The sequence below is a fragment of the Paraburkholderia dipogonis genome (assembly GCF_042680985.1).
Taxonomy (GTDB): Bacteria; Pseudomonadota; Gammaproteobacteria; order Burkholderiales; family Burkholderiaceae; genus Paraburkholderia; species Paraburkholderia phytofirmans.
On sequence record NZ_JBHUFR010000010.1, the window covers coordinates 505,904 to 620,335 of the forward strand.

At 62.8% G+C, this 114,432-nt stretch carries 106 protein-coding genes and 2 tRNA genes (2 of these 108 only partly in view); 60 read left to right on the forward strand and 48 right to left on the reverse strand.

Annotated features, from left to right (window positions below):
• From ACFSNN_RS14785 to ACFSNN_RS14795, 3 genes are all read right to left on the reverse strand, one after another.
• On the reverse strand, positions 1–177 hold the beginning of the coding sequence (locus tag ACFSNN_RS14785; protein WP_134457319.1) for a methyl-accepting chemotaxis protein. The gene continues 1,389 nt to the left of window position 1, outside the view; 177 of the gene's 1,566 nt are visible here — the first part of the coding sequence; the start codon lies at positions 175–177; its stop codon lies off the left edge, out of view.
• 421 nt (positions 178–598) lie between these two features.
• On the reverse strand, positions 599–1,222 hold the full coding sequence (locus ACFSNN_RS14790; RefSeq protein WP_134457320.1) for a DUF2239 family protein: 624 nt from the start codon (positions 1,220–1,222) through the stop codon (positions 599–601).
• 88 nt (positions 1,223–1,310) lie between these two features.
• Positions 1,311–2,861, reverse strand: coding sequence for a sensor domain-containing diguanylate cyclase (locus tag ACFSNN_RS14795; protein WP_377688706.1), 1,551 nt, complete (start codon positions 2,859–2,861; stop codon positions 1,311–1,313).
• A 628-nt stretch (positions 2,862–3,489) separates the two neighbouring features.
• On the opposite strand from ACFSNN_RS14795, the gene ACFSNN_RS14800 reads away from it, so the two are divergent.
• Positions 3,490–5,259: a methyl-accepting chemotaxis protein gene (locus ACFSNN_RS14800; protein WP_134457321.1), complete on the forward strand. Its 1,770-nt coding sequence runs from the start codon at positions 3,490–3,492 to the stop codon at positions 5,257–5,259.
• A 149-nt stretch (positions 5,260–5,408) separates the two neighbouring features.
• On the opposite strand, the gene ACFSNN_RS14805 is transcribed toward ACFSNN_RS14800, so the two are convergent.
• The 5 genes from ACFSNN_RS14805 to ACFSNN_RS14825 form a co-directional block, all read right to left on the reverse strand.
• Positions 5,409–5,484, reverse strand: a tRNA-Ala gene (locus tag ACFSNN_RS14805).
• Positions 5,485–5,560: 76 nt separating this feature from the next.
• Positions 5,561–5,911, reverse strand: a complete 351-nt coding sequence (locus ACFSNN_RS14810) for a c-type cytochrome (RefSeq protein WP_377688704.1) — start codon at positions 5,909–5,911, stop codon at positions 5,561–5,563.
• A complete protein-coding gene (locus ACFSNN_RS14815) occupies positions 5,908–6,705 on the reverse strand; it encodes a BON domain-containing protein (protein WP_134457322.1) in 798 nt (265 codons plus the stop codon). The genes ACFSNN_RS14810 and ACFSNN_RS14815 overlap by 4 nt, the downstream gene beginning before the upstream one ends.
• A 26-nt stretch (positions 6,706–6,731) precedes the next feature.
• Positions 6,732–7,319, reverse strand: coding sequence for a phosphoheptose isomerase (locus ACFSNN_RS14820; RefSeq protein ID WP_134457323.1), 588 nt, complete (start codon positions 7,317–7,319; stop codon positions 6,732–6,734).
• A gap of 215 nt (positions 7,320–7,534) precedes the next feature.
• Positions 7,535–7,999: a YraN family protein gene (locus tag ACFSNN_RS14825; RefSeq protein ID WP_377688703.1), complete on the reverse strand. Its 465-nt coding sequence runs from the start codon at positions 7,997–7,999 to the stop codon at positions 7,535–7,537.
• Between the two features lie 37 nt (positions 8,000–8,036).
• Between ACFSNN_RS14825 and rsmI the strand changes: the two genes are divergently transcribed.
• Positions 8,037–8,918 (forward strand): 16S rRNA (cytidine(1402)-2'-O)-methyltransferase, encoded by an 882-nt coding sequence (gene rsmI / locus ACFSNN_RS14830; protein WP_134457324.1) that lies wholly within the window; start codon positions 8,037–8,039, stop codon positions 8,916–8,918.
• Positions 8,919–9,048: 130 nt separating this feature from the next.
• On the opposite strand, the gene ACFSNN_RS14835 is transcribed toward rsmI, so the two are convergent.
• Positions 9,049–9,651: a septal ring lytic transglycosylase RlpA family protein gene (locus ACFSNN_RS14835; RefSeq protein ID WP_012431471.1), complete on the reverse strand. Its 603-nt coding sequence runs from the start codon at positions 9,649–9,651 to the stop codon at positions 9,049–9,051.
• Positions 9,652–10,289: 638 nt separating this feature from the next.
• On the opposite strand from ACFSNN_RS14835, the gene ACFSNN_RS14840 reads away from it, so the two are divergent.
• The 3 genes from ACFSNN_RS14840 to ACFSNN_RS14850 all read left to right on the forward strand — a co-directional run bounded on the left by ACFSNN_RS14840 (position 10,290) and on the right by ACFSNN_RS14850 (position 12,109).
• Positions 10,290–10,934 carry an MBL fold metallo-hydrolase gene (locus ACFSNN_RS14840; RefSeq protein ID WP_134457326.1) on the forward strand — a complete coding sequence of 215 codons (645 nt, stop codon included), beginning with the start codon at positions 10,290–10,292 and terminating at the stop codon, positions 10,932–10,934.
• Complete coding sequence (locus ACFSNN_RS14845) at positions 10,931–11,560, forward strand: 3'-5' exonuclease family protein (protein WP_134457327.1); 630 nt, start codon at positions 10,931–10,933, stop codon at positions 11,558–11,560. The genes ACFSNN_RS14840 and ACFSNN_RS14845 overlap by 4 nt, the downstream gene beginning before the upstream one ends.
• Before the next feature lie 90 nt (positions 11,561–11,650).
• A complete protein-coding gene (locus ACFSNN_RS14850; RefSeq protein ID WP_134457328.1) occupies positions 11,651–12,109 on the forward strand; it encodes an Lrp/AsnC family transcriptional regulator in 459 nt (152 codons plus the stop codon).
• 61 nt (positions 12,110–12,170) lie between these two features.
• On the opposite strand, the gene ACFSNN_RS14855 is transcribed toward ACFSNN_RS14850, so the two are convergent.
• The 3 genes from ACFSNN_RS14855 to ACFSNN_RS14865 all read right to left on the reverse strand — a co-directional run bounded on the left by ACFSNN_RS14855 (position 12,171) and on the right by ACFSNN_RS14865 (position 15,120).
• Entirely contained in the window at positions 12,171–13,427 is a 1,257-nt protein-coding gene (locus tag ACFSNN_RS14855) for a cation diffusion facilitator family transporter (RefSeq protein ID WP_134457329.1), read from the reverse strand.
• A 330-nt stretch (positions 13,428–13,757) separates the two neighbouring features.
• Entirely contained in the window at positions 13,758–14,060 is a 303-nt protein-coding gene (locus tag ACFSNN_RS14860) for an H-NS histone family protein (protein ID WP_012431466.1), read from the reverse strand.
• A 397-nt stretch (positions 14,061–14,457) separates the two neighbouring features.
• Positions 14,458–15,120: a HugZ family pyridoxamine 5'-phosphate oxidase gene (locus ACFSNN_RS14865; protein ID WP_134457330.1), complete on the reverse strand. Its 663-nt coding sequence runs from the start codon at positions 15,118–15,120 to the stop codon at positions 14,458–14,460.
• Between the two features lie 193 nt (positions 15,121–15,313).
• Between ACFSNN_RS14865 and ACFSNN_RS14870 the strand changes: the two genes are divergently transcribed.
• Together ACFSNN_RS14870 and ACFSNN_RS14875 are read left to right on the forward strand one after the other, a co-directional pair.
• Positions 15,314–16,525 carry an MFS transporter gene (locus ACFSNN_RS14870; protein WP_134457331.1) on the forward strand — a complete coding sequence of 404 codons (1,212 nt, stop codon included), beginning with the start codon at positions 15,314–15,316 and terminating at the stop codon, positions 16,523–16,525.
• A 259-nt stretch (positions 16,526–16,784) separates the two neighbouring features.
• The gene (locus ACFSNN_RS14875) at positions 16,785–18,218 is read left to right on the forward strand and encodes a collagen-like triple helix repeat-containing protein (RefSeq protein ID WP_134457332.1); all 1,434 of its coding nucleotides are present in this window, start codon (positions 16,785–16,787) and stop codon (positions 18,216–18,218) included.
• Between the two features lie 164 nt (positions 18,219–18,382).
• On the opposite strand, the gene ACFSNN_RS14880 is transcribed toward ACFSNN_RS14875, so the two are convergent.
• The 3 genes from ACFSNN_RS14880 to ACFSNN_RS14890 all read right to left on the reverse strand — a co-directional run bounded on the left by ACFSNN_RS14880 (position 18,383) and on the right by ACFSNN_RS14890 (position 22,202).
• On the reverse strand, positions 18,383–19,399 hold the full coding sequence (locus tag ACFSNN_RS14880; protein ID WP_134457333.1) for a cupin-like domain-containing protein: 1,017 nt from the start codon (positions 19,397–19,399) through the stop codon (positions 18,383–18,385).
• Positions 19,400–19,532: 133 nt separating this feature from the next.
• Positions 19,533–20,678 carry a branched-chain amino acid ABC transporter substrate-binding protein gene (locus ACFSNN_RS14885; RefSeq protein ID WP_134457334.1) on the reverse strand — a complete coding sequence of 382 codons (1,146 nt, stop codon included), beginning with the start codon at positions 20,676–20,678 and terminating at the stop codon, positions 19,533–19,535.
• 423 nt (positions 20,679–21,101) lie between these two features.
• Positions 21,102–22,202 (reverse strand): NAD(P)H-dependent flavin oxidoreductase, encoded by a 1,101-nt coding sequence (locus tag ACFSNN_RS14890; protein ID WP_134457335.1) that lies wholly within the window; start codon positions 22,200–22,202, stop codon positions 21,102–21,104.
• Positions 22,203–22,455: 253 nt separating this feature from the next.
• Between ACFSNN_RS14890 and ACFSNN_RS14895 the strand changes: the two genes are divergently transcribed.
• Both ACFSNN_RS14895 and ACFSNN_RS14900 read left to right on the forward strand, forming a co-directional pair.
• The gene (locus tag ACFSNN_RS14895; protein ID WP_134457336.1) at positions 22,456–23,154 is read left to right on the forward strand and encodes a dienelactone hydrolase family protein; all 699 of its coding nucleotides are present in this window, start codon (positions 22,456–22,458) and stop codon (positions 23,152–23,154) included.
• A gap of 283 nt (positions 23,155–23,437) precedes the next feature.
• A complete protein-coding gene (locus ACFSNN_RS14900) occupies positions 23,438–24,958 on the forward strand; it encodes an amidase (protein WP_134457337.1) in 1,521 nt (506 codons plus the stop codon).
• A gap of 108 nt (positions 24,959–25,066) precedes the next feature.
• Here ACFSNN_RS14900 and ACFSNN_RS14905 read toward each other — a convergent pair whose 3' ends face one another.
• The 4 genes from ACFSNN_RS14905 to ACFSNN_RS14920 all read right to left on the reverse strand — a co-directional run bounded on the left by ACFSNN_RS14905 (position 25,067) and on the right by ACFSNN_RS14920 (position 29,676).
• Positions 25,067–26,359, reverse strand: a complete 1,293-nt coding sequence (locus tag ACFSNN_RS14905) for an MFS transporter (protein WP_134457338.1) — start codon at positions 26,357–26,359, stop codon at positions 25,067–25,069.
• Between the two features lie 236 nt (positions 26,360–26,595).
• Entirely contained in the window at positions 26,596–26,907 is a 312-nt protein-coding gene (locus ACFSNN_RS14910) for a high-potential iron-sulfur protein (protein ID WP_134457339.1), read from the reverse strand.
• A 266-nt stretch (positions 26,908–27,173) separates the two neighbouring features.
• Entirely contained in the window at positions 27,174–28,280 is a 1,107-nt protein-coding gene (locus ACFSNN_RS14915) for an NAD(P)/FAD-dependent oxidoreductase (protein ID WP_134457340.1), read from the reverse strand.
• A 418-nt stretch (positions 28,281–28,698) separates the two neighbouring features.
• On the reverse strand, positions 28,699–29,676 hold the full coding sequence (locus ACFSNN_RS14920; RefSeq protein WP_134457341.1) for an AAA family ATPase: 978 nt from the start codon (positions 29,674–29,676) through the stop codon (positions 28,699–28,701).
• A gap of 269 nt (positions 29,677–29,945) precedes the next feature.
• On the opposite strand from ACFSNN_RS14920, the gene ACFSNN_RS14925 reads away from it, so the two are divergent.
• Positions 29,946–30,485 (forward strand): hypothetical protein, encoded by a 540-nt coding sequence (locus ACFSNN_RS14925; protein ID WP_134457342.1) that lies wholly within the window; start codon positions 29,946–29,948, stop codon positions 30,483–30,485.
• Between the two features lie 88 nt (positions 30,486–30,573).
• Positions 30,574–31,371, forward strand: a complete 798-nt coding sequence (locus tag ACFSNN_RS14930) for an endonuclease/exonuclease/phosphatase family protein (protein WP_012431452.1) — start codon at positions 30,574–30,576, stop codon at positions 31,369–31,371.
• 39 nt (positions 31,372–31,410) lie between these two features.
• On the opposite strand, the gene ACFSNN_RS14935 is transcribed toward ACFSNN_RS14930, so the two are convergent.
• A complete protein-coding gene (locus ACFSNN_RS14935) occupies positions 31,411–32,391 on the reverse strand; it encodes an aldose 1-epimerase (RefSeq protein WP_134457343.1) in 981 nt (326 codons plus the stop codon).
• A 339-nt stretch (positions 32,392–32,730) separates the two neighbouring features.
• Here ACFSNN_RS14935 and ACFSNN_RS14940 point away from each other — a divergent pair, with 339 nt between their 5' ends.
• The 11 genes from ACFSNN_RS14940 to ACFSNN_RS14990 all read left to right on the forward strand — a co-directional run bounded on the left by ACFSNN_RS14940 (position 32,731) and on the right by ACFSNN_RS14990 (position 45,153).
• Positions 32,731–33,783, forward strand: a complete 1,053-nt coding sequence (locus ACFSNN_RS14940; RefSeq protein WP_134459044.1) for a LacI family DNA-binding transcriptional regulator — start codon at positions 32,731–32,733, stop codon at positions 33,781–33,783.
• A gap of 113 nt (positions 33,784–33,896) precedes the next feature.
• On the forward strand, positions 33,897–34,916 hold the full coding sequence (locus ACFSNN_RS14945) for an ABC transporter substrate-binding protein (RefSeq protein ID WP_012431449.1): 1,020 nt from the start codon (positions 33,897–33,899) through the stop codon (positions 34,914–34,916).
• Between the two features lie 429 nt (positions 34,917–35,345).
• Complete coding sequence (locus tag ACFSNN_RS14950; protein ID WP_244322856.1) at positions 35,346–36,920, forward strand: sugar ABC transporter ATP-binding protein; 1,575 nt, start codon at positions 35,346–35,348, stop codon at positions 36,918–36,920.
• The gene (locus ACFSNN_RS14955) at positions 36,910–37,947 is read left to right on the forward strand and encodes an ABC transporter permease (protein ID WP_208949490.1); all 1,038 of its coding nucleotides are present in this window, start codon (positions 36,910–36,912) and stop codon (positions 37,945–37,947) included. The genes ACFSNN_RS14950 and ACFSNN_RS14955 overlap by 11 nt, the downstream gene beginning before the upstream one ends.
• Before the next feature lie 46 nt (positions 37,948–37,993).
• On the forward strand, positions 37,994–38,953 hold the full coding sequence (locus ACFSNN_RS14960) for an ABC transporter permease (protein WP_134457345.1): 960 nt from the start codon (positions 37,994–37,996) through the stop codon (positions 38,951–38,953).
• 683 nt (positions 38,954–39,636) lie between these two features.
• Positions 39,637–40,407: a ferredoxin--NADP reductase gene (locus ACFSNN_RS14965; RefSeq protein WP_106283905.1), complete on the forward strand. Its 771-nt coding sequence runs from the start codon at positions 39,637–39,639 to the stop codon at positions 40,405–40,407.
• A gap of 434 nt (positions 40,408–40,841) precedes the next feature.
• Entirely contained in the window at positions 40,842–41,720 is an 879-nt protein-coding gene (locus ACFSNN_RS14970) for a sensor histidine kinase (RefSeq protein WP_134457346.1), read from the forward strand.
• 10 nt (positions 41,721–41,730) lie between these two features.
• Positions 41,731–42,387, forward strand: coding sequence for a response regulator transcription factor RqpR (gene rqpR / locus ACFSNN_RS14975; RefSeq protein ID WP_012431442.1), 657 nt, complete (start codon positions 41,731–41,733; stop codon positions 42,385–42,387).
• Between the two features lie 294 nt (positions 42,388–42,681).
• Positions 42,682–44,073, forward strand: coding sequence for an amino acid permease (locus ACFSNN_RS14980; RefSeq protein WP_134457347.1), 1,392 nt, complete (start codon positions 42,682–42,684; stop codon positions 44,071–44,073).
• Between the two features lie 370 nt (positions 44,074–44,443).
• Positions 44,444–44,812: a tlde1 domain-containing protein gene (locus ACFSNN_RS14985; RefSeq protein ID WP_134457348.1), complete on the forward strand. Its 369-nt coding sequence runs from the start codon at positions 44,444–44,446 to the stop codon at positions 44,810–44,812.
• Positions 44,809–45,153 carry a hypothetical protein gene (locus tag ACFSNN_RS14990; protein WP_134457349.1) on the forward strand — a complete coding sequence of 115 codons (345 nt, stop codon included), beginning with the start codon at positions 44,809–44,811 and terminating at the stop codon, positions 45,151–45,153. The genes ACFSNN_RS14985 and ACFSNN_RS14990 overlap by 4 nt, the downstream gene beginning before the upstream one ends.
• A 196-nt stretch (positions 45,154–45,349) precedes the next feature.
• Here ACFSNN_RS14990 and ACFSNN_RS14995 read toward each other — a convergent pair whose 3' ends face one another.
• The 5 genes from ACFSNN_RS14995 to ACFSNN_RS15015 all read right to left on the reverse strand — a co-directional run bounded on the left by ACFSNN_RS14995 (position 45,350) and on the right by ACFSNN_RS15015 (position 48,050).
• A complete protein-coding gene (locus ACFSNN_RS14995; protein WP_134457350.1) occupies positions 45,350–45,835 on the reverse strand; it encodes an OmpA family protein in 486 nt (161 codons plus the stop codon).
• A 116-nt stretch (positions 45,836–45,951) separates the two neighbouring features.
• Positions 45,952–46,500 carry a M35 family metalloendopeptidase gene (locus ACFSNN_RS15000; RefSeq protein ID WP_244322795.1) on the reverse strand — a complete coding sequence of 183 codons (549 nt, stop codon included), beginning with the start codon at positions 46,498–46,500 and terminating at the stop codon, positions 45,952–45,954.
• 2 nt (positions 46,501–46,502) lie between these two features.
• Positions 46,503–47,054, reverse strand: coding sequence for a PAAR domain-containing protein (locus ACFSNN_RS15005; protein ID WP_134457351.1), 552 nt, complete (start codon positions 47,052–47,054; stop codon positions 46,503–46,505).
• A 212-nt stretch (positions 47,055–47,266) separates the two neighbouring features.
• Positions 47,267–47,791: a PAAR domain-containing protein gene (locus ACFSNN_RS15010; RefSeq protein ID WP_134457352.1), complete on the reverse strand. Its 525-nt coding sequence runs from the start codon at positions 47,789–47,791 to the stop codon at positions 47,267–47,269.
• A gap of 10 nt (positions 47,792–47,801) precedes the next feature.
• Positions 47,802–48,050 carry a hypothetical protein gene (locus tag ACFSNN_RS15015; RefSeq protein ID WP_134457353.1) on the reverse strand — a complete coding sequence of 83 codons (249 nt, stop codon included), beginning with the start codon at positions 48,048–48,050 and terminating at the stop codon, positions 47,802–47,804.
• A gap of 1,033 nt (positions 48,051–49,083) precedes the next feature.
• Between ACFSNN_RS15015 and ACFSNN_RS15020 the strand changes: the two genes are divergently transcribed.
• From ACFSNN_RS15020 to ACFSNN_RS15055, 8 genes are all read left to right on the forward strand, one after another.
• Entirely contained in the window at positions 49,084–49,602 is a 519-nt protein-coding gene (locus tag ACFSNN_RS15020; RefSeq protein WP_134457354.1) for a (2Fe-2S)-binding protein, read from the forward strand.
• A gap of 10 nt (positions 49,603–49,612) precedes the next feature.
• On the forward strand, positions 49,613–51,994 hold the full coding sequence (locus tag ACFSNN_RS15025) for a xanthine dehydrogenase family protein molybdopterin-binding subunit (RefSeq protein ID WP_134457355.1): 2,382 nt from the start codon (positions 49,613–49,615) through the stop codon (positions 51,992–51,994).
• Positions 51,995–52,016: 22 nt separating this feature from the next.
• Positions 52,017–52,814 carry an FAD binding domain-containing protein gene (locus tag ACFSNN_RS15030; protein ID WP_134457356.1) on the forward strand — a complete coding sequence of 266 codons (798 nt, stop codon included), beginning with the start codon at positions 52,017–52,019 and terminating at the stop codon, positions 52,812–52,814.
• A gap of 129 nt (positions 52,815–52,943) precedes the next feature.
• Complete coding sequence (locus tag ACFSNN_RS15035) at positions 52,944–53,831, forward strand: AAA family ATPase (RefSeq protein ID WP_134457357.1); 888 nt, start codon at positions 52,944–52,946, stop codon at positions 53,829–53,831.
• Between the two features lie 5 nt (positions 53,832–53,836).
• Positions 53,837–55,219 carry a vWA domain-containing protein gene (locus ACFSNN_RS15040; protein ID WP_244322796.1) on the forward strand — a complete coding sequence of 461 codons (1,383 nt, stop codon included), beginning with the start codon at positions 53,837–53,839 and terminating at the stop codon, positions 55,217–55,219.
• Positions 55,210–55,806, forward strand: a complete 597-nt coding sequence (locus ACFSNN_RS15045; protein ID WP_134457358.1) for a CoxG family protein — start codon at positions 55,210–55,212, stop codon at positions 55,804–55,806. Before ACFSNN_RS15040 ends, ACFSNN_RS15045 begins: the two co-directional genes overlap by 10 nt.
• Entirely contained in the window at positions 55,779–56,801 is a 1,023-nt protein-coding gene (locus ACFSNN_RS15050) for an XdhC family protein (RefSeq protein ID WP_134457359.1), read from the forward strand. Before ACFSNN_RS15045 ends, ACFSNN_RS15050 begins: the two co-directional genes overlap by 28 nt.
• Before the next feature lie 104 nt (positions 56,802–56,905).
• Complete coding sequence (locus ACFSNN_RS15055) at positions 56,906–58,807, forward strand: DUF3857 domain-containing transglutaminase family protein (RefSeq protein WP_134457360.1); 1,902 nt, start codon at positions 56,906–56,908, stop codon at positions 58,805–58,807.
• A gap of 32 nt (positions 58,808–58,839) precedes the next feature.
• On the opposite strand, the gene ACFSNN_RS15060 is transcribed toward ACFSNN_RS15055, so the two are convergent.
• Together ACFSNN_RS15060 and ACFSNN_RS15065 are read right to left on the reverse strand one after the other, a co-directional pair.
• Entirely contained in the window at positions 58,840–59,868 is a 1,029-nt protein-coding gene (locus tag ACFSNN_RS15060) for a serine/threonine protein kinase (protein ID WP_134457361.1), read from the reverse strand.
• 114 nt (positions 59,869–59,982) lie between these two features.
• Positions 59,983–60,195, reverse strand: a complete 213-nt coding sequence (locus ACFSNN_RS15065) for a hypothetical protein (protein WP_012431429.1) — start codon at positions 60,193–60,195, stop codon at positions 59,983–59,985.
• A 427-nt stretch (positions 60,196–60,622) separates the two neighbouring features.
• On the opposite strand from ACFSNN_RS15065, the gene ACFSNN_RS15070 reads away from it, so the two are divergent.
• From ACFSNN_RS15070 to ACFSNN_RS15090, 5 genes are all read left to right on the forward strand, one after another.
• The gene (locus tag ACFSNN_RS15070) at positions 60,623–63,805 is read left to right on the forward strand and encodes an efflux RND transporter permease subunit (protein WP_134457362.1); all 3,183 of its coding nucleotides are present in this window, start codon (positions 60,623–60,625) and stop codon (positions 63,803–63,805) included.
• A gap of 88 nt (positions 63,806–63,893) precedes the next feature.
• Positions 63,894–65,099, forward strand: a complete 1,206-nt coding sequence (locus ACFSNN_RS15075; RefSeq protein ID WP_134457363.1) for an efflux RND transporter periplasmic adaptor subunit — start codon at positions 63,894–63,896, stop codon at positions 65,097–65,099.
• Complete coding sequence (locus tag ACFSNN_RS15080; protein WP_134457364.1) at positions 65,096–66,625, forward strand: efflux transporter outer membrane subunit; 1,530 nt, start codon at positions 65,096–65,098, stop codon at positions 66,623–66,625. The genes ACFSNN_RS15075 and ACFSNN_RS15080 overlap by 4 nt, the downstream gene beginning before the upstream one ends.
• A gap of 147 nt (positions 66,626–66,772) precedes the next feature.
• On the forward strand, positions 66,773–68,065 hold the full coding sequence (locus tag ACFSNN_RS15085; RefSeq protein WP_377747296.1) for an MFS transporter: 1,293 nt from the start codon (positions 66,773–66,775) through the stop codon (positions 68,063–68,065).
• Between the two features lie 271 nt (positions 68,066–68,336).
• On the forward strand, positions 68,337–68,522 hold the full coding sequence (locus ACFSNN_RS15090; protein ID WP_012431424.1) for a hypothetical protein: 186 nt from the start codon (positions 68,337–68,339) through the stop codon (positions 68,520–68,522).
• A gap of 64 nt (positions 68,523–68,586) precedes the next feature.
• Here the strand turns inward: ACFSNN_RS15090 and mgrA are convergent, their stop codons facing one another.
• A complete protein-coding gene (gene mgrA, locus ACFSNN_RS15095; RefSeq protein WP_106302687.1) occupies positions 68,587–69,630 on the reverse strand; it encodes an L-glyceraldehyde 3-phosphate reductase in 1,044 nt (347 codons plus the stop codon).
• A gap of 216 nt (positions 69,631–69,846) precedes the next feature.
• On the opposite strand from mgrA, the gene ACFSNN_RS15100 reads away from it, so the two are divergent.
• Positions 69,847–70,053: a DUF3185 family protein gene (locus tag ACFSNN_RS15100; protein WP_012431422.1), complete on the forward strand. Its 207-nt coding sequence runs from the start codon at positions 69,847–69,849 to the stop codon at positions 70,051–70,053.
• A gap of 84 nt (positions 70,054–70,137) precedes the next feature.
• Here ACFSNN_RS15100 and ACFSNN_RS15105 read toward each other — a convergent pair whose 3' ends face one another.
• Positions 70,138–70,899, reverse strand: coding sequence for a phytanoyl-CoA dioxygenase family protein (locus tag ACFSNN_RS15105; protein WP_134457365.1), 762 nt, complete (start codon positions 70,897–70,899; stop codon positions 70,138–70,140).
• Between the two features lie 246 nt (positions 70,900–71,145).
• Entirely contained in the window at positions 71,146–71,361 is a 216-nt protein-coding gene (locus ACFSNN_RS15110) for a hypothetical protein (protein ID WP_134457366.1), read from the reverse strand.
• Between ACFSNN_RS15110 and ACFSNN_RS15115 the strand changes: the two genes are divergently transcribed.
• Positions 71,360–71,725, forward strand: coding sequence for a hypothetical protein (locus ACFSNN_RS15115; RefSeq protein WP_134457367.1), 366 nt, complete (start codon positions 71,360–71,362; stop codon positions 71,723–71,725). The genes ACFSNN_RS15110 and ACFSNN_RS15115 overlap by 2 nt on opposite strands.
• Before the next feature lie 181 nt (positions 71,726–71,906).
• On the opposite strand, the gene metK is transcribed toward ACFSNN_RS15115, so the two are convergent.
• A complete protein-coding gene (gene metK / locus ACFSNN_RS15120; protein ID WP_134457368.1) occupies positions 71,907–73,097 on the reverse strand; it encodes a methionine adenosyltransferase in 1,191 nt (396 codons plus the stop codon).
• A gap of 277 nt (positions 73,098–73,374) precedes the next feature.
• Between metK and ACFSNN_RS15125 the strand changes: the two genes are divergently transcribed.
• The 9 genes from ACFSNN_RS15125 (at position 73,375) to hslU (ending at position 83,041) form a co-directional block, all read left to right on the forward strand.
• Positions 73,375–74,259, forward strand: coding sequence for a lipid A biosynthesis lauroyl acyltransferase (locus ACFSNN_RS15125; RefSeq protein WP_134457369.1), 885 nt, complete (start codon positions 73,375–73,377; stop codon positions 74,257–74,259).
• 94 nt (positions 74,260–74,353) lie between these two features.
• A complete protein-coding gene (gene dapF, locus ACFSNN_RS15130) occupies positions 74,354–75,253 on the forward strand; it encodes a diaminopimelate epimerase (RefSeq protein ID WP_134457370.1) in 900 nt (299 codons plus the stop codon).
• Positions 75,254–75,310: 57 nt separating this feature from the next.
• A complete protein-coding gene (locus ACFSNN_RS15135; protein WP_134457371.1) occupies positions 75,311–76,033 on the forward strand; it encodes a DUF484 family protein in 723 nt (240 codons plus the stop codon).
• 40 nt (positions 76,034–76,073) lie between these two features.
• Complete coding sequence (xerC, locus tag ACFSNN_RS15140) at positions 76,074–76,997, forward strand: tyrosine recombinase XerC (RefSeq protein ID WP_134457372.1); 924 nt, start codon at positions 76,074–76,076, stop codon at positions 76,995–76,997.
• 94 nt (positions 76,998–77,091) lie between these two features.
• On the forward strand, positions 77,092–78,294 hold the full coding sequence (locus ACFSNN_RS15145; RefSeq protein ID WP_134457373.1) for a class I SAM-dependent rRNA methyltransferase: 1,203 nt from the start codon (positions 77,092–77,094) through the stop codon (positions 78,292–78,294).
• Positions 78,295–78,484: 190 nt separating this feature from the next.
• Positions 78,485–79,573, forward strand: coding sequence for a CobW family GTP-binding protein (locus tag ACFSNN_RS15150; RefSeq protein WP_134457374.1), 1,089 nt, complete (start codon positions 78,485–78,487; stop codon positions 79,571–79,573).
• Between the two features lie 678 nt (positions 79,574–80,251).
• Positions 80,252–80,671 carry an RNA polymerase-binding protein DksA gene (gene dksA / locus ACFSNN_RS15155; protein WP_012431412.1) on the forward strand — a complete coding sequence of 140 codons (420 nt, stop codon included), beginning with the start codon at positions 80,252–80,254 and terminating at the stop codon, positions 80,669–80,671.
• 477 nt (positions 80,672–81,148) lie between these two features.
• Entirely contained in the window at positions 81,149–81,685 is a 537-nt protein-coding gene (hslV, locus tag ACFSNN_RS15160; protein WP_012431411.1) for an ATP-dependent protease subunit HslV, read from the forward strand.
• A 9-nt stretch (positions 81,686–81,694) separates the two neighbouring features.
• Positions 81,695–83,041 (forward strand): ATP-dependent protease ATPase subunit HslU, encoded by a 1,347-nt coding sequence (hslU, locus tag ACFSNN_RS15165; RefSeq protein ID WP_134457375.1) that lies wholly within the window; start codon positions 81,695–81,697, stop codon positions 83,039–83,041.
• A 143-nt stretch (positions 83,042–83,184) separates the two neighbouring features.
• On the opposite strand, the gene ACFSNN_RS15170 is transcribed toward hslU, so the two are convergent.
• Positions 83,185–83,727, reverse strand: coding sequence for a response regulator transcription factor (locus tag ACFSNN_RS15170; RefSeq protein WP_134457376.1), 543 nt, complete (start codon positions 83,725–83,727; stop codon positions 83,185–83,187).
• The gene (locus ACFSNN_RS15175; protein ID WP_134457377.1) at positions 83,724–85,034 is read right to left on the reverse strand and encodes an ATP-binding protein; all 1,311 of its coding nucleotides are present in this window, start codon (positions 85,032–85,034) and stop codon (positions 83,724–83,726) included. The genes ACFSNN_RS15170 and ACFSNN_RS15175 overlap by 4 nt, the downstream gene beginning before the upstream one ends.
• 133 nt (positions 85,035–85,167) lie before the next feature.
• Here ACFSNN_RS15175 and ACFSNN_RS15180 point away from each other — a divergent pair, with 133 nt between their 5' ends.
• Positions 85,168–86,805, forward strand: a complete 1,638-nt coding sequence (locus ACFSNN_RS15180) for a tetratricopeptide repeat protein (RefSeq protein WP_377689059.1) — start codon at positions 85,168–85,170, stop codon at positions 86,803–86,805.
• A gap of 204 nt (positions 86,806–87,009) precedes the next feature.
• Here ACFSNN_RS15180 and ACFSNN_RS15185 read toward each other — a convergent pair whose 3' ends face one another.
• A complete protein-coding gene (locus ACFSNN_RS15185) occupies positions 87,010–87,228 on the reverse strand; it encodes a cysteine-rich CWC family protein (RefSeq protein WP_134457378.1) in 219 nt (72 codons plus the stop codon).
• 265 nt (positions 87,229–87,493) lie between these two features.
• Between ACFSNN_RS15185 and argB the strand changes: the two genes are divergently transcribed.
• The 7 genes from argB (at position 87,494) to ACFSNN_RS15220 (ending at position 94,814) form a co-directional block, all read left to right on the forward strand.
• On the forward strand, positions 87,494–88,393 hold the full coding sequence (gene argB / locus ACFSNN_RS15190) for an acetylglutamate kinase (protein ID WP_007179687.1): 900 nt from the start codon (positions 87,494–87,496) through the stop codon (positions 88,391–88,393).
• Positions 88,394–88,620: 227 nt separating this feature from the next.
• Positions 88,621–89,424, forward strand: a complete 804-nt coding sequence (locus ACFSNN_RS15195) for a pyrimidine 5'-nucleotidase (protein ID WP_106302723.1) — start codon at positions 88,621–88,623, stop codon at positions 89,422–89,424.
• Positions 89,391–90,074: a nucleoid occlusion factor SlmA gene (gene slmA, locus ACFSNN_RS15200; RefSeq protein ID WP_134457379.1), complete on the forward strand. Its 684-nt coding sequence runs from the start codon at positions 89,391–89,393 to the stop codon at positions 90,072–90,074. The genes ACFSNN_RS15195 and slmA overlap by 34 nt, the downstream gene beginning before the upstream one ends.
• Positions 90,075–90,386: 312 nt before the next feature.
• Entirely contained in the window at positions 90,387–91,532 is a 1,146-nt protein-coding gene (gene metX / locus ACFSNN_RS15205; RefSeq protein ID WP_134457380.1) for a homoserine O-succinyltransferase MetX, read from the forward strand.
• Complete coding sequence (gene metW, locus ACFSNN_RS15210; protein WP_012431403.1) at positions 91,529–92,137, forward strand: methionine biosynthesis protein MetW; 609 nt, start codon at positions 91,529–91,531, stop codon at positions 92,135–92,137. The genes metX and metW overlap by 4 nt, the downstream gene beginning before the upstream one ends.
• Positions 92,138–92,151: 14 nt before the next feature.
• A complete protein-coding gene (locus tag ACFSNN_RS15215; RefSeq protein ID WP_134457381.1) occupies positions 92,152–93,546 on the forward strand; it encodes an AmpG family muropeptide MFS transporter in 1,395 nt (464 codons plus the stop codon).
• 14 nt (positions 93,547–93,560) lie between these two features.
• Positions 93,561–94,814: a M48 family metallopeptidase gene (locus tag ACFSNN_RS15220; protein ID WP_134459054.1), complete on the forward strand. Its 1,254-nt coding sequence runs from the start codon at positions 93,561–93,563 to the stop codon at positions 94,812–94,814.
• A gap of 125 nt (positions 94,815–94,939) precedes the next feature.
• On the opposite strand, the gene ACFSNN_RS15225 is transcribed toward ACFSNN_RS15220, so the two are convergent.
• The 5 genes from ACFSNN_RS15225 to gatC all read right to left on the reverse strand — a co-directional run bounded on the left by ACFSNN_RS15225 (position 94,940) and on the right by gatC (position 100,205).
• Entirely contained in the window at positions 94,940–95,719 is a 780-nt protein-coding gene (locus ACFSNN_RS15225; protein WP_134457382.1) for an exodeoxyribonuclease III, read from the reverse strand.
• Between the two features lie 44 nt (positions 95,720–95,763).
• Positions 95,764–96,603 carry a PPK2 family polyphosphate kinase gene (locus ACFSNN_RS15230; protein ID WP_134457383.1) on the reverse strand — a complete coding sequence of 280 codons (840 nt, stop codon included), beginning with the start codon at positions 96,601–96,603 and terminating at the stop codon, positions 95,764–95,766.
• Positions 96,604–96,743: 140 nt separating this feature from the next.
• Positions 96,744–98,219 (reverse strand): Asp-tRNA(Asn)/Glu-tRNA(Gln) amidotransferase subunit GatB, encoded by a 1,476-nt coding sequence (gene gatB, locus ACFSNN_RS15235; RefSeq protein ID WP_134457384.1) that lies wholly within the window; start codon positions 98,217–98,219, stop codon positions 96,744–96,746.
• 5 nt (positions 98,220–98,224) lie between these two features.
• Positions 98,225–99,712, reverse strand: coding sequence for an Asp-tRNA(Asn)/Glu-tRNA(Gln) amidotransferase subunit GatA (gene gatA / locus ACFSNN_RS15240; protein WP_134457385.1), 1,488 nt, complete (start codon positions 99,710–99,712; stop codon positions 98,225–98,227).
• Positions 99,713–99,905: 193 nt separating this feature from the next.
• Positions 99,906–100,205, reverse strand: a complete 300-nt coding sequence (gatC, locus tag ACFSNN_RS15245; protein WP_134457386.1) for an Asp-tRNA(Asn)/Glu-tRNA(Gln) amidotransferase subunit GatC — start codon at positions 100,203–100,205, stop codon at positions 99,906–99,908.
• Between gatC and ACFSNN_RS15250 the strand changes: the two genes are divergently transcribed.
• The 6 genes from ACFSNN_RS15250 to rodA all read left to right on the forward strand — a co-directional run bounded on the left by ACFSNN_RS15250 (position 100,204) and on the right by rodA (position 107,018).
• Entirely contained in the window at positions 100,204–100,353 is a 150-nt protein-coding gene (locus ACFSNN_RS15250) for a hypothetical protein (RefSeq protein WP_166799265.1), read from the forward strand. The two genes, gatC and ACFSNN_RS15250, sit on opposite strands and share 2 nt — an antisense overlap.
• 232 nt (positions 100,354–100,585) lie before the next feature.
• Positions 100,586–101,629, forward strand: a complete 1,044-nt coding sequence (locus ACFSNN_RS15255) for a rod shape-determining protein (RefSeq protein ID WP_004189550.1) — start codon at positions 100,586–100,588, stop codon at positions 101,627–101,629.
• 153 nt (positions 101,630–101,782) lie between these two features.
• Positions 101,783–102,892 carry a rod shape-determining protein MreC gene (gene mreC, locus ACFSNN_RS15260; protein WP_134457387.1) on the forward strand — a complete coding sequence of 370 codons (1,110 nt, stop codon included), beginning with the start codon at positions 101,783–101,785 and terminating at the stop codon, positions 102,890–102,892.
• Positions 102,889–103,401: a rod shape-determining protein MreD gene (mreD, locus tag ACFSNN_RS15265; protein ID WP_012431394.1), complete on the forward strand. Its 513-nt coding sequence runs from the start codon at positions 102,889–102,891 to the stop codon at positions 103,399–103,401. Before mreC ends, mreD begins: the two co-directional genes overlap by 4 nt.
• 142 nt (positions 103,402–103,543) lie before the next feature.
• Positions 103,544–105,859, forward strand: a complete 2,316-nt coding sequence (gene mrdA / locus ACFSNN_RS15270) for a penicillin-binding protein 2 (protein WP_134457388.1) — start codon at positions 103,544–103,546, stop codon at positions 105,857–105,859.
• 10 nt (positions 105,860–105,869) lie between these two features.
• Complete coding sequence (rodA, locus tag ACFSNN_RS15275; protein WP_012431392.1) at positions 105,870–107,018, forward strand: rod shape-determining protein RodA; 1,149 nt, start codon at positions 105,870–105,872, stop codon at positions 107,016–107,018.
• A 112-nt stretch (positions 107,019–107,130) separates the two neighbouring features.
• On the opposite strand, the gene ACFSNN_RS15280 is transcribed toward rodA, so the two are convergent.
• From ACFSNN_RS15280 to ACFSNN_RS15320, 9 genes are all read right to left on the reverse strand, one after another.
• Positions 107,131–107,835, reverse strand: coding sequence for a tetratricopeptide repeat protein (locus ACFSNN_RS15280; RefSeq protein WP_134457389.1), 705 nt, complete (start codon positions 107,833–107,835; stop codon positions 107,131–107,133).
• Positions 107,832–108,614 (reverse strand): HpcH/HpaI aldolase family protein, encoded by a 783-nt coding sequence (locus tag ACFSNN_RS15285; protein ID WP_134457390.1) that lies wholly within the window; start codon positions 108,612–108,614, stop codon positions 107,832–107,834. The genes ACFSNN_RS15280 and ACFSNN_RS15285 overlap by 4 nt, the downstream gene beginning before the upstream one ends.
• 225 nt (positions 108,615–108,839) lie before the next feature.
• On the reverse strand, positions 108,840–109,283 hold the full coding sequence (gene queD, locus ACFSNN_RS15290) for a 6-carboxytetrahydropterin synthase QueD (RefSeq protein ID WP_090518804.1): 444 nt from the start codon (positions 109,281–109,283) through the stop codon (positions 108,840–108,842).
• A gap of 9 nt (positions 109,284–109,292) precedes the next feature.
• Entirely contained in the window at positions 109,293–109,925 is a 633-nt protein-coding gene (gene queE, locus ACFSNN_RS15295) for a 7-carboxy-7-deazaguanine synthase (protein ID WP_134457391.1), read from the reverse strand.
• A gap of 63 nt (positions 109,926–109,988) precedes the next feature.
• A complete protein-coding gene (gene queC / locus ACFSNN_RS15300) occupies positions 109,989–110,723 on the reverse strand; it encodes a 7-cyano-7-deazaguanine synthase QueC (RefSeq protein ID WP_134457392.1) in 735 nt (244 codons plus the stop codon).
• Positions 110,724–111,113: 390 nt separating this feature from the next.
• Positions 111,114–111,189: transfer RNA gene (locus ACFSNN_RS15305), tRNA-Phe, on the reverse strand.
• Between the two features lie 107 nt (positions 111,190–111,296).
• Positions 111,297–111,986: a response regulator transcription factor EsaR gene (esaR, locus tag ACFSNN_RS15310; protein WP_012431386.1), complete on the reverse strand. Its 690-nt coding sequence runs from the start codon at positions 111,984–111,986 to the stop codon at positions 111,297–111,299.
• The gene (locus ACFSNN_RS15315) at positions 111,987–114,401 is read right to left on the reverse strand and encodes a sensor histidine kinase (RefSeq protein ID WP_134457393.1); all 2,415 of its coding nucleotides are present in this window, start codon (positions 114,399–114,401) and stop codon (positions 111,987–111,989) included.
• Positions 114,391–114,432, reverse strand: partial view of a DUF4390 domain-containing protein gene (locus ACFSNN_RS15320; protein ID WP_134457394.1) — the end only. Its footprint extends 558 nt past the window's final position; 42 of the gene's 600 nt are visible here — the last part of the coding sequence; its start codon lies off the right edge, out of view; the stop codon is at positions 114,391–114,393. The genes ACFSNN_RS15315 and ACFSNN_RS15320 overlap by 11 nt, the downstream gene beginning before the upstream one ends.

Sequence of the window (114,432 nt, forward strand, 5' to 3'; positions counted from 1 at the left end):
CGCCTCTTCCATCCAGTACAGGCCGTTCATGTGTTTATTGCAGATGGCGTCGGTAATGCCGTGCATCGACGACAGCGTACTCAGCGACGTCGCGCCAATCACGACGCAAAAACCAATCACCACGGCAAACGCCAGCAGCAGTTTCCTGAACACAGGCATGCGGTCGAACCACTTCATTTCACCATCCTTCACGAGTCACGGCGGGACGCTCGAGCCGCCACGCCGTCGCGAACATTTCGCGATCTGTCGGATACGTAGCGACGCTCCCACCTCATTTACGGCGGCCACGGCAGAGACTTAATGAGCGAAATGTCAGGAATAACCGGGACAGGATGTTGTAAGCAATGCTTAGCGCACGCGATCCGAGCGCGAGACACCGTGCGGGTATGGCTATCGGCGACAAGTTTGGGATTCGTCTGATGTATAGGGACGGAGCAAGCTCTTAGACTTGCTCTGCTGCGTCGACCCCATGTAGGCGCATGCGATGTTGTTGTAACTCTCCGACTTTCCGCTCACGCTTCCCCGGCGTGAGCGGTTTTTTTTGCCTGTGCGATTCGGTGCTCGCGCCGCTTGCAACGGCGCTGCGAGTTGCTTGCCTTTACGCGTGCGTCGCGAAAGCGGTGTTCGCGAGTCGCAAGGTGTAATCGCGCACGTCCTGCGGCCATGCCGCGACGATCTCCTCGAAACGCGGACGGTCATCGGCGTAAAGCGCGCGGGTCGCATCTTCATAGCGCGGCAGATTGCCGGCCAGCGCGGTCATGAAGCGATACACGGCTTCCTGCGCCGCGCGCTGACGGTCCTTGTGCTCGCCGGCCACGCGCGCCGCGTCGACCAGTTTGCGCAGCGCGACCGACGCGCCGCCCGGCTGTCCGTTAAGCCAATCCCAATGACGCGGCAACAGCGTGATTTCTCTTGCCACCACACCGAGCTTGGGCCGGCCACGACCGCGTGGCGTGTCCTCCGTGGCGCTGTCGGCGCCGTCGGCGGCGTGAGCGGTTTGGGCGCCGTCATCCTGACTCGCTAACCGCGCGACGATCTCGTCGGGCGTGCCGCGCAGATCGAATTCGACCGGCCGGCTGGTGACGTCGTCGAAGACCAGAACTGGCGCCTGTTCGCCGCGCGCCAGTACTTCTCTCACCGAGAGCGCCACGTCGGCCAAAGCGCCAGAGGCGATGCGGCGATGGCCTTCGAATGCGGTGCAGGAAAGCGGATGAACAGTCATGACAAACTCCAGATGAAGAATTTGTCGAATTATATCCGGGTTAAATTAAAACGCAATATATTATCCGGGTAAATTTGTGACGCTTCGCTCAGACGGAGTTGCGCGTTTCGGTGGTGGGTGTCACCGTGGCGCCGCCCTGGGGCGAAGTGTGCGTCACGGCGCGATAACTCAGCACGCGATTGCGGCCCGCATCTTTGGCTTCGTATAGTGCGTCGTCGGCGGCGTTCAGGAGGGCGCGGCTCGTTGCGAATGCCTGGCCTCGCGTGGTGGCGATCCCGATGCTCACGGTCAACACATGGTGCGCGCTCGCCACGTGGCGAAGCTGAAGCGCTTGAACCGCCGCGCGAATCTTCTCGGCGATGAAAACTGCGCCGGTTTCGTCGGTGTCCGGCAGCAGCACGGCGAACTCTTCGCCGCCATAGCGCGCCGCCGTGTCGCCCGGACGCCGCACGCTCTGCGAGATGCAGCGGGCCACGGCCGTGAGTGCATCGTCGCCCGCGGAATGGCCGTACAGGTCGTTGAAACCCTTGAAAGTGTCGACGTCGATCAGCAGCATCGACAGCGGCCACGCGTTGCGCTGCGCACGGCGCCACTCGTCTTCCGCGTGTTCCTCGAAGGTGCGGCGATTGTTCAGGCCGGTCAGCCCGTCGGTGCGCGCCAGCACGCGCAACTCTTCTTCGGCTGCGCGGCGATGCCGCAACTGGTGCGAGAACAGGACCGCCAACGCGATGATCGTAACGTCGAGCGCGGCGATCAGCGAGCCGATGATCCACGCGCGGTGCCGCCATTCCACGTAGATATCGCGCGTGGACAGCGCGACGTCGAGGATCAGCGGATACATGTCGATATGACGGAACGCGTACCAGCGTTCGACGCCGTCGATCGCCGCCGTGCCAAAGAAATCCCCGCTCGGCTGCTGGGTGAAGCGCGAATAGTTGGCGGTGCCGGTCAGATTGATACCGATGATTTTCGGGTCGAACGGGCGCCGCATCAGCATCGTGCCGTCGCTCAGCATCAGCGCCATCGAACCGCCGGCGCCGAGATTCATGCCGGCGAACAGCCTGCGGAAATAGGTGAGGCGCATGGTGCCGGCCACCACACCGCCGAAACTGCCGTCCGGCCGCGTGATGCGCCGGCTCATCGCGATGCTGATTTCCTTGCCGCTGACCTTGGGCACGAACGGGTGGCTGATGTACAGGCCGACGTTGGGCGAGTCGCGCTGCACCTTGAAGTAATCACGGTCGGAGAGATTGACGCGGCGTGGCGGCGTGGCTTGCGAGTCGAACTTGATGTTGCCGACCTCGTCGGTCACGAGGATCGAGCCCATGTCTTTGGCGCTCGCCGAACCATCGAACAACACCATCTGGCGGATGGCCGGATCCAGTTGCAGCACGCCGGGCTGTTTCAGACCGTCGATCACCGCGCGCAGCGAGAGGTCGTAAATCTCCAGATTGCGCGACACGTCGCGCTCGACCAGCAGCGACACGTTGAAGACCGAATCCTGGGCGCGCCGCAATGCGTCGTCGCGCATCTGTGCCAGCACCCACACGGCGATCGCAAGAATCGCACTGGCCAGCACGATACTGATTGCAATCACGATGTTCGGTCGGCGCGTCACCATGGCTTTTCGTTCGAACATGCGCTGGCCTACGCGCGTGAAGAAGAGGGTCGCGTCCGGACCGGCGCGTACCGTGAAGCGGTAGCGTACCAGACGATGCACCGAGCCGAACCATCGAAAAGACGGGTTTTTGCCGGGCCGGGCGAGCTCGGCGCCGCTCGCCCGTGTTCAGCCGGTATGCAGATCGAGCGCGGGCCGGGATGCCAAGCGGCTCGAAGCGCGGATGTCGGTGGCCTTGCGCACCGCTTTGTCGGCGCCGTGGCGGGCGACCGCCAGCATGGTGAGACCGATGGGGAACGGCGAGCTGTTTCAAGCGGTCGTTCCATCCTCTCGCCCGATGCAATGTTTTCATCACGCGCTCAAATATACTCATTTGCCGAGAATTTTCACTTTCCCCGGTCATCGCGTGCAAGTCTTGTAGAGATATACCCGATTTTGCCTTCAGTACTCGAGTGCGCGAACCGATATCCGGTAAATGGGATACCCATTTGAGGCTTTACGCCGATGCGCTTCCTGCATCGACGAAAGACATCGGAGGGATAGACCGCGCGAGGCCGCCGCGATGTACGGCGGTCACACAGACGCTCCCATGCCCGGACCTGAGAGTCCATTGCGAACGCATCAACGTTTCGTTATTGGAGAAAAAATCGTGACACTGAAGCACCTCACCATCAAGGCAAAACTCATTGCCGGTTTCGGCATGCTGTCTCTTATCGTCGTAGGGGTTTCCGGGCTTTCCCTGAAAGCTCTTAGCGACTCAACCGATGGTTTTTCCAGCTTCGTGCACGGCATCAATGCACGCGCGGACATGGCGGTGCAGGTGCGAACCGCGGTGGACCGCCGGGCGATCGCCGCACGTAACCTCGTGCTCGTGACCAAACCGCAGGACCTCGAACTAGAGAAAGCCGATGTGCTGCGTGCCCACGAAGACGTGCAAACCGATCTGAAGAAGCTCAACAACATGATCGCGGCCGCTACCGACACGTCGGAGAAAGCGCGCAGTCTCGTCGCCGAGATCAACCGGGTGGAGGCTTCGTATGGACCGGTCGCCACCGACATCGTCAATCTCGCGCTGAACAACAAGCGCGACGAGGCGATCGTCAAGATGGACGATCAATGCCGGCCGTTGCTCGCCGCGCTGATTGGCGCGACCAACGCGTATGCCGACTACACGCGTACGCGTCAGGAGCAGATGATCAAGGACTACGCGGCGCACTACGAGAATCAGCGCAATCTGCTGATCGCGATCAGCCTGATCGCGGTGGCGCTCGCGATCGGCGCATGCGTGCTGATCACGCGAGCGGTAACCGGACCGCTGCGCCAGGCGATCGACGTCGCGCGCACCGTGTCGGAAGGCGATCTGCGCACGCGCATCGTGGTCGACGGCAACGACGAAACCGGCAAGCTGCTCGGCGCCCTGCGCGAGATGAACGAACGGCTGACGACGATCGTCGGACGCGTGCGCGACAGCAGCACGAGCATCGCCGGCGCGGCGCGCGAGATCGCCGCGGGCAACATGGATCTGAGCCAGCGCACCGAACAGCAAGCAGCCTCGCTGCAGGAAACGGCGTCGAGCATGGAAGAACTCACCTCGACCGTGAAGCAGAACGCCGACAACGCGCAGCAAGGCAGCATGCTGGCTACGAACGCATCGTCGGTCGCGCAGAAAGGCAGCGAGGTGGTCGGCCAGGTGGTGACCACGATGCACGACATCAGCGATAGCTCGACCAAGATCGCGGATATCACGGGCATCATCGAAGGTATCGCGTTTCAGACGAATATTCTGGCACTCAACGCGGCCGTCGAAGCTGCGCGCGCCGGTGAGCAGGGCCGCGGTTTCGCGGTGGTGGCGAGCGAAGTCAGAAGCCTCGCGCAGCGCTCATCGAGCGCGGCCAAGGAAATCAAGGATCTGATTGCCACCTCGGTGGAGAAGATCCGCGACGGTTCGGCGCTTGCCGGCGAAGCGGGCAAGACGATGGCCGAAGTCACCCAGGCGGTGGCGCGGGTGACGGACATCATGTCGGAGATCGCGGCGGCCTCGAGTGAACAAAGCCGCGGCATCGAGCAGGTCAATCTCGCGATCACGCAGATGGACAATGTCACGCAACAGAATGCCGCTTTGGTGGAAGAAGCGGCGGCGGCTTCACGATCGATGGAAGATCAGGGGCAGCAGTTGAATGAGGCTGTGGCGTTTTTTCGGATTTTGAACGGTGGTGATGCGGGGGCGTTTGTTTCGGGGACGCCTATGCGGAAGGAGACAGCGCGGCAGGAGCGGGGTGTTGCGCCTGTGCGGCGGCTTGCTCGGGCGACGGTTGTGGCGGATGCCGGGTTAGGTGTCGCGCCGGGCGCCGCGTTGGGTTCGGCGTTGGCGACGACTGCAGGCGCGGCCGGTGCGGATGATGGGTGGGATAAGTTTTGAGCGTGTTGTTCTGCGCGAGCGCCGTGGCTGGGTGGGTGGCGCTTAAGCGGGACATCGCGTCGGGAAGCAGAGCGGTTTAGTGCGAAAAGCTTGGGACAGAAACGCGAAAACCGGCGTGTAGCCGGTTTTCGCGTGACGACAAATCTTATTGGTGGAGAGGAGGAGGATCGAACTCCCGACCTTCGCATTGCGAACGCGACGCTCTCCCAGCTGAGCTACCCCCCCAACGTGCAAACAATTCTAGCACAAGCATTTTCCGTTTTGCCAAGCCCGCCAGAGCCGGCAAACCGCCAGTAAGCCATCACCTGGAAGGCGCACCCGCAAGCACCCAATCGACCACTGCGCGAATATCCGCATCGCTCATTGACTGATGCGCGGGCATTGGAATCATGCCCCACACGCCGGAGCCGCCGTCCTTCACCTTGCGTGACAATTTCGCCGGCGCTTGCGCGTCGCCCTTGTATTTCGCGGCGATCTGCTGAAACGACGGGCCGACCAGTTTGCGATCCACCGCATGACATCCCATGCAAGCATTCGCGTTGGCGACCAGCTGACCGCGGGGCGCATCGGCGGCACGCGCAGCCGGTACAACGGCACCCGCCAGCGCGCCGAACATCAGCGCGCTGATCACCGAGGCAACACCGCGCATCATGGCGTCGTCGCCTTCGGATTACCTGGATGCACAGCGTTCGAATTGGTGACCGGCGCGGGCGCCTGCTGTTCGAGCGGCCGCGAACTCACCGACGAATCGGGAATAGCGCCGACGGTCGGCGTGCTCGCGTCCGGTTGCGAAGCCGCCGCTACGGGCGCCGTCCCCGCCGCGGCGGCAGCCGCCGCGGCTTCCGCCGGCTGAATGTACTGGAACACCTTCACGACCTGCACCACGCCCGGCACACGGCTCGCGACGTCGGCGCCACGATTGCCTTCGTCCATGGTGACGAGGCCCATCAGATACACCGAGCCGCGCTCGGCCACCACTTTGAAGTTGTTCGCCGAAATGTTCTTCTCGGCGATCAGCGCGGTCTTCACACGCGTTTCGAGGTAGGTGTCATTGGTGCGCGAGGAGAACGAGCTGGCCGGCATGATCGTCAGTTCGTTGACGATCGTGCTGACGTTGTTCAGCCCACGCACGATGGTCTCTGCCCGTTGCTTCGACACGTCCCCCGCCACTTCACCGGTCAGCAGCACGCGACGATTGAACACGGTCACGTTGACGTGCGCGTTGTCGGGCAAGTTCTGGCTGATCTGCGAGAGCGCCTTCACCTGCAGCTCGCGATCTTCGGTCTGCGCGCCGAGCGTGCGCCGGTCGGTCGCCACCAGCGCGCTGCCGCCCGCCGCGCCGGCAACGGCGAGAAAGCAACCCTGCAACGTTGCGGACAGCCCCGCCGCGAACCCAACCACCAGCACGGTTCTCACCAGTGTCTTCTTGACGCGGAATACACTCATCAACTAGCTCTCCTTCGGAATCAGTCTCAGTCTTCGCCCAGCAACATGGCATCGATGCCGTCGCACAGACAATGGATGGTCAGCAAATGCACTTCCTGAATACGCGCGGTGCGATCCGACGGCACGCACACATGGATATCGGTATCGCTCAATACTTCCTGCATGCGTCCGCCGCCCTTGCCGGTCAGCGCGACCACGATCATTTCGCGCTCATGCGCGGCCTCGATCGCGGCGAGCACATTCGCGGAATTGCCGGACGTGCTGATCGCCAGCAGCACGTCGCCCGGCTGGCCGAGCGCCCAGACCTGCTTCGAGAAAACCTGTTCGAACGAATAGTCGTTGGCGATGGCGGTCAACACCGAGGTGTCCGTGGTCAGCGCGATCGCCGGCAAGCCCGGCCGCTCGCGCTCGAAGCGGCTCATCAGTTCGGCGGCGAAGTGCTGCGCGTCGGCCGCCGAGCCGCCGTTGCCACACGCGAGAATGCGATTGCCATTGGCCAGCGCGGCGAACATCGTGTCGATCGCAGCGGCGATCGGCATCGACAGTGTTTCGAGGGCTTCGAGTTTGACTGCCGCGCTGTCGCGGAAGTGTTGTTGAATGCGTTCGACTGACATCGAGTCTCTATCTTCTACCGCGAATGGGCCGCACTGCGCGGCCGTGTTGTGAAGTCGTATTGCGAAGTCGTGCCGCCTGATGAACCTGGCCGGCAACGCGGTGCAGGCGCGCAAACCATCGCTTAATGCGCTGATCGCTGCGCTGTCGGCGTTGCCCCTTGGCCTGCATGCGAGCGCAAGTTTATCGCACTCACGCGCGTTCTCCGCGCGTCGCATCAGACTTCGTCGGCACGGAACGCATCGCGCAACCACACGAGACGGCCGGCTTCGAACGCAATCACATCGAAGCGGCACGCGGGCTGATCGCGCCAGCGGGAGGCATGCGTCACCAGAAAATGCTGCGCGGCGCGAACGATACGCTGCTTCTTCTGCCAGCCAACGCTCGCCGCCGCGCCGCCGTAGCGCCGCTGCGTACGCGCGCGGACTTCGACGAACACCAGTGCGCCATCACGTTCGCGCATCACCAGATCGATCTCGCCGCCGCGGCACGACACATTGCGCGCGACGAACCGCAAACGCTGGCGCTGCAAAAATTCCTGCGCACGCAACTCGAAAGCCGCGCCGACGAGTTTGGACCCGACGAGTCCGGAAAAGTTGTGCGGCGTGGTGAAGGCGCCGCTCGGCGCCGCCGCGCTCACGGCCGGCCCGCCGCGCGGATCGCCCGACACTGCGTGGCACAATGGCGGCCTCGTTCCGTCTGTTTGTGTCTTCTGCCTCATGACTCCTCTCTCCGAACTCGCGCAAGGGCAGCAGTACCCCACTGCCGCGCTGTATGTGGTGGCCACGCCGATCGGCAACATCGCCGACGTCACGCTGCGCGCGTTGCATGTGCTCGGACTGGTGGATCGCATCGCCGCCGAAGACACCCGCAACACGGGTCAGTTGCTCGCGCGCTACGGTATCTCGAAGCCGCTCGTCGCCGTACATCAGCACAACGAGCGAGCCGCGGCACTGCGTCTGATCGAGCACCTGCAAGCGGGCGAACGCGTGGCCTACGTGTCCGATGCGGGCACGCCAGGCATCTCGGACCCCGGCGCGAAACTCGTCGACGCGGTCCGTGAAGCCGGCTTTCCCGTCATCCCCCTGCCCGGCGCGAGCGCGCTCGCGACCGCGCTGAGCGTGGCCGGCGACTGGGTCGCGACGTTCTCGTTCCTCGGCTTCCTGCCGCCGAAGGCAAAAGCGCGCGCCGCGACGCTGCAGCCGCTCGCGACCCATCCTCACGCGATGGTGTTCTACGAAGCGCCGCACCGGATCGTCGAAACGGTGCAGGCGCTGGCCGAAGCATTCGGCGGCGAGCGCAAGCTGCTCATCGCACGGGAATTGACGAAGTTACATGAAGCGCTGCACCGTGGCACCCTGGCCGAAGGGCCAACGTGGCTCGCCGCCGATCCGAACCGGCAACGCGGCGAATTCGTGCTGGTGGTGGAAGGCGCGCAGCCGGAAGCCGCCGGCGAACACGATCACGACGCGTTGCTAGGCATCCTGCTGGAGGAGTTGACGGTGAGCAGCGCGGCCAAAGTAGCGGCGGCCATCACCGGAGCATCGCGCAACGCGCTGTACACGCGTGCGCTGACGCTGAAGAAAGAAGACGAAGAGTAAAGCTGACGGATAAACGAAAAGGGCCGCAGTTCACACAATGCGGCCCTTCGTTCTTCTGCGGACACAACCCGTAAGGCCGCCGACGCGGCGCTACGAGGAGCGCGCCCTAGCCGCGCTCGCCGCTGTCATATCACTTCTGGGCGGTCGAATCCGAATTCGACGCCAGCATTTCATTACGCGCGTCGCGTGCTTCCTGTTGCGTCAGACCTTCGATCTGCACCCGTGCCGTACCGGCATGGCGCATGTTCAACGCGGACGCGGCAGCCATGGAAAGATCGATCACGCGGCCACGCGCATACGGACCACGGTCGTTGATACGCACGACCACCGAGCGCGATGTAGCCGGATTAGTCACGCGCACATAGGAGCCGAGCGGCAACGTGCGATGCGCCGCGGTCAGCGCGTGCATGTCGTAGCGTTCGCCATTGGCGGTACGGCGGCCATGGAAGCCGCGGCCGTACCACGAAGCGCGACCGGTCTGATGAAAGTCCGAAATGCCGGAACCTTCATCGGTGAGAGGCTTCGCGTCGGCCAGCGACGAGCCTTGGGCGGTCGCGTCGGAGGCTGGCGCGCTACCGAAAGCTTGCGGTCCGAAGGAGCCCGCCTGCGTCAATTTCGTGCTTTGCGGCACGCCGCTTTCCGACGTGTTGCCTGCGCCCGGAGGCGTGGCGCAACCCGCCAGCACAAAAAAGGCAAAAAGAGTCCCCAGACCACGGGATAACCGAGTTTTCATAAGACGTGCAATCACATTGTCGAGCCGCATCACGCGAAAGTTGAGCGTGTTGCCTGCGACTCCGGCGGCAATGGACGACAACGCACCGCGCAGACAAGCGCAGAACGTCAAAGCCCGGATGCGGCTCACTCAGCCGCTACCGCACGGTTAATTTTCACGTCTGGCGCAACCTGTCCCCGGCAGCCTGACCAGACCCCACATGCCGCCATCGAACGTGGCAAACACGCTCTTGCGCGCGAAACTCAGCGCGCAGGAACGGCGGCGTAGGCCCCACCCAGCGTCACGGCAGTTAAGTCCGTAGCAGGCGCGCGGCGCCTGGCTGGGCAAGACGTGTGCATCGAAAGCATCGATACTTGATGGCCGTCCAAAAGTGCGACAGCCCATACTTGAGTGGCGATCCGCGTGCCCATTTTTGATGGGGACGCATCGCCTTGTGGCATGCACAGTTCCCTGTGCATGGGGTGCATTATACCTAAAACAGAATTCCGGGTTGGCAAGCGACTGAAAACCTTGATGAATTTTCACACCTGCTGCAAAAATGAGCAGCCCGAAGCCCGCTGCGCCGGCGCTTCGGCGCCCTCGGTGAACGTGGACGAGAGGCCGGTACAATCAACGTTTTTCCAGCGGCGCCGTCATCCATGAAAGTCACCTTGATCCCCGTCACGCCGTTCCAGCAGAACAGTTCGCTGCTCGTTTGCGAGGCAACCGGACGCGCGGCCGTTGTCGATCCGGGCGGCGACCTCGACATCATCCAGGGCGAAATCGCGCGGCAGAACGTGACGGTCGAAAAAGTTTTTCTGACGCACGGCCACATCGATCACTGCGCGGGCGCGAAGACGCTGGCCACGCACTACGGCGTGCCGATCGAAGGCCCGCATCCCGACGAACGCTTCTGGCTGGACAAGCTGCCGGATCAAAGCACGCGCTTCGGTTTTCCGGCCGCCGAAGCGTTCGAACCGGATCGCTGGTTGCAGAACGGCGAGAGCGTGCAGTTCGGCGACGAAACGCTCGAGGTCTATCACTGCCCCGGCCATACGCCGGGCCATGTGGTGTTCTTCAGCCGCGCGCATCGGCTGGCGCTGGTGGGCGACGTGCTGTTCGCCGGCTCGATCGGCCGCACGAATTTTCCGCGCGGCGATCATGCGGACCTGGTGCGCTCCATCCGTGAAAAACTTTGGCCGCTCGGCGACGACATCACCTTCGTTCCGGGCCACGGTCCCACTTCGACGTTCGGCGCCGAACGCCGCACTAATCCGTACGTCGCCGACGGAGTCGAGGCATGAGCAGCGAAATCTACGTGAGCACCGATGTCGAAGCGGACGGCCCGATTCCCGGCCCGCATTCCATGCTCAGTTTCGCCTCCGCCGCTTACACCGAGGACAAGCGGTTGATCGCCACGTTCTCGGCAAACCTCGAGTTGCTCGACGGCGCCAAGGCGCATCCCGTGCAGGAAGCGTGGTGGAAGACGCAGCCTGAAGCATGGGAAGCGTGCCGCAAGGACTTGCAGACGCCAGCGGCTGCATTGGCGGCGTACGTCGACTGGGTGGAAGCCTTACCGGGCAAACCCGTGTTCGTGGCCATGCCGGCCGGCTTCGACTTCACTTATATGTTCTGGTACATGATGCGGTTCGTCGGCCGCTGTCCGTTTTCCTGGTCGGCGCTCGACATCAAGACGCTGGCCTTCGCCATGACCGGCCTCCCGTACCGCAAGAACATCAAGCCGCGCTTTCCCAAACACTGGTTCGACGAACATCCGCACACGCATGTCGCGCTGGACGACGCGATCGAGCAAGGCGCGCTTTTCTGCAACATGTTGAAGGATCTGCGCGCAAGTCAGGCGATCACCCTCGCAGCGGGTAAAGATGGGGACGGCACAGGACAAAACACCACCGAGGAACCAGCAAATTAGGTAATCTCCCTCGTCGAACCCGTTTTACATTGCGTTTCGTTTTCGCGCCCTCTACCATGCGTTGATACGGCGACGCAAACGGAGGCGCAGTTGACACTCGATACGTTCTCTCAAAAAATCCTGCGCCTATTGCAGCTCGACGCACGCCGCTCGGTGCAAGAAATTTCCGACCAGGTCGGCCTGTCGAGCACGCCATGCTGGCGGCGCATCAAGGACATGGAACAGTCGGGGGTCATTCAGCGTTACACGGCGCTGCTGGATCGGGAAAAACTCGGGCTGCACGTGTGCGCCCTCGCGCATATTCATCTCACGCGGCACACCGAAGGCGGCGTGGAACAGTTCGAGCGGGAGATCTCCACCTGCCCTGAAGTCACGGAGTGCTACAGCACGACCGGCGAGTCGGACTACATCCTCAAGATCGTCGCGCCGGACATCAAGGCATACGACAGCTTTCTGCACGAGCGCATCTTCAAGATTCCCGCCGTCGCGCAGGTTCGCACGAGTGTGGTGCTGCGCGAGATCAAATTCGACACGCAACTGCCGCTGTGATCCGTTGACGGCTTAACGACGCCACGCGGCAGCAGGCTCGCGCGCCGCCGCGGGTATGGAATCAAGTGGCGCTGTGCGGTTCCGTCGCCTTCGTGCGTACTTCAGTGGCCACGCCGCCTTTTGTACCGAGCGTCTCCGGATCAGCCTCCGCGACGGACGTCGCATCCAATGCCTGTAGCAGTTCCACTTTGCGCGCGCCCAGGCGAGCCTTGAGCGCCGCCAGATCCACCCGCCCAAGCCGTTGCGTTTCGCTGTCCGGCACGCGCGACGACAACCCATCCGGCAGCACAACTTCGACATCCAGCCCTGTACTCAGGTAGTGGATATTCACCGCCGCCGCCTTCAGGCCGTGAGAGGCCAACGCGGCGTTCACCTCTGCAATCACCCGCTCGCGAGTGGGTAGATCGAAGGGCGGATGCGCAAGCGCATCGTTCTCGGGATCGACATGGATCAGCGCGTCGAGCACGCGGTTGTCCGTCAGCACGCGCAAACGCGCCGACTCGGCGATGTAGTGCCCTTCCGATACCGAGATAAGCGGATCGACGAGAATGTGCGCGTCGACGAGCGCGAAGTCGCCCATCTTGCGAGTGCGCATTTCGTGCACATCACGCACGCCGGGCGTAGACAGCAGCAACGCGCGCATGTCGGCGGTGGCGGCGGTGTCGAGTGCGCGGTCGGAGAGATCCTGCAGCGCGTCCCAGCCGAACATCCAGCCCATGCGCGCGACCATGAAGCCGACGATCGCCGCGGCAATCGGATCGAGCAACCGCACGCCGGCGAGACTGCCGACAATACCGATCGCGACCACCAGCGACGACGCCGCGTCCGAACGCGCGTGCCAGGCATTGGCGATCAACATGGCGGACCGCACGCGTTGCGCCTCCCGCAGCATGTAGCGAAACAGACTCTCCTTGGAAATGAGAACCAGCACAGCGACTGCGAGCGCGCTCATATGCACGGCAGGAATATTCTGCAAATCGGCGAGACGCGTTCCGGCTCGCCATAACATGCCGCAGCCCACCGCGATTAGAAGCGCGCCCAAAAATAACGACGCCACGGTTTCATAGCGGCTATGCCCGTAATTGTGATCCGCGTCGGGCTTTGCGCCGCTGTGCCGATTGGCAATCAGCACGACAAAATCGGAAATCAGATCGGCGAGGGAATGGACACCGTCGGCGACCAATGCCTGCGAGTGCGCAAACACACCGATCACGATTTGCAGCGTCATCAACACCGTATTGAGCGCAATACTGACAAAGGTACTTTTGCGCGCAATGCGATGTTTTTCGGCGGATTCGGCGACGGCGGCGGCAGGCATCTCAGAATGCAATGAAAGTTCACTTCTTGCATTCTACCCGGCCCGTCTCGAAACGTGGCTGGCGGCGTCTAAAAAATTCCTTTTAAATCAGCCGCTTATCTAAACGAAAAGCATTCGCGTTCCAGCGAGCGGTGTCATGCGACAAAAACCACGACATCGATTGCGGCAATAAAAAAACCGCGTCCTCGACGGTACGCGGTTCTCTTTCGCAACGGCAGACGCTATAACCGCATCTGATTGAAGCTATTCGTATGACTTGATGACCAGAAGCATTAGTTGCGACAAAAGCCGCTCACAAAAGCGGCTAGCAAAAAGCTGCTGGCCAGAGCATTACTTCTCGATCAGAAACTTCTCGCGATCCAGACCTGCGATCCAGCGCGGCGGCTTGCCACGGCCCGACCAGGTGCTGCCGCTATCCGGGTCGCGATATTTCGGTGCGACACCTGCGCGCGGACGCGCGGCTTTAGCACCCTTGGCGGCGCGACCGCCACCGAGTTCTGATAGAGAAATGCCGTAGTCGGTCATTTTCTGCTTGATTTCATTCAACACTTCAGCGTATTCGCGCGACTTCGCTTCTTCGATCTGCTTTTCGAGCTTCTCGCGCTGGGCGAGTAGTTCCTTGTAGGAAGACATAGGTTCCCTTTGTGGTTTGGATAAATGACTGCCAGTCTTAAGCCAGCTTGCCCTTTGAAGATGGATCATGCCTCGGAATTTGATGGCGAGATTAACACAAAATAGAAAGATTACAAAAGCGAGCGCGCAAAATTAATCCGAATTCGTTTCAAAAAATTTCCAGCCGCCAAGGCGCTACAACACTCCCTTTCAAATAGCTGATTTCGCTTTTTGCTGAAAAACGCAGTTCGCATCAGTAATTATGGGATTAACTATCAAAAAATGAAATTTAAGATCTCGATTCGATGGCAACATTTCATGCCATGAGAGCTTTAGTATGAAACGTCGTAACATATTGCGATAGATCGCCTGCGCTGTTATTACGCATGAGTGGTTTCCCTGAACATCGGTAAAAAATCTAATTTATGTAGCGTTGCATGCAATCTTCAAGCGCCGCGCGCAAGGTTTCAGTATTGGGCTTGGCATCGTCGAAGGGAAAACGGCTGCGTGCGCCGTTCAGTTTCAGATCCACGCCATATCGATCGACGCCGAGCAGCTGAAACTCGCCCTTACCGCCGGACTGAGCGGGGAATTGCGCGATCAACGCGTTCTCTTCATCGAAACCGACTGGCGGCAAAGGATCGAGTTCATCGCCGGCAAGCCATCCCATGGCGCCGAAACCGCCGATATAACGCAGCCGCTCGAGCCTCATCGTCCAGAAAGTGAAGTCGCCAAGTACGAGATAGCGCTCCGCGTCGGGGTGATAGCGCAGATAACGTTGCACCACCTCGGGCGTCGAGTCGACGGGCTCGAAGGTGCCGAGCAAGGTGACGCGCTGGCCGCTCAGCACGTCGCCGTCGGGGGCGTCGACGGCCAGAAAACCGGCGCGCGGGTCGGCGTGCAGGTTATGCGTATGCTCGGCGAGCCGGCTCACGAGGATCGTCGGACGATGCTGCAAGTCCGGCGCAAACGGCAGCACGGACGGATAAGGGAAACCTTCCGGCTGGCGCGCATGAGTGGCGAGCGTGCCGACGGCGGCGGAATGCAGCAGATGCAGCGGAGCGTGAGCGGGAATATTCAAGTGCGCGTTCCTCAATAGATAAGCGGCGAATCACAAACGCCGGTAAGCAGACCGCACAACGCCGGCGCCGCCGAACTGAATAATCGCCAATATGCGGATTCCGCCTTCCAAGCATAAGACAGCATGCTTCGTTAGAATCGGAAATTCGCTTTCAACGCGCTTTCTCACGCGTTCACCCCTCCTCGAGATTTCCGTGTCAGACCGCTCCTCCGAATTCGCCGCCCTTCCCGCCGCTCACCGCGACCTCTCCGATACCGCCCGGCAGCGAGCCCGTATCGCCACGATGGCGGTGTTCTTCATTGCCGGCATGATGTACGCGTCGTGGGGCGTGCACGTGCCGACGGTGCGTGACCGCTTTCATCTGAACGCGGCGCTGCTCTCGTTCGCGTTGCTGGCTGTCGCCGGCGGCTCGATCGGCGCGATGGCGGCCAATGCTTCGTGGATCGCGCGGGTCGGCACGCGCCGCGCCTGCCTAGCGGGCGGCCTCGTGATGGCGGTGTGCGCGGCGTTGATTCTGGTCGTGCCCGCTTACTGGATGCTGCTGGTCGTGCTGGCCACCTTCGGCGCGGGCATGGCCACGCTGGATGTCGCGATGAACGCCGAGGCGAGCGCCGTCGAGAAAGCGCTCGGCAAGCCGATCATGTCGTCGTTGCACGGCATGTTCAGCGTCGGCGGGATGTTCGGTGCGGCGGTCGGCGGGGCGCTGCTGTCGCGCGGCATGGCGCCGGCGGTGCATCTCGCGCTGGCTGCCGCGGTCAGCGCACTCGTGCTGATCGCCGCCTGTCCTTCCGTGCTGCCGCACGTGCCGCATGCCGATCATCCCGACTCCGCCACGCCGCGCGCGAATCGCTGGCGCTCGCCGGCGTTGTGGGCGCTCGGTGCAATGGCACTGGTCGCGCTGATCGCCGAAGGCGCGATGTACGACTGGGCCACCGTCTATATGCGCGACGTCGTGCTGGCTACGCCCGCGCTCGCGAGCGCCGCCTACGCGGCGTTCTCGGGCGGCATGGCGGCCGCGCGCTTCGGCGGCGACGCCGTGCGCGCCCGTTTCGGCGCACCGCAACTGGTGATGGCGAGCGCGGCGCTCGCCTGCGTCGGGATGGTCGGCGCGCTGCTGCTGCCGAACGCGGTTGCGGCGCTAATCGGCTTCACGCTGATGGGTCTTGGGCTCGCGAACATGATGCCTGTGCTGTTCGCGGCGGCGGCGAGCGTCAAAGGCATTCATCCGGCGGAAGGACTCGCGCATGTTGCCGGGTTGGCGTACTTCGGGCTGCTGCTCGGGCCGGTGATCATCGGCGCGGTGACCCAGGTGACCAGTTTGCCGATCGGGCTGTCGGTGGTGGCGGTCTGTTCCGCGTTGATCGCGCTGGTCGGTCCGAAGGTTCTGCGGCGTTTGAAGATCTGAGGCGAGAGCGCGCCGCTGATGCGTCCTTTCGTGCGGCGACATACGAAACACGCGCGACTCACGTTACGTTACGCATGGGCTGCGCGCTGAGGTGTTCCGCGACACATCGGTTGAATAAAGCATGGCTGCCTGCGGGTCTGATACCGCCAACACATTGATTCATATGCGTTTATCGCGTGCAACGTCTAGTTGGATGGCAATGGCATAGGCCTTGCAGTTAGTTCCCCCAAGTAACGACCAAACTACGGGGGAGCAGACCATGAATCGCAAATTCAAACTGACGGCGATCGCCATGTGCGTCACGTCGATGATCGTCCTGACGGGATGCGGAAGCACCTTGAACAGGCCAGGCGTGGGGAGCGGAGCGGGCGGCGGCACACCGACTCCCACACCGACGCCTACGCCCACACCTACGCCGACGCCGACTCCCACACCAACGCCGACGCCCACGCCCACTCCGACGCCCACCAGCGCGAACCCCGTCGGCGTCGTCGTGCAAAACAGCGGCAACGTCGTCAGCGCGGTCGGCCAAACCGTCTCCGCCGTCGGCAGCCAGATCGGCCTCACGCCGATTCCCGGCGCGAATCCGGCGACCACCACGGCGCTCGGCAACGTCGTGTCGAATCTCGGCAGCGGCGTGACCGCGGTCGGCGCAGGCGTGGCGAACGGCCTGGGCCAGTTGGGCAATTCCACCGATCCGCTCGGCACGACGCTCGCCAGCAGCGGCAACCTGGTCTACAACGCAGGCCAGTCCGTCAACAGCGCCGGCCAACTCGTGACGAGTCTCGGCAGCGGACCCACCGCGCCGCTCAGTCCGTTGACGACACCGCTGGGCAGCGCGGTCTCGACGGTGGGCAACGCCGTCAGCGGCCTAGGTACGCAACTCGGCTCGCAGTTGACCAACGGCCCGATCCAGCAAGTCACGCAGACGGTCAACACCGCAATCACGCCGATCACGAGCACGCTCGCGCAGACGACGCAAACCGTCGGCGACACGACCGGTCTCGGCGCACCGCTGAACGGCCTGCTCGCGACGGTCGGCCATGGCCTCGACAGCGCCGGCGGCAAACTCAGCGGCGCGACCGGCAATCCGATCGGTGAGAATCTCGGCGACGTAGTCAGCAAGCTCGGCGATACGGTCACGTCCGCAGGCGGCCTGCTGACGGCGGGCGGCACCGGCAGCGGCAATCCGCTCGGCGGCATCACAGGCATTCTGAATCCGGGCAGCGGCGACGGCACGGGCTCGCCGCTCGCGCCGTTGACCAGCATTCTCACCGCGCTGCCCGGCACCTTGAGCGGCGGCCTGACGGGCGGCAGCGGCGCCGGCGGTCCACTCGCGCCGTTGACCAATGTGGTCAGCACCTTGACCGGCAGTCTCGGCGGAGCGGGTTCGGGAAGTCCGCTTGCGCCGCTCACCGGCGTCGTGAGCTCGGTCACGGGCGCATTGAGCGGCGCGACGGGCAGCGGCGGCAATCCGCTCGCGCCGGTGACCTCGGTCGTGTCGACGCTGACCGGCGCGCTGGGCTCGGCCACGGGATCGGGTAACGGCGGTGGAACCGGCAACCCGCTCGCGCCGATCACCGGCTTGTTGAGCACCGTCACCGGTACGTTGAGCGGCGCGGCGACGTCCGCCGGCGGCACGACCGGCGGCGGCTTGCTCGGCGGTCTCGGCGGCATCGCTTCAAAGAAGTGACGAACAAGAACAACGACTGCACATAACGACGCGATAAAAACAGGCGTCGAGGGGGGGCGGCGAGCCGGGCAACCGGCTCGCTGTTTTTTTATCGGCGCGTCTGGCTGCGCGAGCCACACTCCAACGACGCAGCGCTGAAGAGCCGCGCTCGCCTCATCCGCGCGTCACAGTTCGTGATACGTATCGTAGTGACGCGAGAACTCGTTACTACGCAGAAAGTTGGTGAACGTCATCGTCACGGACGCGTCGAGTCCTTCCACGTAGTGCCACCAGCCTATCGGCAGAAACAGCAATTCGCCGGGCGCGAGCGTGCATTCGATCAACTGCGCTTGCCGCATCGACGGGAAGCTGTCGTAGTCGATCGCCGCGCCGTCCACTTGCGAATAGCAATGCAGATGGTTAGCCATAAACGGCGTGTCCGACAGCGGCACGAGTTTGATCTGTTTGCGGCCAATCACCTGCGCCATGAAGTTGTTGGTCAGGTCGTGGTGAAACGGCGTCTTTGTTCCAGCCGGTCCCATCCAGAGGAAACCGGTGTCGGGCGATGCGGCGTCGAGATATTCATCGATCGGCGGCACGTCGAACCATAACGCCGCGAGCGCCGCGCGATTGTGCGAGGTGTTATTGGCGGTCATGTAGAAATCGTTAGTCGGCCCGCTCTGCTCGACGAGGTCGACATAGTCAGCAAAGCGCAACGTGCGCCGGAGCCTGGGCTGATTGATTTCGTAATTCGCGTCCGATTCGCGGCCGAACTGCACTTCCACTTCACGCTCGCCGCACCGCTCGCGAAGGTAGTCCCAATTCCACAGCGACCGCGCAGGCCAGAAGTCGAATGCGCCGGTGATGATCACCGGCCGGTTCTGAAAGTAGTACTGCTCAAAGAACGCGTCGCGCGACAAGCGTTCGCGCCGTTCAATCACACCGCTCGCCGCGCGCATGCGGTTGAGCTCGCCGTACACCGACAAAATCCATTCGCGCTTACGCAAACGATTGCGCAGACGCGTTGCACCGTGCAAATAAGGACTCGCGAGCGCCGCGTCGATTTCTCGCGTGGCGTCGGCTGCGTCGAAACCGTGACCGACCAGCGCACCATGCAACGCGGATGACGGTGCATCGAGCAGCAGATTTTCAGCGATCCAGCGGCGCCATGCGTCGTCGAACGAACGGGGCACAGAGGTCACGGCAATCTCTCCGAACAAGGGCAATCCGCAAAAAAGATCCGCAAACGAAAAAGCACGCGGACCTTGCGGCGCGCGTGCCTTTTAAACCAAGCAACCGAAGACAGACAACACGCTGCCTTCGGTCACGCGATTTTTACATCTTCACTACGTCGAGCAGCGTCTTCTTGCCCGACTTGTAGTTGTACAGCGAGATCACGCCGTGCTGAAGGTCGCCCTTCGAGTCGAACGTGGTTTCGCCGATCACACCCTTGTAATCCGTGGCCGGCATTGCTGCCAGGATCTTCGCCGGATCGGTCGAGTTGGCACGCTTCATAGCGTCGACGATGATGTACACAGCGTCATACGTGAACGGAGCGTAGATCTGGATCGGCTGACCGAAACGCTTCTGATACTTGGCGAGGAACGCCGAACCGCCAGCCATCTTCTCGAGCGCCATACCGGCTTCCGAGCAGACGATGTTGTCGGTTGCGTCGCCAGCCAGGTCCGCCAGCTTGTCGGTACACACGCCGTCGCCTGCCAGCACCTTCGCGCGCAGGCCGAGCTGCTTGGCTTGCTTGGCGAACGGGCCGCCGGTGGCGTCCATGCCGCCGTACATGATCGCGTCCGGGTTTTCGCCCTTGATCTTCGTCAGAATCGCGCGGAAGTCGACAGCCTTGTCGTTCGTCGCGTCATGCGACATCACGTTCAGGCCCAGCGATTTCGCCGTCTTTTCGAATTCGTTTGCCAGACCCTGGCCGTAAGCGGTCGAGTCGTCGACGATCGCGACGCTCTTCACTTTCAGGCCCTTGGCTGCGTAGTTAGCCAGCGCCGGACCTTGTTGCGCATCGGTCGCCACGACGCGGTACGTCGTCTTGAAACCTTGTTGCGTGTAGGCCGGGTTCGTTGCCGACGGCGAGATCTGCACGATGCCTGCATCGCTATAGATCTTCGAAGCCGGAATCGACGTGCCCGAATTCAAGTGGCCAACCACTGCAACGACCTTGTCGTCGACCAGTTTCTGGGCGACTTGAGTTGCCGTGCGCGGGTCAGCTGCATCGTCTTGCGCATCGAGTTGCAGCGTGATTTTCTGGCCACCGATCGTCAGGCCCTTGGCGTTGATTTCTTCAACTGCCAGACGCGCGCCGTTTTCGTTGTCTTTACCCAGGTGAGCGATACCGCCGGTCAGCGGTGCAACGTGACCGATCTTGACGACCGTGTCGGCTGCAGCCGAAGTTGCCAACGTCGCGAACAGCATCGCCGCAGCGCTGATCGGCAACAGCTTTTGAATCTTGATGTTCATGTAAGTCTCCAGTTTCGGTCCCAAAAACAACGTAATCGCCCTGTGCCCCCGCTTCCCCAACACGTGTCGCTCAGTCCCGTGGACGACCACGCCGGTTGCATCGTTCATGCACTTGGCCAGCACGCTTACCGGACTGTTTGTGGCAGGCGGCAAACCGTACTTGCGCGCAAGTGTAGGCCATCAAATTAATTTGTGGGGCTTTTTTGAGGAAGTGGGATGAACACTAATAGCGTTTATCCAACAGGCACCGATCCAAACTGGAGAGAGTGACTGGAGAGCACCAGCCCATGCGGGTTTCCGCTATGTGAGGCTTTCGTCTAACAGCACGGCCTAAAGCTTTTAGCGTGTTAAACCGTTAATCATCCGAATAGGCTTCATGCTTGAAAAGGAGACACGTCCGGACGCCGTCCGGATCAAGTTGAATCAGCGTTTGAACGCGGCGATGCGCGCGGCCGCCTCGCGCCATTCGTGTTCGAGTTGGCCCATCAGTTCGGCGGCGCCGATACCTTCGCGGCGGGTGCGGCCCAACGGCGCGCCCTGGCCCGACCATAGCGAGAGATAGTCGCCGTTTTCCGCGCGGCTCGCGGTTTGCCGCAACTCCTGCGTCAACGCGTTTTGCACCGGGTACGGCGCGATCTTCTGCGGCGCTTCGCTTAGCCGCTGCATCAACGGATTGCGTATGCCGCGGGCATGGCGGCCGGTAATCGCGCGCGTGACCGAAGTCGACGTGTCGGAGGTGGACCGCACGCGGGTTTTCCATGCCTGCGGAATCGCGCTTTCGTGACAGGTGAGAAACGCGGTGCCCATCACCGCGGCTTGCGCGCCGAGCGCAAGCGCGGCGACGATGCCGCGTCCATCCATGATGCCGCCGGCGGCGAGCACCGGCAGCCCGGTCGCGTCGACGACTTGCGGCACCAGCGCGAGCGTGCCGACCAGCGCATCTTCGAATGCGCCGATGAATGTGCCGCGATGCGCACCGGCCTCCGCGCCTTGCGCGGCAATCGCATCGGCGCCCGCGTCGCGCCAGGCCACACCTTCGGCGGCGTGCGTCGCGGTGCCTATTACATATAGATCGTTCGCGTGCAAACGGGCGACGTCGTCGGCCGGAAGCAAGCCGAATGTGAAGCTCGCCAGCGGCACGCGCAATTCGATCAGCATGTCCAGTTGCGCACGGAAATCCGGCGCGTAGCGTGCAAGCGGAGCGCCCGGCGGCAAACCGAGGTCGTGGCGCAAGGGATTGATGGCTTCGAGCGCGGTACGCACGGTCGCGTCGTCGGGCGAGGCCGGTTCGAGCACGAACAGATTCACGCCGAACGGACGATCCGTCAGCGCGCGAATCGCCGCGACTTCGCTCGCGATCTTCTCGGGCGAGAGCGCCGCGCCCGCCAGAAAACCAAGACCGCCGGCATTCGATACCGCGGCCACCATTGCCGGCGTCGTCGCGCCCGCCATCGGTGCCTGCACGACCGGCACACGCAACCCGAAACGCTCCGCAAACGGCGTCGCAAAACTGCCTTCACTCATGATGATTTCCTTCCCGGTCAATGCGCTCGCCATATGAGCGAGCCAACACGCTTCAATGTACCGAGGCGGCCCGCGCGGGAAAAATGAATTATCGAGAACGTTTCAATCGCCTTACGAGATTTTCGCCTCGCGGGGCCGCGCTGCACGGCGTTTCTTTTGATGGCAAACTGACCGCCCCGCTTCAGGCATTCAGGCCTCTGGCCTTCACTCGGACCGACCTCGCGCAGCCGCGCGCGAGTCAATGGAGAGCACCATGAGCACCACTTCCCGCTGGATCGACATTCCCGCCGGCAACGACAGCTTCGGCGGCTACCTGGCGTTGCCCAAAGGCGGCAAAGGACCGGCCGTCATCATCATTCAGGAAATCTTCGGCGTGAACGGCCATATCCGTTCGGTCGCGGATCAGTACGCGCAAGACGGCTACGTGGCGCTCGCACCGGACGTGTTCTGGCGCGTGCAACCGCGCGTGGAATTGACATACGACGGCGCCGATCGCGAGAAAGGCATCGAACTGATGCAGAAACTCAAGGTCGACGAAGCCGTGTCCGATATCGGCGCAGCGGCTGCGGCGCTACGCGCGATGCCGGAAGTGACCGGCAAGATCGCGGCGATCGGCTTCTGCTTCGGCGGGCGGCTCGCGTATCTGGCCGCGGCGCAAGGCACGCTCGACGGCGCGGTCGCCTACTACGGCGGCGGCATCCAGAACCAGCTCGACGAAGCCGCGAAAATCAAGGTGCCGATGCAATTCCACTACGGTGAACTCGACGCGCATATCCCGGTGTCGGCTGTCGGTGAGATTCAGGAACGCTTCGCTGGCCGCACCGACGCCGAATTCCACATCTATCCGAACGCCGATCACGGCTTCAACTGTTCGGACCGCGCGTCGTATAACCAGCGCGCCGCCGCATTGGCGCATGGCCGCACGCTGACGTTCCTCGGCGAACGTCTGTAAAGCGCGGTTTTTCGGTTGGCGCGGTTTTACCGGGGCGCGTTGCTGTGTGCCGCTGTTCGCGCCGACTGATTGCGCGCGTCTGTTGCGCTTTTTTAGCGGCGCTTTTCATTGGCGTCGGTAACTCGCGCGCGTAACTCAGTTACTCTCTCAAAGACGGCGTGTCAGTGGCACGCCGTCTTTTCCGTGTGCGGCAATCAATCCGGGCGACGAACCTCGCGGCGCGGTTCATCGCGCGCATGGACCGCCGGCCGATTCAATAATCGATAACGAGGGCTCATTCGTCGTGCATTCAGACTATCTCGCCCATGACGCCACCGGCCTCGCCGAACTGGTACGCAAGCGCGAAGCCAGCGCGCGCGAGTTGCTCGACATCGCGATTTCACGCACGGAAGCGGTCAATCCTGCGATCAATGCGATTGTCCTGAAGGACTACGATGCAGCCCGTCAACGCGCTTCACGCGACGACGCGAGCCGTGCGAACGGCGCAAGCCATGCCGATGGCGTCAGCGTGCAAACAGCGCTGGCCGGCGTGCCGTATCTGATCAAGGATCTCGGCGCGCCGGTCGCCGGACTGCGCATGGCCATGGGCAGCCGCCACTACCGCCATTTCATTCCCACCGAAGACGCGCCCGTGGTCGCACTGGCGAAAGCGGCCGGCCTCAACATCTTTGCCAAGACCAGCACGTCCGAACTCGGTCAGATGCCTTATACGGAGCCCGAACTGTTCGGCGCGTGCCGCAATCCGTGGAATCTCGACCATACGCCTGGGGGCTCGAGCGGCGGTGCGGCGGCGGCGGTAGCTGCCGGTATCGTGCCGCTCGCGCATGCGTCGGATGGCGGCGGCTCGATCCGCATTCCCGCGTCATGCTGCGGACTCTTCGGCCTCAAACCGTCACGCGGACGCGTGCCGCGCGGGAGCGCGGCGGTGACGTCCGGTGAACTCGGCGTCGATCATGCGGTGTCACGCAGCGTACGTGATAGTGCGTTGCTGCTCGATCTGCTGGGCGGCAACGTCGACCGGCCGCTCGGCGCGCCGGGCACGTTTCTGAGCGCGAGCCGCGAGCCGTGCAAGCCGCTGAATATCGCGTACGTCACCGAGCCGATGCTGGCGCCGTCGCTTTCCTCCGACGCGCGCGCCGCGCTCGACGACGCCGCGCAACTCGCCAGCTCGCTCGGCCATAACATCGAACCGGTGTCGCTCGGCATCGACTTCGCGGCAGTTCGTCATGCGTTCCTCACGCTCTGGTCCGTCACGGCAGAAGACCTGGTGTTGAACGCCGAGCGCATCAGCGGCCGCAAACCGCTGCGCGCCGAGTTCGAAATTTCAACGTGGACGATGGCGCATGTGGGCCGCAAACTCGGCGAACGCGGCCTGCCCGCCGCGCTCGAAGAACAGCGCCGCATCACCGAACGGCTCACCGATCTGCTGAATCGCTACGACGTGATTTTGTGCGCCACGCTCGCCGCGCCGCCGATCAAGATCGGCGAGATGCAGCCCACATCGGCGGAACGGATGCAGATGCGCGCCGTCACCACCATGCCGCTCAAAGCGCTGCTGAAGAAGGTGCTGGCGGAAGCGTCGGACAAGGCGTTTACGTGGGCAGGTTGCACGGAATTGTTCAATCTGAGTGGCCAGCCTGCCATGTCGGTGCCGCTCTACTGGAATGCGCGCGGGCTGCCGATCGGCGTGCAATTCGCCGCGCGCGTCGGCGGCGAAACGACGCTTCTGCGTCTGGCCGCGCAGCTTGAAACAGCACGGCCGTGGTTCGACAAACGGCCGCCGCTGATGCAGGCACGCAACTAGGCGAACGAACACACTGACGCTAGCAACGGACACTGCCGCAGAGAAGTGAGCCGGCCACACGAGCCCGCGCTCTTGCATCGCGAAGCTCCACGCAAACGGTGCCGCCGTTCAGGCCGGTTTGCGATGCGCGTCGAGATCCGCGTGACGCTGACCCGGAATGCAGGCCACCGCGACGATCGACAGCGCCAGTCCGCCCATCACGTAGTAAGTCGGCGCGAGCGGCGAGCCGGTGGTGTCGATCAGCCACGTCACGACAAACGGCCCGAAGCCGCCGAACACCATCACCGCAATGTTGTAGGCGAGCGATAAACCGGTCGAGCGCACGTTTGCCGGAAACAGTTCCGCGATCAGCGCGCCGAACGGTCCGTAATAGCCGGACAGCGTGATCGACAGCAGCGCCTGCACGAGAATCAGTGTCGACACGCTCGGCTCCGCGGCAAGCCACGCGAACAGCGGATAGATGATCACGAGGGTAATCACCAGCGACCACAGCGACAGCCCCTTGCGCCCGATCCGGTCCGACCATGCGCCGGCCAATGGCGACAGCACCGTCAACAGCAGATTGCCGACGATCACCGCGTAAAAGGATTGCGCGTAGGGCAACTTGAGTTGATTGACCGCGAAGGTCGGCAGATAGCTGATCAGCACATAAATCGTCACCGTGAGTGCGATCACCGAGCCGAGTCCGCAGAGCACGTCGCGGGTGTGAGTTCTGAAGACTTCGCCGAGCGTCGCGCGCCGCGCGGTTTTTTGCGCGAGCAAAAACGCTTCCGAATCGGCGAGATGCCGGCGGATATAAAAGCCAATCGGCCCGATGATCAAACCCAGAATGAACGGCACGCGCCAGCCCCAGGATTTCAACGCCTCGGGCGACAGTCCGCGAGTGATCGCGGCGCCCACCAGCGCGCCGAGCAGCAGCGCCGCCGCCTGGCTTGCCATCTGCCAGCTGCCGTAGAAGCCGCGTTTGGAAAACGGCGCTGCTTCAATCAACAACGCCGTCGAACTGCCGAACTCCCCGCCGGCGGAAAAGCCTTGCAGCGAGCGCCCGACTACGATCATCAACGGCGCGCCGATGCCGATCGCCGAATACGGCGGTGCGATCGCCAGCAGCAGAATGCCGAGCGTCATCAGCGCGATGACGAGCGACAACGCCGCTTTGCGTCCCGCGCGATCCGCGTAGAGTCCGAGTACGATGCCGCCGATCGGCCGCATGACGAACGCGACGCCGAACGTCGCGGTGGCGAGGAGCAACGACGAATAGTCGTTGCCGGCCGGGAAGAACAACTGGGCGATCACCACCGTCAGAAAACCGAACACGGTGAAGTCGTACCACTCGAGTGCGTTGCCGATCACAGCCGCGACGACGGCTCGCGTATGAAGGCTCCTTGACGCTGGTGTCATTCGGATCTCCAGCCTGCCAAAAGTATCCTGTAGTGCGTCGTTTTAGTGCAATGCCGTATTAGCGCGAGCCTTAGAAGTCGCATTGGAGTGTAAAGAGCGCACAGGCGGTTTTCAAGCAACAAAAAGACGTCTGCCACGCGGGGCGGCAGACGTCTGAATGATGGGACTTCGAATGTGCGCTGCCATGTTGCGGCGCATTTCGCGCAGCACTAAGGGCGGGTGCGGCTGATGGGTAATCAGGCTTTCTTGTTATATGCGCTGCACCAACCCTTGCTCGCGACCTGCTTGCCGGCGAACATCGGGCAGCCGGCGTAGGCGTCGGTCGGCTTGCCTTGGTAGAAGCTACAGTTGCCGCAGTCCTGACCTGCTGCGTATTTGGCGAACTTCGCCTTGTCGACTTTTGCGGCGTCTTCTTTGTAGCCGAGTGCTTGAGCGGTTGGATCGGTTTCGGAGACTTTCGGTGCGTCGGCGAATGCCTGGCGCGACAGCGCGAAGGTGGACGCCACACCAATGCTGGTGATCAAAAACGTACGACGGGAAGATTTCATGGGGACTCACTCCATTTATATTGAACTGATCGCCGTTCTGATGACAGCGGTCCCCAAGGATAGCAATGAAGCCGTCGCGTGTGACGGTCCAAATGATAGAGATAACCGAACTGGTACGGCTGCGCGATGGAATGTCGCGCGGAATGCGAATCGATCGCAGACGTAGGCGAGCGCTCGCGGTGGTGCGCGCTAACGGCGAACTCATGCATGAGTCGAGCGCGCGCAGCGAAACCGTGGCTGCGAATCACACGCGAATCACACGCGAATCAAGCGCGTCCGCTCAACTCGCACACTCGCTGCGCGATCGCGAGCGACGCCGTCAATCCTGGCGACTCGATGCCGAACAGATTGACCAGTCCACGCACACCATGCGCGGCTGGACCTTGAATCACGAAGTCGGCAGCGGGTTCGCCTGGACCGGATAGCTTCGGACGAATCCCCGCATAGGCGGGCTGCAATGCATCGTCCGGAAGCGCGGGCCAGTAGGCGCGAATCGCCGCATAAAACGATTCCGCGCGACGCGGATCGACGTCGTAACTGATTGCATCGACCCATTCGACATCGGGACCGAAGCGCGCCTGGCCGCCGAGGTCGATAGTCAGATGCACGCCGAGGCCGGCCTCGTTCGGCATCGGATAAATCAGGCGGCTGAATGGCGCGCGCCCCGAGATGCTGAAGTAGTTGCCGCGCGCGAGGTAGAGCGGCGGCACATGCCGCGCGTCGAGTCCGCGGATTCTGCGCGCCAACGCATTCGCCTGCAAACCGGCGCTGTTGATCACGCACGCTGCGCTGATCGTGGTCGGTGCTCCGCCGTCCACGTTGATAATGAAGCGGCCATTGCTCGCCTCGATCGCTTTGACCGGGGCGTGAAACGCGCACACCGCGCCGTCGCGTTCGGCGTCACCCTGCAGCGCCAGCATGAATTGATGACTATCGACGATACCCGTCTGCGGCGAGAACACTGCTTCGACACATTCGAGCGCGGGTTCGAGCGCTTGCGCCTGGTCGCCGGTGATTCGCATGAGGTCGAGCACACCGTTGTCGCGGCCTTTGGCCATGATGCTTTCGAGCTGAGGAATCTGGTTGCGCGATGTGGCGACCAGCAATTTACCGCAGCGTGAATGCGGCACGTTGCGCTCGACGCAGTAGTCGTAGAGCATCTCGCGGCCGCGCACGCAAAGCGCGGCTTTGAGCGAGCCGCGCGGATAGTAGATGCCCGCGTGAATCACTTCGCTGTTGCGCGAGCTGGTGCCCACGCCGATTGCTTCAGCCGCTTCCAGCACGATGACGTCGCGGCCCCGCGCCGCCAGTGCGCGCGCCACCGCGAGACCGATCACGCCGGCGCCGATCACTACACATTCGATTTGGTCCATGTCCCTTGACGCGGCCAACCTCGCCGCGCGCTGCCTCGTTCACCCGATCAAGATGAAGACAGGGTGCGGCTTTCGCGTGCCTTACGCCGCTCGCTGCCGAACACACCTGTCCATTCGCAACCGCTACGCAAAATTGTACGACGCCTTACAGACACAAATGCCCGCAGTCGGTAATGACTGCGGGCATGCGGTCTTGAGCGGGTCTCATACGTAGCGGCCGGACTTAATCAGTGTACGCCGTCGGGGGTCGCGGCGCTCGTTTCTTCGTATGTGGGACGACTGCGAGGCACTGTCGGGCTGCACTTTATTAATAGAAATAATTGCCGCGACATTCATTGTGTTTCGAGCACAGATTCCTGGGTTGGCCATAGAAAAGCCGCCCAAAGGCGGCTTTGCTACGAAAAAGTGGCAAAAATACTCAAAAACCGATGGGTTTTCGCCGGTTTCCGTGGTCGAGGCGAATGTCGCCCGCTTCGACATGATTCCTTCCGTCGATACGCGCCGCACCGAAGCCGTTGAGAATCGCGCGGCGCATTTCACGCGGCGACGCCCGCATCAGCGCGTCGAGCGCGTCGTCGCCCAGCACCTCGGGAAAGCGCAAGCCCCAGTTGTGCGCGCTGCGGATCTCGTCGTAGATCGCCTGCGCGATACGGCGCGCGCCGTCGCGATCCGGCGGCGGGATCTCATACACGTTCATCCGGTTCAGGATCGGCTCGGGAATCGAGCGTTCGTCGTTCGCCGTCGCGATCCAGATTACGTGCCCGGCGTTGATCGGAATCTCGGCGAACTCGTCGATGAAGGTCTGCGCCGTGTCATGCTCCAGCAGCGCATACAACGCGCCGAGCGGATCGTATTGCGAATCGCCGGTGGCCTTGTCGATTTCGTCGACGGCAATCACCGGGTTCGCGTAGCTGCCGTTCACGAGCGCATCGAACACCTTGCCCGGCTTCGCGTTCTTCCATTGCGACGAGGCGCCCGACAGAATCCAGCCTGCCGTGAGCGAACTCATCGCCACGTATTGATACGCGGTGCCGAGCAGGCGCGCCAACTGCTTGGCGAAGTGGGTCTTGCCGATGCCCGGGTCGCCGAGCAGGAGGATCGGCATCAGTTCGAGCCGGTCTTCGGTTTCGAGGCACAAGGCGACCTGCTTGCGAATGTCGTCGAGCGGCGCGGCAAAGTTGGGTAGCGCGTCGATTAGATCGTCGATCGACGGCATGCGGTTCGGCTTCACGCAAAAGCGCATATTGCCGGTTTTCAGCATCTTTTCGTAGGTTGCGCGCAGTGCCTCGTTCGCGCCTTCACCGAGATCGTTCAGCGCGGTCTCGACCTGATCGAGGTCGTACACCCTGCTGAAAGACGCCACGGCGATTTCTTGTTTGACCATTGCTGTTGTCATCGCTCACCCCGTCTGGCTGGTCTTGCTGCTGCGGCGCCTTGTATGGCGCCGTTTCAAGTCCAGTGTAACGACGGCACATTCACGTGCAAGCCAGCAGTCTCGCCACTCTGCTGCTAACAGCGGGTTGTTTTTGGTGATTCGCAGCCTTATGTGAAATGGATTATTGCTGAACCCGGCCCCGTTTGAAGTGTCAGAAAGGCGTTGTGCCTATCAGGGGTAAGATGGCCTTCTGACTAAGCGGCCGGATCTCGTGACCGGAGAATTCTTCTATGTGGAAAACCAGTATCGTGGCCGTGTTGCTCGGCACTTCGTTGCTTGCGAATGCACAACAGAGCGCATCACAGACCGCACCGCAAAGCGCACCACAACGGCCGGCGCCGCAGGTCGTGCAATGGCAGTTGCAGGTCATGCGCGACGGCCAGCAGATCGACGCGTTCGACGGCACCACCACCGTCGGCCAGGCGCGCACGGACACGCATCATAAGATGGTGCAGCATAACGTCGGCTGCAAGGATCGACCCGCGGGCAGTATCGATCTGGCGCGCACGCTGACCGTCTCGCCGCTGCAAGCGGATGCGAGCGGCGTCACCATGTCGATCGACGCGCAGGAGACGTTCGAGGAAGACGCCGCGCGGCAAACCGACACCGGCTGCAAGCTGCCGCCGCAGCCGCGTCAGGTGAGTGCGAGCCATCCGGGTTTGAAGGTGCCGACGGGGCAATGGGCCACCTGGACCATCGTCGACAAAGACCCGAACTTGGTCTATCGCGTGCATGCCAGTCTCGCGGACAGCGCAACCACGGCAAACTGATCGAACCGATGCAAAGTACACGCAAGCGAACACGCAAACAGCACGCGACTAACAAACGCCCCCAACCAGAATACGTGGACAACGCGGCATGCGAAACCCCGAAGAATTGATCCGCGAGAGCGTAGCGCCCAAGGATTTCGTTGCGGTGAGCTGGAACCTGCATAAAGGCCGCACACCGCTCGGCTTTCAGGCCTGGCAGGCCATGCAACGCTGGGTGCAATCGACCCACGCGGACGCCTATTTTTTACAGGAAGCGATGGCGCGGCGCATGCCGTCGCCGGTATTGGCGAGCAGTTTCGGCTCGCCGCTCGCCGATCCGTTGAGCGATGTCTGGCATTGCCAGGCCACTGAAATCGCGCGCGCGCTCGAACTTGAAATCGCGCTCGGCCCGAACGTCTTCAAACCGTCGTGGCGGCATGGCAATGCGATCCTGTCGCCGCATCCGCTCGATCTCGGCGGACGCTGGGACATCTCGGCGCATCGCTTCGAAAAGCGCGGTTTGCTGGTGGCGCGCGCGACTTTCGGTGGTCACTCGGTCACGCTGCTGTGCGCGCATCTCGCGCTTACGCGCTCAGCCCGCTTGCGTCAGATGAACTGGATCGCACATTGGATCGCGAAGGAAGCGCCTGAGGGTCCGCTAGTGCTCGCCGGCGACTTCAATGATTGGCGCAACGATTCCGTGCCGCTGTTCGGCGAACATGGTTTGCAGGAAGTGGCCACGTTGCTCGGCGAGTCGGGCCGCACCTTTCCGGCTTTCTCGCCCGCACTCGCGCTCGACAAGATGTTCGTGCGCGGCATGAAGCCGATCGAGTGGATCCAGCCGACGCAGGAAACCGCGTGGCTCTCCGATCACTTGCCGTATATGGCGCGCTTGCGGGTCGAATAGACGCAAACTCGAGCCGCATACCCAAGCGCGCGCCGCGCGTTAGTCCTTGTGCGGCGTCCATCTCACCGTCGCGGCGATCTCCTCGCCCGGCTGCAACACGCAGCCGCCTACGTGCTCATGCGGGCCGACCGCGTTGAAGCAATCCGTGGTGTTTGTCACGGGTTCCACGCACAGTTGCGGGTCGTTGGCGGGCGCGAATATCACCATGTGATCGAACGGAGCGTCGGCAGTCATCGTCAGTCGACGGTGTTCGTCGGGCCACGCGATGGTCGCTTCGCGCGACCAGTTCGCGAAGTTGTTGTCGAGATCGAACGCGTCCGGCGACATGCCTTCGCGCAACGCATTCACCGCGGGATGCGGGCCGAGATGCGTCGGCAATACATCGGCGTCCGCGTGCCACATGGCTTCCACTTCGGCGTACACGCGAGTCTGCGCGGTGCGCGGATAGTACGGGTGATGCCCCATGCCGAACGGCATCGGCCGATCGTGAAGGTTTTGCGCGGACAGCGTGATGCGCAAAGCGCCGCCGCTCAACTCGATTTGCTGACGCGCGCGATACTGAAACGGCCAGTCGCCAGGTATGCGGGCATCCGGTTCGTGCTCGAACTGCAGTTCAACCGAGCTTTCGGTACGCGCCCACACTTGCCACGGATGCCGCCACGCGTTCCCATGCAACGCGTGGGCGAAACGCGTGTCGTTGCCGGCGAGATCGATCGTGCGGCCGTCGAACTCGAAACGCGCGTCGCGAATGCGGTTGCAGTAGGGAAAAAGCGGAAAGCTCGCCATGCGCAGCGGATCGCGGTCAGCGAATGCCGCGGCCGAGGCCGGCCGCAACCAGTGCAACGGACCGTCTGGCGTCGTCTCGTAGAAGGCCGCCAGCGCGCCGCCCACTTCGGGCGCGATCACCACACGCAGCGAGCCGGCCGAGAGCGTGACGACCGTGGCCACGACCGCGGGATCGTCGAGCCATAGGACTCCGGTCGCAGACGGCCGGATCGAATTCAAGGAAACGTCGCGCATGGTCAGAAAAGGCCGTGCCTCGGGCGGATGGCGGCATGAACGCGCATTGGGGTCTCCTGTGACGTGCCGCGCACAGCGCGCGGCCGGCGGCCTGTCAGAATCCGCGCGACCGAGAATCGCACGCCAAAGCACAGGCGTCAATATTATTAGTAATAACTTCGGCAATTCAAGTTCATTCAGACAGCTAAGAAGCCTCCCAAATGACGGGTTACCGCGCGTTGCCGCGCGCATATTATTAGTGGTACCGTCAGGCACCAGAATGCCGACGGCATGTCCCAGCTTTAGCGCCGCTGCAGCGCGGCCCGCACAATGAAAAAATCGACTCAACGCCGTCCGACCATGACCGATATCGCCAAGCTCACTGGCGTGTCGCAATCGACTGTCTCGCTGGTGCTGAACAACGCGACCGGCGCGAAGTTCTCGGAGACTACCCGCAACAAAGTGCTGAAGGCCGCGCACGATCTCGGCTACCGGCTCTCGCTGCGCGAGCCGGTATCGGCCTCGGCCGATGAACGCAATCTGATTGTCTATCTCGCCGACGAAATTTCCACGAGTCCGCATCCGGTCGTGAACATCGACGGCGCGCGCGATGCCGCCTATGCCAGCGGCAAGATGCTGGCGGTCTATTCGACGCACGGCAACGCCGACATCGAGAAGCAGGTGCTGGACACCACGTTGTCGAATCCGCACGTGTTCGGCGTGATCTACGCGACCGTCTACACGCGCAAGGTGACGCCGCCGGCGGCGTTGTCGCAGGTGCCTACCGTGCTGCTGAACTGCTATACGGGCGAAGGCGGGTTTTCGTCGGTGGTGCCGGCCGAAGTGGCCGGCGGCCATCTGGCGACCGACTATCTGCTGCAGTCCGGGCATCGGCGCATTGGCTATATCAACGGAGAACCCTGGCAGGACGCGTCGAAGGATCGCCTCAAAGGCTACCGCACCGCGCTCGCCACCGCGGATTTGCCCTTCGCCCCGGAGATGGTGCGCGACGGCGACTGGAGTTCGGGCCTCGGCTTCGAACTGACGCTCTCGCTGATGCGCGAGCCCAATCCGCCGAGTGCGATTTTCTGCGCTAACGACCTCACCGCCATCGGCGCGATCGAAGCGTTGAAACAACTCGGCCTGCGCGTGCCCGAAGACGTTTCCGTGCTCGGCTACGACGACCAGGAAATCGCTCGCCACACGCATCCGCCGCTCTCTACCGTCGTTCTGCCGAACTACGAATTAGGGCGCTGGGCCGTCGAAACTTTGCTGCAGGAAGAACACAATCGCGCCGCCGGCGCGCCGGTGCGGCATCGCATGGTGAAACTCGACGGTCCGCTCGTCGAACGCAGTTCGGTCAGGGTAATTACCGAGGCAAAAAAGCCAATAATTAATATTATTAGTGATTGACCGATAATAATTCCGGATGAAATAATCGGCACGTCCGGTAGGGCAGGTCACCGTCGGCCGGCAAGAGAAATTAAAAGCAAATACACCTACCTCACCAGGTACTGGAGGAAGACATGGCGTCGCTCAACACGCAGTCGCGCAGACACGTGCGCAAGCAACAGATTCGTCCGCTGGCGGGTTCGTTGCTGGCTCTGGCAATCGGTTTTGGCGTCGCCACCGCGCACGCCGACGACGCGCTGCCGAAGTTGGCCAGCAAGACTCCGCTGAAGGTCGGCTTCGCGCAGACCGAAAGCAACAATCCGTGGCGTCTGGCGGAAACCAAGAGCTTCAAGGACATCGCCGCGAAGTGCGGCTGGCAGTTGGTCATGACCGACGCCAACAGTTCGAACTCCAAGCAGGTGTCGGACATCCAGAACATGATCGCGCAGCACGTCGACCTGCTGGTGTTCCCGCCGCGTGAAGAAAAGCCGCTTGCGCCGGTCGTGCTGCAAGCCAAGAAGGCTGGCATTCCGGTGATCCTGGTCGACCGCGACGTCGATCAATCGGTCGCCAAGGCGGGCCGCGACTACATCACCTTCATCGGCTCGGACTTCATCGATCAGGGACATCGCGCCGCTGACTGGCTCGTCAAGGCGACGGGCGGCAAGGCGAAGATCATCGAACTCGAAGGCACCACCGGCGCGTCCGCAGCGAACGATCGCAAGAAGGGCTTCGACGAGATCATCGCGAAGAACCCGGGCATGACGATCATCGCGTCGCAAAGCGGTGACTTCGCGCGCGACAAGGGCCGCCAGGTCATGGAAACGCTGCTGCAGGCGCATCCGGACGTGACCGCCGTCTACGCGCACAACGACGAAATGGCGCTCGGCGCGATCGCCGCGATCAAGGCCGCCGGCAAGCAGCCGGGCAAGGACATCCAGATCGTCACGATCGACGGCACCAAGGGCGGCATGGACGCGATCGCCGCCGGCGAACTCGGCGCGAGCGTGCAGTCGAGCCCGTTCTTCGGCCCGCTCGCGTGCGACGTCGCACAGCGTTACGCGAAGGGTGAAAAGATCCCGACGTGGGTCAAGGTGTCCGATAAGTTCTACGACAAGAGCAACGTGCAGCAGAACATGCAGTACGGCTATTGATCGCGAATCGGCGCCGCGTGCGCGGTTTTAAAGTTTGAGCGCTGTCCGTAGCGCAGCGTTCACCCGCTCCGGCGGCGCCCCGAAGAAGGAAGTCCCCCGCCTCGAAGCACGTCCTGCTTGAGACATCGGGATCGGGGATGGCCTTGCAGGACGTCCCCGCCCCGAATCTGTCTCCTCGGGGGGCGGGCGACGGGAAGGGTTCGGAGCGACGCGTTCGTGGCAGCACGAACCGTCGCTCCGCTTTTATGCGGCGTAACATGGTTCGACGACACCGCCTGCATCAGAGCCCGAACGAAGGGCCAACCGGCTCGCACGTGCAGCGCATGGCGCGCACGCGGCAAATCAGGCAGCAGCATCAGGAGGACATCCGTGACGGAATCCGGCAAAGAGACGCCACATTCTCCCCTTACCCGTTCGCCGCTACTCGAGATGCAGGACATCGGCATCAGCTTCGGCGGCGTACCCGCGTTGCGCAGCGCCAATCTGAGCGTCGCCGCCGGCGAGGTGCATGCGCTGATCGGCCAGAACGGCGCGGGCAAATCGACCATGATCAAGATCCTGACCGGCGCGTATCGACGCGGTTCGGGCAGCGTGCGCTTCGAAGGCCGCGAAGTCGATTTCCGCACGCCCAAGCAGGCGCGCGAAGCCGGCATCAGCACAATCTATCAGGAGATTAATCTGGTGCCGTTCCGCTCGGTGGCGGAGAACATTTTCCTTGGCCGTGAGCCGCGCCGCTTTGGCTTGATCGACTGGCGCGCGGTGCAGCAACGCGCCGCCGCGCTGCTCGAATCGTTCGGTTTGCAGATCGATGTGAAGAAGCCCGTCGGCCGCTATTCGACCGCGATCCAGCAGATGGTGGCGCTCGCGCGCGCGGTGTCGTCGGACGCGAAGATGGTCATCATGGACGAGTCCACTTCTTCGCTCGACGAACGCGAAGTGGAACTGCTGTTCACCGTGGTGCGCAAGCTGCGCGACGACGGCCGCGCGGTGATCTTCGTATCGCACCGGCTCGACGAACTGTACGCGCTGTGCGACCGCGTCACCGTGATGCGCGACGGCCAAACGGTCGCGCAAAGCACGATGGCGGACATGGACAAACTGCAACTCGTCACGACGATGCTCGGCCGCACGCTCGCCGCCGTCGTGCAGGACGACGCCGAGGCGCGCGAAGCGAACCTCGCGCGGCGCGGCAAGCAGATGATCGCGGCCAAGCAACTGAGCGCGCACCCGAAGGTGAGCGACGTCTCGCTCGAAGTTCACGCCGGCGAAGCGGTCGGTCTCGCGGGCCTGCTCGGCTCGGGCCGCACGGAGACCATGCGTCTGATGTTCGGCGCCGATCCGCTCGAACAAGGCTCACTGTCGATCGGCGGAGAAACGGTGGCATTAAAGTCTCCGCAAGACGCGATCTCGCGCGGTCTCGCGTATCTCACCGAAGACCGCAAGGCCGAAGGCATCGTCCCGGAACTCTCGGTGCGCGACAACCTCACGCTCGTCTGTCTACGCACGCTGGCGAAGAACGGCGTGGTCGACGTGAAGAAGCAGCAGGCGATCGTCGATCGCTTCATTGCGTCGCTTGGCATCAAGCTGCGTTCCGCCGATCAGCCGATCCGCGAACTGTCGGGCGGCAATCAGCAAAAGGTTCTGCTGGCGCGCTGGCTGGCCGCCGAGCCTTCGCTGCTGCTGCTCGACGAACCGACGCGCGGCATCGACGTCGGCGCCAAGGCGGATGTGGCGAAGATCGTGCGCGAGTTGCGCGATGCGGGCCTCGCCGTGCTGCTGTCCGCCTCGGAACTGGAAGAACTGACCGCGGTGGCCGACCGCGCGGTGGTGATCCGCGACGGCCGCACGGTGGCCGAACTGAACGGCGCCGACATGAGCGAGACCGCGATCATGGACGCCATCGCCTACGGCAGCGACGGCCATTCGCAACTGGCCGAAGCCGCGCAAACGGCAAACGCCGCACATATCGAAGACGCGTTGGAGGGCGACCGTCATGGCGCTTAAGTTGCACACCGAATCGCTGCATACCGAGCCGCGCGTCGGCGAAAGCGCCCAGCAGATGACGGCCGCGCCGCCCGCCAGCGCGGCAACGACGGTGCGCAAATGGCGCCATCTCGCCATGCAGCGCGAAGTGATCGTGCTGCTCGCGATGGTGCTCTTCAACCTGATCTTCACGCCGCACTTCTGGTCGCTGCAAACCTTCAACGTCAACATGACGCAGGTGGTGACGATCGTGATCGTCGGCATCGGCATGACGCTGGTGGTCGCGACCGGCGGCATCGATTTGTCGGTGGGCGCGTCGATGGCGATCTCCGGTGCGCTCGCACCCATGCTGTTTCTCAACATTGCGGGCCCGGGCGGCATCGCGCTTGCGTTCGTGCTGCCGGTGCTGGCCGCCGCGCTGTGCGGTGTGTTCAACGGCTTGCTAGTGACGAGGTTATCCGTTCAGCCGATTGTCGCGACGCTGGTGCTGTTCATCGCCGGACGCGGCATCGCGCAAGTGGTCACCGACGGCAGTCTGCAAGCGTTCAACACGCCCGCTTTCCAATGGATCGCGCTGGGCAAGGTCGCGGGCGTGCCCTTTCAGGTGCTGCTGATGCTGGCGCTGGTGGTTCTGTTTGCGTGGGTCGTGCGCAAGACGCTGTTCGGCCAGTATCTGCTGATCACCGGCGGCAACGAAAAGGCGGCCTATTTGTGCGGCGTGCCGACGGCCACCGTGAAGCTGATCGCCTACACGCTCTGTGCGGCGCTCGCGGGACTTGCCGGGCTGATCTCGATCTCCGTGAATTCGTCCTCGGATGCGAACGTGGTCGGGCTCGGTGTCGAGCTCGATGCGATCGCCGCGGTTGCCGTCGGCGGCACGGCGCTGACGGGCGGCAAGGCGTATATCGGCGGCACGCTGATCGGCGCGCTGATTATCCAGTTGCTGCGCTACACGCTGCTCGCGCACGGCATTCCCGACGCGGCGGCGCTGGTGGTGAAGGCCGGCATTATCGTCGCGGCGGTTTATGTGCAGCGGCGCTCGCGCTAGGTCTCGCTAAATCACGCGCCTCAGAGAAAATTCCGGACTCGATGCGATGAAAAAGAATCTTCCTATCCTGCTCGCGCTGGCCGCGCTCGTCGTATTCGGCCTCGTGCGCTACGAGCATTTCGGCTCGGCGTACAACATCACGTCGTTCTGGCGCTACAACTCGATGTTCGCGCTCATCTCGGTCGGCATGGCGTTCGTGATCATCACGGGCGGCATCGACCTGTCGGTGGGTACGGTGGCCGCGCTGGCGAGCGTCGTCGCCGCGCTGACCAGCGCGTACGGCGGCTGGGTCGCCGTATTGGCCGGATGCGGCGCGGGGCTCGCGGTCGGCGTGCTCAACGGACTGATCATCACGCGCCTGAAAATCCTGCCGTTTATCGTCACCCTCGCGACCAGCCTTGGCGCGCACGGCGTCGCGCTGCTGCTCGGCAAGAACGATGCGGTGTCGATTGCCGCCGAGTCGAACTTCGGCAACTTCGGCCAGGGCGATCTGTTCGGATTGCCGATTCCGGGCATCGTCGCCGTGGTGGCGGCAGTGGGCGGCTGGCTCGCGCTACGCAGCACACGCTTCGGGCGGCACTCGCTGTCGATCGGCGGCAGCGAGGAAGCCGCGCGGCTGATGGGCTTGAACGTCGACCGCACACTGGTGATGGCGTATGCGGTGAGTGGCCTGCTCGCCGGTATGGCGGGCGTGATCCTCGCCGCGCAGTTCGGCGCGGGGCAACCCAACGAAGGCGTCGGCTGGGAGCTGTTCGCGATCTCGGCGGTCGTGCTCGGCGGTACGTTGCTCACGGGCGGCGAAGGTTCGATCGCGATGACGATCGCCGGCGTGCTGCTGCTCGGGCTGGTGTTCAATCTGCTGAACTTCGAGAACGGGCTGGGGTTTATCAGCTTGTCGGCGTACTGGCAGTCGGTGATTCGCGGCGTGTTCCTGCTGCTGGTGATCGTGTTGCAGGCTCGTGTGTTGAAGCAGCGCGGGAAAAAACGGGTCGCGGCTCCGGCGTGATTGGCGCGAATTACGTGCGGCTTGGCTTGATCCATTTGAGAAATGGCGGGGGACGGCATGTAGCGCGGCGCTGTTTTGTTGCTCCACTTGCCCGTGTCCCGGAGTAATTAAAACGACGAACCCCCGATTTCTTACCCCAACTGGGATTCCGGGGCACCGGGCGGCCGCCGATACGCCTTTGTGTACCAACACGGTACAGTCAAAGTTACTCCGGCAAAAACCTCATCACGAACCCTTCGCGCGTCCCGCCACGATCCTTTTCCTCACCGGTTGTCACGCTTTTGCCAGTTTTATCAGCAGGGTCAATGCTGCAGCGCACGGCGGGTTTCGGTATGATCCTGAAAATGTTGCCCGCGCGGCGCGCCTACCCGGCGCATCCCGGACAACCGGTGGCAGCCGCCCTGCGCGGCATTCGCCCATCGCCGCACCCCTGCTGAAGCGCGTAGCCGCACCACGCCAACGTACTCCGCGGCGCCGATCGCCAGGACATCCGGCACCGACGCTTCCAGGTCCGGTAACCCGCATTACCACGCTCAACCGCCGCGCCGCAGCCCACAGGCAGCGGGCGCGGTAAAATAGCGGATTGCGCGTGATTCCCGTATGGGTTAGCGCAGCATCGCCCTTGCCGTGCCGGCCGGCTCAAAACGACTGGCCGCCCTTGTTTTCGCACTATCCAAGAAGCCATGAGCAACCTGAATTCACAAACCGTCCTGAGCGTCCATCACTGGACCGATACGCTTTTCAGCTTCACTTGCACGCGCGACCCGGGGTTCCGTTTCGAAAACGGCCAGTTCACGATGGTGGGCCTCGAAGTCGACGGCAAGCCGCTGATCCGCGCCTACAGCCTCGCGAGCGCGAACTACGAAGAGCACCTCGAATTCCTGAGCATCAAGGTGCAGGACGGCCCGCTCACGTCGCGCTTGCAGCATCTGAAAGTCGGCGACGAAGTCCTGATCGGCAAGAAGCCGGTCGGCACGCTGATGGCCGACAACCTGCTGCCGGGTAAGACGCTGTGGCTGTTGTCCACCGGCACGGGCCTCGCGCCGTTCATGTCGATCATCAAGGATCCGGACATTTACGAGCGCTACGAGCGCGTCGTGCTCACGCACACCTGCCGTTTCGTCGACGAACTGGCGTACAAGGAATACATCACGGATCACTTGCCGGCGCACGAGCATCTGGGCGAGCTGGTTCAGGAAAAGCTGCTGTACTACCCGACCGTCACGCGCGAAGCATTCCAGAACCGCGGCCGCATCACCGAACTGATCGAAACCGAAAAGCTGTTCGCCGACCTCGGCGTGCCGGGTTTCTCGCTCGAAAACGACCGCGTCATGCTCTGCGGCAGCCCGCACATGCTGCGCGACACGCGCAAGCTGCTCGACGACGCTGGCTTCCAGGAAGGCAGCAACAACTCGCCGGGTCACTACGTGGTCGAAAAGGCCTTCGTCGGCTGAGTCACGTTCCGATCTTCGCGGCCCGCAACCGCGAAATCAGCAAAAAGGAGCCTTTGGGCTCCTTTTTTTTGCCCAGTTACAATTTGGCGTCGCTAGACTGACATTCGGTGTCGGTATTCTTCCTACAAATCGGGCGTTGCAATTCATCAACCATTGCGTGAAATGTAGGCGCTAACCCTTGGTGCGCCTGCATTTTTTCTTTTAATGAGATATCATCGCGGCGCATCATCAGTCGAATCGACCCGCCTGCCGTGGCCTATCCGCCATGTTACTGAATGTAAATTTCGTTACGTCACACTGTAGCGATTCGTCCGTTGCGCCCTAAGTGCGACGGCCTGCACCTGGAGGCCAGAGACCCACATGCGTTCTTTCGTCTTCGCGCCGCTAATGCGCACCCGCGTCGCTGTCCACAGCGCTTCCTGACAGGGAAAGTCATGGATACGTCGACTGTCGTCCCGTTCACCGCTCCTCTTGCTTCGTCACCGGCACGTGACGGATTCGACGCGTGCGCCGCGGCCGAGCCGATTGCGCTGACTTCGGCGGCCGATCGGGAACTTGCGCGGCTGCACGCCCGGGTGCGCGAACTCTCGGCCGAGCTGGTTCAGGCGCAGGAAGCCGCTTGCCGGCACGTGGCGCGTGAGTTGCACGATGGCGTGGGCGCCGAACTGACGGCGACGCGTTTCGCGCTCGCCGGCGTCGAAACCTGGCTGCCCGCCGACGCGCCGCCGCAGTGCGCCGCCGCGCTCGCCGTGGCGAACCGCTCGCTCGACGCCGTGTGCGAGGCCAGCCGCCAGGCTGTCGCGGAATTGCATGCGCCGTCGCTCGAAGCCGGCATTGTCGGCGCGCTGGCCCATTGGACGGGCGACTTCGCCGCACGCACGCAATTGCGCACGAGCTTTGTGTGCGCCGCCGACGTGCGTCTCACGCGCCTGCCCGCCGACGCCACGCTAGCCGTGTTCCGCGTCGCGCAGGAAGCGCTGAACAATATTGCCAAGCACGCGCGCGCCGAATCCGCCGACGTGCGGATCGAAACCAGCCGCCGTCACCTCACGCTGATCATCAGCGACGACGGTGTCGGCGTCACGCGTAACGCCCGCAGCCGCCTTGGCCATTTCGGCCTGAGCGGCATGCAGGCGCGCTGCGCGGCTTTCGACGGCACGCTGCGCGTGAGCGCCCGGCGCGCCGGGTCGGAGCGCGGCGAGAACAACGAGAACGGCAAGGCGTCGCGCGGCACCCTCGTCCGCGCGCGTTTTGCCTGGGACGCGATGCTGGCGCACGCGCCACGCGCGGCCCGGCACGCGCTGCAATCGTGAGTACGCCATCATGAGTCTGCGCATTCTGCTCGCCGACGACCACGCCGTGGTTCGCCAGGGCGTCCGCCAGTTGCTGCTCGACCGCGGCGTGGCGCGCGAAGTCACCGAAGCGCAAAGCGGCGCCGAAGCGCTCGACGCCGCGGCCCGGCACGCCTACGACGTGGTGCTGCTGGACATTTCGCTACCCGACATGAACGGCGTCGAAGTGCTCAAACGCATGAAGCGCAAGGCGCCGCGCGCGGCCGTGCTGATGTTCTCCATGTACCGCGAGGACCAATACGCCGTGCGCGCCCTGAAGGCAGGCGCCGCCGGCTACCTGTCGAAAACCGTCGACGCCGCGCAGATGATCAGCGCGATCAAGCAGGTTGCGGCGGGCCGCAAATACGTGAGCCCGGCGATGGCCGAGGCGCTCGCCGACTACGTTTCCTTCGACGGCGAACAGTTGCCGCACGAAAAGCTCTCCGACCGCGAATATCAGACGCTGTGCATGCTCGCGTCGGGCAAGCGTCTGACGGATATCGCGGTGGCGCTCTCGCTGTCGGTGAAAACGGTGAGCGTGTACCGCACCCGGCTGCTCGAAAAAATGAAGCTGCGCAATAACGCCGAACTGACGTTTTATGTGATGAGCAACCGGCTCATCGATCTGAATCCGGCGATGGCGGGCTGACGGCGGTTCGTTCTCGGCGCGACGTCGTGTCGCTGACCAGCTTGCCCTTGCCGCGACTCACCGCCAGGAAGCGATTCCCGCCCGGCTGACCGCGCATCGAGCGAAAGCTTTGCGGTCATTGCCTGTCCCGCGGACGAACGCGCCGCGCAGATCCTCTTTGCCGGAGATTTTCAGCCCGGCGCATCGGCCCTGAAATGCACGTCCCAGCACGGTGCAAGGGCATGCATCCGTTAAAATCGCGGGTTTTCCCGACATTCGGCGCGCAACACGCGTGCACTACTGGAGACCCCGCCAATGTCCCTGTTCCGCAAAAAGAACGTCGAGCACATGATCGCTGCGAGCGCTCAGAACGCCGGCCTGAAAAAAGCGCTCGGCGCGCTCGATCTGACCTTCCTTGGAGTCGGCGCCATTATCGGCACCGGTATTTTCGTGCTGACCGGCACGGGCGCCGTGCAGGCCGGCCCGGCGCTGATGATCTCGTTCCTGATCGCGGCAATCGCCTGCGGCTTTGCAGCGCTCGCCTACGCCGAATTCGCTTCGACGATCCCGGTGGCCGGGTCGATCTACAGCTACTCGTATGCGACGCTCGGTGAACTGGCCGCGTGGATCATCGGCTGGGACCTGATGCTTGAGTATGGGCTGGCCACCTCCGCGGTGTCGGTGGGCTGGTCGGGCTATCTGCAATCGTTGCTGTCCGGCTTCGGCGTGTCCTTGCCGGTCGCGCTGACGGCGGCGCCGGGCGCGTTGCCCGGTCATGACACGCTCTTCAACCTGCCCGCCTTCCTCGTGATGATGGCGATCACCGCGCTGTTGTCAGTCGGCGTGCGCGAGTCGGCGCGGATCAACAACATCATGGTCGCGATCAAGGTCGTGGTGGTGTTGCTGGTGATCGGCGTGGGCGTGTTTCACGTGACGCCGGCCAACTGGCATCCGTTCATGCCAAACGGCTGGAACGGCGTGTTCGGCGCGGCAGCGGTGATGTTCTTCGCGTTTATCGGGTTCGATTCGGTATCGTCCGCGGCGGAAGAGGTGAAGGACCCGAAGCGCGATCTGCCGATCGGAATCATTGCGTCGTTGGGCGTTTGCGCGGTGTTGTATGTGGCGGTGGCTGCCGTGGTGACCGGCATCGTGCCGTCGGCGCAGTTTGCGAATATTTCGCACCCGGTGTCGTATGCGTTGCAGGTTGCTGGTGAGAAGTGGGTCGCGGGATTTATCGACCTTGGCGCCGTGCTGGGCATGCTGACGGTGATTCTGGTGATGGCTTACGGGCAGACTCGGGTGATTTTTGCCATGTCGCGGGATGGGTTGTTGCCTGAGCGGCTGTCGCGGGTGCATCCGCGGTTTGCTACGCCGTTTTTTACCACCTGGCTCGTTGGGATTTTCTTTGGGTTGATCGGGGCGCTCGTGCCGTTGAATGTGTTGGCCGAGCTGATCAATATCGGCACGCTGGCCGCGTTTTCGATGGTGTCGATCGCGGTGCTCGTTTTGCGGAAAACGCATCCGGATTTGCCACGCGCGTTTCGGTGTCCTGGGGTGCCGGTTGTGCCGGTTTTGGCAGTCGCTTCCTGTTTGTTTTTGATGGTTAATCTTCAGGCGGTTACCTGGATTGCGTTTGTTGTTTGGTTGCTCGTTGGGATGGTTATTTATTTTGGCTATTCGCGGCGGCATTCGAAGTTGGGTAAGTGATTTTCTTCACTCCGCGCGGGATACAGTTTTCTTGTTCTCGGGTGTCGGCCTTTTCATTGCTCGTCTAAATGCGTTACACGAGAATGAGAAGGCCAGCCGTCGTAACCGGGAATGAACGCGGGAGCCACTCTCGCCGTCTTCAATGCGCACCCAACTCATCTGCCGAGTCGAGGCAATATCGGCGTAGATGTGAATCGGTGGCATCGATTGAAGCCGATAACCGTTTAATCGATGCGCGGCTCATATTTAATCAAATGGCATATCTTGAATACACCCCGCATTGCTGGCCGTCAAAATTCCAGATTGATTCCATTTTTGAGAAGCCAGAGCCAGTAGTATCGCGATTTTCACCTGAAAATGAGATTGGCAAATGGCGTGGAAGTACGGCCAGGCGACTGGCGTTATATCTCATGATGGAAACTCGTTAACGCCCGCCGCATACTCGAGGATCGGGCCGGGCAAAAACAATCCCTCTGCGCAAATGCAGGAAAGTATCGGCCCGATTCCTCGCGGCGCATGGACAATAGGCCGGCCGTTCATGCACCCGCATGCCGGACCTTACACACTGCGGCTGTCCCCAGAGATGGGTACGGTCACGTTCGGCCGCTCGGGTTTTCTGATTCACGGCGATAGCAGCGTCCATCCGGGACAGGCTTCAAATGGCTGCATCATTACCGGCTTAAACAACCGTCAACACATATGGGCGAGCGGCGATCACACGCTGATCGTAACGCAATGAAGATACTTCCTTTGGTTGCCGCGCTCGCACTGGCGGCCCCCGCCCTCTGCTTCGCGGGCTCGCCCCTCGGATGCAAGAGCTGGCCAACTAATATCGCAATCGCGTATCTGAAAAACGCAGGGATAACCGATCCGACCAGGCTGGACGAATCGAAAACCCGTGCGGTTCGCCTCGCCTCGGAGAAGATCGGCAAAGGTCTTTGGCGTGACGTCTATGACATTACGTTCCACGAGCGTGGCGGACGGTCGATCGAAGTCATCACATCCAGCCAGGCCGGCTCGGTGGAGTGCTCGATGTCTGATCCGGTTGTGTGGGTTGTCTCGGAAAAACTTCCGGAATAGGCAAGTCCTGTTTCCGGTTTGCACGGTGGTGCTCTACCAACTTAGGCTCCGTTCATCGAGCTAGTTTGCAGGCAAGGCGACAGTGGGTTTGCGGTTTTTGGTCGGGCGTCGGCGGGCACGAGTGGGATCTATTGGCTTCCGGTTCTATATTTGTATCATGGACTGCATGGCACCAACGAAGCGGGGCCATGCGAGCCTACTTAATGATCTTACTGTTCGGTGAAACACGCGGATCGTTGCAAAGACGTTCACAACCTCCGGCGCATATCGGGACCAGTGTCACGGCGATCTGATTCAATGTCTTGTTTCCTGCTCGATCAACGTCTGGGTGCTTAATGGTTCTCTTATCCACCCAAATGTTACTTTCCTTGACACCAAGTTGAATCAGATAAACACGCAACGCCGATGCCCTCCGGTCCGCAATCGCGGTCGGGTCGCGTTCTCCAATATACCCCCCGGCATATACAATTCCGCGAATTTCAACGTCCGGCCATTCACGTGCCGCCATTACCATATCGGCAATTCTCAGGCGATCTGAATTTGATAACTTGACGGAGTTCAGTGGCAAGCTATCGACCATATCTTCGGAGATAGTGCACGCATGTCCATAGTTAGCCGTGAGTGCAATCCAAGACGCGAACAGAAAAGTCGCGGCGCTCGAAAACGATAACTTTTTGTGCATATCTCGCCTAGTCCTGAAAGCCGACATAGCAGGTGATGCTGTCAGCATTTTTGATTGCCTTGTCGGGATTGGTTTGCGCCCAAAACGACAGTCCAATACTGATGCCGTACATGTCATCATGTTGAGTCGAATACGTCTGTGAAATGTGTGCACTCGTGAATGAGCGTGAACACTTTGTTACCCTTCCACAATTGCGCCTCCGGCGACGTACAGTAGTGTGTATAGATGGCAATGATGCGTCTGGCGCTGTCTGGCTTGCACATAGCCGCGTCAGTCGAACCGTTGTCGGGAAGTATCGTGCACGTGATATTTCGTTGCTTCTGTTGGTCCCATCTGACCACGTTCTCGGGTTTCAAATTCAGGATTACGTCAAGCAATTTGGGTAGGCCGACCGTCATCGCGGCGCGGACTTCGTCGCTCGAACGTCCGAACCACTTCTTTGCACGCGCTTGCTCGCCATGATCCCATCGGGCAAGCGCTTTAATGCGATTCTGGATCAACGTTACGGCCACGGCGCGGCTCGAAACAAACATGCATCTGAATTCCCTGTTCGTCATATTCGAGCAGATCGGCGTCGGATCAAGAACCACATCTACGCACGAATCCGGGTTCGTGTTAGTGCAAGCAGTATCATGAACCGCTAACCATTCGGTATTTTCTGGCATTCTCACCTCTCTATTTGTGGTTGCAGGCTTGATGCGCGCGGGGTGGATATGCGCCCGGTCTTGCCCTGCGCGTTCGTCGCTCCAGTTATCACCTTTCCATCAACAATGATCCGGCATCGCACATTCGCGAGCGGGCGCTGTGCGTCATCCATCAAGGTGAACTGCTCGTCATAGGCTGTCGTTTGTGCAGGTGTAGAAATGGGGCTGTTCGTCTGTCGCCGCTCTGTGTCGTTGGTCCTATGATAAAAACACCCCACATCCACACCCGCAAGAACCCGGTTTCTCTCACGTGGATATAGCACCAGGTGGCCTTGAAGTACTACCGGCGTTCCTTCACTGCGCATCCGCTCGACAGAGCCATACATCGGCCACGAACCTTCGCGGGTGCCGCATGTAGCACGCTCGCCGTGTAGTGCGAGCTTTTTCCCGTTATCGTGACGACGTGCCTTGGTCGCCGGAACTTTCCCGCCCGTGGTTGTGGGGTCATCAAATCGGATCACTGGAATTGCATCAATAACCCCCAATGATTTCGACGGTGAACCGCCGCGCGCCATCGGTGATGGCCCGCTCCGTCTGCCCGCGAGTCCGTCAGGCCGCTCGCAAGCACATTGCCTCCATGCTCACGCGATAGCGCATATTCGCAAGCGGTGAGCCGGTGTCATCTTTCTGCCTGAATTATTGATAGCAGACAGGCGCTTGCGGTGACTGTGCTGACGTTGCCTGCGCTACGCTGTCCGAACGAAACGCGTTCGAACTGCTCTCCAGGTTATTGCGCCACATCGAAATAAAGGCGCTTCATCCCATCGGTAGCTATACGCTGTGTCTTTCCGTTAGCGTCCGTGACACCGCTCGCGAGAGTTGTCTCGTTGACGCGAACGCGATAGCGCACGCCCGCGAGCGGGCGGCCCGCCAAATCGGTAAGCGCGTATTGCTCGTCGTGTTTAACGTGTGACTGGATCATGGATTGGGACACGTGCGCGGAAAGAGGCGGGGCGTTGTGCGCTCCGTCATCGCACCATGATTCACCCGCAAGCTTCGCAATGATTCGGGGCGGCGTTGCACAGTCGCAGAGAACAATGTCGCCGTCGGCGGCTGTCTCGCCCATAAATTCAATGCGGCGCGGGCCTCCGGTTTTCGCAATCACGCCTAGGCTTTTACACTTCTCGCAGTACGCAGCACCGCCGATAAGTGCAACCTGATGGCCTTCCCAGATACACATTGGGCCTTCATATTGCTCAATGCGCCCACCTGTACTGAGTTGATCGCCAACTACCGCTATTCGACGCAGCATGCCTGTCCCCTCACTCGCGCCTCAGTTCGACACCGTGTCCATTCACGGGGACAAAAACCGTGGACGTCTGCACGTCGCGATACGGACTTTCGTTAATCACGTCGCCGTTATCAAGCATGCAGTCCACGCCGACGCATGCGGCCGGTAGACCGGAGATGCAAAGTTCGTTGCCGCTTGTCGCGCACCCGCCGCGATCGGTGCGTGCCCCGATGGTTGCGAACGGATACAACTGGCCAATACGTTCCTGCCGATCAGACATTTAACTGTCCTTACTTTATACGAACACAAACGACCGGCAATGCAACCGGCACCAGGCGAGTCAACTACGGCTTTAGCTCGCCGAACATCTTCAATGCGCGCTTGAGCAAGGCGGTATCAGACAGCTCCGAAAAATCAATGACATATGCAAGGAGCATGAACTTGCTGCGCAAAGCTTGATCCGGCGCAGCGCTAATGAGCGTGCAGCTCATTCTCCGCACGGCAAATGCTTCGATTGTGTGATCTGCTTGTGGGCACGCCGACTTACAAATCGGTGGGATGACAGACCCCGCGATTCACGGTCGGGGTCCTCATTACTGCGCGGTCTGAACTAGTGGCGCGGTTTGCTTCGGTTCTTCTAAAAGTATGGGCGTAGACTCCTTCAGGAACCACTCCCGCCCGTTTCTTTGCCGGTTCGCGCGCGGCGCTCGGTGCAAGTTCGGGGTAGTGGCCGATAGCCTTGCGGCCATGTCTGCCGTTCGGCTGCGTCAGCCGGTAACAGTAGTAGCAGGCGATGCTGCCCTGCGGTGTCACCTTGACGCCGAAGCCGCGCAGAGCGGCGTCGGCGTGTTACTTGGCTTTGTCAGTACCGCCGCCCTAGCGGATGGTTTCCAGAAAAGCGCGGTTAATTGCGTAGCGTGCCATGTGGCGTATGCCCCTCAGTTGTTGAGGTGCACAACCAGTATCGGGAAATTTCCGTGTGCGACTCTACGCGACCCCATGCAGCGCCATGCAATCTAAGGTCTTGATTTTGTTGATCTATGCACCGCCATGCCACTCTGTTCAAGGGTGGGATTGCCCCGCACAGGGGCAACGCTAATACACCACCGTGAACTCAAGGAAAGGCCAACACCACAAAAACCACACCCCCAAAGCGCCCCGCGCAAAAAACCCCTCATAGCGCCCCAGCCCAATTTGTGCTTTACTTTTTGGCAGCCTTATAAAAACCCGAAGCCCCCCAATCGGACCCCGCGAAACAGGCAACCAAAGAAAAAGCAAAAGGTCCGGTCTCACCCCATCAAGGAGACAACTTCATGGCGATCAGCATCAGTCTGACGGTGAACGGCGCGCCCATCAGCGCGTCAATCGACCCTGGCACCCTGCTAGTCCAGTTCCTTCGCGACCAACTCCGCCTGACGGGCACGCACATCGGCTGCGACACGGCCCAATGCGGCGCATGCACGGTCCACCTGAACGGACGCGCGATCAAATCCTGCAACATCCTCGCGGTGCAAGCGGAAGGCGCGGAAATCACCACCATCGAAGGGCTCGCCAAAGACGGCGCACTCCACCCCATGCAGACGGCTTTCAAACACTGCCACGGCCTGCAGTGCGGCTTCTGCACGCCCGGCATGGTGATGAGCGCGATCTCACTGGTCGAGCGTCAACCAGATCTCACCGGCGACGACGTGCGCGCCCAACTCGACGGCAATCTGTGCCGCTGTACGGGTTATCACAACATCGTCAAAGCCGTGCTCGAAGGCGCCGAGGGCATGAAGTCCGCCGACGCGGCAAATGCCAACGCGCAAGCCACCGCACCGGCCACCGCCTGAGGAGCCGACGATGAACGCACCCGACACTCACCTGATTGGCGCTTCCGTCGAACGTAAGGAAGACTATCGTTTCCTCACCGGCAACGGCCAGTACACGGACGACATCGTCCTGCCCCAGCAGACCTACGCGATATTCCTGCGCTCGCCCCACGCGCACGCGAAGATCAACAGCATCGACACCGCCACGGCCAAACAGTCGCCCGGCGTCGTCGCGATTTTCACCGGCGCGGACATGGCGGCGGACAACGTCGGCGGCCTGCCGTGCGGCTGGCTGATCCATAGCACCGACGGCAAGCCGATGAACGAGCCGCCGCATCCGATCATCGCGCACACGAAAGTGCGTCACGTCGGAGACCAGGTCGCGCTCGTAATCGCCGATTCGATCAAGGCCGCGAAAGACGCCGCCGAACTGATCGAAGTCGATTACGACGTGCTGCCGGCCGTGGTGGACACCGCGCATGCGGCCGACGCCGGTCAGCCCGCAGTGCACGACGAAGTGCCGGACAACGTCTGCTACAACTGGGGCCACGGCGACAAAGCCGCCACCGACGCCGCCTTCGCCAAAGCCGCGCACGTCACCACGCTCGACATCGTCAATAACCGCCTGGTCCCGAACGCGATCGAACCGCGCGCGGTCAACGCGAGCTACTCGGTGCAGGACGACAGCTACACGCTCTACGTCGCGAATCAGAATCCGCACGTGGAGCGCCTGCTGATGGCCGCGTTCGTGCTGTCCCTGCCGGAATCGAAACTGCGCGTGATCGCGCCGGACGTCGGCGGCGGCTTCGGCTCGAAGATTTTCCTGTACGCGGAAGACGTCGCGCTAACCTGGGCGTCGAAGAAAATCCGCCGTCCGGTGAAATGGACGGCCGAGCGCTCGGAAGCGTTCGTCTCGGACGCGCACGGCCGCGATCACGTGACCAAGGCCGAACTGGCCATGGACGCGGACGGCAAATTCCTTGGCATGCGCATCCACACGACCGCCAACATGGGCGCGTATCTGTCCACGTTCGCATCGAGCGTGCCGACCATTCTGTATGCCACGCTGCTCGCCGGCCAATACGCCACGCCCGCGATCTACGCGGAAGTGAAAGCGGTCTTCACCAACACCGTTCCCGTCGATGCCTATCGCGGCGCGGGCCGCCCCGAAGCGACATACGTCGTGGAGCGTTTGGTGGAAACCGCCGCGCGCGACATGAAGCTCGATCCGGCGGAGATTCGCCGCCGCAACTTCATCCGTGAGTTTCCGTACGCGACGCCGGTCGGCCTCACTTACGATACCGGCGACTACGAAACCATCCTCGCCCGTTCGCTCGAACTGGCGGACGTCAAAGGCTTCGCGGCGCGCAAACAGGAATCCGAAAAGAGCGGCAAACTGCGCGGCCTCGGCTACTCGTGCTACATCGAGGCGTGCGGTCTCGCGCCGTCGAATATAGCGGGCGCGTTGGGCGCGCGGGCCGGCCTGTTCGAAGTCGGTCAGATTCGCGTGCATCCCACCGGGTCGGTCACCGTGTTCACGGGCTCGCATAGTCACGGCCAGGGACATGAGACAACCTTCGCGCAAGTGGTGGCGGACCGGCTGGGCATCGCGCTGGAAAGCGTCGAGATCGTCCACGGCGACACCGGCCGCATTCCGTTCGGCATGGGCACGTACGGATCGCGCTCGATCGCGGTCGGCGGCTCGGCGATCATGAAGGCGCTCGACAAGATCGAAACCAAGGCGAAGAAGATCGCCGCACATCTGCTCGAAGCCGCGGCGGAAGACATCGAGTTCAAGGACGGCGTGTTCCGCGTCGCGGGCACGGATCGCACCAAGGCATTCGCCGACATCTCGCTCGCCGCCTACGTGCCGCACAACTATCCGCTCGACGTGCTCGAACCGGGTCTCGAAGAAAGCGCGTTCTACGATCCGACCAACTTCACGTATCCGTCCGGCGCGTACATCTGCGAGATCGAAGTCGATCCGGAAACGGGTGTGTGCCGGATCCAGCAGTTCACTGCGGTCGACGATTTCGGCAACGTGATCAATCCGATGATCGTCGAAGGACAGGTGCACGGCGGGCTTGCTCAGGGCATCGGCCAGGCGATGCTTGAGCGCTGCGTGTACGACAACGAGAGCGGCCAGTTGCTGTCAGGCTCGTACATGGACTACGCAATGCCGCATGCGTCCGATCTGCCGAACTTCACCGTCGAAACGGTCAAGGGCACGCCGTGCACGCACAATCCGCTCGGCGTGAAAGGCTGCGGCGAAGCGGGCGCGATCGGCTCACCGCCGGCGGTCATCAACGCGATCCTCGACGCGCTCGCGCCGCTCGGCGTGACCGACCTGCAAATGCCGGCGACGCCGCATCGCGTGTGGTCCGCGATTCACGCGGCCAAGCAACCCCATTGAGATCCTGAGCGGAGCATTCGACATGTATTCATTCGAGTATCAACGCGCGACGGATCCCAAAGCGGCCGCCGCCAGCCTCACCGCCGACAGTGACGCGAAGTTCCTGGCCGGCGGTCAAAGCCTGCTGCCCACCATGCGGCTGCGTCTCGCGCAGCCGTCACAACTGATCGACGTGACGCGCATTCCCGCGCTCAAGGCGATCACCGTCGACGCGAAAACGGTGACGATCGGCGCCGCCGTCTGTCACGCCGATGTGGCGGATCACGCGGAACTTCGGCGCGTCTTGCCGGGCCTCGCGGATCTCGCCGCGCATATCGGCGATCGCCAGGTGCGCGCGCTCGGCACGATAGGCGGCTCGCTCGCCAATAACGACCCGGCCGCCTGTTATCCTGCCGCCGCCATGGGCTTGGACGCGACCATCGTCACGGATCGGCGGCGCATCGCGTCGAGCGACTTCTTCGTCGGCATGTATGAGACCGCGTTGGAGCCCGACGAACTGATCGTCGCGGTGGAGTTTCCAGTGCCCGAGCGCGCGGCATACGAGAAATTCCGCAACCCTGCTTCGCACTTTGCGCTGGTCGGCGTGTTCGTCGCGAAGTTTGCGAGCGGTGTGCGCGTGGCGGTGACGGGCGCGGCGTCGTCGGTGTTTCGTGTGCCTGAACTGGAAAGCGCGTTGTCGGCGAACTTCACGCCGGAAGCCGCCCGCTCGGTAACGGTTTCGGCTGCCGATCTGAACACCGACATGCACGCGAGCGCCGACTATCGCGCGCATCTGATCCCGGTGCTGGCGGCGCGCGCGGTGACGAAGGCGAACGGTTAGCGTTTCCTCGCTGTTCGCGGTTGGTGTGCCCTGTGCTGCGGCGCAGGACACACCAGCCGCATTCGCTCATGTGCTTTGAGGCCGCTTCGCTTGATTGGCATCGCTTCATTGCGCAGATTCAGGAACACCATGCAGCCCGCCTCGATCGACGACACCCTCGCTCAACTCGCCGCCCAAAGCTATTTCGCCAGCCGCGAGCTGGCGACCGCGCTGTATCTCGCGTTGCGCATGGAACGGCCGTTGTTCGTCGAAGGCGAGCCGGGCGTCGGCAAGACCGAGTTGGCCAAGGCGGCGGCGGGCATGCTCGGCACCTCGATGTTGCGCCTGCAATGTTATGAAGGTCTCGACACGGCCAGCGCGCTTTACGAATGGGACTACCCGCGGCAGATCATGGCGCTGCGTCTCGCCGAAGCCGCCGGCGAACGCCCCGACAACGACACCTTGTATCGCGGCGAATTCCTGCTGAAGCGCCCGTTGCTGCAAGCGCTGATGCCGGATGAAAATCATCCTGGCGCGCGGCGCGTGTTGCTGATCGACGAAATAGACCGTGCCGATGAACCGTTCGAAGCTTTCCTTCTGGAATTGCTTTCGGACTTCCAGGTATCGATTCCCGAATACGGTACGGTTCGCGCGGAGCAGCCGCCGCTCGTCGTGATGACCTCGAACCGGACGCGCGAAGTGCACGACGCGCTGAAGCGCCGTTGCCTGTATCAATGGATCGGCTACCCCGAGCGCGATCGCGAACTGGAGATCGTTGCCGCTCGCGCGCCGCAAACGTCGGCGGAATTGCAGCGGCGGGCGGTGGATTTCGTGCATCGGCTGCGCGGCATGGATCTGTTCAAGGCGCCTGGTATCGCCGAAACGATCGACTGGTGCCGCGCGTTGGAGGCGTTATCCGTGACGGAGCTCGATCCGCAATCCGTGCACAACACGCTCGGCGTGCTGCTGAAGTATCAGGACGATCTGGCACGCGTGGATGCCACGCAAATCGCGCAGTGTCTCGCCGCGCCTGGATAGCCAGCATGACGAACTCTATCGACGCGGGCAACCGCGACGCCTCGGGCCATAGCCCACGGCTCGACGCCGGCCATCGCGACGCTTCGGGTGATCGTTCGCGCATCGGCCAGCCCGGCAAACGGGTGGTGGCGTCGTCCTCTTCCGGCGAGACCGCTGCCTCACCGCTCGACGACACGCCTACGCTCGCCCGCAACGTCGTCCACTTCGTGCGCGTGCTGCGCGGCGCCGGTTTGCCGATGTCGCCCGCGCAAGCCGTCGATGCGCTCGCCGCGCTGCACTGGATCGACCTCGGTCGCCGCGACGATGTGCGCGCCGCCCTCGCCGCGTCGCTGGTCTCCGCGCCCGACGAGCGCGATCTGTTCAACGCCGCATTCGACCTCTTCTGGCGAGATCCCGATTGGGAAGGCAAGCTGCGCGCGCTGCTTCTGCCAAAAGTCCGCGATGGCCTGCCGCCGCCCAAACGCAACAACCGTCTCGCCGACGCGCTCGCCGTGCGCGCGCCGAACTCACCGCATAGCAAAGCGCAGCAGGAAACCGAGCAACACGAACTGCACGCGCACGTCACCTTCAGCGCGGAAGAGCGCTTACGTCATCGCGATTTCGACACCCTTTCCGCCGATGAATGGCGCACCTTGCGTCATCTGATTCGCGGCCAGCGTCTGCCGCTCGCCACCGAGCCGACGCGTCGCCTGAAAGCCGCTTCGCATGGCACGCATGCGGACTTGCGCGCAAGCGCCCGGCACGCGGTGCGCGCAGGCGGCGACTGGACCGTGTGGAAGTATCTCGCGGTGGTCGAGCGCAAACCGCCGCTCGTGCTGCTGCTCGACATCTCCGGTTCGATGAGCAGCTATTCGCGCGCGGTGCTCTATTTCTGCCATGCGCTGCTGCAGTCGCGTGAACGCTTGCAGGTGTTTCTGTTCGGCACGCGGCTCACCAACGCGACGCGCGCGCTGCGCGAGCGCGATCCCGACGTGGCGATCGCGACGCTCACCGAGCAGGTGGTGGACTGGTCGGGCGGCACGCGGATCGGCGCGGCGCTCGCCGAATTCAATCGCCGCTGGGCGCGGCGCGTGCTGACCGGGCGGGCCACGGTGCTGCTCGTCACCGACGGCCTCGATCACGAAGCGATCGACGTGCTCGACGCCGAGATGGCCCGCCTGCGCCGCTTCGCACACCGCATCATATGGCTCAATCCGCTGCTGCGTTTCAGCGGCTTTTCCCCGAAAGCGCGCGGCGTGCAGGCGATCCTGCCCTATGTCGACGCGCATCGTCCGGTTCATAATCTAGACAGCCTGACGGCGTTCGGCCGCGACCTCGCGCAACTCACGCGCGCGCCGCGTCGCAGTGCCGGCGTCACGGGCACCGCAGGAGCGACATCATGGAATTGACCGAAACCCATACGCTGCCCGTTTCGCAACAGCGCACATGGGACGCGCTGAACGACACCGAGGTCCTGCGCGCCTGCATTCCGGGCTGCGAAAGCATCGACCCGGACGGCGAAAATGCCTATGTGGTGGCGCTGAGCGCCGCAGTCGGACCGGTCAAGGCGCGCTTCAAGGGGCGCATGCAACTCACCGACATCGAGGCGCCGAACTCGTACAGCATCGTGTTCGAAGGCCAGGGCGGCGCCGCGGGCTTTGCCAAGGGCAACGCGCACGTCTCGCTCGAAGCCGACGGCGAGGCCGCCACCAAGCTCAGTTACACGGCGAGCGCGCAGGTCGGCGGCAAGCTCGCGCAGATCGGCTCGCGGCTCGTCGACGGCGCGGCGCGTAAAATCGCGGGCGAATTCTTCAAGCGCTTCGGCGCCCACGTCAGCGGCGGCAGTGAGAGCGCTGCGAGCCCAGACGCCGGGGAAAATGCAGCAGATGAAGCGGTGCCGCACAATACAGCATCGAATGAGGCCGCGGACGGCGAGTCCGGCGGCGAAGCAACGAAAAGGAAGAAATCATGGACAGCGTGGATCTCGAAGTCCTGAAGTCCAGCGCTCGCTGGCTGGAAGAAGGACATCGCGCGCTACTGGTGACGGTGGTGAAAACGTGGGGTTCGTCGCCGCGTCCCGAGGGCGCGATGCTCGCGGTGCGAGACGATGGCCTCGTGGTGGGCTCGGTATCGGGCGGTTGCATCGAAGACGATCTGATCGACCGCGTGCGGCAACGCGGTATCGAGCAGACGCGGCCGGAGGCGGTCAAGTACGGCATCACGGCGGAAGAAGCGCATCGCTTCGGCCTGCCGTGCGGCGGCACGATCCAACTGGTGCTCGAACCATTGACGCCGCAAAGCGGTATTGACGAACTGTGCAACGCGGTGGAGAACGGGCGCCTCGTGGCCCGCGAAGTGAATATGACGACGGGCGCCACGCGGCTCGAAAACGCGCAGGCAACCGACGGCGTGCTTTTCGACGGCGAGCGTCTGTTGACGATTCACGGCCCGCGTTACCGCATGCTCGTGATCGGCGCGGGACAATTGTCGCGCTACCTGTGCAATATCGCGGTAGGGCTCGATTATCAGGTCACCGTCTGCGATCCGCGCGAAGAGTACACCGAGGAGTGGAACATCCCCGGTACGAAGATCGTGCGCACCATGCCCGACGACACCGTGATCGAGATGAAGCTCGACGAACGCTGCGCCGTGATCGCGCTGACGCACGACCCGAAGCTCGACGATCTCGCGCTGATGGAAGCGTTGAAAACGCCGGCGTTTTATGTCGGCGCGCTGGGTTCGCGAAGGAATAATCAGGCGCGGCGCGAACGTCTCAAAGAGTTCGATCTGAACGATACGGAGCTGGCCCGCTTGCACGGACCGGTCGGGATTTATATCGGCAGCCGCACGCCGCCCGAAATCGCGGTGTCGATTCTCGCCGAAGTGACGGCGGCCAAGAACGGCGTTTCGTTGCCGACCCTGCTTCAGGTCGAAGGCGCGAAGGCGGCGCGCGAAATCGCGGCTTCCGGTGGAGCGGCTTGCAGCGTTTGACGATTTGTTCAATCGCAACGCGCGGCATGCGCTTGACATCCACGCGGCGCAAACCGAATCTAACCGGCGACCCCGTCAACGTTACGTTCGGATACCAGCCCGCCATGCGCCTTTCCTTCCTGGTCTGTCTTGCATCTCTCGGCTGGCTTGCCGGCATCCACGGCGCGGGAGCGAGCGTTCCCGCCAAACTGGACGATCCGTACACCAACGAAGGCGAGACGCAAACCTTCACCGTCAACGCCGACGGCTCCTTCACCAAGCTCGATTCGATGACGCTGCACGTGAATAACGAAGCCGGCGTCGCGCGGGTCGCGCAGCAATACGTCTGGTTCAACCGAAACATGGCGGACGTGCAGATCCTCGAGGCCTACACGATCACTGCCGACGGCGTGCGTCACGACGTGCAGCCCGAGCAGATCCGCAATGTTCAGGAAGCGCGCTCGTTCGACGCGCCGATGTTCCAGGACATCCAGGAAAAGGTGATCGTGTTCCCCGCCGTCGAACCGGGCGCGCGCGTGCATCTCACCTATCGCAAGACGCAGAAGCAGCCGATCGTGCCGGGCGAATTCAGCGACTTCACACCGCCCGATCTCGCGCCGACGCACAACTTCCGCCTGATCTACGATCTGCCCGCCGACAAGCCGCTGTATGCCGACGCGCGCGGTTTCACCATCGTGCAACCCGTGACGCGCGATGGCCGCACGCGCTACGAATATCGCTACGACAAGGCGCACTTCAGCCGGCTGGAACGCGGCTCGGTTGCGTACGTTTCCTATGGCGACCGGCTGATGGTCTCGACCTTCCCCGACTACGCCGCGTTCGCCGCGACCTATCGCGAATCGGCAGTGGACCCGAGCGCGCACGACGCCGCCGTCACGCGTCTCGCGCAACAGCTCACCGCGCGCGACCGCACGCCGCGCGACAAGGCCAAGACGCTGTACGACTGGGTGCGCCGCAACGTGCGCTATGTGGCGATCAATGTCGGACGCGGCGCGGTCGTGCCGCACGGCGCGAGCGCGGTGCTCGCGAATCGCTACGGCGATTGCAAGGACCACGTGGCGCTGTATGGGGCGCTGCTCGACGCGGCCGGCGTGCGCAACGAGCCGGCCCTGATCAGCAGCGGCACGATCTACACGCTGCCGAGCGTGCCGGGCTACGGCGTCATCAATCACATCATTACGTGGCTGCCGGATTTGCAGCAGTACGTTGACTCGACCGCCTCGAATATCGAGTTCGGTTTTCTGCCGTCTTCCGATATGAACCGGCCGACCGTGCTCGTCGGCGAGGGCGTGCTCTCGCGCACGCCGGCAACCGCGTTCATGACGCGCAGCACCGATCTGTCGATCAAGGTCGAACCGGATGGCTCGGCGAGCTTCACGTACAGGCTGGAAGCGGCTGGCGCTTCGGCTGAACAGGCGCGCGCGATGTTGCGCACGCAGACGCCCGCGCAACGCGAGGAATCGATTCAGGCCGAACTGCGCAGCGCCAATCTGCGTGGCACCGCGACGCTCGCCACCAATGACCTCGGCGTCGCCGACGGCCCGCTCGTCATTACGATGAAAGGCACGCTGGAGAGTCTCGTGGTGCCGGGCGCGGCGGCTTCGATTCCAGCATTGACGAGTCTGGCCGGCGGCTTCGCCGCGGATACGCGTTACTGGCTCGGCGAGCGTCAGCGCACGCAGCCGTTCGTCTGTCACAACCTGGCGTTGCACGAACGTGCGCGCATCGAATTGCCCGCCAATTTTCGCGTGCTCGACATGCCGGAGGCGAAACGAACCCAGGATCGTTTCGTCGATTTCCAGTCGCAATACACGTTCGATCCGCTCAGCAACGTCGTCACGATGACACGCGACGGCGCCACGCACTTCGATAGCGACGTCTGCACGCCCGAAGACTTCGCGCAGATGCGTCCCGCGATCGAAGCAATTGGGCGCGACGTGCGAGCGGAGGTGATCGTCAGATCGACGCTGGTGGAGTCGTCGAGTGTTGCTGCGCAGGCGCCGTGAGCGCCTGCTTCAGTGCTTCAGAACGCGCGCACTCAAACGGGCCAGAGCGGCCCTTCCTGCATCGCGCCGAGCTGCTCGCGCAACTCGAGGATGCGCTCTTCCCAGTAACGCTGCGTGTTGAACCACGGAAACGCCGCGGGGAAAGCCGGATCGTCCCAGCGGCGTGCAAGCCACGCCTGATAGTGAATCAGCCGCAGCGTGCGCAACGCTTCAACCAGATAAAGTTCGCGCGGCTCGAAGTCGCAGAAATCTTCGTAACCGGCGAGCAGATCCGCCAGCGCGCGCGACGCTTCGACGCGCTCGCCCGGCAGCAACAGCCACAAATCCTGCACCGCCGGTCCCATGCGGCTGTCGTCGAAGTCGACGAAATGCGGCCCCGCGTCGGTCCACAACACATTGCTCGGATGGCAGTCGCCATGCATGCGCAACATGCGGATATCGCCGGCCCGTTCGAACGCGCGCTCCACGCCTTCGAGCGCGAGGTTCACCACGGCTTCCCACGCGGTGCGCACGTCGTCCGGCACGAAACGGTGCGCGAGCAAAAAGTCGCGCGGTTCGTAGCCGAAGGTGTGGATGTCGAGCGTGGGACGTTCGGTGTAGTTCTGCGTCTGGCCGACCGCATGGATTCGGCCGATGAAACGCCCAAGCCATTCAAGCGTGTCGCGCCGGTCGAGATCCGGCGCGCGGCCGCCGCGCCGCTCGAAGATGGAAAAACGAAAGCCGTCGAAGGTATGCAGCGTGCGGCCATCGAGGGCACGCGCGGCCACCACCGGAATCTCGCGCGCGGCGAGATCGGCGACGAAAGCATGTTCTTCGAGGATGGCGGCGTCGCTCCAGCGCTCAGGACGGTAGAACTTCGCGACCACGGGCGGGCCGTCTTCCACGCCCACCTGGTACACGCGATTCTCGTAGCTGTTGAGCGGGAGCATACGGCCGTCGGTGCGCACACCGGCTGTGCTGAGCGCGCTGTCGAGCGCGTCGAGCACGATTTCCGGCTTGAGCCGGGCGAAAGGCACAGCGCTGCTCGCGCTGTCCTGTGGATCGAGGATGTCGTCGTTCATGCCCGCATTGTGCGCCGCGCCGCCGTCAAAGACGAGGGCGACGGCTCACAGCGGAACGAACTGCGGGAACAACCGTGGCTTACAACTTGCACACGGCTCGCACTCAAACTGCCTTCAATGGATCTGCGCGCTCGACGGTCGGACTTGCTCGCCCGTATCGATCAGGTCTTCAAGGAAAAAGGGTTCAGTATTCAGGTGCTGCGAAACGCCGGGCTCGCCGGCATACCACGCCACCATGGCCATGTCGCCAAGAATGCGCATGACGATCCCGCGCGCGCCTTGTGGCACCGCGATATGCACCGATCGGACAATCGAACCGATTTGCATGATGTTTCCCCGTTTCTCCCATAGCCGGCTTTATGACTTCGCGCCGGTCAATGTGATGATAAAAGCGTCGCTCCGCCGATAACGTTGCATACGCACCCAATCTGCTGCGCGTGATACGCGTGAAAGGTTTGAATTATTGTTCCCGTTTTGCGGGGCCGAGGAAAGCGCGAACTCGAGGCTCTTTACCCCTTGTTTCGCCCTATTCCCATTACGGCGCGCTGGACCGATGATTCGGAGCGTAACGCGTCGCAACGAGACCATCATAAACCCTGCTGGGGTGAGATATCAAAAACGTGCACCAACCAGACCATTTGCTCGATCGGACCGCCGCGCCGGCCTGCCCGAACCGCTGCGATGCGCGTCACGTTCACCTCATCGGTCACCTGGATGGCGCCGCCTTGCGCGGCCTTGAGCGGCTCGGCTAGTCATGTGGATCGTTCGTCTCGCGCTGCGGCGCCCGTATACATTTGTCGTCCTGGCCCTGCTATTGCTGATCGTCGGACCGTTGACGATCCTGCGCACGCCCACCGACATCTTCCCCAATATCGACATTCCAGTGCTCTCGGTGATCTGGTCGTATAACGGCCTGCCCGCCGACGAGATGGAAAAGCGCATCGTGCTGAACTACGAGCGCGGGCTGTCGGTGGCGGTGAACGATATCGAACACACCGAGTCGACCTCGCTGAACGGCATCGCGGTCATCAAGATTTTTTTCCAGCCGCACGCGAATATCGACGAAGCGTTGGCCGAAGTCACAGCATTGTCGCAAACGCAATTGCGCTCGCTGCCGCCCGGCATCACACCGCCGAATATCCTGCGCTACAACGCCTCGACCGTGCCGATCCTGCGGCTCGCGCTGTCGTCCGCCTCGCTCACCGAGCAGGAGCTATACGATTTCGGCAACAACTTCCTGAAGACGCAGCTCGCCACCGTGCCTGGCGCGTCTGCTCCACTGCCGTATGGCGGCAAGCAGCGCCAGATCATGGTCGATATCGATTCGCGCAAACTGCAGGAGCGCAATCTTTCGCCGATGGATGTGGTCAACGCGGTCACCGCACAAAATCTGATCCTGCCCTCGGGCACCGCGAAAATCGGCTCGACCGAGTACTCGGTGGAGATGAACGGCAGTCCGGATTCGCTGGCAGGCCTGAACAATATCCCGATCAAATCCACCGCCAACGGCACCGTTTATATTCGCGACGTCGCTCACGTGCGCGACGGGTTCCAGCCGCAAACCAACATCGTGCGCGTGAACGGCCAGCGCGCGGCGCTGCTGACCATCAACAAGAGCGGCAACACGTCCACGCTCGAAATCGTCGATCGCATTAAGACCATGATGCCGACGCTGCGCAATCTCGTGCCCGCTTCGCTGAATATCGATCCCGTTGCCGATCAGTCGCTGTTCGTGCGTGCTTCCGTGCAAGGCGTGCTGCGTGAAGCGCTGATCGCTGCCTGCCTCACCGGCCTGATGATTCTGCTGTTTCTCGGCAACTGGCGCGCCACGTTGATCATCGCCGTATCGATTCCGCTTTCGATGATCACGTCGATCATCGCGCTGTCCCTGCTCGGCGAAACCATCAACATCATGACGCTCGGCGGACTCGCGCTGGCGGTCGGCATTCTGGTGGACGACGCGACCGTGGCGATCGAAAACATCAGCCATCAACTCGAGCAGGGCAAGACGCTGGAGCAGGCGATTCTCGACGGCGCGCATCAGATTGCGATTCCGACGCTGGTGTCGACCTTGTCCATCTGCATCGTCTTCGTGCCGATGTTTCTGCTGACGGGCGTCGCGCACTATCTGTTCATTCCGCTCGCCGAAGCAGTGGTGTTCGCGATGCTGGCATCCTACTTCTTCTCGCGAACGCTCGTGCCGACGCTCGCGAAATACCTGCTGCGTTATCACCATAAGCCGGCGGATCTGCATCACGCGCCTGCGCAAACGCGCAATCCGTTCATGCGCGTGCACTACGCATTCGAAGGCGGCTTCGCGCGTCTGCGCGACCGCTATCGCGTGTTTCTCGAAGCGCGCGTCGCGCGGCCGGGCCTGTTCGTGACGCTGTTTCTGGTCTGCTGCGGCGCGTCGATGTTGCTGATGCCGTTTCTCGGCCGCGACTTTTTCCCGGCCGTCGACGCCGGCACGATCGCGCTGCATCTGCGCGCGAAAACCGGCATGCGGGTGGAGGAAACGGCGGTCGTGACGGATCGTGTGGATACGCGGATCCGTCAGTTGATACCGCCTGGCGAGTTGCATTCGATCATCGACAACATCGGCTTGCCGGTTTCGGGCATCAACCTTTCGTACAGCAACACCGGCACGATCGGCACCTCGGACGCGGACGTGCTGATCACGCTCAATCCCGATCATCATCCGAGCGCGGGTTACGTGCGCACGTTGCGGCGCACGCTCACCGACGAATTCCCCGGCGTGCAGTTCGCTTTTCTACCCGCGGATATCGTCAGTCAAACGCTCAACTTCGGCATGCCGTCGCCGATCGATATTCAGATCGTCGGCCGTGACGTGGCCGGCAATCGCGTGTTCGCCGCCAAGCTGCTGAATCGGCTGCGCACGGTGCCCGGCCTCGTCGACGCGCGCATCCAGCAGCCCGCCGACTTGCCGCGCATCTTTATCGACGTGGACCGCACGCGCGCGCAGCAAGCCGGCTTCTCGCAACGCGACATCGCGAGCAATCTGCTGATCACGCTCTCGGGCAGCCAGCAAACCACGCCGACGTTCTGGCTCAATCCGCGCAACGGCGTGAGTTACAACGTGATCACGGAAGCACCGCAATACACGATCGATTCGCTGCAATCGCTCGCGAACATTCCACTGAACGCGAACGGCCGCAGCAACATTCTCGGCTCGCTCGCCACCATGAGGCGCGAAGCGGGCAACGCGACCCTCACGCACTACAACGCGCAGACCACCATCGATATTTTCGGCACCGCCGACGGCCGCGATCTGGGCGGCGTGTCCGACGACATCCGCAAGATCATCGACGACGCCCGCGCCGATCTGCCCAAAACCTCGACCATCGAAGTACGCGGCCAGGTGCGGACCATGAACGATTCGTTTTCGGGTCTGTTCGCGGGCCTCGTGTTCGCGATCGTGCTGGTGTATCTGCTGATCGTGGTGAATTTCCAGTCGTGGCTCGATCCGTTCATCATCATCACCGCGCTGCCGGGCGCGCTCGCGGGCATCGTGTGGATGCTGTTTCTCACGCACACCACGCTGTCGATTCCCGCGCTCACGGGCGCGATCATGTGTATCGGCATCGCCACCGCCAACTCGATTCTCGTGATCAGCTTCGCGCGCGAGCAATTGCTCGAACACGGCGACGCGACGCGCGCGGCGATCGAAGCGGGCTTCACGCGTTTTCGCCCGGTGCTGATGACGGCGCTCGCGATGGTGATCGGCATGGTGCCGATGGCGATCGGGCTCGGCGAGGGCGGCGAGCAGAATGCGCCGCTCGGGCGCGCGGTGATCGGCGGCCTGACGATCGGCACGCTGGCGACGCTGATTTTCGTGCCGGTGGTGTTTTCGATGATCTACCGGCGACTCGCGGCACGTCGCTTGCGCGCCGCTGAGCACGTGGTGGGGAAACCGTGATGCAGAGCATCTTCGTCATCGCAACCGCATTGGCGGGCCCTATAAGAGGCAGCCTGGACTGCCCACGCATCTCTACAGGGGAAGTTTGATGGAAGGACAACGTCCGGAGCGTTCCGGCACCCCGCGCGATCCGGCCAAAGCGAAACGCGCACGCTGGATCGGCGTCGCGGTCGCCGTGGCCGTCATCGCGCTGGCGGCGCAAGGTATCTGGTCGCGCCACGACGCACACGCGGCGCTCGAACGCGATGCCGAGCATACGAGCCAGACGAGCGTCGAAGTGGTGCGGCCGCAGAAGTCGACGGCCGGACTCGATCTCGTGCTGCCCGGCAACGTGCAGGCTTTTCTCGACACGCCGATCTACGCGCGCACCAACGGCTATCTGAAGAAGTGGTACGCCGACATCGGCGCGCATGTGAAAAGCGGCCAGCTGCTGGCGGAAATCGATACGCCAGAGGTGGACGATCAACTGCGCGCGGCCCGCGCCGATCTCGCGAACGCCAACGCCAACTATGCACTCGCGAAAAGCACCGCCGACCGCTGGACCGACATGCTGAAAAGCAAGTCGGTTTCGAAGCAGGAAACCGACGAGAAAGTCGGCGACATGCTTGCGAAAAAAGCCACGCTCGACGCCGCGCGCTTCAACGTGGCGCGGCTCGAGAAGACGCAGTCGTTCCAGAAGGTCTATGCGCCGTTCGACGGCATCGTGACGGCGCGCAATGTAGATGTTGGGGCGCTGATCGATGCGGGTAGTTCCGGTGGCCCGGCGAAGGAACTGTTTCACGTCGCGCAGGCGGATCGGTTGCGTGTTTATGTGAATGTGCCGCAGGCTTACGCGCAGCAGGTTCGCGCGCAGCAGAACGCGTTTCTGACGCTGACCGAAACGCCGTCGAAACATTATCCGGGCACCGTGGCGCGCACCGCGGGCGCCGTCGATCCGCAACAACGCACGATGCTCGTAGAGGTCGATGTCGACAATCGAAACGGCGATCTGCTGCCGGGCGCCTACGCGCAAGTGCATTTCGCGTTGGGCACGGGTGCCGCACCCTTTACGCTGCCCGGCAACGCGCTGCTGTTCCGCCCGGATGGCGTGAAAGTGGCGACCGTCGACGCGCAACGCAAGGTGAAGCTGTTGCCCGTGTCGTTGGGAACGGACTTCGGCACGCGCGTGGCGATCGTGTCGGGCTTGCAAGGCGATGAGCAGGTGATCCTGAATCCGCAGGACTCGATCGTCGATGGCGCGCCGGTGCGGATCGTACCCGCGAAAGCGGGTGCGGCGACGGGTGCGCCGTCATGAACATGCCAAGGTCCCGTCGCCGTGTTGTCGCGCCGCCGCCGCGATGTGTCTCGCTGCTCGCGTCCGCTGTGGCATTAGCCAGCGCATGTGCACTCACCGCATGCACGCTCGGCCCGGACTACGTGAAGCCGACCGCCACTACCGCGGCAACCTACAAGGAACTCGACGGCACCGGCTGGAAACCCGCCCAGCCCGCCGACACGCTCACACGCGGCGCGTGGTGGAGCGTCTACGCAGACCCGTCGCTCGACGCACTCGAACAACAGGTCGCAAGCGCGAACCAGAACGTGCGGGCCGCCGAAGCGCGCTTTCGCGCCGCCCGCGCCACGGTCGCGCAATATCGGTCGAGCTTCTTCCCGGTCGTCAGCGCGAACGGCGCCTATTCGCGCGCGCGGTCGTCGGAGAACGTGCTACACAAATCGACCGCCGGCCTCACGCTGAACGACTACCTCGTGCAAGCCGATGCATCGTGGGAACCCGACCTGTGGGGCCGCGTGTCGCGCAGCGTCGAAGGCGCGAAAGCCGAAGCGCAGGCGAGCGCCGCCGACGCCCAGGCCGCGCTCCTGTCGATGCAGGCCGAACTCGCCACCGACTACTTCGAGTTGCGCGGACTCGATCAGGAGCGCCAACTGCTCGACGACACGATCGAGGCCTACAAGCAAGCACTCGATCTGACGCAGCACCGCTACACCGGCGGCATCGCCACGGACGCCGATGTCGCGCAGGCGCAGACGCAGTTAAAGACCACTCACGCGCAAGCACTCGACCTCGGCGTGCAGCGCGCGCAACTCGAACACGCGATCGCGATCCTGATCGGCCAGTCGCCTTCCACGTTTTCGCTGCCGGTTGCGCCGCTCGCCGCAGTGCCGGTCGTGGCCGCGGCGGGCGTGCCGTCCGCGCTGCTCGAACGCCGCCCGGACATCGCGGCGGCGGAACGGCACGTCGCCGACATGAACGCGCAGATCGGCGTGGCAACGGCAGCGTTTTTTCCAAACCTCATTCTGTCGGTGACGGGTGGCCTCGAAGCCACCAACTACAGTCAATGGTTGCTGGCGCCGAGCCGGCTGTGGTCGCTTGGGCCGACGTTGGCGGGCACGCTGCTCGACTTCGGCGGACGCGCTTCGGTGAAGGAACAGGCCCGTGCGCATTACGACGAGAGCGTCGCGCAATACCGGCAGACGGTGTTGAGCGCCTTCGGCCAGGTTGAAGACAATCTCGCTGCGCTGCGCGTGCTCGAACAGGAAGCGACCGCGCAGGACGACGCGGTGACCGCCGCGCAACGAGCGCTCGCAGTCGTATCGAATCGATATAAGAACGGCGCCATCACCTATCTCGACGTGGTGGTTGCGCAAACCACCGCGCTTACCAACGAACGCGACGCCGTGTCGATCGCGCGTCGGCGGATGGCCGCGAGCGTGGCGTTGATCAAGGCGCTAGGCGGCGGCTGGGACGCATCCGCGTTGCCGACGGACGAGCAGATCGTGCATCCGTCTGCACCCGCGAGCGATGCCGCGGCGCACGGGTAGCCGCAGCTTTTCGACGCCGAGAGCGGCCGGCGAACGCGCCGTCTGATCGCACCGCGGTGGCGGTCCGCTAAACGCCGCGCCGACTCGCGCGGCTTTTTCAGCGTATCCTTAACTCCTTTGTCGCCTGCATCGCAGAGGAGATTTTTCGTGACCCCGCCGCCGGACGCCCACCGGACCGCTGCTTCTTCGCTCGCTCCCTCGCCTGCTTTTTCCAACGCTTCTTCCAACGCTTCCGCCGTGCCCGACATCCCTTACCTCGAACGCGGCACACGCGCGTACTGGCGCGCCAGCATCGCACTGCTGTTCGCCGGCTACGCGACGTTCTCGCTTCTCTATTGCGTGCAGCCCTTACTGCCATCGTTTTCGACGGCATTCAACGTGACGCCGGCACAAAGCAGCCTGTCGCTCTCGCTGACCACGGCCGCGCTCGCGCTTGCCGTGTTCGTCGCCGGCTTCGTTTCGGAAGGCTGGAGCCGTCACAAACTGATGACGCTGTCGCTTACCGTTTCCTCGCTGCTGACGATCGGCGTGTCGATCGCGCCGCAGTGGCATCAACTGCTCGTGCTGCGCACGCTCGAAGGTCTCGCACTCGGCGGTGTGCCCGCCGTCGCCATGGCCTATCTCGCGGAAGAAGTGCATCCCGACGGCCTCGGCCTCGCGATGGGACTTTACGTCGGCGGCACGGCGATCGGCGGGATGGCCGGACGCGTGATCACCGGCGTGGTCGCGGATCTGTTTTCGTGGCGCGTCGCGATCGGCACGATCGGCGTGCTCGGCATTCTGTCGATGCTCGCGTTTCGCGCGCTGCTGCCGCCGTCGCGTCATTTCGTGCCGCGGAGCGGACTCGGCTTCACGCATCACCGCACCGCCCTGCTCAAGCAATTCGCACGACCCGGACTGTCGCTGCTGTTTCTGCTCGGCTTCGTGCTGATGGGCAGCTTCGTCACGCTGTACAACTACATCGGCTACCGCTTGCTCGCGCCGCCTTATCAGTTGAATCAAACGGAGATCGGCGCGATCTTCGTCGTGTATCTGACGGGTGTAGTCGCCTCACCGTGGTCGGGGCGCATGGCCGATACGTTCGGCCGCGCCCGCGTGCTCATCGCCAGTTTGCTGCTGATGGTGCTCGGTCTTGCGCTCACCTTGCTGCATCCGCTGGCGGCGATCGCGGCCGGCATCGCGTGCGTGACGTTCGGCTTCTTCGCTGGACATTCGGTGGCGAGCGGCTGGGTCGGACGTCTCGCCAAGGATGCCAAAGGTCAGGCCGCCGCCCTTTATCTGCTCGCGTATTACATCGGCTCGAGCGTGGTCGGCTCGTACGGCGGTCACGTGTGGGCCGGGTTCGGATGGAACGGCGTCGCGGGGTTGGTGGGTGTGCTGCTCGTCATCGGCCTGGTTGCAGCGACGCGCTTGCGCGGGCGCGAGCCAGCTCGCGTCTGATGCTCGTACTTCGACCCAGTGCGCATTGAACAACGCTTAAAAGTAAGGACAACGTAAGCGAACGCTTAAAGTTTTTTATCGTGATTGCTGCGTCGCGGCAATCACGCGGCCCTTGCCACGCCGGGTTCAACGGCTTGCGAATAGCCGCTGCAGCGCCGCAAAGCGTCGCTATATCGGCCTGACTTGTCTCCTATACTCAAATGGAGCGTTGGCGGTGCATGACTCCATAAATCGAGCCGCCGCCTTCGCAGGGATATATATGGAGACGAGAATGACGACCTACTTCACGATCGGCGATTTCATCCTGGTCATTCCGATGGCGTTGGCTGGGGCCCTGTTTGTCGGTGCGCTTCCCTGCAAGACGGAATTCCGGCACAACGCATTGCGCGTGCTCGGCGCGCTGATCGGCGTGATGTTCGCCGTCGTGCTGGTCGAAGGTTTGCCGGCGCTCGTCTAGAAGAAAAAAGCCGCCCGAGGGCGGCTTTCCTATTGCTGCGGTGTGAATAGCGAAGGCGCGGGGATCAGATCGCCTGATCCGTCGACGGCTTTTCCCACAGGTTGATGCCACCTTCGGTTGCGTAGCGATCGATCTCGGCCAGCTCGTCCTTCGAGAACGCGAGATTCTTCAGCGCGCCAACGTTCTCACGCACCTGCTCCGCACGGCTTGCGCCGATCAGCACGGACGTCACGCGCGGATCGCGCAGCGCCCACGCGAGCGCCATCTGCGCCAGGCTCTGGCCGCGGCGTTGCGCGATGTCGTTGAGCTTGCGCACGTGCTCGATGTTTTGCGCGCTCAAATGCTCCTGCTTCAGCGAACCGCCGCCCGGCTTGTTGACGCGCGCGTCTTCCGGCACGCCGTTCAGGTATTTGCCGGTGAGCAGACCCTGAGCCAGCGGCGTGAACGCAATGGCGCCCGCGCCGACCTTCTCCAGCGTATCCAGCAGCTCCTGCTCGATCCAGCGATTGAGCATGTTGTACGCGGGCTGATGAATCAGCAGCGGCACCTTGTACTCGGCGAGCAGCTTCGCCATTTCGAGCGTTTTGGTTGCCGAGTATGAGGAGATTCCGATGTACAGCGCCTTGCCCTGCTGCACGGCGCTCGCCAGCGCACCCGCGGTTTCTTCGAGCGGCGTATCGGCATCGAAACGATGCGAATAGAAAATATCGACGTAGTCGAGGCCCATGCGCTGCAGGCTCTGATCGAGACTCGCGAGCACGTATTTGCGCGAGCCGCCGCCTTGTCCATACGGACCCGGCCACATGTCCCAACCGGCCTTCGACGAAATCAGCAGTTCATCGCGATACGGCTTGAAGTCGTCCTTGAAGAGCCGGCCGAAATTGGTTTCAGCGCTGCCGTACGGCGGCCCGTAGTTGTTGGCGAGGTCGAAGTGCGTGATACCCAGGTCGAAGGCTGTGCGCAGGATGTCGCGCTGCGTGGAGATCGGCGTGGTGTCGCCGAAGTTGTGCCACAGACCGAGCGACAGCGCAGGCAGTTTGAGACCCGACTTACCGCAGACGCGGTACTGCATATCCGAATAGCGTTCTGAAGCTGCTTCGTAAGCCATTGCTAGTGTCCTTGATGGTGAAGGCGCCCGACATGTGCGGGCATGGGCAATCGCATGCTGCGGGAGGCGTGCTGCTTTATTTTTGTAGGTGGGGGATGCAGCCAGACCGCTATGGTAGCGAATCGACGTGATGCATGCAGACACCCAGTATGCGGGATAGACGATCGCTTGCGGCTCGCCTACACTTTGCCCGACTCAAGCTCAGGGGAAAGATAGATGACGAAGGCGATTTCCATCGCGTTGATTGTTGGCGGTATCGTGCTGCTGTACTTCGGTGGGCAGGCGTTCAATTCGGTGAGCAGCGACGTCTCGCGCGTCTTCACCGGTTCGCCGACCAACAAGGCGATCATGCTGATCGTGGGCGGTGTCGTGGCCACGATCGCCGGCCTGACGGGAATGGCTTTGTCGGGACGCAGGCGTTAATGGCATGCGCAATGCGCGGTGTGGTGCTTCGGGGTCCGCGAGCGAATGGGGATCCGAAGCGCCGCCGCGAGAAATCGGAACAGCCTAAAACGCCACTTCGGGCTTCGCAGCCGAACGGGTCCCCGGCAACGGCACATTGCTCGCGCCGTGATAGGTGTACACCAGCGAAAACTTCACTTGATCGGTAATGTTCTTGCCGGCCGAATGCAGCGTGTTGCAGTGGAAAAACACCACGTCGCCGGGCTTGAGTTCAGGCGACACCGCGGTGCGAATCCACTCCTGATTCTCTTCCAGATCCGAACGGAAAAATTTGGCCTGATCGAACCGGTCGGAAGTGAACGGGGCGTTGTGCGACTTCGGCACGAGCCACAGCGCGCCGTTATCCACCGTCTCCGCGCCGACCGCGAGCCACACCGACACCAGATCGTCCCGTTCGAACGACCAATACCGCACGTCGCGATGCCAGCCGGTCAAGCTGCCATACGCCGGATGCTTGGTCATCATGCAGTTATGGTGCGCGCGTGACAGACGCGGCTCCTCGCCGAAATACAGTTCCATCCAGCCGCGAATTTCCGGCGCGGTCGCCCATTGCGCGAAACTCGGATGACGCCCATACGCATCCAGCAGCCGCCGCACCGTATGGCCGCCGGGCGCCTGTTTGGAGGTCGGCGCGCCGGGATACTGCAGATCCGCTTCGAACTCGATCGGCGCGGCCGCTTCCTGCAACTGACGCTGCGCAATCTGCTTCAACTCATCGCAACGCTCGGGCGACACCAAACCGGGCACGACGACAAAACCCTGCTCCCGCAACGTCTGAATCTGCTCTTTCTTGGAATGAAGTGACATGGTATTCCGTGACTGTCGACAAGCTGATGCACGATTGTAAAACGGGCGCGATCGCAGGGTGCGCTGTTTCACCCGCGACAAGCCGCGCCTTACGCACTACTTTCATGCGGCAGGCTCGATGTCGCGGCACTTCGAATGGGCAAGCATGCACGAAAATCGACCGCAAAGGGCGCGACCGAACTGCCGCAAATCGCGAACTACCCCGTAAAAACCCGCATTCGCAGGGTAAAAACCGACTTTATGACGTCACGAATCGCGTGTAACCTGCGTTGCATGCTGATCGCTACTCCCGCACTCTCGCGCCGCGTACAGGCCGCCGAGGCCGACTCCGCCGTACACCGTGCACCTTTCCGTCGAATTCCAGGCTTTCGCGCCGTCCATTGCGACACCGCCATTGGCACATTTGGTGCTCTTCATGGCGCACATTCCGTCGCGCGACACGTTGCCTACTTGTGAAGCCATGCATACTCTCCTGAGCACCCGTCTTACCCGCGCAGCACTGAAAGCCGCGCGTCCCGCGCGCCGCCATGTCGTGCGCGCGCTGCGCCATCACGCTACCCGCACCCGCGCGCTGGGCGAACAATGGCGCGATACAAGAGCCGTCGACGGCTTTCGCACCTGGTTCAACACGTTCTTTTCCACCTTGCGTTTGCAAGGCAGTTCACGCCGTTTTTCGCTGCGCACGCTGCTGCGCAAACCGACGCCGCTGCGCCTCGCCGCGCAGCGCGCACCGGTGGCCGCGCCGCAAAACACGAGCCGCCGCCCGCGTCGTATGTCGACGAACGCCAGCACCGGCTGGTTCGCGTTCGCATTCGCGAGCCGTTAAGGCGATTGCGGAGCGCATCACGCTTGTGGACTGGCGCGGCTTGGACGGCCGTGTCGATGCGAGAACCCATCGCGGCCTTTGCAGCCGCCGATCGACTGCGCAGTAAAGCAACCGGCACAAATGAAAAAACCCCGCCTGGCTCACGCCAGCGGGGTTTTTTGCTGAAACGGACGGCGCGCGCTTATTCGGCCAGCGCGGCAACCGGTTCCGTGCCGGCGGCTTCGGCGAGCGCCAATGCCTTGTCCGTGGATTCCCACGTAAATTCCGGCTCTTCGCGGCCGAAGTGACCGTAGGCCGCGCTCTTCTCGTAGATCGGGCGCAGCAGGTCGAGCATCTGGATGATGCCCTTCGGGCGCAGGTCGAAATGCTCCTGCACCAGACGCGTGATGGTCGCATCCGACACGCGGCCCGTGCCGAACGTGTTCACCATGACCGACGTCGGCTGAGCGACACCGATGGCGTACGACACCTGAATCAGGCAGCGCGAAGCGAGGCCCGCGGCCACGATGTTCTTCGCGACATAACGGCCGGCGTAAGCCGCCGAACGGTCGACCTTGGACGGATCCTTGCCCGAGAACGCGCCGCCGCCGTGCGGTGCGGCACCGCCGTACGTATCGACGATGATCTTGCGGCCGGTCAAACCGCAATCGCCTTGCGGACCGCCGATCACGAAACGACCCGTCGGGTTCACGAGGAACTTGATGTCGCCCTTGATGAGATCGGCCGGCAGCGTCGGCTTGATGACTTCTTCGATCACGGCTTCGCGCAGCGTGTCCAGATCGATATCCGGCGAATGCTGGGTGGACAGCACCACGGTGTCGATCGCATGCGGCTTGCCGTCGACGTAACGCACGGTGACTTGCGACTTCGCGTCCGGACGCAGCCACGGCAGACGGCCGTCACGGCGCAGATTCGCCTGACGCTCCACCAGACGGTGCGACAGGTGAATCGGCAGCGGCATCAGTTCCGGCGTTTCTTCGCACGCGTAACCGAACATCAGGCCCTGGTCGCCGGCGCCTTGATCGAGGTTGTTGTCGTGCGCGCGGTCCACGCCTTGCGCGATGTCCGGCGATTGCTTGTCGTACGCGACGAGCACCGCGCAGCCGCGGTAGTCGATGCCGTAATCGGTATTGTCGTAGCCGATGCGCTTGATCGTGTTGCGCGCGACCTGAATGTAATCGACGTTCGCGGTGGTGGTAATTTCACCTGCCAGCACGACCAGACCCGTGTTGCACAGCGTTTCCGCGGCAACACGCGAGTATTTGTCCTGGGCCAGAATGGCGTCGAGAATGGCGTCCGAAATCTGATCCGCGACTTTGTCGGGATGGCCTTCGGAGACGGATTCGGAAGTGAAGAGATAGTCGTTTGCCACGTTGCAGACTCCTGTTGTGTGGTTACGGTTGAGTTTCACGTAGCCAGCTTCGGGAGCCTTGAAGCGGCGACGCTTTAGCGGATTACCTTACCAGGCGGCGCAAATCACATGGATTGCAGCCGCCGGCTTCGCCCCGCAAGTTGTCTATTAACTCGGCGAAGCCCTTATTATAGCGACTTCTTATGATTGTCACAGAGTGTCCAAGAGTGCGGTATTACGTCAACTTTTCCGCTTTCCTGAAGCCCGACTTGTGCCGCGCCTCTTTTCAGGAGGCGGCATGCTGAGCCGCTATGGCGCCAAACTCGCGATTGGCCTGCTGAAACTGTTTGCACTGTTGCCTTATGGTTTCGTGGCTCGTCTCGGCGACGGACTCGGCTGGCTGCTCTATCAGATCCCGAGCCGGCGCAAACGCATCGTCCATATCAATCTGAAGCTGTGCTTCCCCGAGTGGAGCGACGAGCGTCGCGAAGACGTCGCGCAAAAGCATTTCCGTCACGCAATCCGCAGCTACCTCGAACGCAGCGTGCAGTGGTTCGGCTCGGCGAAGAAACTCGAAAAGCTGATCCAGCTCGACAGCGCGATCGACCTGACGGACCCGAATCTGCCGCCCACGCTGTTTCTTGGCTTTCACTTCGTGGGTATCGAGGCCGGTTCGATCTTCCTGAACTATTCGCTCAAGCGTCAATGCGGCTCGCTCTATCAGCCGATGTCGAACCCGGAGCTCGAAGAAGTCGCCAAAGCGGCGCGCGCGCGTTTCGGCGCGGACATGGCGAGCCGCGCCGACAGCGCGCGCATCGTGCTGCGCTGGCTGCGCGACCGCAAGCCGGTCATGCTCGGCGCCGACATGGATTACGGCGCGCGCAATTCCACCTTCGTGCCGTTTTTCGGCGTGCCGACCTGCACGCTGACCGCGGTGGGACGTCTGGCCAAAGTCGGTCACGCGCAGGTCGTGCCGTTCATCGGCGAGGTGCTGCCGAACTACAAAGGCTACCGGCTGAAAATATTCAAACCGTGGGAAAACTACCCGACCGGCGACGACGACGCGGACGCCCGTCGCATGAATGCCTTCCTGGAAGAGCAAATTCCGTTGATCCCCGAGCAGTACTACTGGGTCCACAAGCGCTTCAAGACGCGGCCGCCGGGTCAACCGAGCGTGTATTGAACGGCCGCCTTCGCGGCGCGCGAAGAACGCGCCCTGACACGGAAATAACGCGGCGTTCGGGTGCACCCGTGAGCGCGTCACTTACAATAGCGTGATGAAACTGAAATTCACCAAAATGCACGGCGCGGGCAACGACTTCGTCGTGCTCGACGGCTACACCCAACCGGTCAACCTGACACCGGCGCAGGTGCGCGCGCTCGCGGACCGGCATTTCGGTGTCGGTGCCGATCAGTTGCTGCTGGTCGAGAAGCCCACGGTGGCCGGCGTCGATTTCAGATATCGCATCTTCAATTGCGACGGCGGCGAAGTCGAACATTGCGGCAACGGCGCGCGCTGCTTCGTCAAGTTCGTGCGTGACAGTGGCCTCACCGATCAGCGCAGCGTGCGCGTGCAGGTGCAAAAGGGCACCATCACGCTGACCATGCAGGAAAACGGCGAAGTGCTGGTCGACATGGGCACGCCCGTGTTCGACCCGGAACGCGTGCCGTTCGCCACCAAAGGCCTGGAAAGCCGCCGCGAGGGCGCGGACACGCTCTGGCCGCTCGACGTGAACGGTACGACGCGCTGGATTTCGGTGGTGTCGATGGGCAATCCGCACGCCGTGCAAGTGGTCGACGATGTCGAGGCGTTCCCGGTGCTGGTTGAAGGCCCGGTGATCGAACGTCATTCGCGTTTTCCTCAGCGGGTGAACGCGGGCTTCATGCAGATCGTCGGCCGTAGCGAGATCAAGCTGCGCGTGTACGAACGCGGCGCGGGTGAAACGCTGGCGTGCGGCACCGGCGCGTGTGCGGCGGTTGCGGCCGGCATCCGGCGCGGGCTGCTGGATGCACCGGTGCTCGTCCACACGCATGGCGGCAAATTGACCATCACGTGGGACGCCGCGCAAGCAGACCAGCCGCTGCTGATGGCCGGCCCTGCAGCGACGGTCTTCGAAGGCGAAATCGAACTGCCCGACTCATCGGCCGACTCGTTGGCCAATTCACAGGCCGCATAAACTCATTGACCGTTGCGCCGCCCCAAGGCGTCGCCCCGTAGTCCTTTAGCCGAAACCATGAACGATCGCGAAGTCGCCGAATATCTGCTTGCCAATCCTGAATTCTTCGCGGAACACGCGGAAATGCTCGCGACGATCCGTCTCGCGAACCCGCACGGCAAAGCCGCGGTGTCGCTGCAGGAACGGCAGATGGAAATGCTGCGCGACAAGAACAAGCACCTCGAACGCCGCCTCGCCGAACTCCTGCGCTACGGCCACGAGAACGACAGCATCGCGTCGAAATTCAACCGCTGGACGATTCGCGTGATGGCCGAGCGCGATCCGTATGCGCTGCCGCGCACGATCGCCACTGGTTTGCGCGACATCTTCGACGTGCCGCAAGCCGCGCTGCGCGTGTGGGATGTGGCCGAGCCGTATGCTCAGGCCGACTTCGCGCGCCATGTCGGCGAAGAAGTGCGCATTTTCGCCAACAGCCTGACCACGCCGTATTGCGGCGCGAATACCGGCTTCGAGGCCGCGCAGTGGCTGGTGCCCTCCGTGAGCGCGGTGAGCGACGAGGGCTCGACCGGCCACGCGGCGTCCGAGTCGGCGCACGCAACTGAATCGATCGCGCTGCTCGCGCTGCGCGATCCGGAAGGCAAGGAAGAAGCGCCGACCTTCGGCCTGCTGGTAATGGGTTCGGCCGACGCGCGCCGCTTCCACGACGGCATGGCCACTGATTTCCTGACGCAGATCGGCGCGCTGGCCAGCGCGGCGCTGAGCCGTCTGCTGCCGCGCTGAACCGCGTTCAGCTCCGCGCAAGCCGCTCGACAAATCCACCGTGACCGCCGCCGACCCGATCGCCGCCTATCTGTCGAATCTCGAACACGAGCGGCGGCTCTCGGCGCATACGCTGCGCGGCTACGCCCACGAACTGGAAGAACTCAAGCATCTGGCCAAAGGCCGGCCGCTCGAAAGCCTCACACCCGTGGACATTCGCGGCGCGGTTTCGCGGGCGCACGCGGGCGGTCTGACGGCGCGCTCGATCAGCCACCGGCTGTCGGCGTGGCGCGCGTTTTACCGCTGGCTCGCCGGGCGCGTCGATCTGCCGGCCAATCCGGTCGCGACCGTGCGCGCGCCGAAGCAGGCCAAACCGCTGCCCAAAGCGTTATCCGTCGACGACGCCACGCGTCTGATGGAAAGTCCGCCCGCCGCCTCGCCGGAAGGTTTGCGAGATCACGCCATGCTCGAACTGTTCTACTCGTCGGGCTTGCGGCTCGCGGAACTGGTCGGCCTCGACGCCCGTTTCGCCGACGCCGACGGGTACCGCTCGGCGGGCTGGCTCAAGCTCGATTCCGCTGAAGTCGAAGTGCTCGGCAAGGGCAACCGGCGCCGCGTCGTGCCGGTCGGCAGCAAGGCGCTGGAAGCCTTGGGCGCCTGGCTCGCCGTCCGCGATCAGATGGTGAAGCACGATCCGCATCCGCTGTTTCTCTCGGCGCGCGGCAATCGGCTGTCGCCGAACGTCGTGCGCGAGCGCGTGAAGCGCGCGGCGCTGGTCGCCGGCATTCCCGCCAATGTGCATCCGCACGTGCTGCGGCATTCCTTCGCCACGCACGTGCTGCAGTCGAGCGGCGATCTGCGCGCCGTGCAGGAACTGCTCGGCCACGCCAGCATCACCGCGACGCAGGTCTATACCGCGCTCGATTTCCAGCATCTCGCGCACGTCTACGATCAGGCGCATCCGCGCGCCAAAAAACGCGACTGACTCCGCGGTTCGATTCGCGGCGTACGGTCTCCGCCTTCGCCTTACCTGCCGCGTGCGCCGTGCCGCGCGGCCCATTGCTCTCTCAGACACCCTGATGAATACCGTTACGCTCAAACCGTCGAAAGAAAAGTCGCTGCTGCGCCGCCATCCGTGGGTCTATGCCAACGCGATCGACCGGATCGACGGCAATCCCGCGCCCGGCGCCACCGTGCTGGTGCGCGCGCACGACGGCCGTTTCCTCGCGCGCGCGGCCTACAGCCCGCATTCGCAGATCCGCGCCCGCGTGTGGAGCTTTGACGAAAGCGAGCCGATCGATCACGCGTTTTTCAAGCGCCGTGTACAACGCGCGCTCGCGCATCGTCAGACGATGGTTCACGACACTGGCGCCGTGCGGCTGATCTTTGGCGAAGCGGACGGCCTGCCGGGCCTGATCGTCGATCATTACGTGGCCGAGGACGAAGGCCAGCGCAGCCAGTTGGTCTGTCAGTTCATGGCGGCGGGCGTGGAGGCGTGGAAGGAAGCGATCGTCGCGGCGCTGACCGGCGCGACCGGCTGCCCGAACGTCTACGAACGCTCGGACGTGTCGATTCGTCAGAAGGAAGGACTCGAGCAGATCACCGGCGTGCTGGCGGGTGAGGCGCCGTCGGAAGCTTTGATCGCGAGCGAAAACGGCGTGCGCTATCACGTCGACGTGCGCAACGGCCACAAGACCGGTTTTTACGTCGATCAGCGCGACAATCGCCTGCTCGTGCAGCAACTCGCACAGGATCGCGAAGTGCTGAACTGCTTCTGCTACACCGGCGGCTTCTCGCTGGCGGCGTTGAAAGGCGGCGCCAAACGCGTGGTGTCGATCGATTCGTCGGGCGACGCGCTGGCGATCGCCCAGCAGAACGTGGCGGCCAACGGCTTCGACGCGGAGCGCGCCACCTGGCTCGACGCCGACGCGTTCAAGACGCTGCGCCGCCTTCACGACGAAGGCGAGCGCTTCGACCTGATCGTGCTCGATCCGCCGAAATTCGCGCCGTCGCGTGAACATGTGGACCGCGCGTCGCGCGCCTACAAGGACATCAACCTGACCGGGCTGAAGCTGCTGCGCCCGGGCGGCCTGCTTTTCACCTATTCGTGCTCCGGCGCGATCGACGCCGAACTGTTCCAGAAGATCGTCTCCGGCGCGGCCGCCGACGCGCGCGTGGACGCCCGCATTCTCAAGCGGCTGGGCGCCGGCGTGGATCACCCGCTGCTCACCGCATTCCCCGAAGGCGAATACCTGAAGGGCCTGCTGTTGCAAATCGCCTGATCGCCCATAGTTTCAAGGATATTTCCGACGCCGGGCACTTGGGCGAAAACGGATTCGAAACCGGGTCCGCCAGCGTCGCCTTGACAGATATGTTTCAATAACCGCCTGGACAGGGCAGCGCGCCAATCGGCTGCGCGCCCTGCCCACGCATTCGATTACGCACCGTTACACGACCATACAGGCGACCCACATGATCCCAGTCACCATCCTGACCGGCTTTCTCGGCAGCGGCAAAACCACCCTGCTCAAGCGCATCCTGAATGAAAAGCACGGCATGAAGATCGCCGTGATCGAGAACGAGTTCGGCGAAGAGAACATCGACAACGAAATCCTCGTGCAGGACACCGGCGAGCAGATCATCCAGATGAGCAACGGCTGCATCTGCTGCACGATTCGCGGCGACCTGTCGCGCGTGCTGGGCGATTTGGCGGCGCAGAAGCAAGCCGGCACGCTGGATTTCGACCGCGTCGTGATCGAAACCACCGGCCTCGCCAATCCGGGCCCGGTTGCGCAGACGTTCTTCATGGACGACCAGATCGCCAATGAATTCCTGCTGGACGCGATCATCACCCTGGTCGACGCGAAGCACGCGAACCACCAGCTGGACGAACACGAAGTTGTGCAGCGCCAAGTCGGTTTCGCCGACCGCCTGTTCATCACCAAGTCAGATCTGGTCGATGAAAAGCAACTGGCCGATCTGCGCCACCGTCTGCTGCATATGAACCCGCGCGCGGCGATCAAGGTCGTCAATTTCGGCGAAGCGGACATCAAGGAAATCTTCGACCTGCGCGGCTTCAACCTGAACTCGAAGCTCGAGATCGATCCGGACTTCCTCGTCGAAGACGAGCACGCGCACAGCCACGCTCACGCCCATGACGAGCACGGCCATACCCACGACGATCACGCCAATTGCGATCACGACCACGGTAAGTGCGATCACGAAGGCCACGATCACGCGCATCACCACCATGCGCACCATGACGACAAGATCAAGTCGTTCGTCTACCGCAACGACCGGCCGTTCGATCCGAACAAGCTGGAAGACTTTCTCGGCGGCATTCTGCAGATTTATGGCGAGCGCCTGCTGCGCTACAAGGGCGTGCTCTATATGAAGGGCGTCGACCGCAAAGTGGTGTTCCAAGGCGTGCATCAGATGATGGGCAGCGATCTCGCCGCAAAATGGCAGCCGATCGAGAAAAAGACCAACAAGATGGTGTTTATCGGCATTGAACTGCCGCAAGACCTGATCACCGACGGTCTGGACGCCTGCCTCGCCTAATAACTCCCACGCCCCGGCTCGCCCGGGGCTCGTCGTTTATTCAGACCGAAAGCCGCGCGACGCGGCATGTGCCGTGCTGCTCGCTGAAACGGAAATATGCGCAAAGCGCGCGCCGGCCAAATCATCTGCTGAATCCGCCTTAGCGGCGGCCGAAAGCTCACTGAAAAGTCGCGCGTATGAAAAGCGCGTGAAAACCCTGCTGTATTAAAGCGTGCACGACCATCGCTTTTTGGTCGTGCGCGCGTTATATTTTCGGGATATCGGGGTGCCGTACGGGGATTTTCACCACTTGCAGCGCTAGATTGTGGTTCAGTTACAATACGTGCCCACTGGAGAATGACAACGAATTGCCCGGTCAGCGCGTATCCCGCGACGGGCCTGAAAGGCGCCGGAAAATCTTATCCGGACGATACGCCGACAATGCCGGCTGGCAGCGCCTGAAAAGGCGCGCTGTCGGCAAGCAATGCCTCAGGAGCATTTGAGAATCGGTTTCCAGAGGAGTTCGGCCCCGCATTAGCGTTGCGACGCCCGGCGTGTGGGCGCCAGGCGTTTCGGCGTCACGACAGTCCGCTGTCCGTGCCCGCCTTGGCGCTCCGCGTCCTCAAGGCGCTTTTGCGGGCAATACGAAAGTGCGGGCACTATGTAAGAGTTTTGCCTCACATTGAAGAAGTAAGCCAGATGACGACGAAACGACTCTTGACCGAAGCCGAAATCCTGAAGATGAGCGACAAGGATTACATGAATGAGGATCAGCTCGCCTTCTTCAAGAACAAGCTCGAACAACTGCAGGCGGATATTCTCCGCAATGCCGGCCAGACGACCGAGAACCTGCGCGAAACCGTAATCGTGCCGGACCCGGCCGACCGCGCAACGATCGAGGAAGAGCATGCGCTCGAACTGCGCACGCGCGACCGCGAGCGCAAGCTGCTGAAGAAAGTGCAGCAGTCCATTGCGCGCATCGACTCGGGCGACTACGGCTGGTGCGAAGAAACCGGTGAGCCGATCGGCATCCCGCGTCTGCTCGCACGGCCCACGGCCACCCTGTCGCTCGAAGCGCAGGAGCGCCGCGAACTGCGCCAGAAGCTGTTCGGCGACTGAATGCTTGCGGCGCGGCTTCGGCTCCGCGCCCTGAAACGCTGCTTCGTCGAGAGGCGCACGGTGAGCCGTGCGCCTTTTTGTTTTGTGTGCCGCATATTCGAGGCATTGCCGTAGTGCAGGCTGTCACCCGCCTTGCGTCGACACCTCCGTGTCGACGTAACCGCCGCATTCGCTTCCGAATCCATCTGTACTTGTCCTATGCCATTTGCCCGCTCGGGACCGGGATTCGCGCTATCCAACCTCCGCGCCGTCCGATGCCGCGCGGACGCGCACCTCGCACCAACTCACGGGTTTTTTGTCTTATGCCATTTGCCGGCTCTTGATATGACCGCGCACGCCCTAAAATAAACCGGACATGCGCTGCACGAGCGCGCGCCGGCCGGTTCGTTGCTGGCGACTCGCGCCGTCCGCTTTCAGGATTCATGCGGTAGCGCAGTGCGCTGCCGCGTCCTACCCGTTTTGCAAAGAGGAACGCATATGGAGCAATTTCACGGTACGACGATCGTCTCCGTGCGCCGCGGCGACAAAGTCGCCCTCGGCGGCGACGGCCAGGTGACGCTAGGCAACATCGTCATGAAAGGCGGTGCGAAGAAAGTCCGGCGCATCTATAACGGCAAGGTGCTGGTCGGCTTCGCCGGCGGCACGGCCGACGCCTTCTCGCTGCTCGACCGCTTCGAAGCGAAGCTGGAAAAACATCAGGGCAACCTCACGCGCGCCGCCGTCGAACTCGCCAAAGACTGGCGTACCGACCGCATGCTGCGCCGTCTCGAAGCCATGCTGATCACCGCGGACGCCACTACCACGCTCGTCATCACCGGCAACGGCGACGTGCTCGATCCGGAAGGCGGCATCTGCGCGATCGGTTCCGGCGGCGCTTATGCGCAAGCCGCCGCGACCGCGCTCGCTCACAACACGGAACTGTCGCCCCGTGAAATCGTGGAGAAGTCGCTGGAGATTGCCGGCGACATGTGCATCTACACGAACCATAACCGCGTTATCGAGACGATCGAGTAAGGACCCACGATGAGCACCATGACCCCTGCCGAGATCGTCTCGGAACTCGACAAACACATCATCGGCCAAGGCCGCGCGAAAAAAGCGGTAGCTGTCGCGCTACGCAATCGCTGGCGCCGTCAGCAGGTTGAAGATCCGCTGCGTCAGGAAATCACGCCCAAGAACATACTGATGATCGGACCGACCGGCGTCGGCAAGACCGAAATCGCGCGGCGTCTGGCAAAACTGGCCGACGCGCCGTTCATCAAGATCGAAGCAACCAAGTTCACCGAAGTCGGCTATGTGGGCCGTGACGTGGACAGCATCGTGCGCGACCTGATCGAAATTTCGGTCAAGCAGACGCGCGAAACGGAAATGCGCAAAGTGCGGACCAAGGCCGAGGATCAGGCCGAGGACCGCATCCTCGACATTCTGCTGCCGAGCGCGCGGGCCGTCGGTTTCGGCGCGAGTTCCAGCGCCGCCGATACCGTCGACGAAGGTAGCACCACGCGCCAGACTTTCCGCAAGCGTCTGCGCGAAGGCCTGCTCGATGACAAGGAGATCGAGCTCGATGTGGAACAGCCGCAAGTCGGCATGGACATCATGGGGCCGCCGGGCATGGAAGACATGACCGAGCAGATCCGTTCGATGTTCGCGAACATCGGCGGCGGCAAGAAAACGCGCCGCAAGCTGAAGGTGAAAGAAGCGCTGAAGGTTCTCACCGACGAAGAAGCCGGCAAGATGCTGAACGACGAAGAGGTGAAAACCAAGGCCGTGCAGAACGTCGAGCAGAACGGCATTGTGTTTCTCGACGAGATCGACAAGATCGCCTCGCGCAACGAAGCCGGCGGCGGTGAAGTTTCGCGTCAGGGCGTGCAGCGCGATCTGTTGCCGCTGGTAGAAGGCACCACGATCAACACCAAGTACGGCATGGTGAAGACCGATCACATTCTGTTCATTGCGAGCGGCGCATTCCACCTGGCCAAGCCGAGCGATCTGATTCCGGAACTGCAAGGACGCTTTCCGATTCGCGTCGAACTGGACTCGCTCTCGGTGAACGACTTCGAATCGATCCTGGTGTCCACGGATGCGAGCCTCGTCAAGCAATACCAGGCACTGCTCGCCACCGAAGACGTGCACCTTGAATTCGCCGACGACGGCATTCGCCGTCTCGCGGAGATCGCATACTCGGTGAACGAGAAGACCGAGAACATCGGCGCACGGCGTCTCTACACGGTGATCGAAAAGCTGCTCGAAGAAGTCTCGTTCGCGGCCGGCAATCACTCGGGCCGCACAGTGCAGATCGACGCGGCTTATGTCGATCGCGCGCTGAACGAAGTGGCGGAAGACGAGGATCTGTCGCGCTACGTGCTGTGATGTCGAAGCCGGAATCGGCCCAGGCTGTTACCGCGTTGACAGTTTGAGACGGATCGTGCGCGACGCATACAAAAAACGGGCTGCCTTTGATGAGGCAGCCCGTTTTTATTTGCTCAAGGCAAGCGGTGCCAGGACACCATCGCTTACTGCTTGACCGGCCGCTTCGCCAGCTTGCGCTGCAGCGTGCGCCGATGCATGTTCAACGCGCGCGCGGTAGCCGAAATATTGCCGCCGTGCTCGGCGAGCACGCGTTGAATATGCTCCCACTCCAGACGCGCCACCGACAACGGCGTGGGATGCTCGATCGCCTCTTCTGCTTGCAACGCGCTTGCTTCACTTTGCAGCGCCGACAGAATCGTTTCGACGTTGGCAGGCTTGGCCAGGTAGTTATCGGCACCGTCTTTCACCGCTTGCACCGCGGTGGCGATGCTCGCATAGCCCGTTAGCACCAGCATGCGCGCATCGGGCTGCAAATCGCGCAACGGCGCGACGAGCGTGAGGCCGGAATCGCTGCCGAGATGCAGATCCACCGTGATCTGGCTGAACTTCTGCTGATTCGCCAGCTTGATGGCCTCATCCGCGTTGTGCGCCTCGCTCACCGTGTACCCGCGCCGGGTGAGCCCACGAGCGAGGATGCCGGAGAACACCTCATCGTCGTCGATCACCAGAAAATTCATATCGCTCATGCCTGTTTCTCCGTGTTGGATGGCGCAGCGCCTTGACGGCCTTTGCCAGAAAATTTACGTCCGGCGAGCGGCAGCTTAAGGACCGCGCGCGTGCCACGCGGCTTGATCGTGCTGACATCGGTCAGTTCGATTGATCCATTCAGACGCGCCGCCGCCGAAAAAGCCAGATAGAGGCCCACACCGTGCCCACCTTGCGTACTCTCGACCGGCATCGCTCCGAGCGAGCCGCGCAAACTGGCCGGAATGCCCGGGCCTGCATCACATACTTCGAAGACAATCTGGTCGCCGCGCGCCGCTAGCGCGCAGGACAGCGTCACATGATCGCGGCTTGCACGCGCGGCGTTGTCGAGCAAAATCGTGAGAATCTGACTCACGGCCACCGTATCGTCAAGACTGACATCCGCCGGCGGCACGCCAACCCGCTCGAACTTCACATGCGGATGACGCAAGCGCCACTGCTCGGCAAACGATTCGAGCCACTCGCCGACCTGCTGCCGGTTAGTGGTTATCGACGCCCGGCTGCGCAAGCGCGCAAGCGCCGACGTACACAGTGTCATTTGCTGTTCGAGCAATTCGAGATCGGCGCTATAAGGCGCAAGTCCCCTATCGGAACGCGCTGCATCTCGCAATTCTTCGGACAACATGGCAATTGTAGACAACGGCGTACCGATTTCGTGTGCCACGGTAGCGGCCTGCACACCCAAAGCAACCGCGCGTTCGTCGTGAAGCAAGCGCTGCTGCGCGTCTCCGAGCGCTGCGTCACGTAGCCGCAATGCTCTCGACATGCGCGCAACGAACCATGCAATGAGGCCGACGCTGACCATGAAGTTCACCCACATGCCCGCGCGGTAGTAGTCGAACAGATTCGCCGGATTGTCGAGATTCAGCGGTACGGAATCGAAACCGAGGACCGCGTAGCAGGCCACGGCGAACGCTGCGAGCCACGCCATCAGATGCCACGGCAGCACGGCTGCGGCGATGGCGAGCGAGGGCAGATAGAGAGAAACGAATGGATTGGTGGTGCCGCCGGAGAGAAACAGCAGCGCGGACAACGCGCCCAGATCGACCCAGATCTGGCCGAACAACTCCATGTTGGATTCGGGGCGTTGCTGCGAGACGCGCCACCAGGTGATTGCGTTGAAGATCACTTCGAGCGCGATCACCAGCAGCATGGCGGGCAACGGCAAGTGCACGCCGATGAAGATCTGCACGAAGGCAATCGTCATCAACTGGCCAATGATCGCGAGACAGCGCAGCCAGAACAGATGTCCGAGATTGACGCGGCCAGTGTTGGTGATTCGATGCATGGCTTTAATTTTGATTTACCTGTTCAGACTAGTCCGACTTACCTCGCGGCCTTGCGTCGGTAACATGGAATTTTTGCGATAGCGCCTAACGGGAACGAACTTTTCTTCGGTTCCTCCATCGCGCAACCCTTCCATGCTACCGACTTCCCACAGCGAGGCCGACGCCTCTTCAGCTTTCCTGACTGTTCTGCGACAAGCCGTCGCAGCCAGGCAAACCGGTACGGCGCAGGCCGAAGCCGACTGCCTCGACGCTGCGGCGCGAATCCATCCACTCGACCACGCATCGCTCGATTCGCTCGTGGCCAGGCTGCTCGAAGAACACCGTTCCGGCGACGCAATCGAACTCGCCGCCATTATTGCCCAACTCGATCCGCGCAACGCTCTTGCACACTTTCGCCTTGGCTACTCGCTGCAGATGGCGAAGCGGCATGCCGAAGCCATCGCACCTTATCGCCATGCACTCGCCATCGAACCGCGTTTGCCGCGCTTGCGCAACAATCTCGCCGCCGCGTTGACGTTCACCGGCGGCGACCTGAACGAACGGATCGCCCTGCTGGAAAATGCCGTCCGCGATGAACCCGATGAAGGCGACGGCTGGACCAATCTCACGCACGCTTACCGTTCGAAAATGGATCTGCCGCGCGCGCTCGAAGCCGGCGCAAAGGCCGTGCAATGCGCACCGCATAGCCCGTTGGCGCACAACAACTATGCGCTGACGCTGCGAGAGGCGCAACGCTGGGGCGACGCGGTGCAAGCTGCCCAAACCGCTTGCGCCCTGGCCCCCAACGACGCCTCCATGCGCTCCAATCTCTCCATGCTGCAACTCGTGCGTGCCGATTACGAGCACGGCTGGGCATCGCATGAAGCGCGCTGGGACGGCTCTGCGGAATTGGGCGGCAACCGTCCGGTGATGCCGGCGCCGCTTTGGCGCGGCGAACCGCTCGCCGGGAAGACATTGCTCGCGTGGGGCGAGCAAGGCATGGGCGACCTGCTGCAGTTCTGCCGCTACATTCCGATGCTGGCCGAGCGCGTCCATCGCGAAGGCGGCCGTCTCATCTGGAACTCGTTCCCGCAGATGGGCGCGCTCCTTAAGCGCAGCCTTGGCGGTCATGCGGACGAGTTCTCAGCCGGTGGCGGCGTCGAAACGCTGCCGGCGTTCGATTACGAGATCCCGTTGTTGAGCCTGCCGCTGATTTTCGACACGCACGAGGCAACGATTCCGGCGGCGCCCTATTTGCGGGCGGACCCGGCGTGCATCAAATCGTGGCAAGAGCGGCTGGCAGGGGAATCCCGGCTCAAAGTCGGGCTAACGTGGACCGGCAGCCACGGCCATCAACGCAATCCGTTCCGGCGTGTGGGCTGGGAGCGCTATGCGGCGCACTTCGGCGGCATGCGGGACGTGGCGTTCTATTCACTGCAGCCGGGCGCCGGCGCGGACGTGACGGCGGCACGCGCGGCCGGCTTGCCGATGACCGACCACACCGCCGAATTCGCGACCTTCGACGATACAGCCGCGTTTGTCGGCGCGCTCGATCTCGTCATTACGGTTTGCACCTCGGCGGCGCATCTGAGCGGCGCAATCGGCCAGCGCACTTGGGTTCTGCTCGACGTCAACCCGCATTGGGTCTGGTTGCTCGACCGCCACGACAGCCCGTGGTATCCGAGCGCCACGCTTTACCGGCAGCCGCAATTCGGTCAGTGGGAGCCGGTGCTGGAGGCCGTCGCGCGTGATCTGAGCGCGCTTGCGGCGCAGCACGGCAAGGCAGCGTAAGCGAGCGGCGCTTGCGTAGGCAGATCGCGCTGTCGTGAGCCGATGGCGCTGTCGCAAGCCAATGACGCACCCCGTAGCCGATGACACTGTCGCGAGCCGGTGGTGCTATCGCAAGTCGGCGGCGGGGGCCCGTAGCCAGTGCGCCCTCGTCAATCGGCAATACTCCCCCGGGCTGACAGCACTTCCCCCGGCCCCCCCCACCAATCACACGCCGCCGGTTCCCGCCTGAGCCACCTGCGCAATCTCCGCCGCAAGACATTCAGGACACAGACAGCGCCCAACCGGATCGAGCCGCTCGACCGGCAATGGCGGCATCTCGCGGCACCAGCAGTCGAATGGCTGCCCATGCATGGCGCAATCGAACGCGTTGCCGCAGCGCGGGCAGCGCGCGCTGCCTTGAGAACGGGAAACGGACGGTTTCATGACAGACTGGATACCCTCGCTTCAGCCGTGATCAGGAAATGATGCCACGACTGGCGAACCACCGTGAGTCGTCCGTTCGGCTAGTTCACAAGCGCCTCAAAAGCGCGGTACGCTTCGTCGTCCGCTGGCGTGTATGGGCTGTGATTGCGCGGTGCGCAAAGCCCATGGCGCCCGCCGCTCGCGCAACTATCGAAAACCCTGTTGCAGCGCGCCAGTCCTGTACAATTCGCCCTGTTTTAACTGTTCCGTGCCTGAGCCTGCCGCCATGTCCGAGCTTCCCGACCTTTCGCAGATCGCGCCCACCCTCAAGGCTGAAATCCTGGCCGAGGCGCTTCCCTACATTCGTCAGTATCACGGTAAGACCGTGGTCATCAAATACGGCGGCAACGCCATGACCGAAGAGCGGCTCAAGCAAGGCTTCGCGCGCGACGTGATCCTGCTCAAGCTGGTCGGCATCAATCCGGTCATCGTGCACGGCGGCGGTCCGCAAATCGACCAGGCGCTGAAGAAGATCGGCAAACAGGGCACGTTCATCCAAGGCATGCGCGTCACCGACGAAGAGACGATGGAAGTCGTCGAATGGGTGCTCGGCGGCGAAGTGCAGCAGGACATCGTCACGCTGATCAACCACTTCGGCGGCCACGCGGTCGGCCTGACGGGCAAGGACGGCGGCCTGATCCACGCGCGCAAGATGCTGATGCCGGATCGCGACAATCCCGGTCAATACGTGGATATCGGGCAAGTGGGCGAAGTCGAGGCGATCAACCCGGCGGTTGTGAAGGCGCTCCAAGACGACGCATTCATTCCGGTGATCTCGCCGATCGGTTTCGGCGAAGACGGCCTGTCGTACAACATCAACGCGGATCTGGTCGCGGGCAAGCTGGCGGTGGTGCTGAACGCCGAAAAGCTAGTCATGATGACCAACATCCCCGGCGTGATGGACAAGGAAGGCAATCTGCTGACCGATCTGTCGGCGCGCGAAATCGACGGTCTGTTCGCCGACGGCACGATCTCCGGCGGCATGCTGCCGAAAATCTCCTCCGCGCTGGACGCGGCCAAGAGCGGCGTGCGCTCGGTGCACATCATCGACGGCCGTATCGAGCACTCGGTGCTGCTGGAAATTCTCACCGAACAGCCGTTCGGCACGATGATCCGCTCACATTGATTCCTGCCTCAAACCCGGCACCCGCGGCACGTCTGCATGGCGTGCTTCGTGTGCCGTGCAGTGGCGCTGCCCACTCGCACGGCGCGCGCAGCACCTTCGGCGGCTCGCAACAAAGCACTGCCACGAAGCACCAACCCGTTCCCTCTTCCTTTCCCGCTACCCGCCCCGTGAACCGTTCGCGTTCACCGCGTGAGGCAACTGTTCGCGCCTGAACGGCGTCCTCCACCATGCGCACTCCCACCTCCCGAAACCGTCGTCCGCACATCGCAGGTGGCCGTCCGGTCTGGCTGTTCGATCTCGACAACACGCTGCATCAGGCGTCGCACGCGATCTTTCCGGCAATCAATCAGGGGATGACGCAGTACATCATCGACGCGCTGCAAGTCGACCTCGACGAAGCCAACCGTCTGCGCACCGGCTACACGCAACGTTATGGCGCAACGCTGCTGGGCCTGACGCGCCACCATCCGCTCGATCCGAACGACTTCCTGAAAGTCGTGCACACCTTCCCCGATCTCGGCTCGATGATCCGCCATGAACGCGGCGTGGCGCGCCTCGTGGCTGCTCTGCCGGGCCGCAAGATCGTGCTGACCAACGCGCCCGAGGCCTATGCGCGCGCCGTGCTCGCTGAACTGCGTATCGAGCGTCTGTTCGAACAGGTGATCGCCATCGAGCATATGCGCGATCGCCGCCGCTGGCGCGCCAAACCCGACCACGCGATGCTGCGCAAGGCCATGCGCGACGCGCACGTTTCGCTGAAGGACGTGATCCTCGTCGAAGACACGCGCTCGCATCTGAAGAACTACCGGCGGCTCGGCATCCGCACGGTGTGGATCACCGGCCATCTGCCGCGCAAGCCGCACGCGGACGGCGTACCGACACGCCTGCCGGGCACCGGCCGGCCGCACTATGTCGATAGAAGCATTCGTTCGTTAAAATCGCTACGACTGAGCACCCGCTCGGTTCGATTGAAGAGACAGCAGACGGGACGACAGCCATGCAGCCGATCGACAAGCCTGACGAAGTCTTAACCGAACACGAACCGAACGCCACGCTCGCCGCCCCGCGCGCGCAGCGGCTGAAGCCGGGCGAGCGCCGCGTGCACATTCTGCAGACGCTCGCCGCGATGCTGGAAGCGCCCAAGAGCGAAAAGATCACCACCGCGGCGCTGGCTGCCCGGCTCGGCGTATCGGAAGCCGCGCTGTACCGTCATTTCGCCAGCAAAGCGCAAATGTTCGAAGGGCTGATCGAGTTCATCGAGCAAACCATCTTCGGGCTGATCAACCAGATCGCCGACAAAGAAAGCAACGGCGTGCTGCAGGCGCGCTCGATTGCGTTGATGCTGCTCAACTTCCCCGCGAAGAATCCGGGCATGACGCGCGTGCTGACGTGCGAGGCGCTGGTCGGCGAGCATGAAAGGCTGACCGAGCGCGTCAATCAGATGCTGGAGCGCGTCGAGGCGTCGTTGAAGCAATGCCTGCGGCTTGCGCAAATGGAGGCGAACAGCACCGCGAGTTCGGGTGAGAACGCCGTCACGCTGCCCGCCGGCTACGATCCCGCGATTCGGGCGAGTCTGCTGCTGAGCTATATCATCGGCCGGTGGCACCGCTATGTGCGCAGCGGCTTCGCGCGCGCGCCCGCCGAACACGCCGACGCGCAACTGCTCCTGATTCTTCAGTAGTCCGCGCGGCAAGCGCCGCGCCATGCTCTGCGCCCCGCGACGCTGCCGCACGAAAATTTCCGCTATACTTTGCGCCTGACTGCGGCACCTTGAACCTTCAAGGACCGCTGTCCGCAACACCCCGAACACCTGCTTGAACACCTGATACGCGCCGATTTGCTGACTCGATTGCGGGCGCGCGAACTGCCGGGAAAGTCTCCCCGCGGTTCACTATAAATGCGGCTAAAGAGGTCGTCAGCCGCGCACACAGTCCTTCCTCCGTGCTCTCGCCGACGCCGTTTAGCCGCCCTGTTTTGATAAATGGCGGAATGAATGGAATCGATCGGTATCGTCGCTCCCCACAAAATGCATTTCACCGAGCCGCTGCAGTTGCAGAACGGCAGCTCGCTGGCCGGTTACGACCTGATGGTCGAGACCTACGGCACGCTGAACGCCGCGCGTAGCAACGCGGTGCTGGTGTGCCACGCGCTCAACGCATCGCACCACGTGGCGGGCGTGTACGCCGACAATCCCAAGGACGTCGGCTGGTGGGACAACATGGTCGGCCCGGGCAAGCCGCTCGACACCAACAAGTTCTTCGTGATCGGCGTGAACAACCTGGGATCGTGCTTCGGCTCGACCGGGCCGATGAGCATCGACCCGGCCACCGGCAATCCGTACGGCGCGACCTTTCCCGTCGTGACAGTGGAAGATTGGGTCAACGCCCAGGCGCGCGTCGCCGATCAGTTCGGCATCACGCGCTTCGCGGCCGTGATGGGCGGCAGCCTCGGCGGCATGCAGGCGCTCGCATGGAGCATGATGTATCCGGAGCGCGTCGGGCATTGCATCGTGGTCGCTTCCACGCCGAAGCTGTCGGCGCAGAACATCGCGTTCAACGAGGTCGCGCGCTCGGCGATCCTGTCGGACCCGGATTTTCACGGCGGCAACTACTACGCGCACAACGTGAAGCCGAAGCGCGGCTTGCGCGTCGCGCGCATGATCGGCCACATCACGTATCTGTCGGACGACGACATGGCCGAGAAGTTCGGCCGCTCGCTGCGCCGCGCGGAAGGCGCGGTAGACGCGTACAACTTCAACTTCGACGTGGAGTTCGAAGTGGAGTCGTATCTGCGTTATCAGGGCGACAAGTTCGCCGACTACTTCGACGCGAACACGTACCTGCTGATCACGCGCGCGCTGGATTACTTCGATCCGGCCAAGGCGTTCGACGGCGATCTGACAGCCGCCGTCGCGCACACCACGGCGAAATATCTGATCGCCAGCTTCTCGACCGACTGGCGTTTCGCGCCGGCCCGCTCGCGCGAACTCGTGAAGGCGCTGCTCGACCACAAGCGCACCGTCACCTACGCGGAAATCGACGCGCCGCACGGCCACGACGCCTTCCTGCTCGACGACGCGCGCTATCACAACCTGATGCGTGCCTACTACGAACGTATTGCAAACGAGGTGAACGCATGAACCAGCGAGCACTCGATTACCTGGCGCTGCGCCCGGACTTCCGCGCGATCGCGCGCTGGGTCGAACCGCGCGCCACGGTGCTGGACCTGGGCTGCGGCGACGGGTCGCTGCTGTCGTTGCTGACCGAAGAACTGGACGTGCAGGGCTACGGTATCGAAATCAACGACGCGGGCGTGCTGGCGTCGACGCAAAACGGCGTCAACGTGATCCAGCAGAACCTGGAAGACGGCCTGCGCCTGTTCGAAGACGGCAGCTTCGATTTCGCGATTCTGTCGCAGACGCTGCAAACCATTCATCAGACGGCGGCGATCCTGCGCGAGACCGTGCGAGTCGGCAAGGAATGCATCGTGTCGTTTCCGAACTTCGGCTACTGGGCGCATCGGCTCTCGGTGCTGCAAGGCCGCATGCCGGTGTCGAAGTCGCTGCCTTATCAGTGGCACAACACGCCGAACGTGCGGGTGCTGACGATCGAGGATTTCGAGGCGCTCGCGCCGGAAGTCGGCATCGAAATTCTCGACCGCGTGGTGCTGCACGACGGTCAGGTGGTGCGCTGGGGCGTGAACTGGCGTGGTAGTCTTGCGGTCTATCGCGTCAAGAAAAGCTAACGCAAGTCATACACATGTCGAACCCGCCGCACGAGGCGCCTGCACTTACCGCTCACGAAGAACATCCCGGCTGGCGCGCGTTCCTGAATACGCGCATGCTGATCTGCGTCTTTCTCGGCTTTACGTCGGGACTGCCGCTGTTCACGCTCGTCTATCTGGTGCAGGCGTGGTTACGCTCAGAAGGCGTCAATCTGAAGGAAATCGGCCTCTTTGCGCTGATCCAGTTCCCGTACACCTGGAAATTCATCTGGGCGCCGCTGATGGACCGCTACGTCCCGCGTATTCCGGGCTGGCGTCCGGGCAGACGGCGCGGCTGGATGCTGGTCACGCAGATCCTGGTGGCCGGCGCCATCGCCACCTTGGGGTTCGTGTCGCCCAAAGATTCGATCTGGACGGTGGCGGCTTTGACCGCGCTGGTCGCGTTCTTCGGCGCGAGTCAGGACATTGTGATCGACGCCTACCGGCGCGAGCTGTTGAGCGATACGCAGCAGGGTCTCGGCAACGCGGTGCACGTGAACGCCTACAAGATCGCGGCACTGGTGCCCGGTTCGCTTGCGCTGATCCTGTCCGACCATTTGCCCTGGACCACCGTTTTTATCGTGACGGCCGCGTTCATGCTGCCCGGCATGGTGATGACGCTGGTCGTGCGCGAACCCAAAGTACACGGCACGCCGCCCAAAAATCTGCGCGAAGCGATCGTGCAGCCGTTCAAGGAATTCATTCAACGCGACGGCTGGCGTGGCGCGCTGTTCGTGCTCGGTTTCATCTTTCTGTACAAGCTCGGCGACACGATGGCGACCACGCTGTCCACCTCGTTCTTTCTCGACATCGGCTTTTCGCGCACGCAGATCGGGGTGATCGCGAAGACCACCGCGTTCGGTGCGAGTCTGGCGGGCGGGATCGTCGGCGGGATCTGGCTGATGAAAATCGGCATTGGCAAAGGCTTGTGGATTTTCGGCGTCCTGCAGATGGTGTCGACGCTCGGCTTTGCGTGGCTCGCCCATCTCGGGCCGGCTTCGCCCGGTCTCGTGGCGATTTACGACATCGCCGTCTGGCTGAGCGAAGGCACGACGAAGCTGCTGGCGCTGGTGGGTATCGATTGGGCTGTGCAGCTCGAGCCGCGCTCCGTTGCGCTGGCGCTTGTCTACGGTTTGGAGACCTTTGCCACCGGGCTGACGATGGCGGCATTCACCGCCTATATCGCCAGCACCACCGATCCGCGCTACACCGCCACCCAGTTCGCGCTCTTCACGAGCCTCGCTTCGGTGCCGCGCACGCTGGCTTCCGCGGCGAGCGGCTACGTGGTCGCGCAGATCGGCTGGTTCGACTACTTCATCGTTTGTACCGCGCTGGGGTTGCCCGGCATGTTGCTTCTGCTGCGCATCGCGCCGTGGAGGACGCAGTCGTGAAGGCGCTTCTTTCGATGGGCGCGGCCCGCTCGATTACGTTCCGGCGCCCGGCGGTCAAGCGCAGCCGCGTGGCGCTTCACGCAGTCTGGGCGCTTGGCTGGGTCAGCCTGACGCTGGCCGCGCCATTGAACGCCCATGCGGCAGCCGTGCCGGCCGCGGCTACCAGCGCACCCACGGCGGCGCCGGCCACGACATCAGCGCCAACGGCGAAGCCCGCAGCGACGGCTGCCGCGAACCCTGAAAGCGCGACATCGGCGGCACAAGGTGCGAACAATGCCACCAGCGCGCCCACCGCTGCAACGCCGGCCTCGCCGCCTTCATCGCCACCCCAATCGACGCAGCCGCCGCCGGCTCCGGTCACCGCCAGAACGCCCGCTGCGACATCTCCGCCGCCCGCGGCCGCCAAAGCGCCTGCCGTCCCGTCGATGCCCGCCCAGGCGTCCGGGTCGTACAGCCCGAATACGCAGTTGCGTTACGGCGGCTATCTGGTGTTCCGCAACCTGATCCCATCGCCGATGCTCGAGGCGCAAGCCGCCGACGAGTTCAACCAGATCACCTACGGCGCCGAGCACTCGAACCGTCTGTATGCCGATACCGACGCGCACGTCACACGCGTGCGCTCGATCGTCGACAAGATGATTCCGTATTCGCTCAAATGGAATGAGCGGGCCAAGAACTGGAAGTGGGATGTGGCCGTGGTGCGCTCGCCCGATATCCGCACGTACTGTCTGCCTGGCGGCAAGATCGTCGTGTACGGCGGACTGCTCGACCGCGTGCGTCTGAACGACAACGAACTCGGCATGCTGATCGGCCACGAGATCGCGCACGCGCTGCGCGAACATGCACGCGAGCGGCTCGGCCAATTGCAGGCGAGCCAGCTCGACTCGTCCGGCACGATCCCGCAGTTATTCGGGCTCGCCGATCTGGGCGCGGCGCCGCTCGGCATCGGCTCGCGCCTGCTGGAAATGAAGTACGAAAATACCGACGAGACCGAAGCCGACGTGATCGGCAGCGATATCGCATCGCGCGCCGGCTTCGATCCGCGCGCGGCGGTCACGCTGTGGGACAAACTGGCGCAAGCCACGCGCGGCAACCGCGATCAGGGCTTCATCTACGTGCACCCCTACACGCCGGCGCGCCGTCAGGACATCATCAAACGCTTGCCGGACATGCTGCCGCTCTACGCGAAGGCGATCGGCAAGACCGTGGACGCGTTGCCGGACTACGCCGGCATGGGCCGTCCGCGCCGCAAACTGGCGCGCGATTGAGTTGCGCGGGCGTCAGGCTCCCGCGACTTCAGCTACGACGCTTCCTACCAGGGCAACCTCAGGTTCACTTGCGGCGCGCTCGCGTCTTGCCTGACAAGGCGAGACGTCAGCCTCGCTTGCCGTGCTTACTTCTTCACTTTGTGGTCGTAATCCACGGTCAGCGGCGCATGGTCGCTGAACTTGATATCGCGGAACACGTCGGTGCGTTTTGCCTTGCTCGCGATACCCGCCGTCGCGATCTGATAATCGATCCGCCACCCGACGTTCTTCGCGTACGCCTGGCCGCGATTGCTCCACCACGTGTACTGTTCCGGCCGCTGGTCGAGCGTGCGGAACACGTCGACGTAACCCACTTCGTCGAATAGTTTGGTGAGCCATGCGCGCTCTTCCGGCAGGCAACCCGAATTCTTCTGGTTGCTCTTCCAGTTCTTGATATCGATTTCCTTGTGGACGATGTTCACGTCGCCGCACACGATCACTTCACGCTCCTGGGACAGTTCCGCGAGATGCGGCATGAACTCGTCCATGAAACGGTATTTGGCCTGCTGGCGTTCGTCGCCGCTCGAACCCGAGGGCACATATACCGAAATCACCGACAACTTGCCGAAACGCAGTTCGACATAACGCCCTTCCGGGTCGAACTCCTCGCTGCCGAAGCCGATCACCACTTCGTCCGGTTCGTGACGCGTGTACACGCCCGCGCCGCTATAACCCTTCTTCACAGCGTGCTGAAAATAGCCGGTGAAGTTGTGCGGCGCCATGAATTCGGGCGTCATGTCGTCTTGTGAGCATTTGATTTCCTGCACGCACAGCACGTCGGCCTTCTGTTCGCCGAACCAGTCGAAAAAACCTTTCTTCGCCGCTGAGCGGATGCCGTTCAGGTTGGCGGTAATCACACGCAACATGTCGTTCCTTTATGTTCGATTCGTTGATGAAGCGAAAGGCGCGGTCACTCGACCCTGATGCCCTTCAGCGATTCTTTGGCGGGCGGATATTCGAGCTTGAGCGCTTCGAACGTGCGCAACAACAACTCCGCGACCATCACATTGCGATGCGTCTTCGAGTCGGCCGGGATCACGTACCACGGCGCGTATTCCGTCGATGTCGCCGCCAACGCGTCCTGATACGCGGCCTGATATTGGTCCCACTGCTTGCGCGCTTCGAGATCGGCGACGTCGAATTTCCAGTGCTTGCTCGGATCGTCGATTCGCGCCTGCAGGCGCGCGCGCTGCTCGTCTTTCGAAATGTGCAGCATGCATTTGACGATGGCCGTGCCGCTATACGCCAGCAACTCTTCGAACTGGCGGATGTGGCAGCAGCGTTGCGCGAAGGCTTGCTCATCCAAAGTGCCGAGCACGGTGGGGACCAGCAGATCTTCGTAGTGACTGCGGTTGAAGATCGTCAGCTCACCGGCGGCCGGCGCTTGCGAATGCACGCGCCAGAGAAAGTCATGCGCGAGTTCGACGGGCGTCGGCGCCTTGAACGGCACGATGCGCAAACCGAGCGGATCGACTTCGTGAAACACCGCACGGATCGTACCGTCCTTGCCGCTCGTGTCCATGCCCTGCAGCACCAGCAATACGCGGCGCGTTCGCTGCGCGTGCAAACATTCTTGCAGCGTGTCGAGCTTCTCGCCGATCTCCGACAGACGCGCCTTGTCGGTATCTTTCGAGCCGGTCGAAAACGGCTTGGCGGCCGGGTCGAAATCGCTCAGCGAGAATTTGCTTTTTTTCTTGCCGTCGTCGAAATACGGCACGCGGAAATCGTCGAGTTCGGGTTGCTTCGCCATCCACACACTCCCCTGATCTGCGTTCGTTTAAATGCACCCGCAAAATGAAACGGGCCGTTGCCCCACTTTCGTTGCCGGCAACAGCCCTTGCTGACCTGAGCTTTAACGCTTCAGTCGTTCACGCTCAACTTAACTTCGACTCAGGACAGCTTCTTCTTCAGCAGTTCGTTCACCTGCGCCGGATTGGCCTTGCCCTTCGTCGCTTTCATGGCCTGACCGATCAGCGCGTTGAAAGCCTTTTCCTTGCCGGCGCGGAATTCCTCGACCGACTTCGGGTTCGCGGCGAGCACTTCGTCGAGGATCGCTTCCAGCGCGCCGGTATCCGAAATCTGCTTCAGTCCCTTCGCCTCGATGATGCGATCGGCGGCGGATTCGTCGGTGGCTTTCTCTTCCCAGATCGCGAGGAAAATTTCCTTGGCGATCTTGTTGGAGATCGTGCCGTCGGCGATACGCTGCAGCAGCAACGCGAGTTGTGCGGCCGACACCGGATTCTCAGCAATGTCGAGACCCTCGCGATTCAATTGCGACGACACTTCGCCCATCAGCCAGTTAGCGGCAACCTTGGCGTTGGCCGGGCCGACTTTGCTCACCACCGCTTCGTAGTACGCGGCCATCGCTTTGCTCGACGTCAGCACGTTCGCGTCGTACGGCGTCAAACCGTATTGCGACACAAAGCGCTGTTGAATCGCCACCGGCAGTTCTGTCATCTCTGCCTTGACGCGCTCGATCCACGCCGCGTCGATCACGAGTGGCATCAGATCGGGATCGGGGAAATAGCGGTAATCGTGCGCGTCTTCCTTGCTGCGCATGGAGCGCGTTTCACGCTTGTCCGGATCGTACAGACGCGTTTCCTGCACTACCGTGCCGCCGTCTTCGATCAGTTCGATCTGACGGCGCACTTCGTACTGGATCGCTTCTTCGAGGAAGCGGAACGAGTTCAGGTTCTTGATCTCGGCGCGCGTGCCGAATTCAGCCTGGCCGACCGGACGCACCGACACGTTCGCGTCGCAACGGAACGAGCCTTCCTGCATGTTGCCGTCGCAGATGCCGAGCCACGTGACGAGCGTATGCAGCGTCTTCGCGTAAGCGACCGCTTCGGCCGCGCTGCGCATTTCCGGCTCGGTGACGATTTCAAGCAGCGGCGTGCCGGCGCGATTCAGGTCGATGCCGGTCATGCCCGCGAAGTCTTCGTGCAGCGACTTGCCCGCGTCTTCTTCGAGGTGAGCGCGCGTGAGGTTGACGACCTTCTCGTACGCTTCTTTACCCGCCTTTTCATTGGCCGGCACCTGAATCGTCACCTGACCGCCCTGCACGACGGGGATTTCGTACTGGCTGATCTGATAGCCCTTCGGCAGATCGGGGTAGAAATAATTCTTACGCGCGAAGATGCTGCGCGGCGCCACCGTTGCGCCGATCGCGAGACCGAACTGGATCGCGCGCTCCACAGCGCCGCGGTTCATCACCGGCAACGTGCCCGGCAAGGCCAGATCGACGGGGCTGGCTTGCGTGTTCGGCGCGGCGCCGAATTGCGTCGCGGTGCCGGAAAAAATCTTCGATTGAGTCGACAGTTGCGCGTGGGTCTCCAGACCGATCACGACTTCCCATTGCTTGGCCATGGTGCTCACACTCCTGCCGGTGCTTTGCGGTGCCAGTCGGTCGCGCGCTGGAACGCGTCGGCCACCTGGAGCATCCGGGCTTCATTGAAATAGTTGCCGATGATCTGCAATCCAACCGGACGCTGCGCATTCGCGCCCGCACCGAAGCCACACGGCACGCTCATGCCCGGCAAACCGGCGAGGCTCACCGACAGCGTGTAGATGTCGGCCAGATACATCTGCACCGGATCGTCGCCCTTCGCGCCGAGGTCCCACGCCACTGACGGCGCGACCGGGCCCATGATCACGTCGCACTGCTTGAACGCTTCCTGGAAGTCCTGCGCGATGATGCGGCGGATCTTCTGCGCCTGCAGGTAGTACGCGTCGTAATAGCCGTGCGACAGCACGTACGCACCGACCAGAATGCGGCGCTTCACTTCCGGACCAAAACCTTCGGCGCGCGACTTCTTGTACATGTCCAGCAGATCGCGATACTCCGCCGCGCGATGACCGAAGCGCACGCCGTCGAAACGCGACAGGTTCGACGAAGCCTCGGCCGGCGCGATCACGTAGTACACCGGAATCGACAACTCGGTTTTCGGCAGCGAAACTTCGACCAGCGTGGCGCCGAGCGCTTCGTATTGTTTCAGCGCGGCGTCGATCGAGGCGCGCACGTCGTCGGCTAGACCGGCGCCGAAATACTCTTTCGGCAGGCCGATGCGCAGGCCGGCGAGCGGTTTGGCGGCGCTATCTTCTTTCCACGGCTTGCCGAGATAACGCGTGTAGTCTTCGTCGTCGCGTACGAGACTGGTCGAATCGCGCTCGTCGAAACCGGCCATGGCGTTGAGCAGCGTGGCGCAATCCGCGGCGCTTTGCGCCATCGGACCGCCCTGATCCAGCGACGAGGCGAACGCGATCATGCCGTAACGCGACACGCGACCATACGTCGGCTTGATACCGGTGATGCCGGAGAACGACGCCGGCTGACGAATCGAGCCGCCGGTATCCGTACCGCTGGCTGCAGGCGCGAGGCGCGCGGCGACGGCCGCGGCCGACCCGCCCGACGAACCGCCCGGCACAGCTTTAACATCCCACGGATTCTGCACGGGACCAAAGTACGAATTCTCGTTGGATGAGCCCATCGCGAACTCGTCCATATTGGTCTTGCCCACGCACACCATGCCGGCGTTCTGCAGACGCGCGACCACGGTCGCGTCGAACGGGCTCTCGTAGTTCGACAGCATTTTTGAGCCGGCGGTGGAGCGCCAGCCCTTGGTCACGAACACGTCTTTGTGCGCGATCGGCAGGCCGACCAGCGGGCCCGCGTGGCCGGTATGAAGCAGCGCGTCCGCGGCTTTCGCCTGCGCGAGCGTCAGATCCGGATCGACCTGGATGAATGCGTTCAGGCTGTTGGCCGCGTCGATACGCTTCAGATAGAGCTGCGCCAGTTCGACTGCGGAGCATTCCTTGGCCGTCAGTGCGGCGCGCAGTTCGGTCAAACTTTTTTCATGCATTGCGTTTTATCCTGAAGAGCGCGGCAGCGTAGTCACGCTGCCGTGGAGGCGTTCGGCTGCCCGCCGGCAAACCGGGCCGAAGAAGCCGGACACGACGGTCAGGCGAGCGTTGATGCCGCGAGTCGATATGCCGCGAGCCGGCACTTCACCTCGTGGCCGGCTCGCACGCCGCGCCGGGCTCGATGCGCGGGTGTTACTCGATCACTTTGGGCACGAGGTACAGGCCGTCCTGCACGGCGGGCGCCGGGCGCTGGAAAACTTCGCGTTCGACCGTTTCGGTCACCGCGTCGTTACGCAGACGCAGCGCGACGTCTTCGATCTGCTCGATCGGATGGGCGAGCGGCGCGATGCCGGTGGTATCGACCGCCTGCATCTGCTCGACGAGGCCGAAAAAATCGTTGAGCTGGACAAGCGTGTGCTCAGCGTCGGCGTCGGCCAGTTCGAGCCGCGCAAGATGCGCGATGCGTTTTACATCGGTCAGGGTCAGAGCCATGCAGTCACCGGAAAATGTGGTGGACCGCCGCAGCAAGGAAAAACCGATGCTGCGACAGCGGGTTACGACGCTGGAGGAAGACCTCGAAAAAGGGGCCAGCGGAGGCAAAAAGTGCCGTCCGTTTCCTTCAAAACATCCAAAATTATAAGGTATCATTACGCGTTCGACCCAAACCCGGACCGTCTTACCAAGGCCTTTCTGAACAATTCCCAAAGATAGTTCGGATTTTTCTGACCTGGCTTTGCATCGGCCTCCGGTAGACTCCCTCGCAGCTTCAAGTTCCTGTGGCGCCGCTTCCGCCCGGTTGAAGCTGTTATTTTTTCCGCTGCCGCCCTGCGCAACCATTGCGAGGCCCGGCCCCCAGCGAGACAGGATTTTGAATGTTCGGTTTTTTGCGCAGCTACTTTTCCAACGATCTGGCCATTGACCTCGGCACGGCCAACACGCTCATCTACATGCGTGGCAAGGGCATCGTTCTCGATGAACCGTCGGTGGTTTCGATCCGCCAGGAAGGCGGTCCCAACGGTAAGAAAACCATCCAGGCAGTCGGCAAGGAAGCCAAGCAGATGCTCGGCAAGGTGCCGGGCAACATCGAGGCGATCCGCCCCATGAAAGACGGCGTGATCGCCGACTTCACCGTCACCGAGCAGATGATCAAGCAGTTCATCAAAACTGCTCACGAATCGCGCATGTTCTCGCCGTCGCCGCGCATTATCATTTGCGTGCCGTGCGGTTCGACCCAGGTCGAGCGCCGCGCCATCAAAGAAGCCGCGCACGGTGCGGGCGCTTCGCAGGTCTATCTCATTGAAGAACCCATGGCTGCTGCTATCGGCGCCGGCCTGCCGGTGTCGGAAGCCACTGGCTCGATGGTCGTCGACATCGGCGGCGGCACGACCGAGGTCGGCGTGATCTCGCTCGGCGGCATCGTGTACAAAGGCTCGGTGCGCGTGGGCGGCGACAAGTTCGACGAAGCCATCGTCAACTACATCCGCCGCAACTACGGCATGCTGATCGGCGAGCAAACCGCCGAAGCCATCAAGAAGGAAATCGGCTCTGCCTTCCCGGGTTCCGAAGTCAAGGAAATGGAAGTGAAGGGCCGCAATCTGTCGGAAGGCATTCCGCGCAGCTTCACCATCTCCAGCAACGAAATTCTCGAAGCCCTCACCGATCCGCTGAACCAGATCGTGTCGTCGGTAAAGATCGCGCTCGAACAAACGCCGCCGGAACTGGGCGCCGACATCGCCGAGCGCGGCATGATGCTCACGGGCGGCGGCGCACTGCTGCGCGATCTGGACCGCCTGCTCGCCGAAGAAACCGGCCTGCCGGTGCTCGTCGCCGAAGACCCGTTGACCTGCGTTGTGCGCGGCTCGGGCATGGCGCTCGAACGCATGGACAAGCTGGGCAGCATCTTCTCGTACGAGTAAGCGAGCCCGTCTCCATGTCAGTAGCGCGGATCAGGCAAACGGCCCCTTGCGGGCCGGTTTGCCGTTGGCTGGGCCTACCAGCCTCCGCGCGCTGAACGCGCGTTCCTCGCGCGCCGCCGTCTCACCCAACCGCTCACGCCCCCGGCGCCGACCATGGAATACAGTCCGCCGCCCCTATTCAAGCAAGGACCGTCCGCCCTCGCACGACTGGTATTTTTTGTCTTGCTGGCGATCGCCCTGCTGATCTCCGACGCACGCTTCAAAACGCTCGAAATCGTGCGTGGCGTGCTCGGCGCGGGTCTTTATCCGTTGCAACGCGCCGCCCTAGTGCCGCGCGACATGTTCGTGGGCGCCGCCGATCTGGCCGTGACCAGCGCCACACTGCGCAGCGAGAACGACAAACTGCGCACCAAAGATCTGCAGCTTTCGCAGCAAGCCAATACGGCCGCTGGGTTGGCGGCCGAAAACGCGCATTTGCGCGCGCTGCTGCAACTGTCGCAGCGCTCCACCACGGAATCGCTGCCCGCCGAGATCCAGTACGACACGCGCGATCCGTTCACGCAGAAGGTCGTGATCGGCCGCGGTGCGCAGCAAGGCATCCAGAACGGTTCGCCGGTCGTCAACGAAGACGGCGTGATTGGCCAGGTCACGCGTGTGTTCCCGCTGCAAGCGGAAGTGACGCTGCTCACGGACAAGGACCAGGCCGTGCCTGTGCAGATCGTGCGCACCGGCCTGCGCAGCGTGATTTACGGCACGCCGAAGGGCGACACGCTGGATCTGCGCTTCGTGCCGATCAGCGCCGACATTCAAACGGGCGACGAACTCGTCACCAGCGGCCTCGACGGTGTGTACCCGCCGGGTCTGCCGGTTGCCAAGGTGGTGCGGGTCGACAAGCAGGCCGATACTGCATTCGCACGCGTGATCTGCCTGCCCATCGCGCCGGTGCGCGGCGCACGTCAGTTGCTGGTGCTGCATTACGTCAACAATGTGCCGCCGCGTCCCGCCGAAGAGCCCGACGCAGCCACGGCCGCGAAGGACGCAAAAGCGAAAAAGGGCGCCAAACCGGCCGACGGCAAGGCCGCAGCGGATAAATCCGCTCCGAAACCCGGCGAAAAACCCGCAACCGAGAAACCCGCAACCGCCAAGCCCGCCGACAAAACGCCGGCCAAACCGGGCGCCGCGGAGAAAAAGCCCGCTTCCGAAAAGAAACCGGCCGCTGAGAAGAACGCGAAGCCGCCCGCCAAGCCAGGGACCCAGCCATGAACCGTCCGCAATACATTCTGCAGCCGGTCAATCCCTACTTCATCTCGTTCAGCCTCGCCGCGGCGTTTCTGTTGAACCTGATGCCGTGGGGGCGGCTCGCCGGCGTGCCGGACTTCGTGGCGCTCGTGCTGCTGTTCTGGAACGTGCATCAGCCGCGCAAAGTCGGCATGGGTATCGCGTTTTTGCTCGGTCTGCTGATGGATGTACACAACGCCAGCCTGCTCGGCGAGCACGCGCTGGCGTACACGTTGTTGTCGTACGGCGCGATTACGATCCATCGCCGCGTGTTGTGGATGTCGCTCGGCGTGCAGACTTTCGCGGTCATGCCGCTGCTGGTTGTCGCGCAATTGGTGCCGTTCGTGATCCGTCTGCTGACGGGTGCGGCGTTTCCGGGCTGGGGTTATCTGATCGATGGCTTCGTCGAAGCCGCGCTGTGGCCGGTTACCAGCGTGCTGTTGCTGATGCCGCAGCGCCGCCCGGCCGATCCGGACGACACCCGGCCAATTTGATCATGCTTCGGGCCCGCCGGCGGTTGTCGTCAGAACCCACATTGCCGGCTCGCTCGACGCGCATCGCTGTTCATGCCTTCCGGTTCCGGCCGGAAAAGGCGCACACTCATGATGGCCGTCGCCCGGCCTTTTGCAGAATCGCATGACCGAATTCAAGGACACTCAGCAACAGCTCTCGAAGTTCCGCCTGCGCGTCGCGGCGGCGGGCCTGTTCGTGTTCGTCTGCTTCGGGCTGATCGGCTTCCGCTTCCTGTTCCTGCAGGTCTGGCACTACAGCAAATACTCGCTGCAAGCCGATGAAAACCGCATTTCCGTCGCGCCGATCGTGCCGAACCGCGGCATCATCACCGATCGCAACGGCGTGGTGCTGGCCAAGAACTACTCGGCCTACACGCTGGAAATTACGCCCTCAAAGCTGAACGACTCGCTGGAAAACGTGATCGACAACCTGGCCACGGTCGTCTCTATCGACGCACGCGACCGCCGCCGCTTCAAGAAGCTGCAGGAAGACTCGAAGAACTTCGAGAGCCTGCCGATCCGCACCCGCCTGACCGACGACGAAGTCGCGCGTTTCACCGCGCAACGCTTCCGTTTTCCCGGCGTGGAAGTGCGCGCGCGCCTGTTCCGGCAGTATCCGCTCGGCCCGACCGCGGCGCATGTGATCGGCTACATCGGCCGGATTTCGCAGCGCGACCAGGACCGTATCGACGACGCCAGCGACCAGAACGACAGCGATCCGGACCACTACGATCCGCGTCTGGACGCGAACAACTACAAGGGCACGGACTACATCGGCAAGATCGGCGTCGAGCAGAGTTACGAGACCGAGTTGCACGGCCAGACCGGTTTCGAGGAGGTGGAAGTCACCGCCGGCGGGCGTCCGGTGCGCACGTTGTCGCGCACGCAGGCGACGCCTGGCAACAACCTCGTGCTGTCTTTGGATATCGGGCTGCAGCAGGTCGCCGAGCAGGCCTTTGCGGGCCGCCGCGGCGCACTGGTCGCGATCGAGCCGTCGACCGGCGACGTGCTCGCCTTCGTGTCCGCGCCGAGCTTCGATCCGAACTCTTTCGTCGACGGCATCGACCAGCAGACCTGGGACGACCTCAACAACTCGCCCGACCATCCGCTGCTCAACCGGCCGCTGCACGGCACCTATCCGCCCGGCTCGACTTACAAGCCGTTCATGGCGCTCGCCGCGCTCACGCTGCACAAGCGCACGCCGGGCTGGGGCTTCCAGGATCCGGGCTCGTACACGTTCGGCGGCCACACGTTCCGCAACGACGTGCGCTCGGGCCAGGGCTGGGTCGACATGAACCGCGCGATCGTGGTGTCGAACGACACGTATTTCTACATGCTTGCGCACGATCTGGGCGTCAACAACATCGCCAACTTCATGAAGCCGTGGGGTTTCGGCCAGATCACCGGCATCGACATTTCGGGCGAGGCGAAGGGCATTCTTCCCTCCACCGAATGGAAGCGCAAGGCGTACCGCAAGCCCGAACAGCAACGCTGGTATGAAGGCGAAACGATCAGTCTCGGCATCGGCCAGGGCTACAACTCGTTCACCATTCTGCAACTCGCTCACGCCACGGCCACGCTCGCGAACAACGGCGTGGTGATGAAGCCGCACCTCGTGCGCGACATCGAAAATCCGATCACGAAAGACACGCGGCCGGTGGTGCGAGATCCGAGCGACAAGATTGCGGTGAAGCAGTCGGACATCGACATCATCAAGCGCGCAATGGAAGGTGTCGTGACCAACGGCACGGCGTCGAAGCTGTTCATCGGCGCGCAATACCAGGCGGCCGGCAAGACGGGGACGGCGCAGGTCTACTCGCTGCAGGGCGCGAACTACAAGGGCCACGCGATCGCCGAGCATCTGCGCGACCACGCGCTTTTCATTGCGTTCGCACCGGCCGAGCAGCCAAAAATCGCCCTCGCGCTGATCGTCGAAAACGGCGGTTGGGGCGCGGAATCGGCGGGCCCGATTGCACGCAAGGTGCTCGACTATTACCTCGTCGGCAAGAACAAGCCGGGCGCGCAGCAAGCGGCCATCGAGGCAGCGGCGTCGGCAACCGAAGATGCGTCCGCGCCGGAAGTCGGCGGCGCACCGCCAGCGCCGCAAGACGGCGTGCAGCCGGTCAAGGTGGCGGCGGGCTTCACCGCGCTGCCAATTCCCGGTGCGGCTTCGGCGGCAGCGGCGGCCTCCGCTGCAGCGGCTGCGAAGGCTGCGTCCGCGGCGGCGGCAGCTTCCGCGCCTGATGCCGCATCGGCACCGGTGCCCGCCTCGGCGTCCGCAGCCACCGCCGCGAAGAATCCAGCGTCGCGTAAATCCGGCGTCCCGCACAAACCCCGACCGGCCAGCCAGCCGGCGCCGACTGCCGCCGCTCCCTCGCGCGACGACGGCATTCAGGCCACGTCGCCACGCCAGCCGGTTTCCGGCGGCATCGACGAGTAAGGAGAAAGGCATGCAATTCGACAAGCGCGCCTGGCTCGACCGCATCAAGCGGATGTTCGCGGGCTTCGACCGCCCGCTCGCACTGATCGTGTTTCTGCTGTTGTGCGTCGGCATCGTCACGCTGTACAGCGCGAGCCTGGATGTCCCCGGCCGCGTGGAAGACCAGTTGCGCAACATCATGCTGACCTTCGTGCTGATGTGGGCGCTCGCCAATGTGCCACCCACCACGCTGATGCGCTTCGCGGTTCCGCTCTATACGTTCGGGATCGCGTTACTGGTTGCGGTGGCGCTATTCGGACTCACGCGCAAAGGTGCGAAGCGTTGGATCAATGTCGGCGTGGTGATCCAGCCGTCGGAAATCCTGAAGATCGCCACGCCGCTCATGCTCGCGTGGTACTACCAGCGACGCGAAGGCGTGATGCGCTGGTACGACTTTCTGGTCGGCCTGGTGATTCTCGCGGTGCCGGTCGGCCTGATCGCCAAGCAGCCCGACCTCGGTACAGCCGTGCTGGTGTTCGCGGCCGGCCTCTTCGTGATCTACTTTGCAGGCCTGAGTTTCAAGCTGATCGTGCCGGTGCTGATTGCAGGCGTGATCGCGGTCGCCTCCATCGCGGCCTTCCAGGACAAGATCTGTCAGCCGGAAGTGCAATGGCCGCTGATGCACGATTACCAGAAGCACCGCATCTGCACGCTGCTAGATCCGACTTCCGATCCGCTCGGCAAGGGCTTCCATACGATCCAGGCGGTCATTGCGATCGGCTCAGGTGGTCCGCTTGGCAAGGGCTGGCTGAAGGGCACACAGGCGCATCTGGAGTTCATCCCCGAAAAGCACACCGACTTCATTTTCGCGGTGTTTTCCGAAGAGTTCGGGCTGGCGGGCGGCATCGTGCTGCTCACGCTGTACATGCTATTGATTGCGCGTGGGCTGTATATCGCGGCCAATGGCGCGACGCTATTTGGACGCCTGTTAGCCGGCTCATTGACCATGGCGTTCTTCACCTACGCGTTCGTGAATATCGGCATGGTGAGCGGCATCTTGCCGGTGGTCGGCGTGCCGTTGCCGTTCATGAGTTACGGCGGCACCGCGTTGACGACGCTGGGCGTCGCCATCGGCCTGATCATGAGCGTCGCGCGACAGAAACGGTTGATGCAGAGTTAGCGCGACGGCGCCGCGCAAGCGAGCAGTGTCGGTAACGCCATAAGCCAAAGGGGCGCTTCACACACGAAGCGCCCCTTTTCGTATCCAGCGTCGTTATCGAAACGCCACGGTTTTACTGCGGCTTCACTTCCTTCTGATCCCGCAACTGCGCGCTGAGTTGCTGATACTTGAGCCGCGCCGCCGGATCGCCCTGCGCCGCCGCAGCGGCGTAATAAGCGCGCGCCACGTTGAGATTCTTCTCCACGCCGTCGCCGCCGCGTTCGTAGAACGAGCCGGCCACGTATTGCGCGGTCATGTCGCCGCCCTGCGCCGCCTTCTTGTACCAGACGAACGCCTGCTTGTTGTCGCGCTCGGTGCCGCGTCCGTCGAGGAACTGATTGGCCAGCGCCAGTTCCGCCTGCACGTGCCCTTGCTGCGCCGCCTTCAGGAACCAGCGGTGCGCCTCGACCGGATCGCGGCCGACGAACTCGCCATCGTCGTACATCTTGCCGTACACGTATTGCGCGTGCGACATGTTGGCGTCGGCGGCTTTGCGCAGCCATTTCTTGCCTTCATCGACATTCGCGGGCGCGCCTTCGCCATTGAGCAGCATCATCGCGTAGTTGAACTCGGCGAGCCGGCTGCCGCGCTCGGCGGCCTTGCGGAACTCGGCAAGCGCCGCGCCCAGATTGCCGGCGTTGTAATCGGTGACCGCGGTTTGCGTCTCCGGATCATTCGACTTCGCGACCCGGCTATCTTGCGCATAGGCCGCCACATTCGCCATCAATGCCGCTGTGACTGCCAGACGCACCACGACGCACTGCACCATCCCCTTCATGACCTTACCTCCTGCAACGCCTGGCGAGTTGCGCGCAACATCCACATGACGTCGGCGGCCAGAGCGATGAATCGAAAACCGGCATCGCGATGCTGCTTCGCACTCGCGACGTCCATGGCAAAAATACCGGCGGCAATGCCCGCCCTGTCCGCAGCGCTGACGATGCGCGCCATCGCGGCCTGCACGTCGGCATGCTTCGAATCGCCGAGATGACCGAGGCTCGCGGCAAGATCGGCCGGCCCGACGAACAGGCAATCGATGCCCGGTGTCGCCGCGATCTTTTCCACTTCCTGCAAGCCGCGCGCCGACTCGATCTGCACGATGGTCGCGATCTGCGCGTTGGCCGTCTGCACGTAGTCGCGCCGCATGCCGTAGCCCGCGGCGCGCACCGCCCCGGCGACGCCGCGCTCACCGTCGAGCGCGCCAGCGCTCGGATATTGCGTGAGACGCACCGCACGCGCCGCCTCGTCGGCGGATTCGATATTCGGGAACATCAGCGTGCGCGCGCCGGCATCCAGCACGCGCTTGACGAGCCATGCTTCGCTGGACGGCACACGCACCACCGGCTCGCTCGGCAGATGCGCGGCGGCGATCGCGCGCAATTGCGAGGCGACGTCGCCACTATCGTTCGGCGAATGCTCCATGTCGATCAGCAGCCAGTCGTAACCGGCGTGCGCGAGCGCTTCCGCGGCGGCGTCGCTGCCGAGCGAGAGCCATAGTCCGAACAGCGGATCGGTTTCCTTGAGCCGTGATTTGAGTGGATTGGTGAAGGTGCTCATCGCCGCGCTCCGTGTCGATGAAGCGACGCTTCTCGGGAACTACGGGAAAGCACGCTGGCCTCGTGAGCCAGATAAACGCGCAGGCCGTGGCGGCCCGGCTGCCTGCTGCGACGCAATGCGGTGACCGGCATGTCTCGCTCCGTGTGGTTATCGGAGCGATCATACCGTGACAATAACGCGAGGGTTGGGCCGCGCGCGCGACCCGCGCGCGTCCGGTTACGGCCTTTAGTCGCGGACCACGTCGGCCCAGCAATTCGGCGTCTCGTACAGACGCAGCTTGTGCAGACGCAGATTCACGCCGTAGTGCGCGTCGTAGACGTTCGCGAGAATGTCGAACGCGACGGCGGCAAGATTTTCCACAGTAGGAATGCGATCGAGCACGACGGTCTTGTGGCCGGCCATCGTTTCGAGGAAACCGCGCACCTGTGTATCGCCTTCATAGACGAGAAACGCGTGATCCCACTTGTCGACCAGATGCTCGACGGCGAGCGATTTCACGTCAGCGAAGTCCATCACCATGCCGCGATCGGGCGCGCCTTCGGTGTCGACCAGATCGCCTTGCAGCGTGATTTCGAGCACATAGCGATGGCCGTGCAGATTACGGCACTGGCTGCGGTGATCGGGAATGCGGTGACCCGCGTCGAATTCGAGTTTTCGTGTAATCGTCAGCACGGCAAATCAGGGAATGTTCAGATACTTGTGGGTCTGCATCGACAGGCGCCATTGCGGATGGCGTTTGCACCAGTCGATCGCGAGCCTGGTGTTGAGGTCGCGCGACGGACCGTCCATGGGTTGGACGAGGAAATACTCGAAGTCGAGCTTCGCATACTCGGACAAACGCTGGTTGTCCTGCGGAATCACGACCTTCAGTTCGTTGCCTTTGGTCACGACGAGCGGCGCGTCGGCCTTCGGGCTCACGCAGATCCAGTCGATCGTTTCGAGCACCGGCAGCGAGCCGTTGGTCTCGATCGCGATTTCGAAGCCGGCGGCATGCAGCGCGTCGACCAACGGTTGATCGATCTGCAGCATCGGTTCGCCGCCCGTGCACACCACGAAACGCTCGCCCTCGCCTTCCGGCCATTGCGACGCGATCATCTTCACGAGATCGTCAGCCGTGCGGTACTTGCCGCCGTTCTCGCCGTCGGTGCCGACGAAATCGGTATCGCAGAAGCGGCACACCGCCTCGGCACGATCTTCTTCGCGGCCCGACCACAGATTGCAGCCGGCGAACCGGCAAAAGACGGCCGGACGCCCGGCATTCGCGCCCTCGCCCTGCAACGTGTAGAAGATTTCCTTGACCGCGTAAGTCATGCTGCTTTCTGCCCCGTGTTCCTGAAAATTATTGCCTGAGTTGCGCTGCTGCGCCGAGCGTCATCAGACCGGCGCCTCGGTGACCTTCTCACCCGACAGATACGCTTCGTAGCCGCGCTTGCGCAAGCGGCACGCCGGGCATTCGCCGCAACCGAAACCCCATGCATGCAATTCGGCGCGTTCGCCGACATAGCACGTATGCGTCTCGACGCGCACCAACTCGACCAGTTCATCGCCGCCGAGTTCGTGCGCGAGGCGCCATGTGTCGCCTTTGTCGAGCCACATCAACGGCGTTTCGAGCAGGACACGTGTGTCCATGCCGAGGTTCAGCGCGACCTGCAACGCCTTCATGGTGTCGTCGCGGCAATCGGGATAGCCCGAAAAATCCGTCTCGCACATTCCACCGACCAGCACCTGCAAACCACGTCGATAGGCAATCGCCGCGGCGATGGTCATGAACATCAGATTGCGGCCCGGCACGAACGTGTTCGGCAAACCGTTGGCCGTGGCTTCGATCTCGATCTCGCGCGTCATGGCGGTATCGCTGATCGCGCCGAGCACCGACAGATCGATCATATGGTCGTCGCCGAGGCGCTCGGCCCATGCCGGAAATGCGCGCGCGACGGCGTCGCGAAACCCCTCGCGGCATTCCAGTTCGACGCGGTGCCGCTGACCGTAATCGAAGCCTAATGTCTCGACCGTTTCATAACGTTCGAGCGCCCACGCGAGACATGTGGCGGAATCCTGGCCGCCGGAAAACAGCACCAGAGCGCTACGTTTAGCGTCTTTGCGGATCACCGTGAAACTCCGTGAATGAAGAGTGCCACGTCGCGCTGCGCGAGGTGCGCCATGCAAGCAACGCGGCGCGACGCGTGCCGGCACTGCTGCCGGCCCAAAGCAGTATAGGCCGCGCCTTCCGCATGCAGAGTCGCTGGGCGCTTATACCGTTAATCGTCGGGCGAAGGGTTTGGTGCTAATGGCGGCGTTGCCGCGCGGCACTCAGGCGACGCACTTACGCGCAAGTCCTTGAACTGGCGCGATTTTATCACGCGACGCCAAATACCGCCGAGCGCGCCCTGCACGCGCGGTGCGCGCAAGCCGAAGCAACACAGCCCATCACGCCCCATCACATTAGGCGCACAAAAAGGAAAAGCCCCAGGAATCTTGCGATTTCCTGGGGCTGAATCCTGGTGGCCTGGGACGGAATCGAACCATCGACACGCGGATTTTCAATCCGCTGCTCTACCAACTGAGCTACCGGGCCAACGAAGAACGAAATGATATCAAAGGGTCAGCGCTCCGACAAGCCCCTTCTCGAAAAATTCTGTGGAAGTGATTCCGCATGCTCAACGCCGGCATCACTTCCGCGTTTCACTCGCCTTTGTTTTTGCCGAGATCCACGCCGAGCTGCTTGAGCTTACGGTACAAGTGCGTGCGCTCCAGCCCGGTCTTCTCGGCCACGCGCGTCATGCTGCCGTTCTCACGCGCGAGGTGATATTCGAAGTACGCGCGCTCGAACGCGTCGCGTGCGTCACGCAACGGAATGTCGAACGAGATCGAGGCCGTTTGCGCGGCCAGCGCGCCGCTGCCCATGCCATCGGTGGAGAGCATCGGCAAGGCTGCCGCCGAAGCCACCGTCGAAGCACTCACCGGCAACACTGGTTTGGCCGCCGCGCCGCCCGGCGTTCCCGCTGCAGTGCCACGCGCGAGACCCTGTTCGACGGCCTTCAGCAGTTTCTGCAACGCAATCGGCTTCTCGAGGAAATTGAGTGCGCCGATCTTGGTTGCTTCAACCGCCGTGTCGATGGTCGCGTGGCCGGACATCATGATCACCGGCATGGTCAGCTGCCCTTGCGCGGCCCATTCCTTGAGCAAGGTCACGCCGTCGGTGTCGGGCATCCAGATGTCGAGCAGCACCAGGTCAGGCGCCTGGCGCAAACGGAACTCGCGCGCTTCCTGCGCGTTTTCCGCGGCCTCCACGACATGCCCTTCGTCGCTCAGGATCTCCGAGAGCAATTCCCGGATGCCCATTTCATCATCTACCACCAGGATGGTTGCCATTTACGCTGCCCTTGTCTGCACTGTTGCTTTTGTCTTTCCCTGCGACGCACCGCCGTGCGCCGGACGCGGCCCTGTTCCGGGTGCCGCGCCATCGTCTGCCAGTTGAAGGAAGAGGATCGAAATCTGCGCGCCCTCGATGACATCGCCCGCTTTCATGCGATTGCGGATGTCGATGCGCGCGCCGTGTTCATCGACGATCTTCTTGACCATCGCAAGACCCAGGCCCGTACCTTTGGCCTTGGTCGTTACGTAAGGTTCGAATGCACGTGTGAGGATACGCGCGGGGAAACCCGCTCCGTTATCCGACACCGTCAGACGCACCGCAACGTGGACTTTGCCTTCCGCGTCGGGGTCTCCGTATTCTACTGTCCTCGTCTCGAGCAACACACGCGGATGCTCGAGGTCCGCCACCGCATCCTGCGCGTTCTGCAGCAGGTTGTGAATCACCTGGCGCAATTGCGTCGCGTCGCCGCGAATCGCCGGCAAGGCGGCGAGCTCCACCTGAATGGCGCCCTTGCCTTCTTCGATACCGTACAGCGTGAGCACTTCGCTGACCAGATCGTTCAGCTGCAGATGCGCGAGCACCGCCGGCGGTGTGCGCGCGTAGTCGCGGAAGTTGTCGACCATCTGCTTCATCGCGGCGACCTGATTCACGATCGTGGTCGCGCCGCGCTTCAACACATCGGCATCGGATGGCGACAGCTTGTCGGCGAGCTTCATCTGCAGACGCTCGGCCGAAAGCTGGATCGGCGTGAGCGGATTCTTGATTTCATGCGCGAGGCGTCGCGCGACTTCACCCCACGCGATGGAACGCTGCGCGGAGATCACGTCCGAGATATCGTCGAACACCACGACGTAGCCGGACGTCTGCATGTCTTCCGCGTCGCGGTCCGTCGCGGAGACGAGCCGCGCGCCGCGTACGAGCAACGTGAGCGGCTCGGTTTCGCCCGGCACCTGCACGGAAAACTGTTGCTGCCAGTGGCCGCGATCGTCGTGACCGTCGCCGCTCGCCGCTTCGCGATCGGCAAACGCCTTGCGCACCATCCCGCCGAATTCGCTCAGCACGCCGATCTGATCCAAAGCCGAGCCCAACACCGCCTGAAACGGCTGACGGAAGATCCGCTCGGCGCCGCGATTCGCGGTGGTCAGTCGGAACTGCCGGTCGAACACGAACACGCCGGCGGTCAGGTTTGCCAGAATGCTTTCCAGATACGCCTTCGAGTGTTCGAGCGCGATGCGATTGTTTTCGACCGCCGCGCGCGCTTCGGACAACTGCCGCGTCATTGCGTTGAACGACTGCGTGAGAAAGCCCAGTTCGTCACGTGATTTGATTTCGCGCTTCGGCGTGTAATCGCCTTCCGTGATCTCTTTCGTGCCTTGGGCCAGCAGGAACAATGGCCGCGCCAACTGATTGCCGAGCGCAAGCGCCAGCATCATCGCGATAAAGGTGGCGAGGAACAATGCGAGCGTCAGCGTGCCGATATACATCTTGCGCAGACCCGTGCGGCCAAGCGCCTTTTCCTGGTACTCGCGATAGGCGCGCTGCACCGCGTCGGCGTTACGCGCGAGCGTGGGCGAAACCGGCTGCGTGAGTTGCAGGAAGCGTTCGGTGGGCTGCAGCAGCGAGGCGTTCGAATCGGGGATGCGTTGCACCACGCGCAGCCGCAACACGCCCTTGCTGCCATGCGCGTGAGGATCGCCGTCCACTTCGCCTTCGATCGCCGCATAGCCGCGGCCGCGCGCCTGTTCGATCATCAGCGGCGTGGGTAAGTCGTTCGGCACGAGCGTCGCGTAGTTGCCGGAGGCCTGCGCGACCACGTGCATATCCGGCATCGCGCCCGACATGCTGCGCGTGGGTTCGACGATCGTCGCGTCCTGCACGCCGAACTGATCGCGCAAACGCAGCAGCGTGAGCGTGGTGCCGGCGGCGTCCGCGCTCGCCAACTGTTCCGACATCAAGCGGCCCTTGGTCTGCAGATCGGAAAGCGACGCGTCGAGCATGCCGCGCCCGAGATTCAAACCGGACGTGAGCGCTGTTTCGACATTCACATCGAACCACGACTCGATGCTGCGCGACACGAACTGGTACGACACGACGTAGATGATGCCACCCGGCACCACGCCGACCAGCGCCATGAAAAACGCGAGTTTCGCCAATAGCCGTGTACCGAACTTGCCCTTTCTCAGCCGCGCGATGATGATGATGACGAGCGTCGCCACCACCAGCAAAAAGATCATCGCGACCACGAGGTTGGCGGCGTAGAGCCACTGGTAATAGCGGTCGAAGAATTCCGTGTTCGCGCTGGCGGCGGCCAGCAGCACGAGCAGCAGCACGGCCGTCACGGCGACCGTCGACACCAGCACGCGCACGACGATGCTGCCGACACTGGTAGCGGAGCGCACTTTATTTAGCACGTTCGGTCACCGTGAAGGTAAAGCGCTTCCA

Bases quoted from the DNA above. Each gene is read 5' to 3' on its own strand.
- gatA (WP_134457385.1), bottom strand. From the start codon at position 99,712: ATGCATGAAAAAAGTTTGACCGAACTGCGCGCCGCACTGACGGCCAAG.
- ACFSNN_RS15050 (WP_134457359.1), top strand. From the start codon at position 55,779: ATGGACAGCGTGGATCTCGAAGTCCTGAAGTCCAGCGCTCGCTGGCTG.
- ACFSNN_RS14875 (WP_134457332.1), top strand. From the start codon at position 16,785: ATGAATCGCAAATTCAAACTGACGGCGATCGCCATGTGCGTCACGTCG.
- argB (WP_007179687.1), top strand. From the start codon at position 87,494: ATGTCCGAGCTTCCCGACCTTTCGCAGATCGCGCCCACCCTCAAGGCT.
- dksA (WP_012431412.1), top strand. From the start codon at position 80,252: ATGACGACGAAACGACTCTTGACCGAAGCCGAAATCCTGAAGATGAGC.
- ACFSNN_RS15075 (WP_134457363.1), top strand. From the start codon at position 63,894: ATGGAAGGACAACGTCCGGAGCGTTCCGGCACCCCGCGCGATCCGGCC.
- ACFSNN_RS15215 (WP_134457381.1), top strand. From the start codon at position 92,152: ATGTCGAACCCGCCGCACGAGGCGCCTGCACTTACCGCTCACGAAGAA.
- ACFSNN_RS14840 (WP_134457326.1), top strand. From the start codon at position 10,290: ATGAAAGTCACCTTGATCCCCGTCACGCCGTTCCAGCAGAACAGTTCG.
- mrdA (WP_134457388.1), top strand. From the start codon at position 103,544: ATGACCGAATTCAAGGACACTCAGCAACAGCTCTCGAAGTTCCGCCTG.
- ACFSNN_RS15030 (WP_134457356.1), top strand. From the start codon at position 52,017: ATGTATTCATTCGAGTATCAACGCGCGACGGATCCCAAAGCGGCCGCC.
- ACFSNN_RS14950 (WP_244322856.1), top strand. From the start codon at position 35,346: ATGCAGGACATCGGCATCAGCTTCGGCGGCGTACCCGCGTTGCGCAGC.
- ACFSNN_RS15105 (WP_134457365.1), bottom strand. From the start codon at position 70,899: ATGTCACTTCATTCCAAGAAAGAGCAGATTCAGACGTTGCGGGAGCAG.
- ACFSNN_RS15015 (WP_134457353.1), bottom strand. From the start codon at position 48,050: ATGTCTGATCGGCAGGAACGTATTGGCCAGTTGTATCCGTTCGCAACC.
- rodA (WP_012431392.1), top strand. From the start codon at position 105,870: ATGCAATTCGACAAGCGCGCCTGGCTCGACCGCATCAAGCGGATGTTC.
- ACFSNN_RS15100 (WP_012431422.1), top strand. From the start codon at position 69,847: ATGACGAAGGCGATTTCCATCGCGTTGATTGTTGGCGGTATCGTGCTG.
- ACFSNN_RS14910 (WP_134457339.1), bottom strand. From the start codon at position 26,907: ATGAAATCTTCCCGTCGTACGTTTTTGATCACCAGCATTGGTGTGGCG.
- ACFSNN_RS15110 (WP_134457366.1), bottom strand. From the start codon at position 71,361: ATGGCTTCACAAGTAGGCAACGTGTCGCGCGACGGAATGTGCGCCATG.
- ACFSNN_RS14890 (WP_134457335.1), bottom strand. From the start codon at position 22,202: ATGAGTGAAGGCAGTTTTGCGACGCCGTTTGCGGAGCGTTTCGGGTTG.
- ACFSNN_RS15070 (WP_134457362.1), top strand. From the start codon at position 60,623: ATGTGGATCGTTCGTCTCGCGCTGCGGCGCCCGTATACATTTGTCGTC.
- gatC (WP_134457386.1), bottom strand. From the start codon at position 100,205: ATGGCTCTGACCCTGACCGATGTAAAACGCATCGCGCATCTTGCGCGG.
- ACFSNN_RS14990 (WP_134457349.1), top strand. From the start codon at position 44,809: ATGAAGATACTTCCTTTGGTTGCCGCGCTCGCACTGGCGGCCCCCGCC.
- ACFSNN_RS15175 (WP_134457377.1), bottom strand. From the start codon at position 85,034: ATGCATCGAATCACCAACACTGGCCGCGTCAATCTCGGACATCTGTTC.
- ACFSNN_RS14835 (WP_012431471.1), bottom strand. From the start codon at position 9,651: ATGAAAACTCGGTTATCCCGTGGTCTGGGGACTCTTTTTGCCTTTTTT.
- hslU (WP_134457375.1), top strand. From the start codon at position 81,695: ATGAGCACCATGACCCCTGCCGAGATCGTCTCGGAACTCGACAAACAC.
- queE (WP_134457391.1), bottom strand. From the start codon at position 109,925: ATGACTTACGCGGTCAAGGAAATCTTCTACACGTTGCAGGGCGAGGGC.
- ACFSNN_RS15065 (WP_012431429.1), bottom strand. From the start codon at position 60,195: ATGCAAATCGGTTCGATTGTCCGATCGGTGCATATCGCGGTGCCACAA.
- ACFSNN_RS15280 (WP_134457389.1), bottom strand. From the start codon at position 107,835: ATGAAGGGGATGGTGCAGTGCGTCGTGGTGCGTCTGGCAGTCACAGCG.
- metX (WP_134457380.1), top strand. From the start codon at position 90,387: ATGGAATCGATCGGTATCGTCGCTCCCCACAAAATGCATTTCACCGAG.
- ACFSNN_RS15080 (WP_134457364.1), top strand. From the start codon at position 65,096: ATGAACATGCCAAGGTCCCGTCGCCGTGTTGTCGCGCCGCCGCCGCGA.
- ACFSNN_RS15250 (WP_166799265.1), top strand. From the start codon at position 100,204: ATGCAGTCACCGGAAAATGTGGTGGACCGCCGCAGCAAGGAAAAACCG.
- ACFSNN_RS14925 (WP_134457342.1), top strand. From the start codon at position 29,946: ATGTGGAAAACCAGTATCGTGGCCGTGTTGCTCGGCACTTCGTTGCTT.
- ACFSNN_RS15040 (WP_244322796.1), top strand. From the start codon at position 53,837: ATGACGAACTCTATCGACGCGGGCAACCGCGACGCCTCGGGCCATAGC.
- ACFSNN_RS14980 (WP_134457347.1), top strand. From the start codon at position 42,682: ATGTCCCTGTTCCGCAAAAAGAACGTCGAGCACATGATCGCTGCGAGC.
- ACFSNN_RS15025 (WP_134457355.1), top strand. From the start codon at position 49,613: ATGAACGCACCCGACACTCACCTGATTGGCGCTTCCGTCGAACGTAAG.
- ACFSNN_RS14845 (WP_134457327.1), top strand. From the start codon at position 10,931: ATGAGCAGCGAAATCTACGTGAGCACCGATGTCGAAGCGGACGGCCCG.
- ACFSNN_RS14795 (WP_377688706.1), bottom strand. From the start codon at position 2,861: ATGTTCGAACGAAAAGCCATGGTGACGCGCCGACCGAACATCGTGATT.
- ACFSNN_RS15115 (WP_134457367.1), top strand. From the start codon at position 71,360: ATGCATACTCTCCTGAGCACCCGTCTTACCCGCGCAGCACTGAAAGCC.
- ACFSNN_RS14955 (WP_208949490.1), top strand. From the start codon at position 36,910: ATGGCGCTTAAGTTGCACACCGAATCGCTGCATACCGAGCCGCGCGTC.
- hslV (WP_012431411.1), top strand. From the start codon at position 81,149: ATGGAGCAATTTCACGGTACGACGATCGTCTCCGTGCGCCGCGGCGAC.
- ACFSNN_RS15005 (WP_134457351.1), bottom strand. From the start codon at position 47,054: ATGGCGCGCGGCGGTTCACCGTCGAAATCATTGGGGGTTATTGATGCA.
- ACFSNN_RS15230 (WP_134457383.1), bottom strand. From the start codon at position 96,603: ATGGCGAAGCAACCCGAACTCGACGATTTCCGCGTGCCGTATTTCGAC.
- gatB (WP_134457384.1), bottom strand. From the start codon at position 98,219: ATGGCCAAGCAATGGGAAGTCGTGATCGGTCTGGAGACCCACGCGCAA.
- ACFSNN_RS14895 (WP_134457336.1), top strand. From the start codon at position 22,456: ATGAGCACCACTTCCCGCTGGATCGACATTCCCGCCGGCAACGACAGC.
- ACFSNN_RS15020 (WP_134457354.1), top strand. From the start codon at position 49,084: ATGGCGATCAGCATCAGTCTGACGGTGAACGGCGCGCCCATCAGCGCG.
- mreD (WP_012431394.1), top strand. From the start codon at position 102,889: ATGAACCGTCCGCAATACATTCTGCAGCCGGTCAATCCCTACTTCATC.
- ACFSNN_RS15000 (WP_244322795.1), bottom strand. From the start codon at position 46,500: ATGCCAGAAAATACCGAATGGTTAGCGGTTCATGATACTGCTTGCACT.
- ACFSNN_RS15135 (WP_134457371.1), top strand. From the start codon at position 75,311: ATGAACGATCGCGAAGTCGCCGAATATCTGCTTGCCAATCCTGAATTC.
- slmA (WP_134457379.1), top strand. From the start codon at position 89,391: ATGCAGCCGATCGACAAGCCTGACGAAGTCTTAACCGAACACGAACCG.
- ACFSNN_RS15185 (WP_134457378.1), bottom strand. From the start codon at position 87,228: ATGAAACCGTCCGTTTCCCGTTCTCAAGGCAGCGCGCGCTGCCCGCGC.
- ACFSNN_RS15010 (WP_134457352.1), bottom strand. From the start codon at position 47,791: ATGCTGCGTCGAATAGCGGTAGTTGGCGATCAACTCAGTACAGGTGGG.
- esaR (WP_012431386.1), bottom strand. From the start codon at position 111,986: ATGGCAACCATCCTGGTGGTAGATGATGAAATGGGCATCCGGGAATTG.
- ACFSNN_RS14930 (WP_012431452.1), top strand. From the start codon at position 30,574: ATGCGAAACCCCGAAGAATTGATCCGCGAGAGCGTAGCGCCCAAGGAT.
- ACFSNN_RS15180 (WP_377689059.1), top strand. From the start codon at position 85,168: ATGCTACCGACTTCCCACAGCGAGGCCGACGCCTCTTCAGCTTTCCTG.
- ACFSNN_RS14920 (WP_134457341.1), bottom strand. From the start codon at position 29,676: ATGACAACAGCAATGGTCAAACAAGAAATCGCCGTGGCGTCTTTCAGC.
- ACFSNN_RS14905 (WP_134457338.1), bottom strand. From the start codon at position 26,359: ATGACACCAGCGTCAAGGAGCCTTCATACGCGAGCCGTCGTCGCGGCT.
- ACFSNN_RS14915 (WP_134457340.1), bottom strand. From the start codon at position 28,280: ATGGACCAAATCGAATGTGTAGTGATCGGCGCCGGCGTGATCGGTCTC.
- rqpR (WP_012431442.1), top strand. From the start codon at position 41,731: ATGAGTCTGCGCATTCTGCTCGCCGACGACCACGCCGTGGTTCGCCAG.
- ACFSNN_RS14810 (WP_377688704.1), bottom strand. From the start codon at position 5,911: ATGATGCGCGGTGTTGCCTCGGTGATCAGCGCGCTGATGTTCGGCGCG.
- ACFSNN_RS15195 (WP_106302723.1), top strand. From the start codon at position 88,621: ATGCGCACTCCCACCTCCCGAAACCGTCGTCCGCACATCGCAGGTGGC.
- ACFSNN_RS14790 (WP_134457320.1), bottom strand. From the start codon at position 1,222: ATGACTGTTCATCCGCTTTCCTGCACCGCATTCGAAGGCCATCGCCGC.
- ACFSNN_RS15225 (WP_134457382.1), bottom strand. From the start codon at position 95,719: ATGTTGCGTGTGATTACCGCCAACCTGAACGGCATCCGCTCAGCGGCG.
- ACFSNN_RS14860 (WP_012431466.1), bottom strand. From the start codon at position 14,060: ATGTCTTCCTACAAGGAACTACTCGCCCAGCGCGAGAAGCTCGAAAAG.
- mreC (WP_134457387.1), top strand. From the start codon at position 101,783: ATGGAATACAGTCCGCCGCCCCTATTCAAGCAAGGACCGTCCGCCCTC.
- ACFSNN_RS14965 (WP_106283905.1), top strand. From the start codon at position 39,637: ATGAGCAACCTGAATTCACAAACCGTCCTGAGCGTCCATCACTGGACC.
- mgrA (WP_106302687.1), bottom strand. From the start codon at position 69,630: ATGGCTTACGAAGCAGCTTCAGAACGCTATTCGGATATGCAGTACCGC.
- ACFSNN_RS14970 (WP_134457346.1), top strand. From the start codon at position 40,842: ATGGATACGTCGACTGTCGTCCCGTTCACCGCTCCTCTTGCTTCGTCA.
- ACFSNN_RS14945 (WP_012431449.1), top strand. From the start codon at position 33,897: ATGGCGTCGCTCAACACGCAGTCGCGCAGACACGTGCGCAAGCAACAG.
- ACFSNN_RS15150 (WP_134457374.1), top strand. From the start codon at position 78,485: ATGATCCCAGTCACCATCCTGACCGGCTTTCTCGGCAGCGGCAAAACC.
- ACFSNN_RS14995 (WP_134457350.1), bottom strand. From the start codon at position 45,835: ATGCACAAAAAGTTATCGTTTTCGAGCGCCGCGACTTTTCTGTTCGCG.
- ACFSNN_RS14815 (WP_134457322.1), bottom strand. From the start codon at position 6,705: ATGAGTGTATTCCGCGTCAAGAAGACACTGGTGAGAACCGTGCTGGTG.
- ACFSNN_RS14820 (WP_134457323.1), bottom strand. From the start codon at position 7,319: ATGTCAGTCGAACGCATTCAACAACACTTCCGCGACAGCGCGGCAGTC.
- ACFSNN_RS15035 (WP_134457357.1), top strand. From the start codon at position 52,944: ATGCAGCCCGCCTCGATCGACGACACCCTCGCTCAACTCGCCGCCCAA.
- ACFSNN_RS15125 (WP_134457369.1), top strand. From the start codon at position 73,375: ATGCTGAGCCGCTATGGCGCCAAACTCGCGATTGGCCTGCTGAAACTG.
- ACFSNN_RS14935 (WP_134457343.1), bottom strand. From the start codon at position 32,391: ATGCGCGACGTTTCCTTGAATTCGATCCGGCCGTCTGCGACCGGAGTC.
- rsmI (WP_134457324.1), top strand. From the start codon at position 8,037: ATGACTCCTCTCTCCGAACTCGCGCAAGGGCAGCAGTACCCCACTGCC.
- ACFSNN_RS15170 (WP_134457376.1), bottom strand. From the start codon at position 83,727: ATGAGCGATATGAATTTTCTGGTGATCGACGACGATGAGGTGTTCTCC.
- ACFSNN_RS14985 (WP_134457348.1), top strand. From the start codon at position 44,444: ATGGCGTGGAAGTACGGCCAGGCGACTGGCGTTATATCTCATGATGGA.
- ACFSNN_RS15285 (WP_134457390.1), bottom strand. From the start codon at position 108,614: ATGAGCACCTTCACCAATCCACTCAAATCACGGCTCAAGGAAACCGAT.
- ACFSNN_RS15220 (WP_134459054.1), top strand. From the start codon at position 93,561: ATGGGCGCGGCCCGCTCGATTACGTTCCGGCGCCCGGCGGTCAAGCGC.
- ACFSNN_RS14940 (WP_134459044.1), top strand. From the start codon at position 32,731: ATGACCGATATCGCCAAGCTCACTGGCGTGTCGCAATCGACTGTCTCG.
- ACFSNN_RS14855 (WP_134457329.1), bottom strand. From the start codon at position 13,427: ATGCCTGCCGCCGCCGTCGCCGAATCCGCCGAAAAACATCGCATTGCG.
- ACFSNN_RS14960 (WP_134457345.1), top strand. From the start codon at position 37,994: ATGAAAAAGAATCTTCCTATCCTGCTCGCGCTGGCCGCGCTCGTCGTA.
- metW (WP_012431403.1), top strand. From the start codon at position 91,529: ATGAACCAGCGAGCACTCGATTACCTGGCGCTGCGCCCGGACTTCCGC.
- ACFSNN_RS15045 (WP_134457358.1), top strand. From the start codon at position 55,210: ATGGAATTGACCGAAACCCATACGCTGCCCGTTTCGCAACAGCGCACA.
- ACFSNN_RS15060 (WP_134457361.1), bottom strand. From the start codon at position 59,868: ATGAACGACGACATCCTCGATCCACAGGACAGCGCGAGCAGCGCTGTG.
- ACFSNN_RS15145 (WP_134457373.1), top strand. From the start codon at position 77,092: ATGAATACCGTTACGCTCAAACCGTCGAAAGAAAAGTCGCTGCTGCGC.
- ACFSNN_RS15055 (WP_134457360.1), top strand. From the start codon at position 56,906: ATGCGCCTTTCCTTCCTGGTCTGTCTTGCATCTCTCGGCTGGCTTGCC.
- dapF (WP_134457370.1), top strand. From the start codon at position 74,354: ATGAAACTGAAATTCACCAAAATGCACGGCGCGGGCAACGACTTCGTC.
- ACFSNN_RS14885 (WP_134457334.1), bottom strand. From the start codon at position 20,678: ATGAACATCAAGATTCAAAAGCTGTTGCCGATCAGCGCTGCGGCGATG.
- ACFSNN_RS15090 (WP_012431424.1), top strand. From the start codon at position 68,337: ATGACGACCTACTTCACGATCGGCGATTTCATCCTGGTCATTCCGATG.
- ACFSNN_RS15255 (WP_004189550.1), top strand. From the start codon at position 100,586: ATGTTCGGTTTTTTGCGCAGCTACTTTTCCAACGATCTGGCCATTGAC.